Genomic DNA, 104,636 nt, shown 5'->3' on the forward strand with positions numbered 1-104,636 from the left:
CCGGCACCGAAGTCGGCAATATGCGTCTTGGCCGCATCGCAGACGTGCAGCAGGTGCAGTTCGGCGTTGCACTGCAAGGCCAGGGCGTGGGCGCATCGGATTACCTGTTCGTCCAAATGCTCGGCACCTTCGTGGCAGTTCAGATCTACCGCAGCGGCGATCTGCCGGGGCAGCGGCAGGCGGATATCGCTGACCAGGTGCACGGCGATGGGGCTGTCCTTGAGCAGTTGCCAGTCCAGGGGCGTCACCAGCAGGCGCTTGAGCACCGGCTCATGCTGCACATCCTTGACCAGCAGGTCGCAGCCCAGGCGTTCGACCTGCTCCAGCACGCTGCCCAACGGGTCGCGGGTGAGCAGCAGCTCGGTGGACACATCCAGCCCGGCATTGCGTAGTTGCTCGGCCTCGTCGGCCAACCATTGGCGGTTGTGTTCGAGCAGGCGCTCACGTTCGCGACTGTCGCTCATCAGACCGAAGGTGTCGACATCGTCGACGAACACGTTGATATCCAGCAGTGCACCGCTGGACTCGGCCAGCGCCGCCGCCCGCTGCAGGGCAGGGGTGTGGCGCATCTGCGGTCCGAGCATGACGAACAATCGCTTGAACTGGCTCATCTCATACCTCCACGTGCGGCAGCCCCCATTCCTGCCAGCGCTGGTTGTCCGGGCCAAATGGCCGAATCCCTCATTCAGTCTAGACCCTACCGGCCGACCAGCCGACGCGTCGGGACCTGGGGTATGATGCGAGCCCTTTCTCCACATCGAGGCCCGATCCATGTCCCTGAGCGTTGAACAGATTGGCGAATTCCGCGCCTTCGCCGAGCAGCTGGCCGATGTCGCTGCCGCGGCGATCCAGCCGTATTTCCGTGCAAGCCTGGACGTCGAGGACAAGGGCGGGCGCTTGTACGACCCGGTGACCGTGGCCGACAAGGCCGCCGAAGATGCCATGCGCGGGCAGATCCTGGCCCGTTACCCGGAACATGGCATTCTCGGCGAGGAACACGGCGCGGCCGTCGGCAGCAGCCCGCTGACCTGGGTCCTGGACCCGATCGATGGCACCCGCGCCTTCATCACCGGCCTGCCGCTGTGGGGCACGCTGATCGCCCTGAACGACGGCACCCGCCCGGTCGTGGGGGTGATGAACCAGCCCTTCACCGGCGAACGTTTCGTCGGCACCCCCGCCGGCGCCTGGCGCAGCGGTACGCCGCTCAAGACCCGGGCCTGCGCTGACCTGGCCTCGGCCACACTGATGTGCACCACCCCTGACATGTTCGACACGCCAGAGCGCAAGTCGGCCTTCGAGGCCGTGGCAGGGAAGGCGCGTTTGATGCGCTACGGTGGCGACTGCTATGCATACTGCATGCTGGCCTCGGGTTTCGTCGATGTGATCGTCGAGGCCAGCCTGCAGCCGTACGATGTGCAGGCGCTGATGCCGATCATCGAAGGCGCCGGCGGAGTGATCACTGCCTGGGATGGCAGCTCGGCGCAAAATGGCGGTTGCGTGGTGGCGTGTGGCGACCCGGCGCTGCATGCGCAGGTGGTGGAGATGTTGCGTCACGCCATGTAGCAGCCTCGAGTTTTGCCCACCATCGCACTTTTTCGCATTTACGGGCTCTATCCATGGCCAGGCTGGGCCGATGTCCGCCCCAGCCGTTGACCCCAGACCCCGGTGCCGATGGTTGTATCACTGCTGAAATCTTCCCGCCTGCTCCTGGCAGGCGCCACGCTCGCCCTGTGCGCCTGTACCCAGGAGCAGGGCCGCGACATCATCACCCAGTTCGGTGACGGCAAGCCCAGCGAGCTGTTCCAGACCAGCGTCGATCGCATGGCGACCCTGTCCATGCGTGACAACCTGCAGAGCTTGTACCTGCTGATGAACAAGCTCTACCAGCGCAACCCCAGCCAATGGAAACTGTCCGGCTACCTCGACGCCGCCACCGCCGAGCGGCAGATTCGCCTGGCCATCGAGCAGCGTCAGCCCTTGCCGCAATTGGGCAACCGTCGCGATCTGGCGGCCTTGAGCTACGCCTTGAGCCCGGAGTTTCGCGGCGACCGGGTCGGGGCGTTCATCTACGCCATCGGCAGCATGGTGATCACCGCCCATGGCGGGCGCACCGAGTTCTACATGACCGACACCATCGACCCGCTGTTCGTCAACAACGCTGCGCGCAACATCGAGAAGGCCACCTGGATGCTCAGCCAGCGCCAGGATGCCAACGGGGTGTTGCTGCTATTCTCCAACGAGATATCCGAAGAAGGCAGCAACCTGAGCTTCGCCGTGGAGTTCGGCAAGATCGTGGCGCGGCTGGACCTGCTGGCCCAGATGCTCGACGAACGCTACCGGCGCATCGGCCTGAACTACGCCCAGAGCCTGTTGCTGATGAACTTCCTGCCGGTGCAGTAGCACCTTTGGACAATCGACGGTGATATCGGGCCCGGCCTGATCACGGGGCAAGCCGCTCCACAGTGCCCCGTTCTACAGATGACGCGGCCGTCCGATCATCGAACAGGTCTGATCGTCGATCGTTCGCTGTTCGCACAGCCTTTGCTTTGGTCCCATTGCCTGCTCGCCGGCTTTTTGCTTAGCCTGTGCCGGGCACCGCCGGTGGTCGCCTGCCCGTATCCTTGCACCACCGGCTCGATAGACTGACCGTGAGCGACCGTGGCCACGGGCCTTGAGTGCCCGTAGGGCGCGGCGACCAGAACAATAACGAAGCCGAGTGCCTTGCCTATGGAAAGCCGCCTGTTGAGCGAGCGCAGCAGCGTGTTCCACCACGCCGACCCCTATGCCGTGTCCGACTACGTCAACCGGCATGTGGGCCAGCATTGCATCGGTTTGTCCCGCACCACCCACCCCCAGGCCAGCCTGAGCCATCGCAAGTTCGCCGAGCTGGACCTGTGTCGTATCAGCTACGGCGGCAGCGTGCGGGTCACCTCACCGGCGCTGGAAACCATCTACCACCTGCAGATCCTGCTCAACGGCCATTGCCTGTGGCGTGGGCACCAGCGCGAACACTACCTGGTGCCAGGGGAGTTGTTGCTGATCAACCCCGACGACCCGGTGGACCTCACCTATTCCCAGGACTGCGAGAAATTCATCCTCAAGGTGCCCACGCGCCTGCTCGAGTCGATCTGCGACGAACAGCGCTGGCAACGGCCCAGCGGCGGTGTGCGCTTCTTGCGCAATCACTACCGGCTCGAAGAACTGGATGGTTTCGTCAACCTGCTGGCCATGGTCTGTCACGAAGCCGAGGTGAGCGATGCGTTACCGCGGGTGCAGGGGCACTACAGCCAGATCGTCGCCAGCAAGCTGTTGACGCTGATGCACACCAATGTCCTGCGTGAAGCCCTCGGCTCGCCAGGGGCGGGCCTGGAACGGATCCTCGAGCATATCGACCGCAACCTGAAGCTGGAGCTCTCGGCCGAAGGCCTGGCCGAGCAGGCCTGCATGAGCGTGCGCTCGCTCTATGCACTGTTCGACCGGCACCTGGGCATCACACCCAGGCAGTACATTCGCCAGCGCAAGCTCGAACAGGTGCACGCCTGCCTGAGCGATGCCAGTTGCCCGGTGCGCAATGTCACCGAGCTGGCCCTGGACTACGGCTTCCTGCACCTGGGCCGATTCTCGGACAGCTACCGGCAACAGTTCGGTGAGCTGCCCTCCGAGACGCTCAAGCGCCGCGTGTAGCGCTCTTTCGTGGGCGCGGCCCTGCGAACGTGAACCTGCACAATTCGGATAGCACTCTGCACGATCCGGATATTGCCCCTGCCGACCCCGCCCTAACCTGACATGGCCTGAACAATAACAAATGGAGACCCTGGCCATGTCCCTGGGATTCGACTACCTCAATGCCATGCTCGAGGACGATCGGGAAAAAGGTGTCTACCGCTGCAAGCGGGAGATGTTCACCGACCCGCGCCTGTTCGACCTGGAGATGAAACACATCTTCGAGGGCAACTGGATCTACCTGGCCCATGAAAGCCAGATCCCCGAGAAGAACGACTTCCTGACCCTGAACATGGGGCGTCAGCCGATCTTCATCGCGCGCAACAAGGACGGGGAACTCAACGCCTTCCTCAATGCCTGCAGCCACCGTGGCGCGATGCTCTGCCGCCACAAGCGCGGCAACCGTGCCAGCTACACCTGCCCGTTCCATGGATGGACCTTCAACAACAGCGGCAAGCTGCTCAAGGTCAAGGACCCGGCCAATGCCGGCTACCCTGACAGCTTCAACTGCGATGGCTCCCATGACCTGACCAAGGTGGCACGCTTCGAGTCCTACCGTGGCTTCCTGTTCGGCAGCCTGAATGCCGACGTCAAGCCGCTGGTCGAGCACCTGGGCGAGTCGGCGAAGATCATCGACATGATCGTCGACCAGTCGCCCGAGGGCCTGGAGGTGCTGCGCGGTGCCAGTTCCTATATCTACGAAGGCAACTGGAAGCTCACCGCCGAGAACGGTGCAGACGGCTACCACGTCAGCTCCGTGCACTGGAACTACGCCGCCACCCAGAACCAACGCAAGCAGCGCGAGGCTGGCGACGAGATCAAGACCATGAGCGCCGGCGCCTGGGCCAAGCAGGGCGGGGGCTTCTATTCCTTCGACCATGGCCACCTGCTGCTCTGGACTCGCTGGGCCAACCCTGAGGACCGCCCGGCCTACGAGCGGCGCGACCAGCTGGCGGCCGATTTCGGCCAGGCCCGCGCCGACTGGATGATCGAGAACTCGCGCAACCTGTGCCTGTATCCCAACGTCTACCTGATGGATCAGTTCAGCTCGCAGATCCGTGTCGCCCGGCCGATCTCGGTGAACAAGACCGAAATCACCATCTATTGCATCGCACCCAAGGGCGAGAGCGCCGAGGCGCGGGCCAAGCGTATCCGCCAGTACGAGGACTTCTTCAACGTCAGCGGCATGGCCACCCCGGACGACCTTGAGGAGTTTCGCTCCTGCCAGACCGGTTACGGCGCAGGCAGCGGTTGGAACGACATGTCCCGTGGCGCTGCGCACTGGGGCGAGGGCGCCGACGATGCGGCGCGGCAGATCGAGCTCCGGCCACTGCTCTCGGGCGTGCGCACCGAGGACGAAGGCCTGTTCGTGCTGCAGCACAAGTACTGGCAGCAGACCCTGCTCCAGGCCCTGGAACAGGAACAGCGGTTGATTCCCGTGGAGGCCGTGCAATGAGTATCCATGACACCGTGCGGGACTTTCTCTACCGCGAAGCGCGTTACCTGGACGATGCCCAGTGGGACCAATGGCTGGAGCTGTACGCCGCCGATGCGACCTTCTGGATGCCGTCCTGGGACGATGACGACACCCTCACCGAAGACCCTCAGCGCGAGATCTCGCTGATCTGGTACGGCAACCGCGGTGGCCTGGAGGACCGGGTGTTCCGCATCAAGACCGAGCGCTCCAGCGCCACGGTGCCGGATACCCGCACCTCCCACAACATCAGCAACATCGAGATCGTCGAGCACGGCGAAGGGCAATGCCAGGTGCGCTTCAACTGGCACACCTTGAGCTTTCGCTACAAGACCACCGACAGCTACTTCGGTACCAGCTTCTACACCCTCGACCTGCGCGGCGAGCAGCCGCTGATCCTGGCCAAGAAGGTGGTGCTCAAGAACGACTACGTGCGTCAGGTCATCGACATCTACCACATCTGATCCGAGGTCACGCGAGCCGCTCGGTGTGCCAACGGGTGCACCGTGGCCAGGCTCGCCCGCGAGGTGCAACATGAGCTTCCAGATCGCGCTTAATTTCGAAGACGGAGTCACCCGCTTCATCGAGGCCAGCGGCCATGAAACCGTGGCCGACGCCGCCTACCGCCAGGGCATCAACATTCCGCTGGACTGCCGCGATGGCGCCTGTGGTACCTGCAAGTGCAAGGCCGAATCCGGGCGTTACGACCTGGGCGACAACTTCATCGAAGACGCCCTGAGCGAAGACGAAATTGCCGAGGGCTATGTGCTCACCTGCCAGATGCGCGCCGAGAGCGATTGCGTGGTACGTATCCCGGCCTCGTCGCAACTGTGCAAGACCGAACAGGCCAGTTTCGAAGCGGCCATCAGCGAGGTGCGCCAGCTGTCGGTCAGCACCATTGCCTTGTCGATCAAGGGGGAGGCACTGAGCCGCCTGGCGTTCCTGCCGGGGCAGTACGTCAACCTCAAGGTGCCGGGCAGCGACCAGAGCCGGGCCTACTCCTTCAGCTCGCTGCAGAAGGACGGCGAGGTCAGCTTCCTGATCCGCAACGTGCCAGGTGGCCTGATGAGCAGCTTCCTCACGAGCCTGGCCAAGGCCGGCGACAGCATGACCCTGGCAGGGCCCCTGGGCAGTTTCTACCTGCGCCCGATCCAGCGCCCTTTGCTGCTGGCCGGCGGCACGGGCCTGGCACCGTTCACGGCGATGCTGGAAAAAATCGCCGAGCAGGGCAGCGAGCACCCTCTGCATTTGATCTACGGGGTGACCAACGACTTCGACCTGGTCGAACTCGACCGCCTCCAGGCCCTGGCCGCGCAGATTCCCAATTTCAGTTTCAGCGCCTGCGTGGCCAATCCCGACAGCCAATACCCGCACAAGGGCTATGTAACCCAGCACATCGAGCCACGCCACCTCAACGATGGCGATGTGGACGTTTATCTGTGCGGCCCGCCACCGATGGTCGAGGCGGTCAGCCGGTACATCCGCGAGCAGGGCATCACTCCGGCGAACTTCTACTACGAGAAGTTCGCGGCAGCGGCCTGATTCGTTTTATTGCATGGCACCGCCTCCTGTGGGGGCGGGGCAGCGGAGGTTTGCATATGAACAATAGATTCCAAGGCAAGGTCGCCCTGGTCACCGGTGCCGCCCAGGGCATCGGCCGGGGCGTGTGCTGGCGGCTCAAGGCTGAAGGCGCACAGGTGGTGGCGGTGGACCGCTCAGAGCTGGTCCATGAACTGGCCGGGGAGGGCGTGCTGACCGTGATCGCTGACCTCGAGCAGCACACCGACTGCGCACGTGTCATGGCCACGGCCGTAGAAACCTTCGGCCACCTGGACATCCTGGTCAACAACGTCGGCGGCACCCTCTGGGCCAAGCCCTTCGAGCACTACGAAGTCGCGCAGATCGAGGCCGAAGTGCGCCGCTCGCTGTTCCCGACCCTGTGGTGCTGTCACGCCGCGCTGCCCTACATGCTCGAGCAGGGCCGCGGGGCCATCGTCAACGTCTCGTCCATCGCCACTCGCGGTGTCAACCGTGTGCCTTATGGCGCGGCCAAAGGCGGGGTGAATGCGCTGACCGCCTGCCTGGCCTTCGAAACCGCCGGGCGTGGGATCCGCGTCAACGCCACCGCGCCTGGTGGCACCGAGGCACCGCCTCGGCGCATCCCGCGCAATAGCAGCGAACAGAGTGAGCTGGAGAAAGGCTGGTACCAGCAGATCGTCGACCAGACCGTCTCCAGCAGCCTGATGAAACGCTACGGGACCATCGACGAACAGGTCGGCGCGATCCTTTTCCTGGCCAGCGACGAGGCCTCTTACATCACTGGCGTCACACTGCCGGTCGGTGGCGGCGACCTCGGCTGAGGCTGCTCAGGCATGACCCTTCCAATGACCTGACTGGAGACCTGGCATGACAAGCCCAACCATCGACCGGCTGGACGCCCTCATCGTCGACCTGCCGACCATTCGCCCGCACAAGCTGGCGATGCATACCCTGCAGCAGCAAACCCTGGTGATCCTGCGCCTGCGTTGCAGCGACGGTGTCGAGGGCATCGGCGAAGCCACCACCATCGGTGGCCTGGCCTATGGCTATGAAAGCCCCGAGGGCATCAAAGCCAACATCGACGCGCACCTGGCCCCGGCCCTGGTCGGGATGGCGGCGGACAACATCAACGCCGCCATGCTCAGGCTCGACAAGCTGGCCAAAGGCAATACCTTCGCCAAGTCCGGCATCGAGAGCGCGCTGCTCGATGCCCAGGGCAAGCGCCTCGGCCTGCCGGTCAGTGAGTTGCTCGGCGGGCGGGTACGCGACAGCCTCGAAGTGGCCTGGACCTTGGCCAGCGGCGACACCGCCCGCGACATCGCCGAGGCCGAGCACATGCTCGAGGTACGTCGCCACCGGGTGTTCAAGCTCAAGATCGGCGCCAACCCACTGGCGCAGGACCTCAAGCATGTGCTGGCGATCAAGCGCGAACTTGGCGAGCGTGCCAGCGTGCGGGTCGACGTCAACCAGTACTGGGACGAATCCCAAGCCATCCGGGCCTGCCAGGTGCTGGGCGACAACGGCATCGACCTGGTCGAGCAGCCCATCTCGCGGATCAACCGTGCCGGCCAGGTGCGCCTGAACCAGCGCAGCCCGGCGCCGATCATGGCCGACGAGTCCATCGAAAGCGTCGAAGACGCCTTCAGCCTGGCGGCCGACGGCGCCGCCAGTATCTTCGCTCTGAAAATCGCCAAGAACGGCGGGCCTCGTGCTGTGCTTCGCACCGCGCAGATCGCCGAAGCCGCCGGTATCGCCCTGTACGGCGGGACCATGCTCGAAGGGTCGGTCGGCACCCTGGCCTCGGCCCATGCCTTCCTGACCTTGCGTCAACTGACCTGGGGCACCGAGCTGTTCGGCCCGTTGCTGCTGACCGAGGAAATCGTCACCGAGCCACCCCGTTACCACGACTTCCAGCTGCACGTGCCGCGTACGCCCGGGCTGGGCCTGACCCTGGACGAGACGCGCCTGGCGCGCTTCGCCCGCCGCTGAACCTGACTGCCTCTGAAGGAGAGCCCCCATGCTGTTCCACGTGAAGATGACGGTGAAACTGCCGCTGGATATGGACCCTGCCCAGGCCGAGCGCTTGAAGGCTGACGAAAAGGCACTGGCCCAGCGTCTGCAACGCGAGGGTTCCTGGCGCCACTTGTGGCGCATCGCCGGGCAGTACGCCAACTACAGCGTGTTCGACGTGCCCAGCGTCGAGGCCTTGCACGACATCCTGATGCAACTGCCGCTGTTCCCCTACATGGACATCGAGGTGCACGGCCTGTGTCGCCACCCCTCATCGATCCATGCCGACGACCGTTGATTCGAACCCTTGCACAAGAACAAGACGAGGTACGCCACCATGACCGTGAAGATCTCCCACACCGCCGATGTCCAGGCATTCTTCGAACAGGCCTCAGGCTTCGGTAACGACGAGGGCAACCCGCGCCTCAAGCGCGTCGTGCAGCGGGTCCTGCAGGATACCGCCAGGCTGATCGAGGACCTCGAGATCAGCGAGGACGAGTTCTGGCATGCCGTCGATTACCTGAACCGCCTGGGCGGTCGCGGCGAGGCTGGGCTGCTGGTGGCAGGGCTGGGCCTGGAGCATTTCCTCGACCTGCTGCAGGACGCCAAGGACGCCCAGGCCGGCCTCACCGGCGGCACCCCGCGCACCATCGAAGGCCCGCTGTACGTTGCCGGTGCACCGCTGGCCCAGGGCGAAACACGCATGGACGACGGCAGCGAGGACGGCGTCGCCACGGTGATGTTCCTCGAAGGGCAGGTGCTTGATCCCCAGGGCCGCCCCTTGGCCGGCGCTACGGTCGACCTGTGGCATGCCAATACCCGAGGCACCTATTCGTTCTTCGACCAGAGCCAGTCGGCCTACAACCTGCGTCGACGCATCGTTACCGACGCTGAAGGTCGCTACCGCGCCCGCACCATCGTGCCGTCGGGCTATGGCTGCGACCCGCAGGGACCCACCCAGGAGTGCCTTGACCTGCTCGGCCGCCACGGCCAGCGCCCGGCCCATGTGCACTTCTTCATCTCGGCGCCGGGGCACCGACACCTGACCACCCAGATCAACCTCGCCGGCGACCGCTACCTGTGGGATGACTTCGCCTATGCCACCCGTGATGGCCTGGTGGGCGAGATCACCTTCCGTGAGGACGGCGCGCGGGGTGTTCAGGGGCGCTACGCGGAACTTGCATTCGATTTCCAACTGCAGAAGGCCACAGACAAGGAGGCCGAGCAGCGCAGCGGGCGACCGCGGGCCGTGCAGCAAGCCTGACCGTCGGGTAAACCCGTTCCCACCGCCATGGCTGTGCTTTGCAGGATGTCGGAAAGCCTGTGGCAGCGGATTTGCCGGCGATAGGGTTTGCACTGCCCGCCAGGATGCAGGTAGCTTCCTGAAAACGACTTTTCATGGATTTCTACCTTGGACTCACTGACCCAAGCCGTCCTCGGCGCCGCGCTGCAAGGCGCGGTGCTGGGGCGCATCCAGGGCCGCCGCTCACTGCTGTATGGCGCAGCCCTCGGCACGCTTCCAGACCTGGACGTGGTCATCCGCTACGCCGACCCGGTGTCGCAGATGACCTTCCACCGAGGTTTTTCCCATTCGATCTTCGTCCTCACCGGCCTGGCCCTGCTGCTGGCCTGGCTGGTGAGCGCAATCGGCCGAAGGCGCTGGCCAGAGAAGGGCTACCGCTGGCCCAGGCTGTTCCTGGCGTTCTGGCTGGCCCTGGTGACCCACCCGATCCTCGATGCCTTCACGGTTTATGGCACCCAGCTGTTCTGGCCGTTGCACCTGACCCCGGAAAGCTGGGCGGCGGTGTTCATCATCGACCCGGTGTACACGGTGCCGCTGCTCGGCGCCGTGCTGTACGCGGCATTCAAGGGTATGCAGGGCAGGGCGATCCCGCTGTTGGCCTTGGCGCTGGTGTTCAGCACCGCCTACCTGGGCTTTGGCCTGGCCGGGCGCATGGCGGCCGAGCAGCGCTTCCAGTTCGCACTGGACCAGCAAGGCATCGCCGTCACCGAGGTGCGCGCTGTGCCGATCGCCTTCAACAGCCTGGTATGGCGCGTGCTGGCCAAGACCCCCGATGGGCATTACTACGAAGGCGTCAGCAGCCTGTTCGACCGCGAACCACCGGAGATGCAGCGCCAGTCGTTGAACCTGGAGGCGGCCAAGGTGCTCGACGGCGTGCCGCTGCACGAACGCCTGCGCTGGTTCACCGATGGCTGGCTGCGCTATGACGTGGTGGGCGATGCCCTGGTGGTGACCGACCTGCGCATGGGCATACCGGGCAACTACACCTTCCGCTTCACCATGGCCCGCCGTGACGACACAGGCCACTGGACCGCCGGCACTCCCACGCTGTGGCTGGGCGATGGCATGGGTTCGATGTTCAATGCCCAGGACCTGATGCTGATCTGGCGACGCATCGTCGAGCAGCAACCGCCGCTGCCGCTGGCGGCCTGGACCCAGAAGTACCTGGGGCCGGCGCAGGCGGCCGAAGTCGGGCGCTGATGGGCGCAATATTCCTCGCCCGGCCCAGGCTCCGCTTGGCCAATGCAGCCCCTGTGGGACCGCCGCACCGCCGCTCCCACAGGGTGCCGCAAATCAAATGGCCATGCGTTGTTCTATGAGCGCAGGCTGTCGCCAGCTCCCACCGAGATCGCGCCGCTCTCAAGATCAGGCGCGTGGCAACCGCCCGGTAACGAAATGCGCCACATCGTTGAAGCCCGGTGTCGAGGCATGCCCCGGGGTCACCAGCGAATCGATGAAGGCTTCGTCCTCGGCGCTGATCTTCACATCCAGCGCACCCGCATAGGTGTCCCACTGGGCCTCGGTACGCGGGCCGACGATCGCCGAGCTGACCAGGCGGTTGTTCAGCACCCAGGCGATGGCGAATTCGACGATGCCCACACCCTTGGCGTCGGTATAGGCGTGGATCTTCTGGGCGATGGCCAGCGATTCCTGACGCCATTCGACCTCCATGATGCGCTTGTCCTGGCGCCCGGCGCGGCTGCCGGCATCGGGTGTGGAGCCTGGCGCATACTTGCCGCTGAGCACACCACGGGCCAGCGGGCTGAACGGCACTACGCCCAAGCCGTGGTAGGCCGCAGCGGTCAATTGTTCGGGCTCGGCCTGGCGATTGACGATGTTGTACAGCGGCTGGCTGACCACAGGCTTGGCCACGCCCAGGCGTTCGGCCAGGTTGCAGATCTCGGCGATGCGCCAGCCACGGAAATTGGACACCCCCCAATAGCGGATCTTGCCCTGCTGCAGCAGGTCGCCGATCGCGCGCACGGTCTCTTCCAGCGGCACGTTGTGGTCTTCGCGGTGCAGGTAGTAGATGTCCAGGTAGTCCAGGCCCATGCGCGTCAGCGAGGCGTCGAGGGCATTGAACAAGTGCTTGCGCGACAGCCCGCTGCGATTGGGCACGCCGTCCACCGGGCCATAGCCGGCCTTGGAAGCGACGATCCAGTCCTGGCGATGGCGCGCCACGGCTTCACCGACGATCTCTTCGGAACGGCCACCGTTGTAGACGTCGGCGGTGTCGATGAAGTTGATGCCCTGGTCCCAAGCCTTGTCGATGATGCGCAGCGAGTCCTCGGTGCTGGTCTGCTCGCCGAACATCATGCTGCCCAGGGTGAGCGCAGAGACCTGGAGGCCGCTATGGCCGAGGGGACGGTAGATCATTGCTGAAGGCCTTTTGTCTGGGAATGTTGGGCTGTTTTACACATATCCCCCGGGCATTGAAAGGCTTTGGCTGGCAACGATAAGGCGCTCTCCCGAGAATGTTGGGCGCTCGTGCGTAGGGCAAATCGGATTCTCAATCCGGCCAGGCATCGATCAATTCCCGCGCCTCGCGGCTGGTCAGGGGGCGCTTCATCCGCTGCGACAAGGCGGCCATGGCCCTGGAGTAACCTTTGGCGATCACCGCTTCGACCTGGTCGTCGACACACTGCAGGGCGATGAAGTTGCCTTGTTCTGGTTCGCCGACGTACTCGATGCGGTTCCAGTGACGCCCGTGGCCGAGCACTTCCAGGGTACGCCCATGCTGGTAGGTCCAGAAGAACGGTACGTCATCGTAGCGGCGCTGCTCGCCGAGCATATTGGCGGCAGCGATGACGCCATGCTGCTGGGCCAGGCGCCAATGCTCGATGCGCGTCGGGCGACCGGTCAGCGGGAAGGTGGCGATGTCCCCGGCGGCCCACAGGCCTTCGGCAGCCTGCATCTGGGCGTTCACGGCCAGCGAATGGTCATCGGCCAGGTCCAGACCATGCACGAAGGCAGTCGCCGGTTTGACCCCGACGCCCAGCAGGACCAACGGGGTTTCCAGGCGCTCGCCGTTGGCCAGCAGCACTGCCTGGACCCTGTCCGTGCCTTCGAAGCGCAGCACCTCGGTGGGGCCATGGAACACCACGCCCTTGCGTTCGTGCAGCTCGCGTAGGCTGCGGCCGATGCGCTCGCCCAACTGCTTGGCCAGGGGGATGTCATGGCGGGCCACCACATGCACGTTCAAGCCCTGCTTGCGCAACGCCGAGGCGGCCTCCAGGCCGATGAATCCATCGCCGACGATGACCACCGATTGCCCCGGTTCGGCCGCGTCGAGCAGGTGGGCGGCGTCGTCCCGGGAGCGCAGCAGGCAGATGCCCGGCAATTGTGCCCCTGGGATGTCGAGGCGCCTGGGTTTGCCGCCGGTGGCCAGCAGGGCGGCGTCGTAGTCAAGGCGCTTGCCATCGGCCAGTACCACCTGGCGTTTGTCGACATCGAGGAGGCGCACCTTGCCGTGCACGCGTTCCAGGTGGCCGCGGCGCAGGGCGTCGGGCGCCAGCAGGGCGGGGACCTCGTCGGGCGGCATCTGCCCGGCGATGACGAATTTGCTCAGGGCGGTACGGTCGTAGGATGGCCGACGTTCCTGGTCCACCCACACCAGGCGACCACCGAAACCATGGGCCAACAACGTGGCCACGGCCGCAGTGCCTGCGGCGCCGGCACCGATCACCACGAAGCAGCGGGCGTCGCTGTGACGGGGTGGGTCGTCTACGGGCAGGGCCTGGTCATCGACCCAGATCTGCTCGTCTTTGATCTGCACCGGGTAGCGGCGCAGGTCCGCCAGGGCCGGGGGCTCGCATACCGCGCCTTCGTCCACGGCGAAGGCGGCTTTGTGCCAAGGACAGACCAGCAGGCCGCCGCACAAGGCGCCTTCTTCGAGTGGCGCGCCGGCATGGGGGCAGTTGCCCTGATAGGCGTGGACCTGGTCGCCTTGACGAATGAGGATGATTTCTTCGTTGCCGGCCTGGGCTCGTAGGGGCTTGTGTTCGTCGAGCTGGTCGAGGCGGGCCACGCTGTGCTGGGTCATGGGGCGTCTCCAAGGAACCGTTCAGGTCCATTTGACGCCCTTGTCGCACGAGGGATGCAGGCAACCGACGATCGGAGGGGCCAGTCAGTCGGCGCGCACGGCCTTCAGAGCACCGGCACGGGTCGCCCGCAGCGCTACCAGGCTGCCGAACACGATCAACGCCGCCAGCGAATACAGCGCGGCATCGGTCGAGCCGGTCTGGTCCTTGATGAATCCGACCAGGTAAGGGCTCAGGAAGCCCGCCATCTGGCCGACCGAGTTGATGATCGCCAGGCCCGCCACGGCGGCGCTGGCGCTGAGCAGGGCAGTCGGCATCGGCCAGAACATCGGCAGGCCGGTGAGTGCGCCCATGGTGGCGATGGACAGGCCGAGCAGAGCGATGGTCGGGTTCTGGGCGAAGTTCACTGCGATCAGCAGGCCGATGGCGCCCATCAGCATCGGTACCACCAGGTGCCAGCGGCGTTCGTTGCGCAGGTCTGCCGAGCGGCCGACGATGATCATGAACACCCCGGCCAGCAGGTATGGGATGGCGCTCAGCCAACCGATCAGCAGCGGGCTGTCGAAGCCCAAGTTCTTGATGATGGACGGCAGCCAGAAGTTGATCGCGTACACACCGCTCTGGATGCAGAAGTAGACGAAGCCAAAGGTCCAGATCAGTGGGTTACCCAGCACGGCGAGCACGCCATCACCGCGCGCGGCTGGCTTGGAGGCAGCGTCGGCCTTGAGGTCGACCTCGATCAGCTGGCGTTCGGCTGGGCTCAGCCAGGCCGCTTTCTGGTAGCCGTCGCTGAGCAGCATGATCGCCAGGATACCCAGGGCCACGGTGGGCAGGCCCTGGATCAGGAACATCCACTGCCAGCCGGCCAGGCCATGCTGGCCAGCGGCGAAGTGGTCGAGGATCCAGCCGGAGAATGGGCCACCGAGCAGGCCCGAGACCGGGATCGCCGACATGAACAGCGCCATGATGCGACCTCGACGGTCGGCCGGGAACCAGCGCGAAAGGTACAGTACCACACCCGGGAAGAAGCCCGCCTCGGCGGCGCCGGTGAGCAGGCGCAGGGCGTAGAACTCGGTGGGGGTGGTGACGAACAGCAGGCAAGTCGAAAGGCTACCCCAGGCGATCATCATCACCGCGATCCAGCGCCGCGGGCCGAAGCGGTTGAGCGCCAGGTTGCTGGGCAGGCCGCACAGCACGTAGCCGATGAAGAAGATCCCGGCACCGAGGCCATAGACGGTTTCGCTGAACTGCAGCGCATCGAGCATCTGCAGTTTGGCGAAGCCGACGTTGACGCGGTCCAGGTAGTTGAATAGGTAGCAGATGAAAATGAACGGAATCAGCCGCAGGGTGATGCGCCGGTAGAGCGCATCGCGGGTGATGTCTTTGCCTTGGTCAGGGGCGGGGCTGTATGCCATGATCGGGTTCTCTTTTGTTATGGTTGTCGCCGCGTCGCCTGTTCCGGCGCTCGCCCTGACGAGTCTCGGTGAGCGCAGCGCGGCTGTCTTTGTGCTTTTGCACAGCCTCCGGCACGGCCTGCTGTGCCGGCGACCAAAGCCTACCAAGGATCCCTGCATGTTCGAACTGGACCACGACCTGGCACAGGACATCGTCGACCGGGCGATGGCCATCCTTCCGTGCAACGTCAATGTCATGGACAGCCAGGGCCTGATCCTCGGCAGTGGCGAGCCGGAGCGGATCAACACCCGCCACGAGGGCGCGCAACTGGTACTGGCCAACGGCCGGATCGTCGAGCTGGACGTGGACGCGGCCAAGTGCCTGAAGGGTGTGCAACCGGGGGTGAACCTGCCCTTGATGCTCGATGGCCGGTTGATCGGGGTGCTGGGCCTGACGGGTGACCCACAGCAGTTGCGCACCTATGGCGAACTGGTGCGCATGACCGCCGAGATGCTCCTGGCCCAGCGCCACCTGCAAGTGGAGCAGCAATGGCGGCGCCAGCGCTGCGATGATCTGCTGGCCTTGCTGTTGGGCAGCAGCGGCGACTCGCCACGTTTGCTCGACGAGGCCCAACAGCTGGGGCTCAAACCCCAGTTGGCACGGGTGCCTTGCCTGTTCGAACTCGAGTCTGGGCCACCGGCGGAAACCTTGGCCGGCTGGTTGATGAGCCGCTTCCCGGACAGCTGGTGCGTCAGCCCCGCACGGCATTCGCTGCTCTGGTGCCGCCCGGCGAGCGTGGCCTTGGACGAGCAGCGCCTGGTGGAGCGCCTGGCACGCCATGGCTGGAAGGTCGAACGCCTGGCCCTGGGTAACGTGGCCCACAGCCTGGAGCAGTTGCGCCGCGGCTATCGGCGGATTCGCGACTTGCTGGCCTATGGCCGCGAAGTGCTGCCAGGCGAGCGCCTGCTCAGCCTTGGCCGTTACCGGTTGCCGGCCTTGCTCTGGCGCCACCGCAACGATGACGCCCTGGACGAACTGCTCGAGCCGTTGCAGCGCATCCGCGCCAAGGACACCAGCGGGCAATTGCTGGCGACCCTGCGCGCCTGGTGCGCCCACGACGGGCAGAGCCAGGCCTGTGCCGACGCGCTGGGCATTCACCGCAACAGCCTGCGCTACCGCCTGGAACGCATTGCCGAAGTCGGCGAGGTGGACCCATTACGGCTGGAGGGCATGCTGAGCTTGTATCTGGGGTTGCAGTTGCTGCCGGCGGAATAGGCCTGGCTGTGTAGCGCTTGCTCCGGTCCTATCGCCGGCAAGCCGGCTCCCACAACGGTACCGCTCACCGACCCTGTGGGAGCCGTGCCCTTGGGAAGTCTGGCGCGAAGGCATTCGCCCAAACACCACCACCACGCTTTTGTGCATTCGCCAGAGGCCACCTTGCGCTACACCTGTCAGCATGCGGGCTATCTGGATCAGGAGAATCCCCATGAAAATCGTCATCGCCCCCGATTCGTTCAAGGACAGCCTCGACGCTGCCGGTGTCGCCCGTGCCATCGGCACCGGCCTGGCCGAAGTCTTGCCGGACGCGGAGCTGGTCGAATGCCCCATGGCTGACGGTGGCGAAGGCACCATGGAGGCGATCCTCGCCGCCAGCCAGGGCGAACTGCGCCGCCAGAGGGTGCGTGGCCCGCTGGGTGCGCCGGTCGAAGCCGGTTGGGGATGGCTGGCATCCAGCCGCACGGCGATCATCGAAATGGCCCAGGCCAGCGGCCTGCAACTGGTGCCCACCGGCCAGCGCGACGCCTGCCGCAGCAGCACCTGGGGCACCGGCGAGCTGATCGCCGCCGCCCTGGCCGCCGGTGCCACGCGTATCGTCCTGGCCATCGGCGGCAGCGCCACCAACGACGGCGGCAGCGGTATGCTGCGTGCGCTGGGCTTGCGCTTGCTGGATGCAAACGGCCAACCGCTGGCAGAAGGCGGGCAGGCCTTGGCCGGCTTGGCGCACATCGATGCCAGTGACCTGGACCCACGTTTGGCTGAAGTCCAGGTGGAAGTGGCTGCCGATGTCGACAACCCCCTGTGTGGCCCCCATGGCGCTTCGGCGATCTTTGGCCCGCAAAAAGGTGCAAGCCCAGAGCAGGTGCAGGCGCTGGACCAGGCCCTGGGCCATTTCGCCGACCATTGCGCGCAACTGCTGGGCGAAGATGTACGCGATTTCCCAGGCTGCGGTGCGGCGGGAGGTATGGGTTTTGCCGCCAAGGCGTTCATGGGCGCTCGCTTCCGCCCTGGCGTCGAGGTGGTCGCGGACCTTGCCGGCCTCGACGCGCTGGTGCAAGGCGCCGACCTGGTGATCACCGGGGAAGGGCGCTTCGACGCCCAGACCCTGCGCGGCAAGACGCCCATGGGCGTTGCTCGCGTCGCCAAGCGCCATGGCGTACCCGTGGTGGTGCTGGCCGGTACCCTCGGCGAGGGTTACCAGCAACTTTACGCCCACGGTATCGATGCCGCGTTTGCCCTGGCCAGCGGGCCGATGACCCTGGAGCGAGCCTGTGCCGAGGCCGGGGTACTACTCAAGGCGCGGGCGACCGACATTGCCAGGCTTTGGCAGGTGGCGCGCCGCTGAGGCGCGAGGCATCCTCATCCAGTGCAACAGCACGAGCAGCTTGTCGCGGGGCTAGACTGCCTGGTTGGCGTCAACGGAATTGGGGGAAAACCCTCATTGTCGCCGGCCAACCAGGCACCTAGCATGGACTTCGCCAATCCAACCCAGCTGGAGAACACCATGACGAGCCCCCAGGACGACAAGCGCCCCACACCTGACCCAGCCGAAGATAACGCGTTCTTCCCTTCCCCTTATTCGCTCAGCCAGTTCACCGCGCCCAAGTCCGACCTCAGTGGCGCCGACTACCCCAAACCCTACACCGGCGGTCGCTGGAAGGTGCTGATGATCGGTGCCGACGAGCGCTATCTGCTGACCGACAACGGGACCATGTTCTCTACCGGCAACCATCCCGTGGAAACCCTGCTGCCGATGTATCACCTGGACAAGGCCGGTTTCACCTTCGACGTGGCGACCTTATCGGGCAACCCGGTGAAGTTCGAATTCTGGGCGATGCCTTCGCAGGACGTTGAGGTCAAGGGCCTGTATGCCCGCTACCGGGATGCGTTCAAGCAGCCGCTCAAGCTTGCCGATGTGATCGAGCGGGCACTGGGCCCGGATTCGGACTATATCGGTGTGTTCATCCCCGGCGGCCATGGTGCGTTGATCGGCCTGCCCGAAAGCCAGGACGTCAAGCGGGTGTTGCAATGGGCGGCCGCGCAGGACAAGTTTGTGATCTCCCTGTGCCACGGGCCTGCTGCGCTGCTGGCTGCGGGGCTCGATGAAAGCCGTGAAAGCTGCATCTACAACGGTTACCGTATTTGCGCATTCCCCGATGACCTGGACGCCAAGACCCCCGACATCGGCTACATGCCCGGCCACCTGACCTGGAAGTTCGGCGAGCGGCTCAAGGCCCTGGGCGTGGAAATCGTCAACCAGGACATCTCGGGTGCAACCCTGCGCGACCGCAAGCTGCTCACCGGTGACAGCCCATTGGCCGGCAACGCACTCGGCAAGCTGGCGGCGGCTGCGCTGCTCGAGGAGGTCGGCGCAGAATGAGCCGCCTTTGCGTCGAGCGTATGTTCGCCACCGCCTTGGCGATCGAGGGCGCCACGGCGCTCACGGTCGTTCAGGACGCCGTGCGTAGCTACGCCAGCCCACTGGGGTACGACCGCTTCGTGCTGTTCTCCGCTACAGCAGCGCGAGACGAGGTGGTCGAGCGCATCCACTGGGTGGAGGGCAACTGGTTCGGCGACCAGTCGCCGGTGGATGCCGAAACCTATGTGCGCCATTGCCCGGTGACCCGCCATATCCTGCACGCACGTGCACCGTTCTACTGGAGCAAGGTGTCGGTGGACGGCAACGAACGCTATCGGGTGGTGCGCGCGCCCAGTGGCCCTGGCGTCCATGGCCTGCAGGTTCCGGTGTTCGGCCCGGCAGGGCTGGAGGGGGCGATGAGCCTGGGCGGTGAGCGGATCGCCGCGTCTGCGCGTGAGCGGCTGGCCTTGACCATGCTGGCGACAGCGGCGTTCTGGGCCGCCCGTCGTTTGCTGGAGGCGCCGGTCGACAGCGATGTGCGCCAGCTCTCCGAGCGTGAGCGGGAGGTGCTGGCCTGGACAGCTGCCGGGCGACGCCAGGCCGACATCGCCGCGACCCTTGGCCTGTCGCCGCGCACGGTGGAGAACCACCTGCGCTCGGCACGCCGTCGGCTTGGCGTCGATACGACCGCACAAGCGGTCAGGGTCGCCTTGCGCAACGGCGAGCTGGCGGACATGGGCGATTGAACTCAAGCGTCGACGGTGAGCACCACCTTGCCCATGTGCTGACCACTTTCCATCAAGGCATGGGCCTTGCCTGCCTCGGTGAGGTCGAAGGTGCGGAAGATCAGGGGTTTGACTGCGCCGCTGCGAACATGAGGCCAGACCTGTTCTTGCAACTGGGCGATGATCTGCGCCTTGTCGTCGGCGCTGCGCGAGCGCAGGGTCGAGCCGACAAGGGTCAGGCGCTTGGTCAGCAACGGGAACAGGTCCAGCTGCGGCGCGGGGCCCTTGAGCACGCCGATCTGCACGATCCGGCCGTTCAAGGCGGCGGCCTGGAGGTTACGTGCCACGTAATCACCGGCGATGATGTCGACGATCACATCCACGCCTTGGCCGTCGGTATGGTGCAGCACTTCACGGGCAAAATCCTGGCGGTTGTAGTCGATCGCCACATCGGCGCCCAGGGCCCGGCTGGCCGCCTGCTGTTCAGGGTTGGCCACGGTGGTGAAGATCCGCGAGGCGCCGAGGGTCTTGGCCAGCATGGTCGCAGTGGTACCGATGCCGGAGACGCCACCATGGATCAGCACCGATTCGCCGGCCTTGAAGGCGCCACGCTGGAACAGGTTGACCCAGACGGTCATGAAGGTTTCCGGCAGGGCGGCGGCCTCCACCATTGTCAGGCCTTCCGGCAGGTGCAGGGTGGTGCGCTCATCGGCGACTGCGTACTCGGCGTAGCCCCCGCCGGTCACCAAGGCGATCACCGGGTCGCCAATGGCAAAATGCCGAACCTCGTGGCCCAAGGCGACGACCTCGCCGGCGATTTCCAGGCCGGGAATGTCCGAAGCGCCGGCGGGCGGGTCGTACAGGCCCTTGCGTTGAAGCAGGTCCGGGCCGTTGACGCCGGCTGCCCGTACCTTGATCAGCACCTCCCGTGCGCCAGGCCTGGGCACGGTCCGGCGAGTGGGCTTGAGGACATCGGGGGCGCCTGGTTGGCTGATTTCGATGGCCATCATGTCGAAGCGTTTGTTCATGGGTTCCAGCCTTTTCGTGTAGGAGACTGCATGAAAGGGTACGGAACTGCGTTGTTGAGGGCGCGCGGCGATTTTGCGGCGCCTTGTTGCAGATGTGCTGCGAGGAAGAACATCGATGAATTGGGATGACGCCAGGATCCTGCTGGCCCTGGGCCGCGAACTGACATTGCGCCGTGCCGCACGGGTGTTGCGGATCGACCAGGCCACCGTGGGGCGGCGTATTGCCGCGCTGGAGGCGGACCTGGGCTCGACCCTGTTCCTGCGAACCCCGGGGGGTTACCAGCTGACCAGCATCGGCGAAGAAGCATTCGCGCTTGCACAAAAGGTCGAAAGTGCCGCACTGGAGCTGACCCGACGTATCGGCGGGGTCGACAGTGAAGGCGCGGGCGAGGTACGGATCTCCACCACCGACTCGCTGGCCTGCGACTTCGTGTTGCCGGCGCTGCGCGCGCTTCACTTGGAGCACCCGGACATCCGCGTGGTGCTGCATGGCGCCTCGGAGCTGGTCAACCTGTCGCAACGGGAGACCGATATCGCCATCCGCAACCTGCGTCCGGACAACCCGGACCTGATCCTGCGCAAACTCGCCAGTTGGCCGATGGGGCTGTATGCCAGCGCCGAGTACCTGCAGCAGCATGGCGAGCCGGTGCCGGGCAGCGGTTTCGCCGGGCACGATCTGGTGATGTACGAGCCGTATTGGCGCGACCGGCCGGTACCGACATTGGTCGATGAAGCGATCGACCAGGGGCGGGTAGTGGCGGCTGTGAATTCGAGCCTGATGGTGCGCCGCGCCATTGCCGAAGGGCTGGGTATCGGCGAGATTCCCATCGACATGGGCGAGCGCGACGGCCTGGTACGCCTATGGCCGGCACGCCAGCGCAAGGATCTCTACGAGGTGTGGATGGTCACCCACAAGGACCTTCGCCACACGGCCCGGATACGCCTGATCATCGAGCAATTGGCCCGGGCCTTCGCGCGCTGAGGCTCAGTCCTTGATCAACGCCCGCAACGCAGCCTTCGCCTCGGCACTCTGCAACCGCTCGACGAACAACTGGTTTTCACGCTCCACCGTGGCCTCCAGCTGCGCACGGTAACCGTCCTTGAGCAGCCGCTTGCTGATGCGCAGGGCCTCCTGGGGCATGGCCTGCAGCTTGCGCGCCAGCTGCCGGGCGGCGGCCAGGCACTGCTCGCCATCCTCATGCAGCTCATTGGCCAGGCCCCAGGCCACAGCCTGTTCACCCGTGAGCAGTTCGTTGGCCAGCAGCAACCGCGCGGCCCGGGCGTGGCCAAGCAGCCGGGGCAGCAACAGGCTCGAACCGAACTCCGGGCACACCCCCAACGGGGCGAAAGGCATGCGCAGCTTGGCCGAGCGGCTTACCAGCACTTGGTCGCAGTGCAGCAGCAGGGTGGTGCCGATGCCGATGGCCGGGCCATTGACGGCGGCGATCAGCGGCTTGGCCAAGCCCATGACCACCCGCATCAGGCGGAACACAGGGCTGTCGCGATCGCGGGGCGGGTTGTCGAGAAAATCGCGCAGATCGTTGCCGGCGCTGAAGGCCTGCGCGCCGCCGGTGATCAGGATGACCTCGACCAGTGGGTCTTCGTCGGCTGCGCGCAGCAGGTCGCCCAGCTGGCGATACATGGCGACGTTCAGGGCGTTGAGCTTGTCGGGGCGGTTGAGGGTCAGGGTCAGCAGGCCCTGGTCCAGCGCGTAGGTGATCAGGTCGTTCATGGCAGCCGCTTTTGTTGTTGTGGTCGGGGCCCGGGGCATGGACGCCGGGCCGGTGGCAGGGAGGGTTTATCACGGTGCTCGGCTTGTTGTACAGTCGTTCAGCCAGACTAGTCCCGATGAGAACCACGATGAGCCAGGAAGCCCGCTACAACCGCATGCTGCCGGAACTGCGCAAGGCCAACCTGGTCGAGGCGACCCTTGCCTGCCTGAAACGGCACGGCTTCCAGGGCGCCTCGATCCGCAAGATCTCGGCCGAGGCCGGGGTGTCGGTGGGGCTGATCAGCCACCACTATTCGGGTAAGGACGAACTGGTCGCCGACGCCTACATGGCAGTGACCGGGCGGGTTATGGGCCTGCTGCGCGAAGCCATGGCCCAGGCAGCGCCCAATGCCCGCGAGCGGTTGTCGGCGTTCTTTCGCGCCTCGTTCTGTGCTGAGCTGCTCGACCCGCAACTGCTCGATGCCTGGCTGGCGTTCTGGGGCGCGGTGAAAACGGCTGACGCCATCAACCAGGTGCACGACCATTCCTACGGCGAATACCGCAACGAACTGAGCCGCCTGCTGGGCGCGCTGGCCAGCGAGGAAGGCTGGCAGGGCTTCGACGCGGACCTTGCCGCCATCAGCCTGAGCGCCTTGCTCGACGGCTTGTGGCTCGAATCCGGGCTCAACCCCGGAACCTTCTCGCCGGAGCAGGGGGTGTTGATCTGCGAAGCCTGGGTAGACGGCCTGCAGGCAGGGGGGCGGCGGCGCTTCAGTGTGACCGAGGGCTGTTGATCGCCTGTTCAGTAACGGGTACGCTGCCGTCGCGGGTTCGAAAAACAACACCAATAAGAAAAGAGACAACACGCAATGACGCCTCGGGTACTGGTCGTCGATGACGATCCGCTTATTCGCGACTTGCTGCATGCCTACCTGTCCCAGGAAGGCTACGACGTCCACAGCGCCGCCACCGCCGAGCAGGCCGATGCCTTCCTCACCAGCCAGGATGTCGACCTGGTGCTGCTGGACATCCGCCTGCCGGGCAAGGACGGCCTGACCCTGACCCGTGAACTGCGGGTGCGTTCGGAGGTCGGGATCATCCTCATCACCGGCCGCAACGACGACATCGACCGCATCGTCGGCCTGGAATGCGGCGCCGACGACTACGTGATCAAGCCGCTCAACCCCCGTGAACTGGTATCGCGCGCCAAGAACCTGATCCGCCGCGTGCGCCATGCCCGTGTCGCCCAGCCCGCACCGCCATGCACCCAATCGCTCAAGCAGTTCGCCGACTGGTCGCTCGATACCGACCGGCGCCGGCTGATCGACCCCGACGGCGGCGAAACCCTGCTCACCCATGGCGAATTCCAGCTGCTCAGCGTGTTCCTGCGCAACAGTGGCCATACCCTGACCCGCGACCAGTTGATGGACCAGATCCGCAACCGCGAATGGGTGCCCAACGATCGCTCCATCGACGTGCTGGTCGGCCGCCTGCGGCGCAAGCTGCACGACGACCCGGCCGAGCCGCACCTGATCATCACCATCCACGGCACCGGCTACCTGTTCACCGCCAGCGTGGCGGCCTGAACCCCATGGCCCGCCTGCTGGTGCTGGCCCTGGTGCTGCTGAGCCTGCAGGCCGGGGCCGGGGAGCGCATCCGTTATTGCGATTACCCGGTCTACCCGCCGATTTCCTGGAGCGACGGGCGCCAGGTACGTGGCCTGGCGCCGACCGTGGTACGTGAGCTGCTCGGGCGCCTGGGCTACGAGATGCAGATCGTGGTGCTGGGCAACTGGAAGCGCTGCCTGATGGACGCTGCTGCCGGGCGGGTCGACGTGGTGCTGGCCTACAACACCGACCAGCGTGACCAGAGCATGCGCTTTTCCACGGTGCCGGTGCTGCGCGAGGAAGTGGCAGTGTTCTATAACCGGCGTCGGCCGGTGCATTTCGAGCGCATCGAAGACCTGGCCGGCTATCGCGGCGGGCTGCTGTTCGGCGAGAGCTATGGTGCCGAGTTCGACCGTTTCGTGGCACGGCACCAGAACATCGAATGGGTGTCCTCCAGCCAGCAGAACTTCGGCAAGCTGATCCGGGGGCGCATCGATTTCGTCATCCAGGAGCGGCGCACCGGCGAGCTGTTCATCGAGCACCTGCCCGGTGCCGAGGACATCCAGGCCCTGCCCAAGGCCCTGAGCGTGGACTACTTGCGTGTCGCGGTGTCGCGCCACTCACCCCTGAGCCAGAAGATGGACGCCATCGACGCGCAACTGCAGCGCATGACCGACAGCGGCGAAATCGACGGCTGGCTGGGGCAGAGCGAGGTGACCTACCGCGACATGATCGACCTGCCGGCGAACGCACGATGATCCGCCTGCACACCGATGGCCTGCTGCGCCGCCTGCTGCTGTTCATCTTCCTGTTCAGCCTGTGCTTCACCGTGCTGGCAAGCTCCGTGCAGCTGTATTTCGAGTACCGCCGGGAAATGCGCGACATCGAGGCGCGCATGGACCTGATCCGCGCCGGCTACCTGGCCAGCCTGGAACGCAGCCTGTGGGACCTGGACGAGGCGCAGCTGGACGTGCAGTTACGCGGCCTGGTGGACTTTTCCGATGTGGCCCGGGTGCGCTTGCAGAGCGAGGACTTCCGATTGCTGCGCGGCGAGGCCGAGCCCAAGGGGCCGCTGCGCATCGAGCGCTTCCCGTTGAACTACCAGCCGCCTTCGGGGCCGTTGCGCCACCTGGGCGAGCTGGAAGTCAGCATCGACCTGGGAGCGGTGCACCGGCGCCTGTTCGCCACCGGGCTCACCAGCCTGTTATGGATGGGCGTGTTCCTGTGCGGCCTGGCGGTGGCGCTGTCGGGATTGTTCTACCGCCTGGTGACGCGCCACCTGCAGGTGATGGCCGAGTTTGCCCGGCGTATCGGCGCCGGGCAGTGGCAGGAGCCTCTGCGCCTGGGCCGGCGTCGCTCGGCGCGCCCTGACGAGATCGACACCGTGGCCCATGCCCTGGATGACATGCGCCGGGCGATTCTCAGCGACATCGAGCGCCGCGAGCTGGACCGGCTGGCTTTGCAGGACAAACGCGACGAGCTGCAGGCCATGGTCGAGCGGCGTACCGAGAGCCTGGCGCGGGCCAAGGACGAGGCCGAGGCGGCGAACCTGGCCAAGTCACGTTTTCTGGCCACCATGAGCCATGAGCTGCGCACGCCCCTGAACGGCATCCTCGGCATGGCTGAACTACTGCGCGGCGGGCACCTGGACGACCTCGACCGGCAACGCCTGGACGCGTTGTACAAGGCCGGGGAAGGGTTGCTCACGATCCTCAACGAAGTGCTGTATTTCGCACGCCTGGAGGAGGGTGAGAGCCGCCCGGACCGGGTCGACTTCTCCCTGCGTCAGCTGTGCGAGGAGGTCATGACCCTGCTCGAGCCCCGGGCCGTGGGTAACGGTAACCGCCTGCATTGCCAGGTCGACCCGCAACTGGCCCCCTTCCAGTACGGTGCCGAGCAGTACCTGCGCCAGGTGCTGAGCAACCTGCTGGCCAACGCCATCAAGTTCACCGAGCACGGGCAGGTCAGCGTCCAGGTCCAGGTGCTGGGCAACCAGGGCGCGGGCCAGTGGGTGAGGGTAGAGGTCAGTGATGACGGCATTGGCATCGCCCCGGCCATGCAATCCAGGATCTTCGAACGCTTCACCCAGGCGAGCGACGCCGTGGCCCGGCGCTATGGCGGCACGGGCCTGGGGCTGGCGATCTGCAAGCACCTGGTGGAAAAGCTGGGCGGTCGCATCGGCCTGGACAGCGCCGAGGGGCAGGGCAGTTGCTTCTGGTTCGAGCTGGAGCTTGCCCGCGGCCGGCAGCCACAGGCCCAGGCGCCCATTCGCCAGGCTTCCCAGGCGCTGGATATCCTGGTGGTCGAGGACGTGCCGCTCAACCGCGACGTGGCCGGCGGCCTGCTCACCCGCGATGGCCACCAGGTGAGCTTTGCCGAAGACGCAGGGCAAGCCCTGGCGATGTGCGCGCGCCACCGCTTCGACCTGATCCTGCTGGATGTGCACCTGCCGGGCATGAGCGGCGTGGAGTTGTGCCGGCAATTGCGCGCCACGGCGGGGCCCAATCGCGATACCCGGATCCTGGCCTTGACCGCCGGTGTTCAGCCTGCACAGGTACCTGGCTACCTGGAAGCGGGCATGCAGGGCGTGCTGGCCAAGCCGCTGCGCCTGGACAGCCTGCGCCAGGCCCTGGCCGAGGCGGCGCCGACGATGCCGGCCAAGGCGCCGGAGCAAAGCGTGGACTGGGCATTGCTGCAGACCCACCGCACGCTGCTCGGCGAGCAGAAGGTGCAGGGCTTGCTGGTGGGCCTGCGCCAGGCCATCGAGCAGCACCAGGCGGCCCTGGCCCAGGCCCTGCAGGCCAGGGACTGCACCGAGGTCGCGCACCTGGCCCATCGCCTGGCGGGCAGCAGCGACTCCCTGGGCTTTCGTGGCCTGGCGGCGGTGCTGCGGCGCCTGGAGGATGCCGCCTCGGCCGATGACCTGGCGGCACTCGAAGGCCTCGGCGATCCCTTGGCCGAGCAGCTTGCCGCAGCGCATGACACCCTGGAACGCCTGATCCAGGGCTGACGTACAAAAAAGTTACGACTTTTTACATCTTCGATCCTTTCGTACAACGGCACCTTACATCCGTTTCCAATAATCGATCGCAACCGTGCTCCACACGGTCCATGAGGCTTATTGGAGATAACAATAATGAACTGCCGTAAAGCTGATGCCCGCCTGAATCCACTGCTTTTGCAGCGTACCTGCCCAGCCGAGGTGCGCCATGTCTGACACCACCGAACGCAAAGGTATCCAGCTGACCCGCGCGCTCAAGAGCCGCCACATCTTCATGCTGTCGTTGGGCGGTGTGATCGGCACCGGCCTGTTCATGGGTTCGGGGGTCACCATCAACCAGGGCGGCCCGATGGGCGCGATCCTGGCCTACCTGGTGGCAGGTTTGCTGATGTACCTGGTGATGGTCTGCCTGGGCGAACTGTCGGTACAGATGCCGGTGTCCGGCTCGTTCCAGGCCCACGCCACGAAGTTCATCGGCCCGGCCACCGGCTTCATGATCGGCTGGGTGTACTGGATGAGCTGGGCCACCACCGTGGGCCTGGAGTTCACTGCCGCAGGCATGCTCATGACCCGCTGGTTCCCCGACGTGCCGATCTGGTACTGGTCGGCCCTGTTCGTCGGCGTGCTGTTCGGCCTCAACGCCCTGGCTACCCGGGCCTTCGGTGAGGCCGAGTACTGGTTCTCCGGCATCAAGGTGGCGACCATCCTGGGCTTCATCGTCATTGGCCTGCTGGTGATCTTCGGCGGCATCCCGCTGAACAACGGGGCACCGGCACCGATGCTGGACAACCTGGTCGGCGACGCGGTATTCCCCCATGGCCTGTCGGCGGTGTTCGCGGTGATGATGACCGTGGTCTATGCCTTCCAGGGCTGCGAGATCATGGGCGTGGCCGCCGGCGAGACCGAGCACCCGGAAAAGAGCATCCCGCGTGCCGTGCGCAACGTGGTGTTCCGCGTGCTGATCTTCTATGTCCTGGCGATCGCCGTGCTCTCGGCCATCGTGCCCCATGAGCAGGCCGGCCTGATGGAAAGCCCGTTCGTGCAGGTGTTCGACATGGTCGGCATCCCCTACGCGGCGGACTTGATGAACTTCGTCATCCTCACCGCCATTCTGTCGGTGGGTAACTCTGGGCTGTACGCCTCCACCCGCATCCTCTGGGCCATGTCCAAGACCGGCATGGCGCCCAGGAGCCTGTCGCCGTTGAGCAAGCGTGGCGTACCGCTGCGTGCCTTGAGCATCACCCTGTGCTTCGCGCTGGTGTCGCTGATGACCAGCTTCGTCGCCGCGGACACGCTGTTCATGGTGCTGATGGCGGTGAGCGGGATGTCCGGCACCGTGACCTGGATCGTCATCGCCCTGGCGCAGTACCGCTTCCGCAAGGCGTACCTGCGTGACGGCGGCAAGCTCGAGGACCTGAAGTACCGTGCACCGCTGTACCCTCTGGTGCCGCTGCTGTGCATCACCCTGTGCAGCTCGCTGTTCGTGTTCCTGGCCATGGACGAGACCCAGCGGCCGTCGTTGTACTGGGGCTTTGGCTTCATTGCCCTGTGCTATGCGGCGTATTTCCTGGTCAACCGTCGTCGCCAGGGTGCTTTCGCGCCGAGCGCCCCTGGGGTTTGAGCCGCGCGCTCAACTGAAGGCTCAAATCGCGGGACAAGCCCGCTCCTACAGGAAAAGAAGCACCTGTAGGGGCGGGCTTGTCCCGCGATTGCGTTGGGGCAGGCACTGCAAAAACCTCAGTTGTACAAAGTTGTAACAAGGCACCGATCGAATTCGTTTGTCGTCAATTCAAATCAATAAAAAACAATGAGTTATATGCCTAACTTCATTTGTTACACGCAATATAGCCTCGATTGCCGCCTTGCTGAACACTCGTTTAGTATCTCTTCAAACCAGATCCCTCATCTCATACCACTCAAACAACATCGAGGCCTCCCATGACTAGCCCGTCGCCACTGCTGAGCAAGGTCGAAGCCGGCGTTGCCTGGATCACCCTAAACCGCCCCGAGCAGCGCAACGCCCTGGACATCCCCAGCCTGAAACAACTGCACACGCTGCTGGAGGCCTTCAACACCGACCCTGCAGTACGGGTAGTGGTGCTCACCGGCACCGGCCGCAGCTTCTGCGCAGGCGCAGACCTCGCCGAATGGGCCGAAGCCGAAGCGCGCGGCGCCCTGGAAAGCTACGGCTGGACCGAGACCGCCCACGCCCTGATGCAGCGCCTGCACAGCCTGGACAAGCCCACCATCGCCGCCATCAACGGCACCGCGGTCGGCGCCGGCATGGACCTGAGCCTGTGCTGCGACCTGCGCATCGCCGCAGCCTCGGCACGCTTCAAGGCCGGCTACACCAGCATGGCCTACAGCCCCGATGCCGGGGCCAGCTGGCACCTGCCACGGCTGATCGGCAGCGAACAGGCCAAGCGCCTGCTGTTCCTCGACGAGCTCTGGAGCGCCGAACGTGCCCTGGCCGCCGGGCTGGTGGGCGAGGTTTGCGCTGACGACCAGTTGCCTGCGGTAGCCGCCGAGCTGGCCGGGCGCCTGGCCAATGGCCCGACCTTCGCCCATGTCCAGACCAAGCGCCTGATCCGCGACGGTGCCCAGCGCACCCTGGCCGAGCAGTTGCAGGCGGAACTCGCTGCCGGCCTGCTGTGCGGGCGCAGCCAGGACGGCGCCGAGGCACTGCGTGCTTCGATCGAGAAACGTGCACCACATTTCGTTGGCAAATAACCACTTACACGACCTTCTTCAGGACCATTCCAGATGAATTTCCAACTGACCCAAGAACAAGAAATGTTGGTGGAAGCGGTACGCAGCTTCGTTAACAAGGAGCTGCTGCCCTACGAGGAAGAGGTGGACCGCGCCGATGCCGTGTCACCCGAGCTTGCCGCGCAGATCCGCGGCAAGGCGATCGCCGCCGGCTTCTACGCCTTCAACATGCCCGAGGAGGTCGGCGGTGGTGGCCTGGACTACCTGTCCCAGGCGCTGATCGAACGTGAGCTGTCCAAGGTGTCCTGGGCCCTGCATGTCTTTGTCGCACGCCCCTCGAAGATCCTCATGGCCTGTAAGGACGAGCAGATCAACGACTACCTGCTGCCGTGCGTGCAAGGCGAGAAGATCGACTGCTTCGCCCTCACCGAGCCAGGCGCCGGCTCCGACGCCAACGCCATCAAGACCCGCGCCGTGCGCGACGGTGATGACTTCGTGATCAACGGCAGCAAGCACTTCATCAGCCATGCCGGCCATGCCGACTTCGCCATCGTCTTCGCCGTCACCGACACCTACGAGCACAACGGGCGCAAGCGCAACGCCGTGACCGCCTTCCTGGTCGACCGCGGAACCCCTGGCATGACCGTGCGCCGTGGGCCCAAGTGCGTTAGCAACCGGGGCTACCACACCTACGAGCTGTTCTTCGACGACTGCCGCGTGCCGGCCAGCAAGGTGCTGGGCGAAGTGGACAAGGGCTGGGAAGTGGCCAACGCCTGGCTCACCGCCGGCCGGGTGATGGTCGCCGCCAACTGCGTCGGCCAGGCACAGCGTGCCTTGGACCTGTCGCTGCAGTGGTCGGCCGACCGCAAGCAGTTCGGCCAGGCGATCGGCAGCTACCAGGGGGTGTCGTTCAAGCTCGCCGACATGGCCACGCAGATCCGCGCCGCGGAGCTGCTGACCCTGCACACCGCCTGGAAGATGGACCAGGGCAGCATGACCGACGGTGAGGCCGGCATGGCCAAGCTGTTCGCCAGCGAAGTGCTGGGCAAGGTCGCCGACGAGGCGGTGCAGATCTTCGGCGGCATGGGCCTGATGGATGAAGGGCCGGTGGAACGCATCTGGCGCAACGCGCGCATCGAGCGGATCTGGGAGGGCACCTCGGAGATCCAGCGGCACATCATTTCCCGCGAACTGCTGCGCCCCTTGCTGCGCTGATCGGCCTGGAGAACCCCCATGTCGCATTCGATTCGTGACAACCTCAAGCGCCTATTGGCACCCAGGCACCTGGCCTTCGTCGGCGGCCGCAGCATGGCACGGGCGCTCAAGCGCTGCGCCGAAGGTGGCTTCGCCGGCCAGATGTGGCTGGTCAACCCGCAGCACGAAAGCCTGGACGGCGTGCCATGCGTGACGAGCGTCGCCGACCTGCCGTGTGCACCGGACGCCGTGTTCATCGCCACCAACAAGGACCTGACCCTGCAATGCGTCCAGGCCCTGGCCGATCGTGGTGCCGGCGGTGCCATCTGCTACGCCTCGGGTTTCGCCGAGAGCGGCGAGCAAGGGCGTCTGTTGCAACAGCGCCTGCTCGAGGCCGCCGGCTCCATGGCCTTGCTTGGCCCCAACTGCTACGGCCTGCTCGACTACCTGCATGGCGCTGCCTTGTGGCCGGTCGCCCACGGCGGCAAGCAGGTGGAGAGGGGCGTAGCGATCCTGACCCAGAGCGGCAACTTCGCCTACAACCTGTCGATGAGCGACCGCTCGCTGCCGGTGGCCTACATGGCCTCGGTCGGCAACCAGGCACAGCTGGGCGTGGCCGAGCTGATGGACGTGCTGCTGGACGACCCACGGGTCACGGCCATCGGCCTGCACCTGGAAGGCCTGAAGAACGTGCCCGGCTTTGCCCGCGCCGCGCACAAGGCTCTGGAGCGCGGCATCCCGGTCATTGCCTTGAAGACGGGTGTCTCGCAGATCGGCGCGGAACTGGCGCTGAGCCACACCAGTTCGCTGTCGGGCTCCGACGCGCTGTACGACAGCCTGTTCCAGCGCCTGGGCGTGATCCGTGTGAGCGGCCCGGTGAGCTTCGTCGAAACCCTCAAGGCCGCTGCCTGCGGGCAACTGCCCAAGGATGGCCGCCTGATCGCCTTGGCATGTTCCGGTGGCGACGCCGGGCTGATCGCCGACTATGCCGAACGCAATCACCTGACCTTGCCCAAGCTCGAACCCGGGCAGGTGGATGAACTGGCCCAGGTGCTTCCGGCCTATGCCAACCTGGTCAACCCACTGGATTTCACCACGGCGATCTGGGGCGATGCCGCCGCGCTCGAGCGCATGCTCGACAGTGCCCTGCGCGGCGATGCCGACGCAGCCATGTTGGTGCTGGACTACCCGGCGCAGTTCACCGGCGAGCGCAAGGAGTGCGACCTGCTGTTGGGGCTTTACTGCGACGCCCTGGCACGCCACGGCAAGGTCGGCTTCGTCACCTCGGCCTTCCCGGAACTGCTGCCGGCCTACGCCCGCGAGCGCCTGCACGCCCATGGCATCGCCGCCTTGCAAGGTGTGGAGGACGGTCTGGCGGCCTGGGGGCGGATCGTCGCCTACCAACGCAACCGCCCGCGCTTGCTGGCACTGGGCGAGTCGGCCTTGGTGCCGCTGTGCCCTCAGGCGCTGGATGGCCAGGCGCACGTGCTCGACGAGTGGCAATCCAAGCAGGCGCTGCGTGCGTTCGGCCTGCCGGTACCAGCCGGTGTGCTGAGCACGCCCGGGCAGGCTGTCACGGATGCCGTCGGGGTGGGCTTCCCCCTGGTGCTCAAGGCAGTCAGTGCGCAGTTGCCGCACAAGACCGAAGCCGGCGCCGTGGCGCTCAATCTGCGTGATGCCAACGCCCTGGCGGCAGCGCTCGAGCAGATGCGCGAGCGTATTGCGGCCTACGCGCCGAATATGCCGTTCGACCAGGTGCTGCTCGAGCCCATGGCCGAGGCGCCACTGGCCGAACTGATCGTTGGCATCAAGCGCGAGAACGACTTCGCCCTGGCCCTGGTGATCGGCGCCGGCGGGGTGCTGGTCGAGCTGCTCAAGGACAGCGTCAACCTGTTGTTGCCCACCACCGACGGTGCCATCCGTAATGCCGTGCTGGGCCTGCGTAGCGCCGGCCTGTTGCAAGGCTTCCGGGGGCGCCCGGCGGCCGATCTGGACGCCTTGGTGGCGGCGATCCGCGCCGTGGCCGACTACGCCTGCGAGAATGCAGGCCGCTTGCTGGAGTTGGACGTGAACCCATTGATGGTCGGTGCCCAGGGCACCACCGCGGTCGATGCGCTGATCCGCCTCGGCCAGCCGCAAGGAGAACGATAATGCGTGAACCCTCCATGACCGCCGGCCAGGCCTTGGTGCGGCTGCTGGGCAACTATGGCGTCGATACCGTGTTCGGCATCCCCGGGGTGCATACCCTGGAGTTGTATCGTGGGCTGCCGGGCAGTGGCATCCGCCATGTGCTGACCCGCCACGAGCAGGGCGCCGGCTTCATGGCCGACGGCTATGCCCGGGTCAGCGGCAAGCCGGGCGTGTGTTTCGTCATCACCGGCCCCGGCGTGACCAACGCGGCCACCGCCATCGGCCAGGCCTACGCCGACTCCATCCCGATGCTGGTGATCTCCAGCGTCAACCACACCGCAAGCCTGGGCAAAGGTTGGGGTTGCCTGCACGAGACCCAGGACCAGCGCGCCATGACCGCGCCGATCACCGCGTTCTCCGCCGTGGCCCTGTGCGCCGAAGACCTGCCAGAGCTGATCGCCCGCGCCTGGGCTGTGTTCGACAGCGAGCGCCCACGCCCGGTGCACATCTCCGTGCCGCTGGACGTGCTGGCGGCCCCGGTCGCTCGGGACTGGAGCGCCGAGGTGGTGCGCCGCCCCGGGCGAGGCCTGCCCGATCGCGACAGCCTGGACCAGGCGGCCTTGAAGCTCGCCACCGCCAAGCGGCCGATGATCATCGCCGGTGGCGGCGCCTTGCAGGCGGCCGACGAACTGCGCCAGCTCAGCGAGCGCCTGGCGGCGCCGGTGTTCACCAGCGTGGCCGGCAAGGGCCTGTTGCCGCCGGAGTCGCCTTTGAATGCCGGTGCCAGCCTGTGCGTGGAAGCTGGCTGGCAACTGATCGGCGAAGCCGACGTGGTGCTGGCGGTGGGCACGGAAATGGCCGACACCGATTTCTGGCGTGAGCGCCTGCCGCTTCGTGGCGAACTGTTGCGGGTGGACATCGACCCGCGCAAGTTCAATGACTTCTACCCCTGTGCCCTGGCCTTGCATGGCGATGCCCGGCAGACCCTCGCCGGCCTGCTGGAACACTTGCCGCACATCCAGCGCGACGCCGGCGCCGCCATCGAGGCGGTGGCCAACTTGCGTCAGGCGATCCGCGCAGGCCATGGCCCGCTGCAAGGCATCCACCAGGCGATCCTCGACCGTATAGCCGCCGTGCTGCCGGAAAACGCCTTCATCAGCAGCGACATGACCCAGCTGGCCTACACCGGCAACTATGCCTTCACCAGCCGCGCCCCACGCAGCTGGCTGCACCCCACCGGCTACGGCACCCTCGGCTATGGCCTGCCAGCGGGTATCGGCGGCATGTTCGCCAGCGATGACCGTCCGGGCCTGGTGCTGGTGGGCGATGGCGGCTTCCTCTATACCGCGCAGGAGCTGGCCACCGCGGTCGAGGAGCTGGACCGCCCGCTGGTGGTGCTGTTGTGGAACAACGACGCCCTGGGCCAGATCCGCGACGACATGCTCGGCCTGGACATCGAACCCATCGGCGTGTTGCCGCGCAACCCGGACTTCGCCGCGCTCGGCCGGGCGTTCGGCTGCACCGTGGCGCAACCGCGCAGCCTCGACGAGCTGCAACGGGCGCTGCAGGCGGGCTTTGCCCGCAACGGTGTGACCCTGGTCGAACTCAAGCACGCCTGTGCCCACTGACGGAGGATTGCCATGCGCTTTTCCAAGCTGACCCAACGCATCGCCGGCGACGGTGCCGCCGCCTGGGACATTCACTACCGCGCCCTGGCGATGCAGGCCGAGGGCAGGGACATCCTGTTGCTGTCGGTGGGCGACCCCGATTTCGACACCCCGGCACCCATCGTCGAGGCAGCTATCGACAGCCTGCGCAACGGCCACACCCATTATTCGGACGTACGCGGCAAGCTGGCCCTGCGCCAGGCCATCGCCCGTCGCCACCAGCAACGCAGCGGCCAGAAGGTGGATGCCGACCAGGTCACCGTGTTGGCCGGCGCCCAGTGCGCGCTGTTCTGCGTGGCCCAGTGCGTGCTGGAACCGGGCGACGAGGTGATCGTCGCCGAGCCGATGTACGTCACCTACGAAGCCGTGTTCGGCGCCTGTGGGGCTACCGTGGTGCCGGTACCGGTCAAGCCGGAGAACGGTTTTCGCGTATGCCCCGCGGATGTGGCGGCACGCATCACCCCCCGTACCCGTGCCCTGGCCCTGAACAGCCCGCACAACCCTTCGGGGGCGAGCCTGCCACGCGCTACCTGGGAGGCCCTGGCCGAGATGTGCATCGCCCATGACCTGTGGCTGATTTCCGACGAGGTCTACAGCGAGCTGCTGTACGACGGCGAGCACATCAGCCCCGGCAGCCTGCCGGGCATGGCCGAGCGCACCGCGACACTGAACAGCCTGTCCAAGTCCCATGCCATGACCGGCTGGCGAGTCGGTTGGGTGGTGGGTTCGACCGAGCTGGCCGGCCATCTGGAGAACCTCGCCCTGTGCATGCTCTACGGCTCGCCCGACTTCATCCAGGATGCCGCGGTGGTGGCCTTGGAGCAGCCGTTGGCGGAGCTCGAGGCGATGCGCGACGCCTATCGTCAGCGACGCGACCTGGTCTGCGAGCGCCTGGCCGGCTGCCCGGGAATCAAGGCGCTCAAGCCCGATGGCGGGATGTTCGTGATGGTCGATATCCGTGAAACCGGCCTGAGCGCCCAGGCCTTCGCCGACCGCCTGCTGGACCGTGAAGGCGTCTCGGTGCTGGCAGGGGAGGCCTTCGGGCCTAGCGCTGCCGGGCATATCCGCCTGGGCCTGGTGCTCGGCGCCGAGGCGCTGGACGACGCCTGCCGGCGCATAGCCCGTTGTGCGCGGGCCCTGATGCAGGAGCAGGCCCATGCGTGAGTACCCGCGGCTGTATATCGACGGCGCCTGGCAATTGCCGAGCGGGCAGGGCATGGCCGAGGTCATCGACCCGGCCAGCGAGGCTGCCATCGGCCGTGTCCCGCTGGGCAACGAGCAGGATGTAGATCGGGCGGTGACTGCCGCCCGGCGTGCGTTCGGCGCCTGGTCGCGCACGCCCTCCAATGTGCGGGCCGGGTACATTCGTGCCCTGGCCGGGCAACTGAAGGCCAAGGCCGGGGAAATGGCCGATGTGATCACCGCCGAGCTGGGCATGCCGGTGCAGTGGTGCCAGATGGTCCAGGTGGACGGCCCCATCGAGGGCCTGGAGCAGTACAGTGAGCTGGCCGGGCTGATGGACGAGGTGCGCGAGGTCGGCAATTCGCTGGTGTACCGCGAGGCGGTGGGGGTGTGCGCCTTCATCAACCCCTGGAACTACCCGCTGCACCAGATGATCGGCAAGTTGGCCCCGGCCTTGGCCGCCGGCTGCACGGTGGTGGTCAAGCCCAGCCAGGAGACACCCTTGCACGCCTTCCTGCTGGCCGAGATGATCGACGCCATCGGCCTGCCTGCGGGCGTGTTCAACCTGGTCAGCGGGCCGGGGGCGAAGGTGGGCGAGGCCCTGGCCCGGCACCCGCAGGTGGACATGGTGTCGTTCACCGGCTCCACCGGTGCCGGAGTACGGGTCTCCCAGGCCGCCGCGCCGACGGTCAAGCGCGTGTGCCTGGAGCTGGGCGGCAAGTCGCCGCTGTTGATCACCGCCGATGCCGACCTGGAAGCGGCCGTGCGCCATGGCGTGCAGGACGTGATGATCAACTCGGGGCAGACCTGCACGGCGCTCACCCGCATGCTGCTGCCGGCCGAGCGCTATGCGCAGGCCCTGGAAATCGCGGTGGCGCAAACCCAGGCGCTGGCCATGGGCGACCCGCGAGACCCACGCAGCTTCCTCGGCCCCATGTGCTCGGCCGGGCAGCGGCGCACCGTGCTGGACTATATTCGCCTGGGCCAGGAGGAGGGCGCGCGGCTGCTGTGCGGCGGCGACACCGCCACGGGCTTCGAGCGGGGCTACTATGTGGCGCCTACGTTGTTCGCCGACGTCGACAACCGCATGCGCATCGCCCAGGAGGAAATCTTCGGGCCGGTGCTGTGCCTGATCCCTTATGCCGACGAGGCCGAGGCAGTCGAAATGGCCAACGATTCGCCGTTCGGCCTGTCCAGCGCGGTCTGGGCCGGTAGCCGCGAGCGCGGCCTGGACCTGGCGCGACAGATGCGCGCCGGGCAGTGCTTCGTCAACGGGGCCGGGTTCAACTACCGGGCGCCGTTTGGCGGGTACAAGCAATCCGGCAATGGCCGGGAATGGGGCGAGGAGGGGCTGGGCGAGTTCGTCGAGGTCAAGGCGGTGCAGCTCTGAACGAGCAGGGCCATGATCTTGCACAACCCTGCGCTTGCTCCGCGATCCACGGCGCGGCCCTTGCCATGCAACCGCGATGGCAGGGCCGCGCCAATCGTCGGCGAACCGGGTTCATCCTGCGGCCGCATCGTCCACCGGCCTGTCGAACGCCACGAACAACTGGTCCGCGGTGATCGACCCCAGGTCCAGGCGCATGTTCGCCTCGAGCATGGCGAACAGCCGGGTGAACACTTCATACACCTTGCAGTGGTCTTCCATCCCGGAGAACGGGTTGTCGATCTTCTCGGCAATCAATGAACTCTCCTGCACGGCGTCATACACATCGCGCAGGGTGATCTCGCTGGGTGGGCGCGCCAGGGTCAGGCCGCCATGGGCGCCGCGCCAGGATTTGAGGATATTGGCCTTGACCAGCTGCGAGGCCAGGCTGCGCACCCGTGCAGGGTGAACCTTGACCCACTTGGAGATGGTGTCGGTGCGAAGCTTCTGCGGGGCGTTGGCGGCCACGAACGAGAGGATATAGGAGGCGGTGATCAGACGCGTCGACTGGCTCATCGGCGAAGGTTCCTGGGTCGAAAATCGAAGTCTACACCCCTGTGAAAATCCACTTGGCAGAGGCACGGCATAGAGTCTAATGTATTTATCACGATGACAATTACAATTATGAGTCATCGAAGTGCGCGACCTTTCTCTTAGCGGTTCAAAAAGGCGATGCCATGAGCGATAACAAGAACAAGATCACTCAAGCGATACCCGAAGCTGGCCTGCCGCGTCGGGATTTTCTCAAGTACGGGGCCGCTGCGACCGTCGCCGGCGCCTTCTCTCTGGGCCTGCCGTTGCCGAGCTGGGCCGGGCAGGCCACACCCAAGGCCGGCGGTATCCTGAGCTTAGGGCTGGCCGGCGGCAGCAGCACCGACTCTGGCGACCCTGGCTCGTGGAGCGACACCTTCACCTTTGTCGGCTTCTCGGCGGTGTATAACACCCTCAGCGAGATCGACGTGGATGGCACGGCGATCCCTGAACTGGCAGAACGCTGGGAGTCCAGCCCCGATGCCAGGGTCTGGACCTTCTTCCTGCGCCAGGGCGTCACCTTTCACGACGGCAAGACCCTCGATGCCCAGGACGTGGTCGCCTCGATCCAGCACCACCTGGGCGAGAAGTCCACCTCGGCGGCCAAGGCCGTGCTGGGCGACGTAGCCCAGGTGCGCGCCCAGGGCAATGATACGGTCGTATTCGAGCTGCACGCGGGTAACGCCGACTTTGCCTATGTAGTCGCCGACTACCACCTGGTGATCATGCCGGCCAAGGACGGCGTGGCCGACTGGCGCCATAGCATCGGCACGGGTGGTTATCGCCTCAAGCGCTTCGAGCCGGGGGTGCGCATGGACCTGGAGCGCAACCCGGACTACTGGAAACCCGGCCGAGCACACTTCGCTGGCGCGCAGCTGCTGGCCATCTCCGATGGTACGGCGCGGGTCAATGCCCTGGTCACCGGCCAGGTGGACGTGATCAACAAGGTCGACCTCAAGATCGTGGCGCTGCTCAAGCGCAGCCCGCAGCTGGTCATCGAGGAAACCAAGGGCGCGCAGCACTACACCTTTCCCATGCTTTGCGACAGCCCGCAGTTTCGCAACAACGACGTGCGCCTGGCGCTCAAGTACGCCATCGATCGCAAGGCCCTGCTGGCTTCTGTGCTGCACGGCTACGGCCAGATCGGCAATGACCATCCGATCCAGCCCGGCAGCCGCTTCATCAACGCCGCCCTGGAACAGCGCAGCTACGACCCGGACAAGGCGCGCTTTCACCTGCGCCAGGCCGGCATGGACGGGCTCAAGGTACGCTTGCAGGCGTCGGAAGCTGCCTACACCGGCGCGGTCGATGCCTCGGTGTTGTTCAAGGAGCAGGCACGGCGTGCCGGTATCGACATCGAGGTCGTACGCGAGCCGGTCGATGGTTTTTTCACCAACGTGTGGATGAAACAGCCCTTCACCACCTCGTTCTGGTACAGCAGCTTGACCGCCGACCGCATGTTCAGCATCGGCTACGCCAAGGGCGCGGCCTGGAACGAGACGCACTGGGACAATGCCCGCTTCAACCAGTTGCTGGCCGCCGCCCGGGGAGAGATGAACGCACCGTTGCGCCAGGAGATGTACGACGAAATGCAGGGCCTGTGCCGCGATGATGGCGGGGCCATCGTGCCCTTGTTCGCCAGCTCCGTGGCGGCGCGTTCGCGCCGAGTCACCCATGGCGGCGTCACCGCACCCTATGGCGAGCTGGACGGCCTGCGCTTGATCGAGCGCTGGTGGTTGGCGTGACCCTTTGGTTGTTCCTGGAGAAGCTCAATGATGAATAGCCTTGGTTCATTGCTTGCACGGCGTCTGGCCTTGGGGCTGCTGTCGCTGCTGGCGGTTTCGGTCATCGTCTTCCTGGCCGTCGGCATGCTGCCCGGCGATGTCGCCCAGGCCATGCTCGGCCAGTCCGCCACCCCTGAAACCGTGGCCGCGCTGAGGGCCCAGCTGGGCCTGGACATGCCAGCGCCGAGCCGCTTCGGCCACTGGGCCTGGCAATTGCTGCACGGCGACTTGGGGGTGTCCCTGGCGAACCAGCGGCCTATCGCCGAACTGATCGGCGCGCGCCTGGGCAACACCTTCAGCCTGGCGTTGCTGGCCGCATTGGTATCAGTGCCCCTGGCGTTGCTGCTGGGTATGCTCGCGGCGCTGTACCGCAACAGTTGGTTCGACCGGTTGCTCAACACCAGTGCCCTGACCGCTGTTTCGTTTCCCGAGTTCTTCGTGGCCTACATTTTGATCTTGCTGTTCGCGGTGAGCCTGGGCTGGCTGCCGAGCATCTCGATTCTGCCACCGGACGCCTCCTTGGGCGAGGTTCTGCAGCGTTCGTTGCTACCGGTGCTGACGCTGGCCTTGGTGGTGATCGCGCAGATGATGCGCATGACCCGCGCCTCGTTGGTGAACCTGCTGGCCAGTCCCTACATTGAAATGGCCCGGCTCAAGGGCATTTCGCCGGGGCGGATCATCTTCCGCCATGCCTTGCCCAACGCCTTGGCTCCGATCATCAACGTAGTGGCGCTGAACCTGGCCTACCTGGTGGTCGGCGTTGTGGTGGTCGAGGTGGTGTTCGTCTACCCGGGGCTTGGCCAACTGCTGGTGGACTCGGTCGCCAAGCGCGACATCCCCGTGGTGCAGGCCTGCAGCCTGATCTTCGCCGCCACCTACGTCCTGCTCAATACCACTGCCGATGTGCTGTCGATCGCCAGCAATCCGCGCCTGATGCATCCCAAGGGGTAGCCGATGAGCCTGTTCAAGCAATTGCAACGTGCGCCGTTGAGCGCCAAGTTCGGTGTACTGGTGATCCTGCTCTACGTGCTGGTGGCGCTGTTCGCACCGGTGTTGGCGCCGTTCGGCGAGACCGAAGTGGTCGGCGAGGGTTTCGCGCCCTGGGGCGGGCAATTCTTGCTGGGCACCGACAACCTGGGCCGTGACATGTTCAGCCGCCTGATCTACGGTGCGCGCAACACCCTGGGCATCGCCTTCCTGACCACCGCACTGGCCTTCGCGGTGGGCGGTTTCTGCGGCCTGATGGCGGCGGTCAAGGGCGGCTTGGTCGACCAGGGGTTATCGCGCCTGGTGGATATCCTGATGGCCATCCCACAGTTGATCTTCGCCTTGTTGATCCTCAGCGTGGTCGGCACCACCGCGACTTCGCTGGTGCTGGTGATCGCGCTGCTCGATGCCACCCGGGTGTTCCGCCTGGCACGGGCGGTGGCGATGAACGTGGTGGTGCAGGACTTCGTCGAGGCCGCGCGCCTGCGTGGGGAAGGGTTGTGGTGGCTGGTCAGCCGCGAGGTGCTGCCCAATGCCGCAGCCCCCTTGATCGCCGAGTTCGGCCTGCGCTTCTGTTTCGTCTTCCTGTTCATCAGTGCCTTGTCGTTCCTGGGCCTTGGCATTCAGCCACCGACCGCCGACTGGGGCAGCATGGTGCGCGACAATGCGGTGCTGATCACCTTCGGTGAACTCAGCCCGTTGCTGCCGGCGCTGGCCGTGGCGCTGATCACCGTCAGCGTGAATTTCGTCGTGGACTGGGTACTGCATACTTCCAGTGGCCTGAAGGAGTGCTGAGCATGAATACACCGTTGCTGGAAATACGGAACCTGCGCATCGACGGACACCATGACGACGCCTGGCACCCGTTGATCAAGGGCATCGACCTGACCCTCGCGCGAGGCGAGGTGCTGGGGCTGATCGGCGAGTCGGGGGCGGGCAAGTCGACCCTGGGCCTGGCGGCCATGGGCTATGTGCGTGACGGTTGCCGCATCAGCGGCGGCTCGGTGCGTTTCGACGGCCAAGAGTTGGTGGGCGCTGCGTCCGAGACTTTGCGCCGCCTGCGCGGCCTTCGCATTGCCTATGTAGCGCAAAGCGCCGCTGCCTCGTTCAACCCGGCCCATCGGCTGATCGACCAGCACATCGAGACCGCCGTGAAGAACGGCGGCATCGACCGTGTCCGCGCCGAGGCCGAGGCGGTGGAGCTGTACCGGATACTGCGCCTGCCGGATCCGGAACGCATCGGCCAACGCTACCCGCACCAGGTTTCCGGTGGCCAGTTGCAGCGGGTGATGACCGCCATGGCCATGGCGTGCCATCCAGATTTGATCGTCTTCGACGAGCCGACCACCGCTCTGGACGTCACCACCCAGATCGAAGTACTGACCGCCATTCGCGATGCGATACGCACCTACGGCAGCGCGGCCTTGTACATCAGTCATGATCTGGCGCTGGTGGCGCAGATCGCCGATCGCATCATGGTGCTGCGCCATGGCAGCCTGGTGGAGGAGGCCCAGACCCGCACCATGCTGGAAAGCCCGCGCCAGGACTACACCCGGTCGCTGTGGGCCGTGCGCAGCTTCCATACCGAGGTCAAGCCGTGCCTGGCCCACGCCCGGCCCTTGCTGGAAGTCCGCCGGGCCAATGCCAGTTATGGCGCCCAGCCGGTGCTGCACGATGTCTCGCTCACGCTGCACCGTGGCCAGACCCTGGCGGTGATCGGCGAGTCCGGCAGCGGCAAGAGCACTACCGCACGGTTGATCACGGGCCTGTTGCCGGCCAGCAGCGGCCAGGTGCTGTACGACGGCGAGGCACTGCCGGCGGACTATCGTCAGCGCAGCAAGGAGCAGCTGCGGCGGATCCAGATGATCTACCAGATCCCCGATACCGCACTGAACCCACGCCAGCGTATCGTCGATATCATCGGTCGACCGCTGACCCTCTACCTCGGGCTCAAGGGCAAGGCGCTGCATCAACGTGTGGCCGAGTTGCTGGAGATGATAGAACTCGACCCGGGCAAGTACATGCACCGCCAGCCTCGCGAACTTTCCGGCGGCCAGAAGCAGCGCATCTGCATCGCTCGGGCGCTGGCCGCCGAGCCTGAGCTGATCATCTGCGACGAAGTCACCTCGGCCCTGGACCAACTGGTGGCCGAGGGCGTCCTCAAGCTGCTTGACCGTATTCAACGCCAGTTGGGCGTTTCCTACCTGTTCATCACCCACGACGTGGCCACGGTACGCGCCATCGCCGACGAAGTGATGGTGATGCAGCGCGGGCGAGTGGTCGACCATGGCAGCCGAGAAGCCATCTTCGCGCCGCCGTACCACGACTACACCGGGCTGCTGTTTTCCTCCGAACCGGAAATGGACCCCGACTGGCTCAACCGCCTGCTGGCCCGCCGGGCCGGGCAATCCAACCTGCAAACTGTGCAAGGACAACCTTCATGAACGTACTGATCGTCCACGCTCACCCCGAGCCGAAATCCTTCACCGCCGCCCTGCGCGACCAGGCGGTCGAGACCTTCACGGCCCAGGGGCACCAGGTGCAGGTCAGCGACCTGTACGCCATGGGCTGGAACCCAGTGGCCAGCGCCGAGGATTTCGGCACACGTGAGAACCCTGACTACCTGGTGTATGCCCTGGAGCAGCGCTTGGGGGTCAAGAGCGGCTCCATCGCCGCGGATATCCAGGCCGAGCTGGACAAACTGCTGTGGGCCGACCTGCTGGTGCTGAACTTCCCGATCTTCTGGTTCTCCACCCCGGCCATGCTCAAGGGCTGGATCGACCGCGTGCTGGTCTCGGGCGTGTGCTACGGCGGCAAGCGCTTCTACGACCAGGGCGGGTTGGTGGGCAAGAAGGCGCTGGTGACCGTGACCCTGGGCGGGCGCGAACACATGTTCGGCGAGGGTGCGATCCATGGGCCGCTGGAGGACATGCTGCGGCCGATCCTGCGCGGCACCCTGGCCTATGTCGGCTTCGAGGTGCTGCCGCCGTTCGTGGCCTGGCATGTGCCGTACATCAGCGATGAGGCGCGCAAAGGGTTCCTGCACGACTACCGGCAACGCCTGACCCACCTCTCGGACGACCTGCCACTGGAGTTCCCCAAGCTGTCGCAGTTCGACGAGGCGCTGTACCCGCTGCCCAGGTGATTGCGACCGATTGTCGCTCAGCAGACACCGGAGCGGGCGCCAGAACGCGCCCGCCCGGGTTTGTTGCCCGGGGCGCAACACATATTCTTCACGTCAAGACTGGTCAGTGGCGGCCCTACGACTTATGGTGGCGGGTAGCAAAACTTGTCTGGAGCTCCAATGTCGAACTTCCCCATCGTCCGCCCACGTCGCCTGCGCCAGAACCCGTCGTTGCGCAACCTGTTCCAAGAGACCGAATTCCGCCTCGACGACCTGATCCTGCCGATCTTCGTCGAAGAAGGCATCGACGATTTCGTGCCCATCACCAGCATGCCCGGGGTCAATCGCATCCCCGAGAAGAGGCTCGCCAGCGAAATCGAGCGCTACGCCCGCGCCGGCATCAAGTCGGTGATGACCTTCGGCGTCTCGCACAACCTGGACGCGACCGGTAGCGACACCTGGAACGAAAACGGCCTGGTGGCGCGCATGGCGCGTATCTGCAAGGACACCGTGCCGGAAATGGTGGTGATGTCCGACACCTGCTTCTGCGAGTACACCAGCCACGGCCATTGCGGCGTGCTGCACGACCATGGCGTGGACAACGACGCCACCCTGGCCAACCTGGGCAAGCAGGCCGTGGTGGCCGCTGCCGCCGGTGCCGACTTCATTGCCCCGTCGGCGGCGATGGACGGCCAGGTCCAGGCCATCCGCAGCGCCCTGGACGGTGCAGGCTTCCATGACACGGCGATCATGGCCTACTCGACCAAGTTCGCCTCTTCGCTCTACGGCCCGTTCCGCGAAGCCGGCGGCACCGCCCTCAAGGGCGATCGCAAGAGCTACCAGATGAACCCGATGAACCGCCGCGAAGCCGTGCGCGAGTCGCTGCTCGACGAGCAGGAAGGGGCCGATGTGCTGATGGTCAAGCCAGCCGGCGCCTACCTCGACGTGATCGCCGACATCCGCGCCGCCTCGCGCCTGCCGCTGGCGGCGTACCAGGTCAGTGGCGAGTACGCGATGATCAAGTTCGGTGGCCTGGCCGGCGCTATCGACGAGGCACGGGTAGTGCGCGAGAGCATCGGCTCGATCAAGCGTGCCGGCGCCGACCTGATCCTGACCTACTTCGCGATGGACCTGGCCCGCGACGGGATCTGATGGGTGCATAATGCAGCACCGCTAGCGCGGTGCACATCGCGAGCAGCGCGTTGCCGGACAAGCGCCTGTATCGGCGCCATCGTATTGAGATAGCGGCGGGTTGGCCGCACTCAGCGTATCGGGGGCAGATGCCCGGTCTTGAGATACACGACGGCGCCGCGTTCCCCGGCCAACATGTCCGGGTACACGCCTTGCGGCAGCCGCATCCAGCTGCCTTGGTCAAATGCTCCGTCAGCGGTTTCCAGCCGGCCGGAGACGACCAGCCATTCGGCGCTTGCCACCCCTCCATCGAACAACGGTGCGCCTGGCGGCAGGCGTTGCAAACTCACGCGCTCGGTGTTGTTGGCAAACAAGGGGCAGACTTCTCGGCCGCCTTGCATTTGCCAATTGGCGGCGTCTCGCGTGTCGATTCGCACGGGCGTTCTTTCGTCCGGCTGCATCTGCCAGAGCTTGACGAAGATGATCGCGCCTTCGGCGCTGGAAGGTCGGTGGGCCGAACCTGGCGGGTTACGCAGGTAGTAGCCGGCAGGGTAGTGCACATCGCCTTCGGAAAAGGTGCCGGATAGGACCAGCACCTCTTCGCCTCCAGGGTGGCCATGGGGCGGGAAGTGCGAGCCAGGCGCGTATCGCACGATGCTGGTTGCCCGCGCCCGCTCGCCGCCGAGCCGGTCGAGCATCACCCGCTCGACGCCCTGCTGCGGCGAGGGCACCCATTGGTAGTCATCGGGTGAAACGGTGGCGCGGCGGGAGAAGTCTGCGTTGACGAGCATCTGCGTAATCCAGCTTTGGGCCGGCCCCTTCATGATCGATTGCCACGACTCAGTTGCCACCGGCCATCACGCCGCCGTCCACGTCCCTGATCGCGCCGGTGACCCAGCAGGCCTTGGAAGCAAGAAGGTTATCACGTCAGCGACATCCTCTGATGTACCAACGCGACCGATCGGGTGGACGTCGTTGAAGCCTTGCAGGTCATGGCAAGAATAACGTCAGTGCATCTTTGGCTGCCCCGGGCTACGAGACTTGGCGAGCGACCCGGCAAACAGGTCGAGCATGGAGCAGAACAGAAAGTAGAGCAGGGCAACGAACAGGTAGATTTCCGTGGGATGCACCATCACCCGGTTGCTCACCTGGGTCGCCACGAACGACAGCTCGCCCACCCCGATCACGTAGGCCAGCGAGGTGTCCTTGATCAACGAGACCCATTGATTGAGGAACGACGGCAGCATGATCGGCAACGCCTGGGGCAATATCACCAGACGCAGTACCTGCCAAGGTCGCAGGCCCAAGGCTTTCGCCGCCGCCCATTGCCCGACGGGCAGGCTGTGGATGCCCGCGTACACCGAGTGCGCAAGGTAGGCGCCGCCGATCAATGACAATGCGCAGACCACCGTGGCCAACGCCGGCACGTCGACCTTGAACACGATCGGCAGCAGGAAGTAGCTCCAGAAGATCAGCATCAGTACCGGGATGGCGCGAAAGAACCCCAGTACCGTCACCAATACCCAGCGTGGCCAGCCACGCAACACCGCCAGGGCGATACCCAGCCCCAGGCCCAGCACGGCTGAGGTCAGGCCAGAGAACAACGCCAGCAGGACGGTCAGCACGGCGCCACCGATCGGCCCGTCGGGATAGGCGCCCATCAATAGGTATTGCAGATTGTCGACAACCACCGAAAAGTCCATGGCTCACGCCCCTCCCTGACGGTAGCGGCGGCTGTGCTGCAGGGCTTGGCCCAGGGCTTCGATGAGCGCGATCGCACCGATGTAGAGGAGGGTGGCGACGCCGAAGGCCTGGAAGGTCTTGAAGGTCTCGGTCTCCACCTGGCGCGAGGCGTAGGACAATTCGGCAAGGCCAATAGCCATGGCCAGGGAGGAGTTCTTCAGCGCATTCATGTACTGGCCCAGCAACGGCGGCAGCGCAGTACGCAGCGCCTGGGGCAACACCACCACCCGCCACACCTGTGCCGGCTGCAGCCCCAGCGCCAGGCCCGCCGCTCGCTGCTGCGGGCGTACCGAGGCGATGCCGGCGCGGATTTCCTCGGCAACGAAGGCCGCGGTATAGAGCGTCAGCCCCCAGGCCGCGGCGAGGAACTCGAACGAAGGCCACGGCAAGCCAAGCCATTGATGCGGCGTGTTGAGCCAGGCCACCAGAGTTTCCGGCAACAGCGCCGGCACACCGAAGTACCAGAAGAACAACTGCACCAGCAGCGGGGTATTGCGAAAGGCGGCCAGATAGGCACGCGCCGGCCAGGCACACCGCCGCCTGCGCGCAAGGCGGGCGATGGCCAATGGTGCGCCGATCAGCGTGGCGAGCACGCAACTAAGCAGGGCAAGGCCCAGGCTGATCAAGAAACCGTCGAGCAGCAGGAGCAGGTAACGCGGGGCGAGGAGGTCACCGAACATCGAGGGGGTTCCAGCGAATGAAACGAGTCGCGCGCCTTACGGGCGTGAGGCGCGCGGTTGCAGCGGCGCGATCAGCTCTTGTCGCCGATCTTGTACAGGCGCGCGAGCGGGGTCTTGGTCTGGGGGCCGAACCAGGTGTCGTAGATCTTCTGTGCCTGGCCGTTGGCTTCGAGGTCGCGCAGGCTCAGGTTGACGAAGTCGGCCAGGGCCGTCTCGCCCTTGGGGATGCCGACACCGATCAAGTCGTTGGAGATGGTGAAGGGCGGCACTTCGTACTTGTCCTTGTCCGGCACGTTGGCCAACAACCCGATCAGCTTCGGGCCGTCCTGGGTGATGGCCTGTACCTGGCCGTTGCGCAGCGCCGTGAAGGCAAACGGCGTGTCGTCGTAGGCGATGACCTTGGCGCCGGGGAACTTGTCGCGCAGCACCCCTTCGTTGACCGTGCCCTTGTCGACGCCGACGCGCCATTTGTTCAGATCGTCCGGGCTTTTCAGGCTGCCTTTCTTGACGATGAACTGCTGCCCTGAGGAGAAGTAGGGGATGCTGAAGTCCACCTGCTGTGCACGTTCCGGGGTGATGGTGAAGTTGGCCAGCACCAGGTCGACCTTGTTCGCCGTCAGCAGCGGCACACGGTTGGCCGGGTTGGTTGGCAGCACCTGGAGCTTGACGCCGAGCTTGTCGGCCAACGCTTTGGCGTAATCCACGTCGAGGCCTTCGATCTGCTTGCTCTTGGCATCGACGAAGCCGAACGGTGGGTTGCTGTCGAAGGCAGCGACACGCAGCACACCGGCTTGCTTGATATCCGCCAGGCGATCGGCATGGGCCGCGCCGGAAAGGACGACCAGGGCGAGGGCGGTGAGGGCAGTGAGTTTCTTCATGAATATGCAGCTCCTGGGATGGGCGAGAGCGGGCGATTGCGGATAGGAAAGGCCCGTTGTAGAGCGGCGGTGGTAGACCGCTGGCGAGATGGATTCTGGCAGGGGAGCGGGAGGGAGAGGAAAGAATGAATGGGTCTATCTTATAACCAAACTGCTTAGTTTGGTTGATTCATGCGACCTGTTTTGGAATAGAAAAGCGACGCGATGTCGACTTGCTTGAGCTATAGCTTAATGCGCCAGATCATTTACAGAGGGCACCGAAATGACCGAAGCACTGCGTCCACCCTTGCCGCCGTTCACCTTGGAAACGGCCATCCAGAAAGTCCGTGGCGCTGAAGACGGTTGGAACTCACGCGACCCGGCCAAAGTGGCGCTGGCGTATACGGAAGATACCCATTGGCGCAACCGCGCCGAGTTCATCGAAGGCCGCGCCCAGGTGCAGGCATTTCTTGAACGCAAATGGCACAAGGAGCTCGACTACCGGTTGATCAAGGAGCTGTGGGCGTTTGCGGATAACCGTATCGCAGTCCGTTATGCGTACGAATGGCACGACGATTCGGGTAACTGGTTCCGCTCGTACGGCAACGAAAACTGGGAGTTCGCCGCGAACGGGCTGATGCAGCGGCGGTTCTCCAGTATCAATGACCTGCCGATCGCCGAAAGCGAGCGCAAGTACCATTGGCCGTTAGGGCGGCGACCGGACGATCACCCTGGGTTGAGTGAGCTCGGGCTTTGAATCGACCCCGCCGGGCCGGGAATCGCCAGAAAGCAGGGGAGAGCAGGACCTGCATCTCGAGCCGCCCGAGCCGCATCTCCATCGCTCAAGCCACTGTGGTTCGCTCTGTTCCTGCGCGAGCGTTGCGGCGTAGACGCAAGGCCCATTTGGCGGTCAGTTTGAACAAGATCGCGCTGAACATCAGCGCGAACGCCAGTGGATACCAAGACCCCATGGGCAAACGCTTGTAGAAGGACAGCAGGAACACACCGGCGATCACCCAGGTCCCCGTGCTGTGCAGCGCCTTCCATAAACGGGCACCGAGCAACTTGGCCACGGCGGGGAAGGAGGTGACTGTCAACAAAAGGATGAACACATAGCCGATCGAACCTGGAATATTCGTGACGGCGCTGCGCCCATGCCAGAACGATTCGGGAAACCCGTTCGCGTACAGGATGATCAGCACCGCATGCACGGCATGGGAGAACGCGAATGCCAGCCCTAGGAAGCGTCGCTCCCGCAGCAGACCTCGGGTCAATGGGCTGGGCACCAGGGCTGCCATCGACGAGGCGAGAAAAGTCGCCAGGAACAGGGCAAAGGACGTGCGCGCGGTGACCCTGATGGCGCTACGCAGGGCATCCACCCATTGCGGCTGGGCCCATAGGGCCAGTGCGGCGGCGATGAGCACCAGCACGGACAACATGGAAAACAGGCGCCAACCATGCAGGTTGGCGGTGTCAGCGGTTCGGTTCATGGCAGGCTCCGGAGGGAATGCGGCGAGCGGGATGCCGCCGCGTGGTGGAGCCATGGTGCCAATGGCGTTTATCTGGGATGTGTCGAGCAAGGCCCATCGTGTATCGCACTGTAGCCGGCGTGTGGCTACAGGTGAAAATGTCCCGCAGTCTCCGGTTGGTAAAGCACTTTCCTGATCTCGATCCGGCGATTGCGTTCAGAAATTCGCCAGTCGATGGCGTCCCCCTCCTGGTAGCCCAGAATGGCCGCACCAATGTCGGAACACACGGAATGCTTCCCCGCGCCGCTGTCCGCGTCTTCAGGGTAGACCAAGGCGACCTCGATCTCTTCATCGTCCAGCTGCAGCAAGACCCTGGAGTTCATCGTGACAACGGTACTCGCCACCTTCTGCGGCTTGACGACAATGGCCCGCTCGAGTTCATGTTCGAGGTCGACAACGGCCGGGCCTTGCTCAAGCGCAATCAAGCGCTCGAGCCTGGCTTTGTCGATTTCAGTGATGTAGATCCCAGAGCAATCGCTGACGACACCGTCGCGCAATAACTGGCGATAGCGTGCCAGCGTCACGGAAAACGACTTCAATGTCGGCGTTTCGCTCTCCAGCACGAAGCCGCTGCGCAGGAAGGCTTGCAACGAACGCGTGTTGTCAGGGTGGATCTTGGCAATCAGTTTCGCCGCGCGCATGTCGAAGAAGGCCAGTTTCATGCCTTCGCGGATCGTGCGCAGACCAAGCCGCCGACCCCATTTTTTGCGGTCTCCGATGGCCAGCACGATCTCGCAATCCGAACCGGTCTTGACGAGGCGGACAAAACCCACCGGGGCGTCATGCCGGTCATAGGCGATGAAGAATCGGCCGCCACGGTTGAACAGGTGGGTCAGGATCGGCAATTGCGTCCGATCGATGGCTTGCTCGATGGAGCGGGAGACGTGACGCGAATCGCTCAGAAAACAGGTGACTCGCTCATCCTGCAACCAATCCATCAGCATCAGCGCGTGTGCCCGAGTAATTTCAGGGCACAGCGAAATGAAAGGCTTGTTCATCTTCACCACTTTCGCTTGTAAAGGATGAAAGCCCTTCATGGCTAGGGCCATGACGGTTCTTTCGGCAACCGGCTACCTTACGACATAACGTGAGTAATGCCCAACAATGCCGCGCCCGAGCAGCGTGGCCACATACACTGTAAATGGAAGGCTGCGGTGTGCTATGGGAGAGTCGTGGAGGCTGTGATAATGGGGGAAATCAAAAGGGCCATGTCATGCTGACCATCTCCAATAGCGTGCATCTGCCGGATGCCGACATCGAACTGACATACATCCGCGCACAAGGCGCGGGCGGACAGAACGTCAACAAGGTGTCCAGCGCCGTGCATCTGCGCTTCGATATCCTGGCATCGTCGCTGCCTGAGTTTTACAAAGAGCGGCTGCTGGCGTTGCGTGACAGTCGCATCACCGGCGATGGCGTGTTGATTATCAAAGCCCAGCAATACCGCACCCAGGAGCAGAACCGCGCAGACGCGTTGGCACGTCTTGCCGAGTTGATCATCGCTGCCGGCAAGACCGAGAAGAAACGCCGTCCCACCAAGCCGACCCTTGGGTCCAAGACACGACGCCTCGAAGGAAAGGCCAGGCGGAGTGAGGTCAAGGCGGGTCGCGGAAAGGTGGATTTTTAATGGTGGAGGGGGAACGTGACGGTAAGTCTCAATGGCATCCAAGGCATTTCAACTTGAGGACTGCAAGCTCCTAATAATACAAGATTTAACATAATATACATTATGCGCATCTTCGTATGGAGTTACCGGGGCCGTGGGTGGACAGATTTGAAGCCAGGCCCCTGGCCTAGATCACTGCGCTGCAGATAGAGCTTGGACCTCAGCGATGTAACCCAGCACGAACGGATCCTGCGAGCCTCGCTCCTTGTAGTAGCCAACCACGTTGGCCAATGTCCACCGCAGCAACCCCATCAGCACTGGATCGGAAAATTTGCAACTGACCGACTCATACTGATATCGGCTGTTGGTGAACACATCGCGATACCGCTCGAATGAATGTTCCTGGCTGTTAAGGGCCAGGCGCTCTCGAATCGCCGCAGGCATCGCGTGAAACAGCGTCAGCAGATCGTGAGCATCACGCCTTTGTTTGGGTGGAATCTTGCCGATTGACTGCAGGTGCTGGTGGGCCGTTTTGAGAGCTTCGACGTCGAGCTTGTAGGTTTCGCCAGAAGTACCTTGGTGCTGATCTGGCAAGGAAATAAAGCTTTTCAGCAGGATTTCCATACCGATCGCCGCATTGACCATGGCGACATGTGGGAGGTTTTGGGCGTGTAGAAGCTCAGCGGCCTTAAGGTAGTTATGGACGCTTTCAAGCATCCAGCCTGGAAAATGAGTCATTGAGTAGCAATCCTCGATGGTCACAATGACGCCGAAGGTAGCTCACCAGGTGAACTACCCTACCTTTTATCCTATGACTTCAAGGAATAACTACACTAAATATTCATTTAGTCGAGTTATGAATCTGGCCGCCTCTGGAACCTTGACTTCCCTATATTCTCTGCGGGCTGCTCACCCGCCACGAACGCTGTGGCAGGTAAGCAGTGTCCGTCAAGCCTGGCGCAACTCACTCGGGTCAATCGGCAATCGGCGAAGGCGTTTGCCTGTGGCGGCAAATATTGCATTGGTGACCGCAGGTGCAATCAGGACAGTGGAGACTTCACCCAGGCCGCCGGGCGCCTCATCACTCTTGATGACGTGAACATCGAATTGCGGTGTCTCGTTGATGCGCAAGATCCGATACGTATCGAAATTGCCTTGTTCGACCCGCCCGTCCTTGAAGGTAATGTCTCCGAACAACGCCGCCGTCAGCCCGAAGATGGTGCCTCCTTGCATTTGCGCCACTACGCTGTCCGGGTTTATCGCAATGCCGCAATCCACCACACTGGTGATCCGTTTCACCTTGACCTCCCCCGAGGGCTGGACACTGACTTCAGCCACTTGGGCGGCATAAGTACCAAAACAATAAGTAAGGGCCAACCCGCGCCCTTCCCTATTGCCCATTGGCGTGCCCCAGCCCGATTTTTCGCGAAGCGTCTCAAGCACCTTGAGTAACCGAGGATGCTTTTGAAGCAATGGATAGCGATACTCAAACGGATCAATCTTGGCGATATGCGCCAGTTCGTCCAGGAAACTTTCAACCATGAAACCGTTCTGGGTGTGGCCCACACCGCGCCAAAATGCGGGGTAGATCCCTTCAGGAGGCTCGTGGCGTACGTAATAAGCGCTGATGTTGGGAAATGCGTACGGACCGGAAGGGTCGCGTACCGCATCTCGATCGATGCCGTCCTTGAAGGCGGCAGGCAACCAACGCGCCAAGATGGAGCCGCCGGTTACTTTGTGGACCCACGCGACGGGACGGCCCTGCTCGTCGAGCGCGGCGCTCAGGTGGTTGTAATGGTACGGCCGCAGCGAACTGTGCCGCGTATCTTCCTCCCGTGAATAGATGACCTTGACGGGATAATCCACTTGCTTGGCGATCTTTACGGCATGGGCTACAAAATCGACTTCCAGGCGTCGGCCAAAGCCACCTCCCAGCAATTGGTTATGTACCTCCACCTTATCCTCGGGCAGCCCAGTGAGCTCTGCAGCAATCGCCTTTGCACGCGCCGGTACCTGGCTACCGACCCAGAGTTCGCAACCATCCTTGCGCACATGTACCGTGCAATTCACCGGTTCCATACAGGCATGGGCCAGGAATGGAACCTGGTAAACCGCATCTACCTTCCGGGTGGCAGTCTTGAGCACCCCTTCTGCATCACCCTCCTTGCGGGATTGCCGACCGGGTTGCATCGACGCTTTTTTTATCGCCTCAAGCATTTGTTCGCTCGACACCGATGCGTTCTGGCCGCCGTCCCATTGGATCTGCAATGTAGCCAACCCTTTGCGCGCGGCCCCCATGTGATCTGCGACCACCGCTACCGAATTATCGGTTTTTATGACCTGCCGAACGCCCTTGATGGCCATGGCCATGGCCGGGCCTGGCTCGACCGCTTTCAGCGTGCCTCCAACAACAGGGCAAATCGTGATTGCAGCGACTTTCATGCCTTCCGGCCGAACGTCGATGCCGAACACTGCCTTGCCCGTAACCTTATCCTGCCCGTCGGTCCGTTTGGCGGGAGTACCAATGAGCTTGAATTCACTGGATGGTTTCAGAGGCAGCGTATCTGGAATAGGCAGTTTCGCCGCAGCACTGGCGAGCTCTCCATAGCCAAGCTTCCGGCCGCTGGCCGAATGGAGCACCGATCCGTTTTCTGCTTTGCAACTATCCGCAGCCACCCCCCACTGATTGGCCGCTGCGCTGATCAATAGCATGCGTGCCGCCGCGCCCGCCTCACGTAGCGGCTTCCAGTTGGCAGGCACCGATGTCGATCCGCCCGTCACCTGGAACCCCAGTGCGGGGTTGGCGTAGCGCTTGTCGTCTGCCGGGGCATGCTCGACAACGATCTGGTCGAGCCCTACTTCCAACTCCTCCGCTATGAGCGCGGGCATTGACGTATAGGTGGCCTGCCCCATTTCCACCGGCTGGATGACAAACACCACCTTGCCACTGGGCTCGATCCGAATATAGGCATTGGGTGTGAAGCTTGAGTCCTGTGCCAGCGCCGTCCCCAAGGCTCCTGGGAGCGAAATACTGATCAACAAGCCACCGCCCAGTGCAACACTGGCCCGGAGAAAACCACGACGGCTGACCCCTTCGGTAGAAGATGAGGCCATCAGATCCTGGCTACTCATGATTTAGCCTCCCCGCTCGTAGGCTGAGACTTGCTTGCAGCTGTCTTTATTGCCTCTCGAATGCGCACATAGGTGCCGCAACGGCAGATGTTGCCTGCCATCGTGGCATCGATATCGGCATCGCTGGGGTTCGCATTGCTGGCGAGCAATGACGTTGCGGCCATGATCTGCCCTGATTGGCAGTAGCCGCATTGAACGACCTCGTGTTCGAGCCACGCCTGCTGTACACGACGACCCACATCCGTGTCACCCACCGCTTCTATCGTCGTGATGCTGGCTCCCGCCAGGCTGCCGACAGGTGTAACGCACGAGCGGATGGCGACACCGTTCATATGCACGGTACACGCACCGCACAGGGCCATTGCGCAACCGAACTTGGTCCCCGTCATCCCCAGCACATCTCTGAGTACCCATAGCAGCGGCGTGTCGTCATCCACGTCCACCTGATGTTCGGTTCCATTGATCGTTAGCGTTTGGGTCATCGGATCGCCCTCGTCTGCACTACGGGTAGTTGCGCCTGGACGGCTTCGATGCAGGCGTGCAAAACAATAGAAGAGCTTAGGTCGAGATTTTCGATCAGGGGGGACAGGAAAAGAATAAAATCGACGACCCGATCGATCGTTGACCCACCGACGCAACCCAACAACGTGTTGTCTCTTTCCACCGACTTCGTCTCGTAAGCTGCCGCACGCCAAACCTGAACCGGGTGCGCCGGTTCAGGTTTTGGCTGTCTGCGACGCCAGAACGACCGCCCTGCAAGTTGACTCCCCATCCCATAAATGCTCAGATGCGCCCCAGTTTCAGGTGTCCCCTGCCGCCGTGCCGGGGATTAAACGGGAAGCCGGTGCCTCGCCTTGTGCGATCAGTCCGGCGCTGCCCCCGCAACGGTAAGCGAGCGATGCATTCGATACGCCACTGTGCCACCGGCATGGGAAGGTGAATGCCTCACGCCTCTCGCAAGCCCGGAGACCGGCCTGTCACCTCGTTTGGCAACTCCCGCGGTGGGCGGGCGCGGGCCGGTCTTGGGGCAGCAGCCTGCCCGCGATTCCCTTGCGCGCTGTCATCGTCGGGTTACATTCATTCCCGGTACGGTTGCTCGTCATGTCTGCCCCTACCCTGCGTCTCGAAGGTTTGCACTGGGCGCCATCGCCTGGTGGCCGGCGGCTGCTCGACGGCATTGACCTGGAGGTACGCCCCGGTGAATGCGTCGGCCTGATCGGCCCCAACGGCAGCGGCAAGACCAGCCTGCTGCGCTGCGCCTATCGCTTCACACGGCCTGATGACGGGCGCGTGCTGCTCGAAAACGAGGACATCTGGCAGCGCCCGGCGCGCTGGGTGGCACAACGCGTCGCGGTGATGCTCCAAGAGTTTCCCGAGGATTTCGGCCTGAGCGTACGCGATGTGGTCGCCATGGGCCGCACGCCGCACCAGGGTTGGTTCGACGGCGACGATGACGATGCGCTGGTGGACGCCAGCCTGCATCGCCTGGGCCTGCAAGCGCGCGGCGATCATGGTTTTACCCCGTTGTCCGGCGGCGAGAAGCAGCGCGTGCTGTTGGCTCGCGCGCTGGTCCAGCAACCGCGCCTGTTGATCCTCGACGAACCCACCAACCACCTGGACCCCCGCTACCAGCTGGCCTTGCTGGAGCACTTGCGCGCCACCGGCCTGAGCCTGCTCGCCAGTTTCCACGATTTGAACCTGGCTGCGGCCTTCTGTGACCGGCTGTATGTCATCGAGGCCGGTCGCATTGTTGCCCACGGCACCCCGGCCGAGGTACTGACCGAACAGTGCCTGGCCGAAGTCTTCGGCGTACGGGCACTGGTCGACCGTCACCCCGTGGCCTTTCACCCACGCATCACCTGGATCAGCCCCGCATGAAGCGAAGCCTCACCTGCCTGGCCCTGCTGGCCGCCCTGCCCTTCGTCGCCTGGGCAGGCGACTACCCCGTGACCGTCCGCAGCTGCGAGCGTGATGTCACCTTCAGCCAGCCGCCCCAGCGGGCGGTGAGCCACGACAGCAACCTGACCGGCATGCTGCTGGCCCTGGGGTTGCGCGAGCGTATGGTTGGCTTCACCGGCATCAGTGGCTGGAAGACCCTTGACCCAACCATGACGGGTGCCCTGGACGGCCTGCCGGAACTCGCGCCGCGCTACCCATCGGTGGAAACCCTGCTCGATGCGAACGTCGACTTCCTCTTTGCCGGCTGGGGCTACGGCATGTACGTGGGCGGCCCGGTCACGCCACAGACCCTGGCACCGTTCGGCATCCCGGTGTACGAGCTCAGCGAGTCCTGCTCGCGGGTCATGCCCCAACACCGCGCCAGCCTCGATGACCTGTACCGGGACCTGGACAACCTGGGGCGCATCTTCGACGTTCGCCAGCAGGCCCAGGCCCTGATCGCCACCCTGCGCCAGCGCGTGGCGCGCGTGCAGGCGCAGGTCGCCGCTGAGCCCCAGGCTCCCCGTGTATTCCTCTATGACAGCGGCGAAGACCGCCCCACCACCTCCGGCCGCCTCGGCATGCCCCAAGCGCTGATCGAGGCGGCCGGCGGTGACAATGTAATGGCCGATGTCAACGCCAGCTGGACCGAAGTGAACTGGGAAAGCGTGGTGGAGCGCGACCCGCAGGTGATCGTGATCGTCGACTACGGCCCGACCTCCTGGCAACAGAAGCGCGATTTCCTGCTCGCGCACCCGGCCCTAGGCGAAGTGACGGCCATCCGCGAACGACGTTTCGTCGTGCTCTCCTATATTCAGGTCACCCCATCGGTGGACAACGCCAGCGCCATCGAGCATTTGGCAGCGGCGCTGCATCCCCGCCTGTTCGCAGGCACGCTGCAGTGATGCCGGTACGTGATCGTCGCGCCTACCGGTTGTTGCTCGTCGCGCTGCTGATGGCAATGCTGTGCTCGTGTCTGGTGTCTCTGGGGTTCGGTGCTGCCCAGGTACCCCTGGCCGATGTGCTGGGCATCGTGCTGCAACAGGCAGGCCTGGTCGACCCAGGAGGATGGAGCCGGGGCCAGGCACAGATCGTCTGGCAGATCCGCGCGCCGCGGGTGCTGCTCGGTGCGCTGGTGGGTGCAGGCCTGGCCTTGGTCGGTGGTGCATTGCAGGCCGTGACCCGCAACCCGCTGGCCGACCCGCATCTGCTCGGGGTCAGTTCCGGTGCGGTGCTGGGCGCGGTCCTGGTGGTGCTGTTCCTGGGCGCCTTCGCCGGCCCGTTCAGCCTGCCGCTGGCGGCGTTCATCGGCGCGCTCGCCAGCATGCTGCTGGTATTGGCGGTGGCCAGCCGACGCGGGCGCCTGGACAGCGACCGGCTGCTGCTCGCTGGGGTGGCCGTGTCCTTCGTGATCATGGCCCTGGCCAACCTGCTGCTCTACACCGGCGACCCACATGCGGCCAGCTCGGTGATGTTCTGGATGCTGGGCGGCCTGGGCCTGGCGCAGTGGTCGCTGCTGTGGCTGCCGGCACTGTGCGTGCTGGCGGGCTTTGCCTTGCTGATGAGCCTGGCGCGGGCCCTCAATGGTTTGATGAGCGGCGAACAGACAGCCGTCAGCCTGGGCTTCGAGCCCCGTCGGGTAAGAGCCCAGGTGTTCGTGGGGTGTGCGCTGCTCACAGGCGTGCTGGTGTCATTGTCCGGGGCCATCGGCTTTGTCGGCCTGATGCTGCCCCATGTCGCCCGCCGGCTGGTAGGCGCCGAACATCGACGGCTGCTCCCGGCCTGTGCCTTGCTCGGGGCGCTGTTCATGGTCTGGGTGGACATCGGCGCACGTACGTTGATCGCGCCCCAGGACCTGCCCATCGGCATCGCCACCGCCGCCATCGGCGGCATGTTCTTCATCCTGATGCTGCGCCGCAAGCCCTGACGTGTCTACAGGCCTTGTGCCCGACGCTCGCGTACCTGGCGCTTGAGCACCCGCAAAGGCGGTGCATAGAAGAACCCGAACGACACGCTGCCCTTGCGCCCGGGCAGCGCGTGGTGCAGCCGATGGGCCCGATACAGGCGTCGCAGGTAGCGGTTCACCGGCTTCGGCGCCCGGGGCCAGTGGCGGTGGAAGAAGCCATCGTGGGCCAGTACATACAGCACGCCGTAGCCCGCCACGCCAGCGCCGACCCATTGCAGCGGCGCATACCCGGCCTTGCCCAGGGCGACCAGGCCCGAGGCGATCAGGGCGAGTGCCACCAGGTACAGGTCGTTGGTCTCCAGCATGCCCAGGTGCGGCTCATGGTGCGAGCGATGCAGCCACCAGCCCCAGCCATGCATGACGTACTTGTGGGCCAGCGTGCCGACGCCTTCCATGGCCACCAGCGTGCCGAACAGGATGGCGAGATTGAACAGCATGTAACGGTCCGAGGTTGTAACGAAGGGCGCAAGGTTAACACCGCCTGGGCGCGCTTCAGAGGCCTTTTTCATGAAAGTCCGGTCGCCGAACATCCAGTTTCATGAAGGAAATTTCCCAGATCGCGCAATTGTCACGCAACTGTCCTTGACCCTGCCTGGCGCCAGGCGTAAGGTCCGCGGCGCAGTTTTGCATCCCACAACAGGAGTCCTGCATTGGACAGTAGCCCCAGTCGATTGCGACAGGCCCACACGGCAAGCTAGTCCGGCAGCCCTCCTGCCACTGTCTTGCCGCACACGGTAGACGGTGGTTCATCACGGCCCAGGCGGGCCGATGTCTCCACTTCTTTCCTTCCTGCTCCCGTGCCCGGCACGCGGGCATGTGGTCCTCGCACTCGTTGTTTTCAGTTGCGCCGCAAATGGCGGCGCCCCACGGGCATGTGCCCGGGAAATGAGGTTTGCTATGGATTGGAAAGTCTTTCTGCTGCGCGTCAGCGTAGCCCTGGTACTCGGCGCCCTGATCGGTGCCGAACGTCAACTGCGCCAGCGCCTGACCGGCCTGCGCACCAATGCGCTGGTCAGCACCGGCGCCTGCCTGTTCGTGCTCATGACCCAGGCGGTGCCTGGCATGGCGCCCACCGATGCCTCGCGTATCGCCGCCTATGTGGTGTCTGGTATCGGCTTTCTCGGCGGTGGCGTGATCATGCGCGACGGCTTCAATGTCCGTGGCCTGAACACCGCCGCCACGCTTTGGTGCACGGCCGCCATCGGTGTGTTGTGCAGCCTGGGCCTGCTGCTCGAGGCGGCATTGGGCAGCCTGGTGGTGCTGTGTGCCAATATCCTGCTGCGTGACATCGCCCAGCGCCTGGACCGCCAGGAGGTACTGCCGGCCAGCGAGGTGGAGCAGCGTTTCGAGGTCCGCATCGTCTGCCGCGCCGAGGACGAAATCCAGGTACGCAGCCTGATGTTGCACAGCCTCAGCGACCCCGGCCTGCGCCTGCAGTCGCTGCACAGCGAAGACCTGGCCAACCCCGCGCGCCTTGAGGTGCGTGCCGAGCTGCTCGGTACACCGCAGGCCCCTACCCAGCTGGAACGCCTGGTCAGCCGGGTAAGCCTCGAGAAAGGCGTCAGCTCGGTGCGCTGGCAGCTGCGCGAGCTGGTCGGCGAATGAGCCGCTGGCGAGCCTTGCCTTGCCTTGCCTTGGCGCGGCAGGGCTCGCAGACTGGGCGTTTTGTCAGGGACCACCCATGCACATTCGCCCTACCCGCCTTCATGATGTCCCCTTGCTTGCCGCCATCGAGCGCTCGGCGGCCCAGGCCTTCCTGCGTTTGCCTGACCTGGCTTGGCTGGCCACCGGCGATGTGCTGGACGAAAACGCCCACCGGGCCTTCATTGCCGGGCAAGGCAGCTGGGTGGCGGTGGACGGCAACGACTGCCCGCGAGGTTTCATCTGCACCGAGCAGGCACACGACTGGCTGCATATCCACGAAGTGTCGGTATGCGCGCAGGCCCAGGGCCTAGGGATGGGGCGCGCCCTGCTCCAGCAAGCAATCAGCATCGCGCGGAGCCACGGCAAGCGGGTCGCCACCCTGACGACCTTCGCCGAGGTCCCCTGGAACGCGCCGTTCTACGCCCGGCACGGGTTCAAAATCATCGAGCCGGCACAACTGGACGCCCGCCTGGGCGACATCCTGCAGGCCGAACGCGCCCACGGCCTGACTGGGCGCTGCGCGATGGCATTGGCGATCGTGCCGGCGGCTTGATCGCTCACGAATGGGTGCCGGTCAGCGCACCAGTGGCCAGCTGATAGCGGTCCCGCCCTTGGCGTTTGGCCTCGTACAGGGCGCTATCCGCCGTCGCCATCAGGTTTTCCGGCGTGATCGTTTCAGGCCCTGGGTACCCCACCGCGATGCCCGCACTGGCGGTGACATGCCCCAGCGGGCTGCCGGCATGTTCGATCATCTGCCGGCGCAGCAAGGCCAGGATCTCCTGCACGATCGCCACTGCACCCTGGGCGTCGGTGTTCGGTAGCAGCAAGGTGAACTCCTCGCCGCCATAGCGCACCGCCAGATCGCCTGGGCGCTTCAGCGCATGGCGCAGCACTTCGCCCACGCGTCGCAGGCACTGATCGCCGCCGGGGTGGCCATAGCGGTCGTTGTAGGCTTTGAAGTAGTCCAGGTCCATCATCACCAGCGCCAACGGGTAGCCTTGACGGCGTGCCCGGCGGATCTCCGCGTCGAATACACCGTCGAGCCGGCGCCGGTTACCCAGGCCTGTCAGGCTGTCGGTCAGCGCCAGGGATTTGAGGGTCTGGTGCGCCTGGTGCAAGGCGCGCTCGATGACGATGCGCTCGCGTAGCTGGCGCAGCACCACCCAACCGAAGGTCGCCAGCCCCACCAGCAACAGCAGCAGCACGGCGACCGACTTGAGCATGTCGTGGCGCCACGGGGCGAGGATCGACTCCCGCGACAAACCGGCTTCCACCACCAGTGGGTAGCTCGACAGTGCCCGGTAGGCATACAGCCGCGGGGTACCGTCGACCACCGCCACTGCCTCGGCCACGCCCTGGTCGGCGTAAGGCAGGTGGTTGCGGAAGATCTCGCTGTCCGCCAGGCTGCGCCCCACTACCTGCTCGACGAACGGCCGCCGGACCAGGATGGTGCCATCACGCTTGGCCAGTACCAGCGCGCCGCGTTCGTCGATCTTGAAGTCGCCGTAGTAGCGTACGAACCAGTCCACTTTGATGGTGCCCAGCAGCACCCCGGCGAAACGGCCGTCCGGGTGGTCCAGGCGCCGAGAGATCGGGATCACCAGGTCACCCGTGGAACGGCTGCGCACCACCGAACCGATACGCACGCCTCGGCCGGTATGGGTGCGGTGATAGATGAAGTAATCGCGGTCGGCATTGTTGGCGTGCTTGGGTGTCGAGGCCCGGTCGGTTACCACCCAGCGGCCCTCGGCGTCGTAGACGAACAGGCCGTGCAACTGCGGCATGATGGCCTTCTGCTGCTTGAGCAAGGCATGCAAGCGCGGCCGGTCCAGGTTGGCGAAGCCATCGCCTTCGAGCCGTTCGGCCAACGCTGCGCTAATGGCGTCGACCTGGCGAATCGCATCTTCGGCGTGCTGAGCGGTGGCCCTGGCCAGGTTGATCACTGCGTCCTCTGCATTCAGCGACGCATGGCGGTAGTCACGGGCGATGCGCCAGCTTTCGACCGAGACGAAAGCCAGCATCACCACGGCCATGAAGCTCAACACCAGGCGGAACAACGCGACAGCCCGGCCTTCGCCGGTGATCGCCAAAAGCCCCTCCTCGTGCGGTTTCCTGCTTGCAGCCATTACAGTCCCTTGTTGTCCCGCCCTCGCCGCCTATGACTATAGAACAGCGTGCCAGGCACGCGAACAACGCTTGGCACCTTTGCGCTGGCCTACGACGCGGTTTGCAGCGAGATCCAGACCGGCGCATGGTCGCTCGCCTTCGGCTCGTTGCGCACCCAGGCATCCACCCCGGCCGCCTCCAGCCGTGGTGCAAGCTCGGGGCTGAGCAGCAGGTGGTCGATGCGCAGGCCCGCGTTGCGCTGCCAATGGTTACGGAAGTAATCCCAGAACGTATAGACCTGCTCGTGCGGGTGCAACTGGCGGATGGCGTCGCTCCAGCCCTGGGCCAGCAGCTGGCGGTAGCATTCACGGCTCTCGGGCTGGAGCAGCGCATCCTTGAGCCAGGAGCGCGTGTTGTAGATGTCCTGGTCGGTGGGTACCACGTTGAAGTCCCCTGCCAGCACTGTCGGGTGGCCGCTCTCAAGCAGCCCCTGGGCGTGCGCGTTCAGGCAGTGGAACCAGCGCAGCTTGTAGTCGAACTTCGGCCCAGGCTGGGGGTTGCCGTTGGGCAGGTACAAGCATGCCACCAATACCCCATGGGCTGCGGCCTCCAGGTACCGGCTCTGGCTGTCCGCCTCCATGCCTGGCAAGCCGCGTCGCACCTCCAGCGGCTCGCTACCCCGGGCCAGGATGGCCACGCCGTTCCAGGACGGCTGACCGTGGTGCAGGCAGCCATAGCCTGCGGCCTCCAGGGCATCGCGCGGGAAATCCTTGTCGGCGGCCTTGAGTTCCTGCAGGCAGGCGATGTCCGGTTGCTCGCGCGCCAGCCAGGCCAGAAGCCCGGGCAGGCGGCTGCGGATGCCGTTGATGTTGAACGTGGCGATCTTCAAGGTCTTCATGCGTCAGGGTCATCGACATGGGCCTGCACCGCTTCTTCAAGCGCACGGCCATGGGCCTGGTCGGCCAGGGCCTTGAGCGCCAGCCAGTCGTCCCAGTCGATGGCGCCATCGTCGCGCAGGGCTTCGGCGGTACGGATCAGTTCATGGTGGTAGGCATCCGGCGACTCGCGCCGATAGCTCGCGTCATCGTACTGGGCGTACCAGGCTTCGAGCTCGGGAATGCTGCGTTCGATGCTCATGGGCAGGCTCCTCGGTGCAACCTTTGAATGTCTGAGCCCAGGTTGTCGGCAACGTTCAACCCAATGACCACTCGCCTCATGGCGTGCAGAAAAATCAAACCTTTGCCCACTGGCCGTGCTCAACCATAAGCGACACTGAGGTCGCGCCAATGGATAAGGAGTGACACATGAGCAATCTGTTCCTCAAGCGGGTCGGCCTGACCGTCGCGCTGGGCATGGCTTCGATGCATGTGCTGGCCGCCAGCTCCAACGACTTCGTCGACAGTGCCACCGAGTCGGGCATCGCCGAAGTGGTGACGGGCAACCTGGCCCAGGAAAAGAGCAAGAACCCTGAGATCAAGGCCTTCGCCCAACAGATGGTCACCGACCACACCCAGGCCAACCAGAAGCTCGGCGATATCGCCCGCTCGCTGGATATCAGCGTGCCGGACGAAGCCGCGCTGACCGACAAGGTCAAGAAGATGATCCTGGAATGGCGCGACGAGTCCTTCGACCAGTCGTATATCAACAATCAGGTCGAGGCCCATGAAAAGGCCGTGAAACTGTTCAAGGATGAAGCGAATACCTCCGACAAACCCGAGCTCAAGGCCTTTGCCAGCGAAACCCTGCCCAAGCTCGAGCAGCACCTGGAGCACGCCAAGCAGCTCCAGGCCAAGCACGGCAAATGACCTGCAGCACGTGTGAGGCACGCCATGAGTAACGATGCACTACGTTCCGAAATCCTCACCCGCCTGTTCCATGCCCACCCACAAGGCCTGGGCAAGGAGCTGCTGGACAACTACCGCGGTGAAAAAGCCGTGGCCGGGATGCTCAAGACTCTGCAGGAGCAGGGGTTGATCCAGGATGGCAGCGTCGATGTCGATGCCGAGCATCGGCTGAGCGTGAACTACCCGATCAAGCTGTCGTCCGCAGGCGTCGAGGAAGCCAAGAAAATGCCGCAAGGCTGAAATGCTGCTGGCGGCACCTGACCTTCACCAGCGCCTCGGCACCCCGGGGCGCTGGTGAAGCCTTCTTGGTTCAATCTTTTTTTTCGTCGTCCCGAGGCGGCTTGGCCGGGCCTTGCGGGTCGACTTGCGGGTCTTCCAGGTCGGGTGAGTCCGGGTCGAAACCCAGGTCGTTCTTGCGTGTCGCGTGCTCGGAAGAATGAGGGCCGTCGTCGGGCTTGTGCTGTTCGGGTCTGCTCATGGGCTGTCTCCGGTAGAGGTGTCTACGGAAGAACCTGCAAGCCTCACGAAGTTTGATCCATCTGCGCCCCACTGCGCCCGACGGCGTCAGGGCAGGCGCGCCTGGCACGCCAAGAGCTCCGCCGTTCGGGCATCCAGCTTGGCCTGCAACTGCTCCAGTTGCCGACGCATTTCATCCCCTGCGCCCTGGGCCTGGGCGAGGATCGAGCGCAGCCCCTGCACCTGGGCGTCGCGTTGTTCCAGTTGTTCGTCCAGCACCTTGCGCTTGGCCGAAGCCCGCCGATTGTCCGCCAGCAACCGTTCGTTGTCCCGGTGTAGCCGGGTGGCCTCCTCCTGGCGGAAGGCGACGCTTTGTTGCAGGCGCAGCACCTCCACCTGCAACTGCTGCACCTGCGTCTCGTGGCGACGCTTGTCCTGCTCCTGCGCATCGCGTGCATGGCGTTGCGTCTCTTCCAGCGAGCGAACCTGCTCGTCCTTGTCGGCCAGGCGCACCTGCAGCTCCCCCAGCGCCTGGCTGAGGCTGGCGCTGCGTAGCTGCTCGGCCTGCAAGGCGTCTTGGGTGGTCGCCAGCTTCTCGGACTCCGCCTGCAACGCGCCGGCCTGGGCCTGCAGTTGTTGGTGAGCCGCCGCCAGCGCCTGCTGGGCCACTTGCAGTTGTGCCTGCAGACGTTCGCGTTGTTCGTCGAATGTGGCCTCGGCTTCGCGGATACGTGCCTGGGCCTCGTCCTCCAGTTGCCCGGCCAGTTTCTCCACCAGCGTGCCCAGTTGCTCGCTCAGGCCGGCCCTGCTGGGCTGAGCTGCGTCCAGCTCTTTGAGATAACGGTGGATGGTGGTCTTGGAGCCGGTGTTGCCCAGCTCGATACGTACTGCGTCGATGGTTGGCTGCTCGCCTCGGGCAAGCAGCGCCTGGCGTGCCTGCTGCACCACCGCTTTGTTGATACCGGCCCGGGCCATGTGCGCTCCTGTGTTCGTAACGTAGTACGTATTACGTAATAGGGGCTGATTGTGCGAGTATTCGCGCGCCCATTCAAGGCCCACCTCAACGCTTTACCACCTTTGGGTAAGGGTTTGCCCGCTTTTGGGCCTCTATCCCCTTTTTCTATCCGAGCCGGCGATTCAGTACGGCCGAAACGTACTGAAATAAATGCTTACAAATACCTGGCGCACTCATTGCTTCTGCCTCAGCAACAAGGCAAATGGCCACCTCGATGTGACCATGGCCATGCTGTACGACCCGAGGCGAAAGCGATGAAAAGACATCCGGCAGTGCGTTCATCCATGCATGTTTTCCGGTTATCGTCGGTCACGGCGATGCTGTTCAGTCTGGGACTGATCACGGCCATAGCCTCCCCCCTCGACGACACCAGCCAGCCCCCGCCAACCGACCCCTCGGCCTACTACGATCCGCCAGACGACCCGGCCAAGGCGCTCGATGACATCAACAGCGAACCGGAGGCCAACGAAGGCGCGCTGGAGCTCACCGACGGCGTGTTCGGTGACCGCTCCACGCCCACCACCGAGAACGTGCTGCCGCCACTGCAGCAAACCTCCAGCCAATACCCCACCAACGGTAAGCCCAGCCCGTTGTTCGGCGCCGAGCCGTTCACCCAGCAACTGTTGCTCTTCGAAGAATTCGGCACCGAGAAGCTCGACCCCACCGCGCCCCCGCCCGAGCTGGGCTTCCCCTTGCCGACCAAAGGGCCGGCGCCCGCCCAGGACCCGAACAACGTCGCCCGCAGCGGCCCGGACGGCAATGCCCTGGAAGCCTTCCTCAAGCAACCAGGGCTGCACCCCTTCCCCACCCAGTACGCCAACGTGCTCGATCGCAACCCGTGGAAGGCGCAGATCGAAGACTTCCTCAATCGGCACCCGGTCGGCTCGCCCGCCGAAGGCCGCCCGCCAGGAAAAGGCTGGTCGCACCAGCGCTGGAACGAGTTCTACCCCCAGGCCGCATTCAAGACCGCCCAGGCCGGTGCGCGCATCAACCAGGGCCTGCGCGATCGTCGGCAACTGCACAACTACGCCCAAGGCGAGTTCGCCCCAGGCGGGCTGTACTACCAGACCTCGGACATCCCCACCACGCTGGGCACCACCAAAGGCATCGACACCCGCTTCCACCCCAAGATGCCGCTACAGAACCACAAGTCGCTGTGGACCTTCGACGGCACCTTCCCGCCGAAGCTCTTGATGGTGCGCTACGGCCAGCCGATCCTCATGCGCCATTACAACGCCCTGCCGATCGACCCGTCGGCCAACGGCGGCTTCGGCCTGCACACCATCTCGACCCATGAACACAATGGCCACTCGCCAGCCGAAAGCGACGGTTTCGCCAATGCCTATTTCTTCCCCGGCCAGTACTACGACTACCGCTGGCCGGTGCAGCTGGCCGGCTACGACACCATCAACACCCGCGCCGAAGACCCACGCGCCGCCTTCCCTTGCTCGCCGGGCGAAACCCTGTTCGTCAACGACGCTTCGCCGGGCCTGAAGACGTGCCAGAACGGCAGCATCAAGATCCGTGGCGACTGGCGCGAAACCATGAGCACCCACTGGTTCCACGACCACATGCTCGATTTCACGGCGCAGAACGTCTACAAAGGCAACGCCGTGATGATGAACTACTACAGCGCCCTCGATCGCGGCAACGAAGCCCTGCAGGACGGCGTCAACCTGCGCCTGCCCAGCGGCTCGGCGCTGCCCTGGGGCAACCGTGACTATGACGTGAACCTGGTGATCGCCGACAAGGCCTGGGATGCCAACGGCCAGCTGTGGTTCAACCCCTTCAATACCGACGGTTTTCTCGGTGACCAGGTGCTGGTCAACTGGCAGTACCAGCCACGCCTGAAGGTGCGGGCACGCAGCTACCGCTTCCGCCTGCTCAACGGCTCGGTGTCGCGGTACTTCAAGTTCGCCGTGGTGCGTGAAGTCGCGGGCAGCGGCGGCGAATTCAAGGGGCCGTCCGGCTCCAACGTCTCGTACCAGCGCGTGCCGTTCCACATGATCGCCAACGACGGCAACCTCATGGAACACGCAGTGCCGTTCGACGGCACCATGGATCTCAACGGCGACGGCAATCGCCAGGACAACAACGGCATACTGCCCCTGCAAGGCATCGCCGAGCGCTACGACATCATCATCAACTTCGCCAAGCACGGCATCCAGGTCGGCGACAAGCTGTACTTCGTCAACCTGATGGAACACGAGACCGGCAAGGGCCCCAGCGAGGCGATCCCTCTGGCCGATGTGCTCTCGGGGAACTACAAGGCCGTCATCAAGCAGACCAGCAAAGGCCCGGAATGGGACCGCGGCGACCCCGCTGTCGGCAAGTTTCTGCAACTGGTGGTGCAGCCCTACAGCGGCCAGGACCTGAGCATGGACCCGGTGGCCTACGAACCGGCCAAGCCCGGCAAGGCCGAAGGCCTGAAGATGCTGCCGCTGACCATCGACCGCAACAGCGCCAGCGACCAGGCCAAGCTCAAGGACGCCCGCCACCGCGAGTTTCTCTTTGGCCGCTCCGACGGCACCGACACCGCGCCCTGGACCATCAAGACCGACGGTGGTTTCGGCTACAGCATGGACCCACGCCGGATCAGCGCGGCCCCGCAACTGTCCGCCGAAGCGACCGATGGCGGCTTCAGTGGCGACGGCACCCTGGAGGTCTGGAAGATCAAGAACGGCGGCAACGGCTGGAGCCACCCGGTGCATGTGCATTTCGAGGAAGGCGTGGTGCTCAGCCGCGACGGCAAGGCACCGCCGGAGTGGGAGAAATGGGCACGCAAGGACGTGTATCGCATCGGGCCGGACGCCGACTCGTCGGAAGAAATCGAGGTGGCCATCCGCTTCCGCGAATTCGCCGGCACCTACATGGAACACTGCCACAACACCCAGCACGAAGACTCCTCCATGCTGCTGCGCTGGGACCTGGAGCATCCCGGCCAGTTCCAGATGATGCCCACACCACTGCCAGGCTGGGATGGCGTGCAGTACGTCAGCTCCGCCGCCCTGCCGACCTTCCGCACCAGCAACAGTGGTAGCGGCAGCGGCAGCGGCGATGACAACAGCAGCAACCAGCCCCCGGTGGCCATGCCCGACAGCGCAGCCACCCAGGCCGGCACCCCGGTCGTGGTGAACGTGCTGGCCAACGACACCGACCCGGACCGCAACCTGCCCTTGAGCGTGGTGGGCCTGGCCCAACCGGACTCAGGCAAGGGCACCGTGGCCAGCGATGGCACGCAGGTCACCTACACACCGCCACAGCAGGTGACTGCGCCGTTCACCGCAAGCTTCACCTACCAGGCGCGCGATGCCCTGGGCGCCGAGTCGGCAAGCCCAGCCACGGTCAGCATCGCGGTCACGCCACCGGTGATCGCCGATGAGCTGAGGGTCAGCAGCGCCACGGTGCAGCGGCGCAGCAACGACCGCTATACCTGGGACTTGGCCGGCACCACCAGCCAGGCCACCGGCAACAGCATTCGGGTGACGGCTTCGACCACCAACGGGCCGCTGGACCTGGGCCTGGCGACCCTGAGCCCGACCACCAGCGGCGCGCGCTGGCGGCTGTCGGTCACCACCACCGGTGCCGGCCCGGCATCGCCAGCGACGGTGACCGCGCGCTCCGCGCTTGGGCAGAGCGTCACCGTACCGATCAGTGTCCGCTGACAACGAAGGAGCACGACCATGGGCTGGTTCCGGCGTCCTACACGTGCCCACCTGCTGCTGTTGCTGGTGGCCTGCCTGCCCTACTGGCCTCCCCAGGCTACCCAGGACGTGGCCCAGGCCACGCCCTGGGGGCGGGACTACTTCCCCAACATCCGCCTGCTCGACCAGGACGGCCACCCCGTGCGTTTCTTCGACGACCTGATCGAGGGCAAGGTGGTGGCGATCAACTTCATCTTCACCGGCTGCTCCGACGCCTGCCCCCTGGAAACCGCACGGCTGCGCCAGGTGCAGAAGCTGCTGGGCGACCGGGTGGGCAAGGACATCTTTTTCTATTCCATCAGCATCGACCCGTACAACGACACCCCGGCCACCCTCAAGCGCTATGGCGAGAAATTCAACTTGGGCCCAGGCTGGCGCCTGCTCACCGGCGAGCCCGACGACATCGAGCTGCTGCGCAGGCGCCTGGGGTTGTTCATCGAAGGCCTGGACAATGGCCGCTCCAAGGACCACAACCTGAGCCTGATCATCGGCAACCAGGCCACCGGCCGCTGGATGAAGGCCTCGCCCTTCGAAAGCCCCTACATCCTGGCCGACCGCCTGGGCAAGAGCCTGCACAACTGGAAACTGCCGGAAACGGCTGTAGCCCAGGCCACACAGATTCGTACGCCCAGCACGGGCGAGCAGATCTTCAGGACCCGCTGTTCCTCCTGCCACAGCCTTGGCGACGCCGGGCCCAGCGCCTCGGGCGGGATCGGCCCCGACCTGCTGGGCGTCACCCGGCAACGCGATGCTCGCTGGCTGGTGCGCTGGCTAAAGGAGCCCGACCGCATGCTTGCCGAAAAAGACCCGCTGGCCATGCTGCTGTACGACCAGTACAAAGGCCTGGCCATGCCCAACCTGCGCCTGGGCGACACCGAGGTGAGCGCACTGTTGACCTACCTGGAGGAAGAAACCCAGCGGGTGCAGACGCCCTCACAAGGGCCCTCCCACAACCTGTAGAAGCGGCACCGCTTTTTGTGGGAGCCGGCTCGCCGGCGATTGGCCCGCAAAGGCAACACAAGCCTTCGCCCGTGCCCTACCCCTGTCTCAACCAATCGATAAACCGGGCAAACAACTCGGACTGCGAGTTGATCCCAAGCTTCAGGTACAGGTTCTTGCGATGCATGCGCACGGTCTCCGGCGAAATTCCCAGCTCGATGGCCGTGGACTTCACCGAATGCCCACGCAAAATCATGTGCGCCACCTGCCGCTCACGGTCAGTGAGCACCTGGCAACCAAAACTGTCGAAGGCCGCCTGCAAGCCGCCCGCCTCCGACGCCCCTGGTGCCTCCAGCAGGTGATGCCGGGCATAGCGCCCCAGCAACTCCCGCACCATCGGTTCCACCGCCCGCAGCAGGTCCACCTGCCCAGCGCTCAGGCGCGTGCCACTGCAGCCCTGGAACAGGCTCAGGGACAGCTTGCGGTCCTCGGCGATGTCGGCGATGAAGTAGCTGTCTTCGCTACAGCCAGTGCCCAGGTAATAAGCCTTGTAGTAGTCGCTGTCGAAGAAGTTGTCCGGGGCGATGTCTTCCAGGTGGTAGAAACCCTCGGCCAGACCGTTCTCCACCGCCAGGCAGAACGGGTCGAGCAGGTAGCCGGCCGCGAAGTAGCGGTTGAGCACCGCATCACGGTGGCACTCGGGAATGCCTTGCTGATACAGCAGCCGTGGCGCCCGCCCCCGGCACTCGAGGCTGATCATCATCGACTCCACCGACACCAGCCGGCCGATGGCCGTCGCCAGGTGCGCCAGGGCATCCGGGGCTCCGCTGCTGGCGAACGCCTGCTGCAGGGCGGCATGCCACTGCTGTAGCGCGCCGAAGCTCAGGGTGACGGGAGTATCGAGGGAGGGCTGGGTCATGCCCGGCAGTCTAACCTGCCGGGCATGGGGGCGCACAGCCCGCTCCAGGTGGCTCATCGCCCCTGGTACAGCCCTTCGGCGCGCAGCTCCTCGGCGGTCTCGAGGATACAGTGGCGCAGGGTCTGGACGATCTCGTCGACCTGGGCGTGGGTGATCACCAGCGGTGGCGACATCACGTTCAGGTGCATGATCGGCCGCACCAGCAGCCCCTTGGCCTGAGCCTTGCGATGGATGCGTTCGCCGATGTTCACCGCATCGTCGAACAGCACCTTGCTCGCCTTGTCGGCGACGAACTCGACGCACGCCATCAGCTTCATGCAGCGCACGTCGCCCACCAGCGGCAGCTCGCGCAGGCTGACAAGGCGCTGCTCCAGATATGTGCCCACATCGTTCACATGCGCCAGCAGGTTCTCCCGCTCGATGATCTCGATGTTCTTCAGCGCCGCGGTGCAGCACACCGGGTGGCCGCTGTAGGTGAAGCCATGGGTGAAGCAGCGCCCCTTGCCCGGCTCGGCGATCACCTGCCAGATCCGCTCGGAGAAGATGCACGCGCCCAGTGGCAGATAGGCCGACGTCAGCCCCTTGGCGGTGGTGATGATGTCCGGCTGCACACCGAACAGCTCTTCGCTGGCGAAGAACGTGCCCAGGCGCCCGAACGAGGTCACCACTTCGTCGGCCACGAACAGGATGTCGTAGGTCTGGCACAGCTGCCACATGCGCAGGAAATAGCCCTTGGGCGGGATGATCACGCCGCCCGAGCCCATGATCGGCTCGGCGAAGAACGCCGCCACATTGTCTGCGCCCAGCGACAGGATCTTGTCCTCGAACTCGGCCACCAGGAAATCGAGGAACTCGGCCTCGTCCATGTCGTCCGGGGCGCGGTACGGGTTGGGGTTGGAGACATGGTGGATCAACGGATGCAGGTAGTCGAACTCCGGCACCCGGTCGGCCGCCTTGTTGCCGATCGACATGGTCAGCGTGGTCGAGCCGTGGTAGGCGTTGAAGCGGGCGATGATGTGCTTCTTGTGCGGCTTGCCCCGGCAGTTCTGGTAGTACTGGATCAGGCGGTAGGCGGTGTCCACGGCAGTAGAGCCGCCGGTGGTGAGGAACACATGGTCCAGGTCGCCCGGCGCCAGCTGCGCGAGCTTCTGGCACAGCTGGATGGCCACGTCGTTGGCCATGTCGGAGAACGGGTTGGAATACGCCAGCTTGCGCACCTGGTCGGCAATGGCCTGGGCCATCTCCTCGCGGCCCAGGCCGATGTTGGTGCACCACATCCCGCCCACGGCATCGAGGAACCGGTTGCCCTCGGTATCACGAATGTAGGCACCCTCCCCGGCGACGATGTTCAGCGCGCCCTGCTCACGGTGCTCGTCGAACATGTGGTAGCCGTGCATGTAGTGGGCCTTGTCGGCCTCCACCAGTGGGTCCTGGGCGAGTGTCGAAGCGACTGCTTGGCTTGGCATGGCCATGGGGCAGCTCCTTGCGGGAAAAATGATAGGGAAATCGTTCACAGGCCGGTCTTGACCGTGCTCCACACCCGGGTGATGGCGCGCATGTCCCGGGGCGCCTGGGTTTTCTGTGCGAACAGGCGGCTGCGGGTGGCGTCGTCAGGGTAGATCGCCGGGTTGGCGCGGATGCCCGCCTGCACCAGGGGCGTGGCGGCGGCGTTGCTGTTGGCGTAGTGGATGTAATTGGTCACCTTGGCCATGGTCTGTGGCTGCAGCAGGAACTCGATGAAGCGGTGTGCGTTCGCCGCATGGGGCGCATCCTTGGGCAGGTACAGGTTGTCGAACCAGATCAACGAGCCTTCCTTGGGAATGAAGAAGTCCAGCGTGATGTCCTTCTTCGCCTCCTCGGCGCGGGCCTGGGCGGTGGCGTAGTCGCCCGACCAGGTCAAGGCCAGGCAGGTGTCGCCGTTGGGCAGGCTGGTGAGGTAGTTGACCGAGTCGAACTTCTTCACATAGGGGCGAATGCCCATGAGCAGGTCTTCGGCCGCCTTCAGGTCGGCGGGCGCGGCGCTGTGCGGGTCCTTGCCCAGGTATTGCAGGGCCAGCGGGATCACCTCGCTGGGTGCATCCATCAGCGTCACGCCGCAGTCGGCGAAGCGCGAGACGACCTTGGGGTCGAACAGCATCGCCAGCGAGCCGATGGGGGCGTCGGGCATGCGGGCCTTGATCTTGTCGACGTTGTAGGTCACACCCGAACTGCCCCAGGTATAAGGTGCCGAGTACTTCAGGCCCGGGTCGTAGCTTTGCAGCTGCGCGACCACCTTGGCGTCCAGGTTGTGCCAGCTCGGCAACTGACCTTTGTCCAGCGGTTGGAACACCCCGGCCTGGATCAGCGGCGGTACCAGGGAGGCGTTGAGCATGACCAGGTCGTAGCCGGAACGCCCGGTCAGCAGCTTGGTCTGCACGGTTTCGTAACCATCGAAGGTGTCATAGATCACCTTGATGCCAGTGGCCTTCTCGAAGTCTGCCAGGGTGGTCTCGCCGATGTAGTCGGTCCAGTTGTACAGCCGCAACGTATTGCTCGCATCTGCCTCCACCGCCTGCGTGGCGCTGGCGCAGGATGCCAACAACAGACTGCCAATCACCTTCAGTGCCTTGCCCATAGCAACTCCATCGTGTGACTGCTCGGGATGAGCCGGTGGCGTTACTATCGGAAGATTCGGCGGCCTGGAACATACCCCGAATGTGTGGGTGGCCCCCGGCAATTGGCTGGGGCACCGTATTTTGTGGGAGATTAACCAGCCCTTCGGGCTGCGCTGTCGCGCAGAGAACAAGCGGCCAATGCTGCCCTTGTAGGAGCGGCGGTGCGGCGGTCCGACTTGTCCCGCGATCAAGGGCGAAGCCCTTGCCAGGCGACGGTGATATCGGGCCCGGCCTAATCGCGGGGCAAGCCCGCTCCCACAAGAGCCGCAGCGCTCAAGAGGTGATCACACCCGCCTTCGCCAACATCGCCCCCAGCAGCACATTGGCCCCGGCCTCGGCCCAATGCGGATGGATATGCTCGGCCTCGTTATGGCTCAACCCCTCCACACAGGGCACGAAGATCATCGCCGTAGGCGCGACCTTGCTCAGGTAGCAGGCATCGTGCCCCGCGCCGGAAATCATCGGCCGCTGGCTGTAGCCATGGGCGCGTGCCGCCTCGGCCACGTCCGCCACGCACCCCGGGTCGAACTGGATGGGCGCGTACTGGAAGATCCGCTTCACCTGCTGCTCCAACCCAAGGCCCTCGGCGATACCTGCCACCCCAGCATACAAACGCGCCTCCAGGGCCTCCAGCACGGCCTCGCTGGGGTGGCGGAACTCCACGCTGCACACCGCCCGCCCAGGGACCACGTTGCGCGAGTTGGGGTATAGGTTCACCCAGCCTACCGTGGCCCGGCCGTCATCGCCTTGCTCGCCCCCAAGCGCATGCACTTGCTCGATCACCCGCGCCAACCCCAGCCCTGCATCCAGACGGTGCGACATCGGCGTAGTACCGGCATGGGCACTGCGCCCAGTCAGTTCGACCTCATACCAGCGCTGACCCTGGGCACCGCTCACCACGCCAATGTCGATGCCTGCCGCTTCCAGGATCGGGCCTTGCTCGATGTGCAGTTCGAACGCCGCATGAAGAGCCCGACCGCCCACCGGCTCCGGGCCGGCATAGCCGATTTGCTGCAGGGCCTGGCCCAGGGTGACGCCCTCGGCATCGATGCGCGACAGGCCATACGCCAGGTCATAGACCCCGGCGAACACCCCCGAGGCGATCATCGCCGGGGCGAAGCGCGACCCTTCCTCGTTGGTCCAGTTCACCACCTCGATCGGCCGCTCGGTCTCGATCCCAAGGTCGTTCAAGGTGCGCACCACTTCGATGCCGGCGAGCACGCCATAGATACCGTCGAACTTCCCGCCCGCAGGTTGCGAGTCGCCGTGGGAACCGGTGATGACCGGCGCCAGGTCGTCCCGGGCGCCAGCCCTACGGGCAAAGATATTGCCCATGGCATCCACGCGCACGGTGCACCCTGCCTGTTGCGCCCAGCGCACGAACAGGTCGCGCCCCTGGCGGTCCTCCTCGGTCAAGGCCAGGCGCGTCACCCCGCCGGCTGGCGTGGCGCCGATGCGCGCCATTTCCATGAGTGAATCCCAAAAGCGCGCGCCATCGACCCTTGGCACGCCGCTCATGGCTGCTGCTCCTTGAGGCGATAACGGAAGTCGCAGCACGGCGCACCCCCCATGATGGTCTGGGTACGCGTCAGGCTCACGCTCGGGTCGTAGCCGACGATGAACACTTCGTCGCGATTGCACGAGAGCAGATGGCCGATTTCGCCCAACCCCATCGCCTGGTACATCTCTGCATACCGGCAGCGGTGCACGTCATAGTCGTAGCGGGTGGCATCGCTGGCGATCACCTCCACCTCCAGCGCATCGTCCTTCTCCCACAAGGCTTGGAGTGCCACGAAGCCCGCCAGGCTCGGGCCCTCCGGCTCGCGCGAGGCGAAATGACGCCCGGCAGCGACCGCCGCCCCGGACACCGCCTCGCCGATCACCGCCTGGGCCTTCTGCTTGCCATAGTCGCGCACGAGGATTTCGTAGATGGGTTTGATGATCTCGGCTTCGATGCGCCGGCGGGCAAGAATGCCCAGTTCTCCGTCGATTGCACTCATGTCGGGATGACCTCTCAGGCAGCGGTTCTGTTGTGTCTGCACGGTAAGGCAACCATTCTGATTTAATCAACTTGAATGAATGAATACCGACAAATAACCCTTGAAAGCCCACCATATTTGGGTTTTTCTAGGCAAAATTCACCAATTAATCTCAACACATGAATTTAATCGAACAATTTGACACCGATCCGCCCTTGCGCGCCGTGCGTACGTTCGAAGCGTTTGCCCGGCATGGCGGTGTCAACGCAGCCGCCAGGGAACTGAACGTCTCGGCCTCCGCCATCAGCCATCAGTTGCGCCTGCTGGAGGACTTCCTCGGCCTGCCGCTGACCCTGCGCCAGGGCCGCAACCTGATCCTCACCGAGCAGGGCCGCGAGTACTACCGCGCCATCCGCTCGGCCTTCGCGGTGCTACGCAGCGCCACCGAGCATGCACGGGAGCAGAATGCCACGCGCCAGGTAACCGTCAGCCTGATCCCCCTGTTCGGCCTGAACCTGTTCATCCCGCGGTTGGGCGAGTTCCTGGCCGCCAATCCCGGTGTGGACGTCAACGTCACCTACGCCAACCACCGCAGCTACCCCAGCGACGCCGCCGACATCTCCATCCGCTTCGGCACCGGGCATTGGGCCGGCTACCACAGCCAGCCGCTGATCAGCGGCGCCGTGACCGCCTGGTGCAGCCCCTCTCTGCTCGCCCGCTTCGGCCCGCTCGACCCGCCCCTGGCGCTGGCGCGCATGCCCCTGTTGCATGACGAAGACCGCAGTACCTGGCCCCAGTGGCTGCACAGCGCCGGCATACGCCACCCAGCCCCGTTGCAGGGCTTGCTGTTCGAGGACGGCCAGCTGGCACTTACCGCAGCCTTGCGTGGGCTGGGCTGCGCCCTGCTGCGCGAACCCCTGGTGGCGGCGCAGCGGGACAGCCGCGCATTGGTCAAGCTGTTCGAGCATGCGCTGGATGACGGTCGTGGCTACTACCTGTGCCGACGCGTGGACGGTGAGCTGTCTCGAGAGGGCGCGAGCCTGTACGAATGGATTCGCGCGTGCTTTGCCTGAACGGGTCGCCAGGACTGCGCAACCCTTTGAAATTGAGCTTGAATTTGTGCAAAAAATCACCAGCCGACGCTCAGGTTGCCATCATTGGCCACCCCTCCCTCATCCCCTTTTGAGCGAAAACCAGGCGACCAAAGGGCGACCTGGTTCACTTTTTGAAAAAAAACATTGAACAGCCCATTGGATCCAACCAGCAACGACAAACCCCTTTAAATTCCTGGCCTGCAGGCCATTTAGCAGCTCTGATCCGGGCATTTGATATCACTTAGACATCATTGCAGTGCGTCACAAAACCGGGAAAAAATCCGTTTCCTAACTGGAACTTCTTCCCAAAGGAGCTGCCCTAGAGGGCATTACTGGCACCTCGATATTTTTTTGCCAGCACGGTTGATCCAGGGTTCGCCACACGTTTTTCTGCGCGGCGAACGAGAACGAAATGCCCTTCAGGTCCACGCCTCCCAAGGCGTCGTGGGACGAACACGAAGGCTCAAGGACGATGCACCCGAATGACACAGACGTTCGATGTTGAAGCACTGATCAAGCTACGCAGCCAGACCCGTGCGATTTCCGATGCGCTCAAGGCGCAGGCGTCGGACTATCTCGCGAGCCTCGCTCCGCTGATCCGTCCCCAGGCCTTCTTCGGTGAGTACCTGCAAGGTGCGCAACGCAGCAGTGGCCGCGAAACCCAAGGCCACTTCCAGTCGCTCATCGGACTCTACGAGCGCATCGGTTCGGCCGCCCCGTTCCAACTGGTCAGCGAGCTGGACGTACCGCTCAACCTGATCAGCACCACCCCCGAACTCTTCCCGCTGGAGTACGACAAGGCCCTCGCCCCGGGCGGCCAGGTCATTCGCATCACCAGCCCCGTGCGCTGGGTCGTCGGCTACCAGGGTTTCGACCTGGCACGTTTTCGCACCGTCATCAAGGACCCCGACCGCAGCAGCGCCGAGCTGTACCGCTTCGTGGTGCACTACCTGGTGCTGTTCTACTGCTTGAGCAAATCGCCAGGGCTCGGCCGCCTGTTCGAAGGCCTGCGCTTCGCCCTTGGCTTCGAACGCCTCAAAGGCTTCGGCGACCTGCCCTTCTGCATCATCAGCTCACCGGTACGTTCGGAACTTCCCGACGATTCGGTCATCCGTAGCAGCACGCAAATTGCCGGCAACACCAGCTTCGAAGAGCTGGTGGGGCGCGACAACATACTGGAAATGAACGACGAAATCCGTCAGCGCCTGTTGCTGACGATCGAAGGACTGTAACGCGCAGCGCCCGGCAACGGGCCGCGCAATGATTCGCAGCGAATTGCTCGCACTGGAGATCACGATGGCGAAGAAGGAAAGCACCCAGCACAAACTCGACCGCGTTCGCGCGCCTCGGGTCCACATCACCTACGACGTGGACATCGGCGATGCAATCGAGAAAAAGGAACTGCCCTTTGTCGTCGGCGTGCTGGGCGATTTCTCCGGCAACCCGCTGGAGCCACTGCCCAAGCTCAAGGACCGCAAGTTCGTCTACATCGACCGCGACAACTTCAACGGCGTGCTCAAGGGCATCAAGCCGCGCCTGACCTACCGCGTCGACAATACCCTGGCCAAGAACGGCACCCAGCTGGGCGTCGAGCTGAACTTCAACAGCCTCGAGGACTTCGAGCCGCAGAACGTGGTCAAGCAGGTCGAGCCGCTGCGCAAGCTGCTCGAAGTGCGCAACAAGCTGGCCGACCTGCGCAACAAGATGGGCGGCAACGACAAGCTCGAAGAGCTGCTCATGGACGTGCTGCAGAACACCGAGAAGCTCAAGACCCTGGGCAAGGAATTCGGCCGTGAAGCCGAAGTGAAAGATCCATCCAGCGACGACCGCGCCTGAGCAGGAGCCTGAACATGACCGACAAGCAAACCATGCCGCAACAGGCTGCCGACCTGGTGGAAGTGGAATCCTTCGCGCCGCAGTCCTCGCTGCTCGACAGCATCATCTCGCAAAGCCGCGTGGCCCGCTCCGAGACCGAGCGCAGCCGCACCCGCGACCTGATCGGTGAACTGGTGAGCCAGGTACTCGAGGGCGAAATGACCCCGAGCAAGGACCTGATCGCCGTGCTCGACGCCCGCATCGCCGAGATCGACGCGATGCTCTCCGAGCAGATGAACGAGATCATGCACGCCCGTGAGTTCCAGCAGCTGGAAGCCTCCTGGCGCGGCCTGAAGTACCAGGTCGACCAGACCGAGACCAGCACCACGCTGAAGATCCACCTGCTCAACGCCTCGAAGAAGGACCTGGTGCGCGACCTCAAGGCCGCCAGCGAATTCGACCAGAGCGCACTGTTCAAGAAGGTCTACGAAGAAGAGTACGGCACCTTCGGCGGCGCCCCGTTCGGCATGTTGATCGGCGATTACGAGTTCAATCGCAACCCCGAGGACATGTACCTGCTCGAGGAAATCTCGCACGTCGCCGCCGCGGCCCACGCGCCGTTCATTTCAGCCGCCTCGCCCGAGCTGTTCGGCTGGGACTCGTTCACCGAAATGTCTGGCCCGCGCGACCTGGCGAAGATCTTCGACACCGTCGAGTACGCCAAATGGAAGTCGTTCCGCGCCTCTGAAGATTCGCGCTACGTCGGCCTGACCCTGCCACATGTGCTCGGCCGCCTGCCCTACGGCCCGGATACCACCCCGGTCGAGGAGTTCAACTTCGTCGAAAGCGTCGACGGCCGCGACCACAACAAGTACCTGTGGATGAACGCCGCCTACGCCCTCGGCACCCGCGTCACCGATGCCTTCGCCCGCTACGGCTGGTGCGTGGCCATCCGTGGCGTCGAAGGCGGTGGCCTGGTCGAAGGCCTGCCCACCCACACCTTCAAGACCGACGACGGCGAAATCGCCCTCAAGTGCCCCACCGAGATCGCCATCACCGACCGTCGTGAAAAAGAGCTCTCGGACCTGGGCTTCATCCCCCTGGTGCACTGCAAGGGCACCGACTACGCCGCGTTCTTCGGCACCCAGTCGGCGCAGAAGCAGAAGCAGTACAACACCGACATCGCCAACGCCAACGCACGCCTGTCGGCGCAACTGCAGTACATCTTCGCCACGTCGCGCATCGCCCACTACATGAAGGCGATCATGCGCGACAAGATCGGCAGCTTCGCCTCGCGCATGGATGTGGAGCGCTTCCTCAACCAGTGGCTGGCCAGCTACGTATTGCTCGACGACACCGCCAGCCAGGAAGCCAAGGCCAAGTTCCCGCTGCGCGAAGCCCGCGCCGAGGTGTTCGAGGTGCCAGGCAAACCGGGTGTGTACAAGGCCGTGACCTACCTGCGCCCGCACTACCAGCTCGACGAACTGACCGCCTCGCTGCGCCTGGTCGCGGAGCTGCCGCAAGGCGCCCGCGGCTGACGGCCCATGTGAACGGAATGTGTACAGGGATTGACACATGAGTAACCAGGCCCGCCTGCTGCCCTCGCTGCTCGACCGACTGCTGGACGACCGTCCGTACCAGTCGGCCGAGCCGGCCACGCAGCGCACCTGTTCGCTGGCCGAGTACAAGGCGAGCATCGTGCGCGACCTGGAAGTGCTGGTGAACACTCGCCAATCCCTGGTCGCCGAGGAGCTCGAAGGCTTCAGCCAGCTCGGCGGCACCATTCTCGAATATGGCATGCCCGACTTCATCAGCCGCAGCGTGCTCGACCCGCAGGATCGCCGGCTCATCCAGCAACAGCTGGAGCGGGCGATCAGCACCGGCGACCGGCGTTTCCGCCGGGTTCGCGTACAGCTGTTGGCCCAGCAGAACGGGCACCGCATGTTGACCTTCCGCGTGGACGCCGTGCTGCGTCTGCAGGACATCAGCCGCCAGGTGTCGTTCGACGCCGTGCTGCAGGTCAACACCCAGGAATACAAAGTGCAGAACCTCAACTGATGCTCGACGAACTGCTGCCCTACTACGAAAAGGAACTGTCGCACCTGCGCTTCCTCGGCCAGGAGTTCGCCGCGCAGTACCCGAAAATCGCCTCACGGCTGCTGATCGAGGGCGACAACTGCGAGGACCCGCACACCGAGCGCCTGATCGAGGCGTTCTCGTTCCTGTCTGCACGGGTGCACAAGAAGCTCGATGACGAGTTCCCGGAAATCGTCGAGTCCTTCCTCGAGGTGCTGTACCCGCACTACCTGCGCCCTACCCCGTCGATGTCGATCGCCGAGCTGACCCTGGGCAAGCACGAGAAGGTCACCGAGGCCTATCACGTGGCACGCCACACCGAGATGCACGCCAATGCCATCGACGGCGTGGTCTGCAAGTTCCGCACCTGCTACCCGGTGGAACTCTGGCCCATCGCCGTGCAGCACGCCTCGTTCGCCGAAATGGAACGCTCGGCCTTCAACGGCCACAGCGCCGACTTGGTGGCACGCCTGCGCATCCGCCTGGAGGCGACCGGCGATGTGCTGTTCGGCCAGATGGAGCTGGAGCGCCTGCGCTTCTTCCTCGATGGCGAAGCCACGCTGATGCTGCAGCTGTACGAGCTGCTGTTCAACAACCTGGCCAAGGCCACCCTGAGCTTCCAGGACGGAGGCCGTACCCGTGAGGTCGCGCTGCCGGCCAACGCCCTCAAAGCCGTCGGCTATGCCCGCGACGAAGGCCTGGTGGACTACTCCGAGCGCTCGTTCCTGGGCTACCGCCTGCTGCACGAGTACTTCATCTTCCCCGACAAGTTCATGTTCTTCGACCTCAGCGGCTTCGCCCGCATCCTGCAGGGCAAGGCCATCGAGCAGGTCGAGATCAACTTCTACTTTTCCGACTACGACCTCAGCGATCGCCTGGCGCGGCTGACCCAGAACATCGGGCGCAACAACTTCAAGCTCAACTGCACGCCGATCATCAACCTGTTCCGCCAGCAGGCCGAGCCGATCAAGCTGACCCATACCCAGCACGAATACCCGGTCACGCCCGACATCCGCCTGCACAACGCAGCCGAGGTGGTGTCGATCGACCGCGTGCGGCGTGTGCGCAAGCTGGGCGGCATCGACCAGGTCGGCACCTGCCAGCCGTTCTTCGAGCCACGTGGCGAGCAGGACCCGCATACCAGCTTCTGGATCGCCCGCCGGCGCAACCAGGGCGATGCCACCGCCATGAGCATCCGTGTGGTCGACCGCGACCTGGAACTGATCGACGGCAACGCCGACACCCTGAGCATCAACCTCACCTGCAGCAACCGCGATGTGCCCCTGATGCTGCCCTTCGGTGGCGAGCGTGGCGACTTCAACATCCCGGCCAACTCGGTGATCAAGGACATCCGCTGCTTGCGCAAGCCCACCGCCACGGTGCGCGTACCGCTGGGCAAGGGCCTGATCTGGCGGCTGATCGCGCACCTGTCGCTCAACCACCTGTCGCTGGTGAGCCAGGGCCGCGAAGTGCTGCTCGAACTGCTGTCGCTGTACAACTACCGCAACGTCTCGGCGATCCGCAAACAGCTCAACGGCATCAAGGCCATCAGCAGCGAACCGGTGGTCGCGCGCATCGGCCACCCGCGGCCGAACTTCGTGCGCGGCGTGGGCATCACCCTGACCTTCGACGAAAGCCAGTTCACCGGCAGTGGCGTGTTCCTGTTCGGCATGGTGCTGGACCACTTCTTCGGCCAGTACTGCTCGATGAACAGCTTCACCCAACTGACCCTGCGCACCCAACAACGAGAAAAGAGAGTCGTCCAATGGCCAGCACGTACTGGCGATCAGCCCCTGGTCTGATCGATCAGGCCCGAGCCGAGCCGCACCGATTCGAATTCTTCCAATTGGTGCGCCTGCTTCGCCTGCACTACAGCCGCTCCGGGCGTATGGACCTGGCGACCCGGCCGCACGAAGACCCGCTGCGCTTTCGCACCCAGCTGTCCCTGGCGTTCCCGGCCAGCGAGGTCAGCGACCTGCACTTCGAGCGCGAGGGCAAGGTGTCGCCGGCCGGGCTGCCGCTGTCGGAGGTGCAGGTCACCTTCATGGGCCTGGTCGGGCCATCGGGCGTGCTGCCGCGGCCCTATACCGAGCTGCTGCTCGAACGCCACGTGCAATACCGCGACGATGCCGCCCACGCGTTCCTGGACATCTTCTCGCACCGCATGACCACGCTGTTCTACGAGGCGTGGCAGAAGTACAAGTTCCATATCGAGCACGAGCGCAACGGCACCTCGAGCTTCGACGGCTACCTGCTCAACCTGGTGGGCCTGGGCCCACGCGCCCAGCAGCTGAAGTTCGAACAGCCGCAGGCGCTGCGCCGCGAGCTGTTCAGCTACTTCTCCGGGATGCTCAGCCAGAAGCCACGCAACGCCCTCAACCTGGAGGTGATGCTGGGCTTCTATTTCTCGCTGCCGATCAAGGTCAAGCAGTTCGCCGGGCGCTGGCTGAAGCTGCAACCGCAGCAGTGCACCCAGCTTGGCCGCAAGAACGCGCAGCTGGGCCACAGCGCCGTGGCCGGCAACCGGGTATGGGATTACCAGTCGTGCATCCGCATCGAGCTGGGCCCTCTGGCATTGGCCGACTACCAGCGCTTCCAGCCCGGTACCGACGACTACCGCAAGCTGGTCGAGCTGGTGCGCTTCTACATCGGTGCCGAACTCGATTTCGAAATCGCCCCGCGCCTCAAGCGCGAGGCCGTGCCCTGCGCCCAGCTGGGCCGCAACGGCAATGTCGCCCTGGGCTGGCTGGGCTGGCTCAAACGCCCTGGTCGTGACGCGGAGCCTTCCCGTTGCGCCGTCTTCCACATTCCTTACGATGGGGTCGCCTTGTGAACCTGAAGTCTCTGTTCGCCAAGCTCAACGAAACCAGCCGCACGGCCACTGAAAGCGCGGCGGCCCTGTGCCTGTCGGAGCAGCACTACGATGTCGAGGTCGAGCACCTGTTGCTGCAACTGCTCGACAATACCGACAGCGACCTGCCGCAGGTGCTGCGCCACTACGAGGTGGTCGCCGAACGCCTGCAGGCGCAACTGGTCACCGCCCTGGGTACCTTCAAGAAAGGCAATACCCGCACACCGGCGCTGTCGCCGCACATTACCCGCCTGATCGAGCAGGCCTGGGTGCTGGCGTCGATCGAGTACGGTGTCGGCCAGGTGCGCAGTGGCCACCTGCTGCTGGCCCTGCTCGACGACGCCGAGCTGCGCCGCGTGGTCATCGCCTCGGCGCCGGAGCTCGAGAAGGTCAATGTCGACGACCTGCGCCTGAACTTCACCGCCCTGGTCGAAGCCAGCGCCGAGTCTAAGCTCGCCAGCCCCCTGGCCAGCCCCGCGGCACCGGTCGCCCCTGCAGGCAAGGCCGGCGGCAAGACCCCAGCCCTGGACCAGTACACCGTCAACCTGACCCAGAGCGCCCGCGAAGGCCGCATCGACCCGGTGCTGGGCCGCGAGTTCGAAGTGCGGCAGATGGTCGACATCCTCACCCGTCGTCGCCAGAACAACCCGATCCTCACCGGCGAGGCCGGGGTCGGCAAGACCGCCGTGGTCGAAGGCCTGGCCCTGCGCATCGCCCAGGGCGACGTGCCCGCCGTGCTCAAGGACGTGGCCCTGCACACCCTCGACCTGGGCCTGCTGCAGGCCGGTGCCGGGGTCAAGGGCGAATTCGAGAACCGCCTCAAGGCGGTGATCGAAGAGGTCAAACGCAGCCTGCACCCGATCATCCTGTTCATCGATGAAGCCCACACCCTGATCGGCTCCGGTGGCCAGGCCGGGCAGAACGACGCCGCCAACCTGCTCAAGCCGGCCCTGGCCCGTGGCGAGCTGCGCACCATCGCCGCCACCACCTGGGCCGAATACAAGAAGTACTTCGAGAAGGACGCCGCCCTCGCCCGCCGCTTCCAGGTGGTCAAGGTCGAAGAGCCCGACGAGGACAAGGCCATCCACATGCTGCGCGGCCTGCTCGGCAAGATGCGCGAACACCACAAGGTCGCGGTCATGGACGAGGCGCTGGTACAGGCCGTGCGCCTGTCCAACCGCTACATCACCGGCCGCCAGCTGCCCGACAAGGCCGTCAGCGTGCTGGACACCGCCTGTGCCCGCATCGCCCTGGCGCAGTCGTCGCAGCCCGGCGCGCTGGAGGACTGCCGCCGGCACATCGACAACCTGCAGGCCGAGATCGCCGTGCTCGACCACGAGGCCGCCAAGGGGCACGACCATGCCCGCCGCTTGGCCGAGCTGCAGGCCGCCCTGCAAGCAGAGCAGCAGCACGAACAGCAGCTCAACGAGCAATGGCAGCAGGAGCTGGCGCTGGTCGAACAGCTCAAGGCCCTGGATGCCGCCAATGAAGCCGACGCCCAACAGCTCAACGCCCTGCGCGCCGAGCTGGGCCGGGTGCAAGGCGACCAGCCGCTGGTGCACGCACTGGTCGATGCCGGTGCCATCGCCCAGGTGATCAGCGGCTGGACCGGGATCCCGCTGGGCAAGATGCTGCGTGACGAAATCGACACCGTGCAACGCCTGCCGGCATTGCTCGGCGAGCGCGTATTGGGCCAGGACCATGCCCTGCACGAGATCGGCAAGCGCATCAAGATCTCCCGGGCGCGCATGGAAGACCCGAACAAGCCCATCGGCGTGTTCCTGCTGCTCGGCCCGAGCGGCGTCGGCAAGACCGAAACCGCGCTGGCCCTGGCCGACACCCTGTACGGCGGCGAGCGCAACCTGATCACCATCAACATGTCCGAGTACCAGGAGGCCCACACCGTGTCGAGCCTCAAGGGCTCGCCACCCGGCTACGTCGGCTACGGCGAAGGCGGTGTGCTGACCGAGGCCGTACGCCGCAAGCCCTACAGCGTGGTGCTGCTCGACGAGGTGGAAAAAGCCCACCCCGACGTGCTCGAACTGTTCTTCCAGGTGTTCGACAAAGGCGTGCTCGACGACGGCGAAGGCCGCGAGATCAACTTCCGCAACACGGTGATCATCCTCACCTCCAACACCGGCACCGAGCGGATCATGCAGACCTGCCTGAACGCCGAGCAACTGCCAACGCCCGAGGCCATCGTCGAAGACCTGCGTGCCGAACTCAACCGTGTGTTCAAGCCGGCGTTCCTCGGCCGCCTGAGCATCGTGCCGTTCTACCCGGTGCAGGACCAGGTGCTAGAGCGCATCGTCGCCCTCAAGCTCGACCGCATCGCCAAGCGCTTCGCCCGCAACCACCAGGCAGAGCTCGCCTACGACCAGGCGCTGGTCAAGGCCATCGCCGCGCGCTGCACCGAGGTCGACAGCGGTGCGCGCAACATCGACAACATCCTGTCCCAGACCTTGATGCCCGAGCTCGCCCAGCATGTGCTCGAGCGCATGGCCCAGGACATGCCGATCGAACGCCTTGTGATCGAGCTGGGCAGCGATGGCGACTTCGCCTATCGCCTGGCCTGACCAGTACCCGGAGGTTTAGCCGTCATGCAACACAACCACACCACCCTCAAGCGCTTGGCCGCCGCGGCCCTGCTGCTGGCCCTGGCCGGCTGCGGGGTCACCGACCGAATCGGCAAGCGCATGGAAGACAGCTGGGCGGCCGACATGCTGGCCGACAGCGAGAAAGTGATCCTGACCTCCGACGGCGGCAATACGCTCAACCCCGGTGCCGATGGCAAGCCGTTGTCGGTGGTGATGCGCGTGTACCAATTGACCGACCTCGAGCGCTTCGCCTCGGCCGACGCCGACACCCTCTGGGACGCACCGGAAAAAGCCCTGGGCAACACCCTGGTCGAGGCCCGCGAGATCACCCTGCTGCCGGGCATGGGCCAGATCGACCAGTGGCCGCTGGCCAAGAACGCCCGCTATGTCGGCGTGGCGGCGTTCTTCCGCGACGAACAGGATGCCCGCTGGAAGGTCGCGTTCGATGCCAACTCGCTGCGCAAGGACGGCATCTGGTTCTCCTCCGACGGCCTGCGCATCCTCGTCGACAACACCGAAATCACCGCCATGCGCGGCGTGGACGTGCTGAACAAGCCGCCCACCGCCGAGCAGCTGGCGGCCCAGCAGCAAAAGAACGCACCGCCCACCCTGGCCGACAAAGTGCAGGACGCGGTCATCGACAAAGCCAGCGACGCCGCTGGCCAGTCGGCGCGCAACGCCATGGATTCAACCTTCAACTCTCTAGTGGATAGCGTCAAATGAGCAAGCAGAGCCGGGTGATGTGGTCGGAAGGCATGTTCCTGCTGCCCCAGCACTTCCAGTACCAGGATGAGTTCCACCAGCACCAGCTGGCCGAGGCGACCCTGCGCAGCACCCCGTTCCATTGGGGCGTGCAGACCCTGCAGGTGGACGAGGACGCCCTGGCCAACGGGTCGCTGCAGCTCAAGCGCCTGAAGCTGGTGTTCCCCGACGGCAGCCTGTACGACGCCCCGCAGCACGACCCGCTGCCGGCCGCCCGCGACCTCAAGGACCTGCTCAAGGCCAACGACCTGAAGGTCTACGCCGCGCTCAAGCTGCCCGAGCCGTTCGGCCTGAACTACGTCGAGGATGGCCAGGAGCACAAGGCCGCACGTCGCTTTCGCAAACAGTTCGACACCCTGCCCGACCTCAACGAAGGCGAGCTGGAAAACGAGATCACCAGCCTGCGCCTGAACGTGGTGCTGCTGGTCGATGGCGACAGCCTCGACGGCTACAGCCACTGCCCGTTGGCCAAGCTGACGCGCAACAGCATGGGCGGTTTCAACCTCGACCCGCATTTCGTCCACCCGACCTTGCACCTGGGCAGCCACGACACCCTGGCGGGCATCGGCAAGCGCCTGCTGGGCGCGCTGCAGGCCAAAAGCAAGGCGCTATCGGGGCGCCGCCGCGAACGGGCCGACCAGATCGCCGAGTTCGGCTCAAGCGACGTCACCCTGTTCTGGCTGCTTAATACGGTCAACCGCGCCCACCCGCAGCTGGCCCATCTGCTGGCGCACCCGCGCCTGCACCCGGAGCGCCTGTACCTGTTCCTGGCCGACCTGGCCGGCGGGCTGCTGACCTTCACCCTGGACACCCAGCTCAGCGACATCCCCGAGTACGACCACCATGACCCGGCCGCCTCGCTGGTCAAGCTCGACGAGATGATCCGGGTGATGCTCGACAACGTCGTGCCCAACCAGTGCATCGTCATCAACCTCACCCAGACCAAGCCGTCGTACTGGCAAGGCCAGCTGCGCGACCCCCGCCTGGTCGAGGCCGACTTCTACATCTCGGTGCATGCCGACATGCCGGGCGCAAGCCTTCTGGAACTCGTACCCAGGGCGTTCAAGGTCGGCTCGCCGGAAGACATCGAGGTGGTGGTCAACAGCGCCATGCCGGGTGTCACCCTCAACCATGCCGCGCGGCTGCCCAATGCAATCCCGGTGCGCCTGGACAACCAGTACTTCGCCATCGAGCCCCACGGCCACGTGTATGAGCGAATGATGAATGCCCAGACCATCTGCTTCTATGCGCCCAGCGCCTTTACCAACCTCAAGCTCGAACTGATGGCGGTGCTCAAATGACCGAAGCCGTACTGCAGCAGGGTGCCGTCGCGGCCGCCCACGACAAACCGACCCTCAAGGGCCTGGTCCAGGATTTCATCAGCATGGCGCTGATCGTGCGCCGCGGACGCCAGGTCACCTCGGTGCAGGCTTTCGAGGCCAGCCTGGAGCGCTTCTTCGCCAACCTCGAGCGCGAAGCCCGCGCCGCCGACTACAGCGTCGAACAGGTCAAGGACACCCAGTACGCCCTGTGCGCCTTCCTCGATGAAAGCGTGCTGCGCTCGGGCGACAACGAGCTGCGCCGGCACTTCGAGCTGCAACCTTTGCAGTTCCGCTACTTCGGCGTGCACCTGGCCGGTGAGGGCTTCTTCGAGAAGGTCGATGCGCTGCGCGCCGACGTCAAGCAGAACGTCGATGTGCTCGAGGTGTACCACCTGTGCCTGGCCCTGGGCTTCGAAGGCAAGTTCGGCCTCGGCCAGCACGACCAGCTGCGCTACCTGGCCAATACCCTGGGCCAGGACATCGCCCGCTACCGCAAACCACCGAAAACCCTGTCGCCGGACTGGGCCCTGCCGGACCAGGTGTCGCAGATGCTGCGCCACGAAGTCCCGCTGTGGGTGTACCTGGCGTTGATCGCGCTGGTCTGCGTCGCCGTGTACCTGACGCTCGACTGGTTGCTGGGCAAGGACGTCGCCGCCCTTTCCGAACAAATCCGCCAGCTGTTCAGTGCCTGAGCCCACCCAGGTAGCCGAGTCAGGAAGACATGAAAACACTATTGCGTCTGTTGAAGAGTTTCTGGATTCTCCTGCCACTTCTGTGGCTGGCGAGCCTGTTGATCTGCTGGTTGTTCGCGCCGCTGGTACCGTGGCTGCGCCACCATGTGCCCGAAGCGCTGGCGATCATCAGCGCCTGTTTCCTGCTGGTGATCGTGCTGCGCCAGTACCAGCGCATCCGTGCCGAGCACAACCTCGAGAACCTGCTGCACATCGAGGTCGACCGCTCCTGGAACGCCACCGGCGAGTTCCGTGACCAGCAGGTGCTGCGCGAACGCCTCAAGCACGCCATCGCCATGCTGCGCACCGACCGCTCCGCCGGCGGAGGCGGCAAGGCGGCGCTGTCCGACCTGCCCTGGTACCTGGTGATCGGTATGTCGGCGGCCGGCAAGACCTCGCTGCTGACCCACTCGGGCCTGTCGGCCAGCATCGCCACCGCCAACGACAGCGAAAGCGGCACCCAGCACTGCGACTGGTACTTCAGCCCGGACGCGGTGATGATCGACACCGCCGGCCGCTACCTGCGCGACGACCAGTCGGCCAGCGAGTTCTCGGCCTTCCTGCGCATGCTGCGCAAGCAACGGGGCAAGGCGGCGATCAACGGCCTGGTGCTGGTGGTCAGCCTGCCCGAACTGCTGGCCGCCAACAGCGACGAGCGCGACGCGCTGGCCGCGCAACTGGTGGCACGGGTGGAGGAATACGCCCAATGCCTGGATGCCAACCCGCCGGTCTACCTGATGTTGAGCAAGACCGACCAGCTGCCGGGCTTCAACCAGGCCTTCGAAGGCCTCGACCTGCAGGAACGCCAGCAGCCGCTGGGCATGACCTTCGGCCTGGCGGAAATCCGCAACAACGGCCTGCACGCGGTACTCGAAACCCGCCTCAACAACCTCCAAAGCCACATCCGCCGCCATGTCGATGCGCAGATGATCGCGCTCGGCGCCCAGGCCGACAGCACCCTGCTCAACTTCCCGCAGTACTTCGCCGAGCTGCGCGGTGTGCTCGAACACTTCCTCGAGCATTTCACCCGTGGCCACCGCGGCAATGCCCCGCTGCTGCTGCGCGGCCTGTACTTCACCAGCGCCCTGCAGACCGACCAGCAACTGGGCCAGGTGTACGAAGACGCCATTGCCGACGAATTCGCCCTGCAAGCCGCCTCTGAAGACGGCGCCCAGGCCACCGGCAAGCCCCAGGGCAACCGCAGCTACTTCATCACCGACACCTTCCGCCGGGTGATCTTCCCCGACCGTGACCTGACCCTGTACCAGTCGCGCCTGGGCCGCCAGGCCGCGTTCAGCCCGCTGCTGCTGGGCCTGGCGGCGACCGCTGGCGTGCTGTTCATCGCCTGGCAGGCGCTGTCGTTCGCCAACAACCGCCAATGGCTGGACGGCCTGCGCGCGGAATTGGCCAAGATCGACCAGGCCGAAGACCGCCCACAGCTGCTGGCGGCCGGCGAAGGCCTGGAAGTGCTGCGCGAGCAGATGGCGACCGTGGAAACCCATCGCCAGCAAGGCGTACCGCTGCAACTGGGCGCTGGCCTGTACCAGGGCGAGGCGATCCATCAGGTGGCGCGTACCGCCTACCTGGCACAATTGCGCAGCCAGGCCCTGGAGCCGATCGCCCGTCAACTGCAGGTGCAGATGCGCGCCTTCAACACCTTCGCCGACGGCATCAATCAGGAACTGCAGTTCACCCCGGCCCCGGCGCCCAAGCACAACAACGGCAAGCGCCTGGCACCGGCGGTGGCCGCCAAGGCCAAGGCGGCACTGGGCAAGACCCGCGTCGGCGCCTATGCCGCCAAGGTCAACCTGGCCACGGCCAGCGATGCCGCCGAGCTGTCCGCCACCACCGGGGGCCTGTCGCTCTCCGAGGAAATGCTCGGACGCCTGGACGAACAGCAGGTGGCCTCGATCATCGACGCCTACAACACCCTCAAGCTGTACCTGCTGCTGACCGAGCCCAAGGCGCACCCGGACCCTGCGTTCATCGCCGCGAGCCTGCCCCAGGCCTGGGCCAGTGCCGCCGGTGAAGGCGCCGCGGCCGGCGAAGGCGTGATCGCGCAGAACGCCCCGCTGTACGTGCAACTGCTCGAGCAGGGCCAGGCCCCGTCGCTGCCACGCAACGAGCAACTGATCAGCCAGACCCGACAGAACCTCAAGTCGTTCATGATCTCCAGTTCCCTGGTCGACCGTGAGTACCTGCGCCTGCAGCTCGAAGCCAGCCGCCAGTTCCCGGCCCTGAGCCTCAACGACCTGGTGCCGCAGCCCGGCCGCGCCCTGTTGTACGGCTCGGCCGGCGTCCCGGCCATCTATACCCGCCAGGGCTGGGACACCTTCGTCAAGCCCGAGTTGATCAAGCTGGTCTCGGGCAACCTGCGCAACGAGTCGGACTGGGTGCTGGACGGCGAAGGCGGTGATGCCATCGTGCAGAAGGCCAATTTCGTCCGCGAGTTCATGACCCGCTACAAGCGCGACTACACCCAGGCCTGGTACAAGATGGTCAGCAGCGTCGGTGTACGCCACTTCGCCGACCTGGCCTCGGCCACCCAGCAGCTCGGGCTGCTCAGCGACGTACAGAACTCGCCGGTGAAGAACCTGCTGGCGGCGGTCAACGACAACACCCAGTGGGACCTGCCGATCAAGCAGGAAATCCCGCGCGCCGGCACCGCCCGCGTGGACGGTTTCTGGAGCAAGGTCACCGGCCTGTTCGACGACAAGGACGCCCTGCCTACCGACGTCGCCCCTACCCTCCCGGCCATCGACGACGGCAGCCTGGCCAAGCGCTTCGAGCCGATCTCGCGCGTGTTCGCCGAGCACAACGCCGAAGGCGCCGACAGCACCATCATGGACCGTTACCTGGCCGCCCTGCGCAAGCTCAAGGTGCGCATGAACAACATCCAGCGCTCGCAGGATGTGGGCAAGAGCAGCAAGCAGCTGATCAGCGAAACCCTCGAAGGCCAGCCGAGCGAGGTAACCACCGTGCGCAACTACGTGGAAACCAGCGTCGACACCAGCCAGGATGGCCTGTCGCGCTCGTTGCAGAGCCTGTTCAGCCTGCCGATCCAGTACGCCTGGGAAACCCTGCGCGACCCGGCCGGCCAGCAGATCGCCAAGGCCTGGGCCCAGCAGATCGCCAAGCCCTGGGAGCAGGTCATGGCGCACCGCTACCCCATCGCCACCGGCAGCCGCAACGAAGCCTCGGTCAAGGACCTGCAGCGCTTCGTCGACCCCGACAGCGGCCTGCTGCCGACCTTCAAGCGCAACGAGATCGGCAACCTCTCCGGTGGCGAAGGCCTAGGCCTGGGCGACGGCAAGGCGCCTTCGCTGGTCAACCCAGGCATGCTGCGCAGCATCGACAAGGCCAGCTCCGTGGGCCAGGTGATCGCCAGCCTGTCGGACCGCGACAACGGCTTCGAGATCATGCTCGAACCGTCGGGCAACTTCACCGACATCGTCTTCACCCTCGATGGCCAGGAACAGCATTACCGCAACGGCCGCAGCAGCTGGAACCGCTTCGCCTGGCCGGGCAAGAGCAACGCGCCGGGCGCGCGCCTGGACGTGATCACCCTGAGCGGCGCACGCGTCACCGTGTTCGACTTCCCTGGGCGCTGGGGCCTGCTGCGCATGAACGAAAGCGCCCGGGTCGAAGACCTCGACGGTATCCAGCAGCGCTTCAGCTGGAACACCGCCAACGGCCGGGTCAGCCTGTTGGTGCGCAATTTCGGCGGCGTCAAGCTGACCGACCTGGGCGACGTCAAGGCGCTGAGCGCGCTGAACGACAGCGGCAGGGGCGCACAATGATCGGTTGCTTCGGCAAGCTCCCGTCGAGCGCGGACTTCGTCAGCCTGCATGGCGCGGCGGAGGAAGTCTGCGAGTTCGACGCCTGGCTGCAGGCTTCGCTGGCGGCCATGCGCCACCGCGAAGACTGGCAGGCGTCGTTCGACCCGCTGCCGATGTGCTTCTTCAGCTACCGTGCGCGCACTGGCAACTGGCTGCTGGGCGGCCTGCTCAGCTCGCGCGATGCCAGCGAGCGGCGCTACCCGTTCTTCATCTTCCAACTGCTCAAGGGCCAGGAAGGCGAAGCGCTGCTCAACCCGTTCACCCTGGGCGAGCTGTTCAGCGCGCAGATCAAGCCCTTGTTGCACCAGGCGGTGCAAGGCGCCGACCGCGCCGGCATCTTCGAGCGCATCAAGGCCCTGCGCCCGCTACAGGCCCAGGACCTGGACCTGTTCCGCCGCGTGCATGCCAAGTTCCTGCATGACTTCAGTTTCAGCGACATCGCCCGCGCCCTGCATGGCTCCTGGCCTGGCTTCGACAGTGCCACGGCGCTGGCCCGGCTCGAGGCGACCCGCGGCACGTTGCACGGTGACTTCGAAGGCGGCATCGAGCTGCCCCTGCCCGCCGAGCGCGGCCTGAAGAACCCCACCGCCGACCTCTGGCTGACCTGGCTGACGCGCATGAGCGGGCGCCACGACGTGCCGGCAGTGAGCCTTTTGGCCGACGACTTCATGCACCCGCGGCTGTACTGCTTCCCGTCGCCCCATGCCACCAGTGCCTACCACCTGCTCACGGCCAGTGCGCAGCCTCGCCTGCACCTGGAGCTGCTGGGCCCATTGGCCGGGGCGACGCGCCCGTACGATTACGACCGACCTCTTGAACACATCATCGACCGCTTCGTCGATGCGCTGGATGCGACGCCTGTATGAACAAGATCAAGTACTACTGCCTGCGCTACCAACCCTACCTGCTCGGGGTGGCGTTCTTCCTGGTGATCTTCCTGGTCTGGGCCGTCGGCCGTGGCCTGGGCTTCACCTCGTTGCACAGCCTGCTGGCAGGTATCGGCGTATTCCTGCTGTTGTCGGCAGGCTATGTACTGTTGATGTACCGGGGCGTCGGCCAGCACCGCAACCTCGAAGGGCTGCTGCGCGACGATGCCGACCAGGCCGTGCTCAATGCCCCGCCGGCCGACCGCGAGGAAATCAGCCTGCTGCGCGAGCGCCTGCTGCAGAGCCTGGAGCGCCTGCAGGGCAACAAGCCGCGCGGCACCTCGGCAAAGGACGCCCTGTATACCCTGCCCTGGTACCTGGTGATCGGCCAGCCGGCCGCCGGCAAGAGCACCATGATCCTGCAGTCGGGCCTGAACTTCCCCTACGCCGAACGCGAGGGCGCCCGGGTCGCGGGCCTGGGGGGCACGCGCAACTGCGACTGGTTCTTCAGCTCCGAGGCCGTGCTGCTCGACACCGCTGGCCGTTACATGAACAGCCCCGAAGAAGCGGGCAAGTGGCGCGGCTTCCTGCAACTGCTGCGTCAGCACCGCCAACGCCGCCCACTCAACGGGCTGATCGTCAGCGTCAGCATCGCCGATATCCTGCAGGGCTCGGCCGAAGACCGCGAGCGCGTGGCCAAGCGCCTGCGCGAACGCATCCAGGAAAGCTGTGCGCTGCTCGAGGTGCGCCTGCCGATCTACCTGGTGTTCACCAAGTGCGACCTGATTCCTGGCTTCATGCCGTTCTATCGCCAGCTGGACGACGCCGCCCGCGGCGAAGTGATGGGCAAGACCTTCTCCCACAAAGGCTATGAGCAGGCCAACTGGGGCCAGCGCTTCGGCAAGGCCATGGACGAGCTGACCGATTACTGGCAGCAAGTGGCCACCCAGCAGCTGGTGCAGCAGGACATCCTGGTCACCCGGCAGAACAATGCCGCCTACCGCTTCCCGCTGGAGCTGGCCGCGCTCAAGCCGCGCCTGCAACAGTTCGTCGACAGCCTGCTGCGGGCCAACCCGTACCAGAATGCCGAGTTGCTGCGCGGGTTCTATTTCACCGCTGCGCTGGAGGCCGACGAAGCCCAATGGGGCAGCCACGGCCAGCATGTCGCCGAGCGCTTTGCCCTGGAGCATGGCCAGGGTAGCGCCGGCACCGCCAGCCAGCCGGCGCCGTTGTTCATCAACAGCTTGTTCCGCAAGGTGATCATCCCCGACCAGCATCTGGTGGCGCTGTACACCAGCAACCAGCGCGAGCGCCGGCGCAAGGCCGCCTGGGTGGGCGCCGCCAGCCTGGCAGGCTTGGTGCTGTGCAGCCTGTGGGGCTGGTCGTACTTCAACAACCGCAGCACCCTGGCCACCCTCGCCGACGAGCTGGCCCAGGCCAAGGCCCAGGACCAGGCCGCCAGCGGCCAGTACACCGCCTGGCGCAGCCTCGACCGCCTGCGCTTCTGGACCGAGCACTACTACCAGCAGCACCGCCAGCACGGTGTACCGCTGCGCATGCGCCTGGGCCTGTACCAGGGCCACGCCGTGGAGCCGCTGGTACGCAGCCGCTACTTCGCTACCCTGCAGAACGTGATGCTCAAGCCCACGGCCGACAACCTCACCCGTACCCTGTACCTGCTGACCACGCTCAAGGTCTACCAGCGCAACACCAACACCTTGCAGCCGGTGTCGGGCGTGGACAGCGTCGAGGCCGAAGCCCTGCCCCATGACAACCGCGCCCAGTCGATCGCCGAGTTCGGCAAGGCCGCCCTGGATACCTATGTGATGCTCTCGCCTGCCCAGCGGGAAAAGGCCGACCCGGCATTCCTCAAGGCACGCCTGCCAGACTACTGGTACCCGGCCATCGCCCGCCATACCGGCAAGAGCATGGCGGCCAGCGCTGGCGACACCCAAGGCAACCAGGACTACCTGTACGCCAGCCGCCAGATCACCTTCTACAGCGATCAGATCCGCGAGCCGGACGTACCGCGCATCCTCGACAACGCCTTCCTGATGTCGAGCTCGCGCAACTACATCAACAGCCTGCAGGCCCAGTCGCTGCGCTCGATCGAGACCATCACCCTGGAGTCCGACACCCTGTTCGCCTTTGGCCGCGCCGACTTCCAGAGCCTGCGCAACGAAGGCCAGAACCAGCTGAGCGCCATCGCCAGCAAGCTGCTGAACACCCCCAACATCGGCAAGATCATCATTTCCGGCCACGCCGACCAGCTCGGCGATACCCAGGGCAACCTGCAGGTTTCGAAACAACGAGCACAGACCATCCGCACCTACCTGGTCGGCAAGGGCGTGCCAGCCGAGCTGGTGGATGCCCGCGGCGAAGGCAGCCGCAAGCCCCTGGTCAACTGCGACATGCAGCAACCGCGCGCGCAGTTGATCAAGTGCCTGGAGCCCAACCGTCGGGTAGAGATCGAAGTGCGCGGCCTGAACTGAGGCCGCGCGGCAAGAACCGGCCACCCGGGCCTCACAGGAGGAAGCCTGGAGGGCGGCAAGCTACCCCTGCCGACACGTTCGCAGGGGTCAAAACCAAGGGACGCATGAGCGCCCCTTCACTGATGTAAATGGAGAGTTTCACAATGGCATTTGACGCGTATATCCAAATCGACGGCATCCCAGGCGAAGTGCTGGATGACAAACACAAGGACTGGATCGAAGTGCTGGGCTACGAGTACGGCGCCACCCAGGCCACCTCGGCGACCGCCAGCTCCTCGGGCGGTGCATCCTCCGAGCGTGTCGCCCTGAGCGACTTCAAGATCCGCAAGTATGTCGACAAGGCCTCGGCCAAGCTGTTCGAACACTGCTGCACCGGCAAGCACATTGCCAAGCTGAAGCTCAACGTCAACCGTGCCGGTGGTGACAAGGTGACCTACCTGACCATCGACATGGAAGAAGTCGTGGTGTCGTCGGTGCGTTTCGTCGCCGGTGGCAACCAGTCCGGCGAAGACAAAGCGGTCAGCGACCTGCCGATCGAAGAAATCAGCTTCAACTTCGCTCGCATCAAGACCACCTACACCCAGCAGAACCGTACCGACGGCCAGGCTGGCGGCAACATCGTCGGTGGCTGGGACCGCACCGCGAACAAAGTGTTCGCCTAAGCGTTCGCTTTGCCATGGGCCGCGCAAGCGGCCCATATCCGCAGCGTGCCGGCCTGGCCGGCGCGCTTCTCCTTCCCTGACCAGAGTGCCTTATGCCTGAAACCCTCAACGACCTTTCGCTGGCCGAGCTGGCCGCGCCGATCGACGGTGGCAGCGGCGAAGACTTGAGCTTCTCCGCCTTGTTCGACCAGATCAAGGAGGCGCGCCGGGCAGACCCCGACTACCTCACCCAGGGCGACTGGCAAACCGACCTGAAGACCGCCGACTGGGAAAAGGCCATCGCCCTCTCAGCCGAAGGCCTCGCCCACCAGAGCAAGGACCTGATGCTGGTGGCCTGGCTCAGCGAGGGCCTGGCCCAGCGTGAGCACTTCCAAGGCATCACCTTCGGCCTGGAACTGACCGAGCGCATCCTGGAAGGCTTCTGGGAAACCGCCTACCCGTCCCTCGAAGACGGCCTGGACGAGCGCGCCGCGCGGCTGTCCTGGCTGAAGACGACCCTCACCGACATCACCGGTGGCTTGCCCATTACCCAAGGGCAGAATTTTGGCGTGCTGCGCTATGACGAATCACGCCACGTAGAAAACCTCGCCTTGCAAAATGCCAAGGCCATGCAAACCGCACTGGACGAAGGCAAGATCAACGCTGAGATCTTCCAGCGCTCGGTCGCCCTTACCGACACCGAGCACCTGCGCAACAAAGCCCTGCAGATTGCCGAGAGCCTGCAGACCTGCAACCGCCTGCAAGCGACCATCGACCGCCTGTTCGGCCACGAAGCACCCAGCTTCGCCAGCCTCGCCGACATGCTGTCACGGGCCAGCCAGCTGGCCGAGAAACTGCTCAAGGACCGCGGCGTCGAGCTGCACCCTGCCACCGTGGCCGCGCCTGAACCGAGCACCACGCCCGCCCCTGCCGCCGAACCAGGTGAACCGATGACGACACCCGCACAGGCCCTCGCCCCTGCGCAAATGCGCACCACACCACTGACCCGCGACGAAGCCTTCACCATGCTTGCGGGCATTGCTCAGTTCTTCAAGCAGAGCGAACCCCAGAGCCCGGTGCCCTACCTGATCGAACGCGCTATCAAATGGGGCAATATGCCGCTGGAAGGCTGGCTGAGCGATGTGATCAAGGACAGTAATGTGGTGGACAATATTCGGGATGTGTTGGGGACGCGTGAGCAGCGGTGAGTGCGGGGGGAGCGTTTTGGTGGGGCCCTCTACTGCAAACGGTGGGGGCCGCTTTCCAGATGTCTCGGAGCGCTCGTCCGCAAACCTCCTAAAAACCTAATCCTTAAAGATTTCTAATTTCATCACCCGATCCATATCCTGTCGACCGCTCGACAACATCTATATAGCTCATGCGCTCTAAGAAATAATTTATCAGGAAAAACGATTCGCGGCCTATTGCAATCTAATGTGTTTATTTCCTGTTCGAACAGGAGATTATCAAAAACATCGCCACCATACCGCTCTATGAAAACCCGCTCTTCTTCATGGATGGCGATACATTGCAGCCAGTTAACTTTAAAATTTGAATACTGAAGCTCAGGAAAGTAGGAGTCGTTCCACATAAATGGTATCGTTAGATAAATATGAGGCATTTTCGGCCGCACTAGATACTCGCTAAAAATTTCACGAACCACGTCCCCAGGCATGACTGCGGCCTGCTGTTTTTGATATGAAACGCAGCCGACGCTACCGCATTCTCCCAATAGGTTTCTTGAGTCAATGCTCCGGCACAAGCTCCACCCGCGTGCCGAATTCATTTCCATCGGTTGTTAACAAAGGGGTCTCGGATAGGCCTATAGTACCAATGGATTTTACACCTGCATGTAGCGAGTCAAGCGTTGTCAACAAATCAATCGACAAAGTTCTAGCATCATCATAATAAGCTTGCACCTTGAGTTGACCGCCAAAAACTCGCAATGCGTGCTTCGCCACCATTTTACATTGAGCGCTAGGAACAGCCATTTTGCCTTCCCAAAAATGAAAAATTCAATCCCCTTACAGCATTTGACCGAAATGGTAGTGCAAGCCGTCGCTGATTCAGGCCCAGGCATTGCTATCGCGTAAGTGAAACACCAATGAAGCCTGATTATTATTCATGCCATGACTGGAGTACTAACTCAAGAAGAATCAGTAAAAATTAGCAATTAACTCTTCGCGAGACCTGGTGCCTTCCAAGAATACGGTCATCCATGCATCCATTATTTCGAAAATATCAACTCCATACTCTGGCGTCGTAGGATTTTCATGCCACCATATTAAGCCTTCTGAGGCTTTTTCCGCCTCCGTATCTATCGCGACAAAGTCTCCACTGCCATTCGAAAATACGGTAATCCAGCTCCCCGCAAACGAAACGTCTTCTTCGTCAATGAAGTCCGACACACGCGAAATATCACTTAGGCTCTGTGGCCCCATTGAGCGCGCAGGGAAAAATGTATATCCATCATGAACTTCCCGATAAAAACTCTGAAGTTTTATGGGAAGAGCCTCAAACATTTCCTTATCAGTCGCACCCCCTTCAACAGGCAACCCACCTATATAATAATAGAAGCCGTTCGCATCATGGAAAACATACAACAGCTCCAACTTATCATCAGCCAGCAAAACGGTACCCAGCAGACTATTATTTAGCAGCGTAATGACTGAAGGGAACTCAGTAGAATACGACTGCCAGCTATCAGGATATGCGGGAGCATCGTCGAGACGCAGCCCAAAACTCTCCCACGCCTTAGGTAAGACAATACCTGCCGAAACCTCCTCGCGATCAAAGAAAAACTTTCTTCCTGTAAATGTACTTTTGATATCTTTAACTATATCATTCAATCTAATCACTTCATTGCTCCTGCAGGCCCTCTGAAACTATGCTTATCCAACCAGAACAAAGTCGCTCAACGCCTCGACTAATTGAGAGTGCCTGAGCAACTCCTCGTTCTTACGATCGCGAATCAGAGTAAACTCGTCCTTTTTTGGAGAAAGAACTTCTACAACCTTCTCTTTGAAATTTGTAATTTCAATAAAACCGCTTGCCACGCCATTGAGATTTTCAATTTCAGTTAACAAAGTAGAATATTTCATTAATACTCCCACCTCATGGGTGCCAGCTTCAGTCTGCGGATTATCAAAATAAACTTTAAGCTTAGGGCAGACAGCTCTATCCCAGCGGAAAACAGGAATAATTCGCTGGATCATTTCCTTAAATTCACCCTTTGTCTCCCTCCCCGAAAACTCACACCGATGTATCGGAATGCATAGAAATAAATTTTCACGCTTATTTTCCAGTCTCCCCTTCAGACTGCCGTGATATGTATTAGGGACAACGATAGCATGAGTAAATCCATATTTATTTGGATAAATATCAAAAATTGCAGTCTCACCTTGAATCAAGGACTCGGGCACTTGCTTAACAAGCTCCACCGCAAATGCTCTATCGCTTAAACCTTCAGATATAACCAGCAAATCTTGTCTACCGGTGCTTTTCAAGCAATATTCATAAACCACTTTCGGAAGTTTATGTTGAAAAAAATAACACCCAGCAAACTCATCCACGCTAGCAAAGGATTGCAATAAATCATCTTGAGAAAACATACCGTCCTCACTCATAATCGGGCCCTACATCCTGCCTGTACTTAACACCGTCTGCGGCCATCTTAGCACCGTCCAAGCTATTAGTAGAGCGCAATCGAATACTCATGTTATCTGTATCATTGTAAAAATCGTTTCGCGCAGCACGGGTGGAATTACATCCCTGCTCATTCCAATGTTCAACGACTGGCTTGTTATGTTCAATTGTGATTCTTGGATCGCTTCTATGAACAGCATCCATGTCACCTGTGAGAATTTTTCCTGCATCCGGTCCTAGCATCCAAGACCTTGAGGTATTGATGCCGGTGTTGTACACCTGCGAGGCAAGGTCGAGGCGAATTGCCAGGCCTTGCGCCCCATTGCGTCATAACCGAAGCAACTGGTGAGCTTGCCCTGGGTCCGATACACCTCGCGGTGCAGGTCATCACGCTCCATGTCGGTGATCACCTGGCCGTCCAGGTTCAGCTGGTGCAGGTGCCCGCTGCCGTAGTACAGGTGATTGACCTTGCGGCCATCTGGCAGGGTCAATGTGGTCAGGTTGCTGAGCGGGTCGTATTCATAACTTAGCACGCCGGCAGAGGTGACTTCTTGGGCCAAGCGGTCAAGTAAGTCGTAGGCTTACTGAGTTTCTCTTCGGTTACGCCGAGCTGATGCTTTAGTTATTTCATTGCTACTGTTATGAATCGTATAATTTCAGACCACTAAGGCATCTTCTGAACTATTAGCCTGCACAGCACAGCACAGCACAGCAACAATGGAGCCCCCGAGAAAAACTGGCAATCACCTGAAGCCCAACTATTAAAGAGCAACCCCTTAAGGCAATATCAATAGATCTTATGAACCCTATCAATAACAAATCGTGGGAAATACGTCAGGCGATATCTCCAAGCGCACCTTCCAAGACATTGAGCCAGCGACCTCAAGATATTGAAGACCTACCAAGCCATTCTCAAAATCTCGGTCGCACCCAATAAACTAGGAATTTATTTAGCCTAAGAAAGCCCCCAAGAATCAATGGTCCATCGGCCCGAGTACTACATTGGAAATTATAAAAATCCATCTTGCGCTCAATGCGTACATATCGGCTAAGCCTGCCTCAGTTTTTAGGCCCTTGGAATCGATGTTTAGCCAATAGCTGTATTTAACAAATTAAAGATTAACCCCAACATCAAAAGAGGATATTTTCTGGAGCCGAGCCTCTATATTTTACCAGTCACGTGTAGCAATTAGCTCTTCAGTGTAAGCCTCAGTAAACCCATAAGCTCTAGCTATTGCGGAGAAATCTTCGGCAATAGCCTCTCTAGCTCCAGTCTCTATATCACTTCCTCTTTCATTGAACTCGGCTTGAAGCTCGTTGATTTTATTTGTAGCGGCATGCGTCATCACATAAAGTTCCTCAAGCGAACTCGGCCTTCTTCTTTCCAACTCAATGCATAGCTCTCTCAGCACTCCCTCAATCTTCTTGACCAAATCATCAGGAAAGTAAGAATCAGCATACATATCTTTTAAAAAAACATAGCCCTGCATAGTTTTGTTACAACTCATAGACACCTCGCAGCTCCACAGAAAAATACGCATCAAAAAATATCATGTTTTTTTGGTGGAGGAGCACTAATCCCACTAAACAAAAACTCTTTCGACTCATCCCAATTAACACCTGTTTCGAAGTAGTTTCTTAGGCGCTTTTTCATTTTCTCAGGATTTCCATACATCCCGCATAACTCGTTCCCATAAATCTCCTCAATATCATCAGGTACGGACAGGACATCCTTTACAACTTTTGCGCCATAACTTTCATAGTTATCTGTCAGCTCTATTAGTCTCGCGCCACCTTGCACACCCCGGTCAAACGCAGCGCTCAACATCATTTTTTTTATCGGCCTACCATTGGGAGCAACTTGCTCTGGCGACACCACTGACAAAAATATTGGTTTCAATTTTTTTTCTGCTACAAAAAGACAAAACAGAATGTCTTTTTTATTTAAATCAATACCCGTCCAGTCTTGATTGGTTTGAAAAACATCAAAAAATTCCATTAGAGAATTTTTCCGCATTTGAGCAAGGCTATAAACCCCGTCTGCAACTTGAACACAGAGAATTTGATCTTCTATCCATTTAACCGACTTTAACATCCGGCTGCTCCTTTCGCTATATTTTGGTTACCACCCGTGATTTTTGCTCGATGTGCGTCTGCTGCAGCTAAATATACATCCCTATTTCGGTTTCCTATCCCCACCGGGTTCTGCTTGTTCGATGTTCCATCCAAACCTCCTCGATCTTCAAATATTCGCTGCTCAAGACCGCGAGCTATATTTTTACCCTCTTGTCCATCGCCGCGATAAACAGCCTGGGGTTCCACATCGAAATGATCCATATTTGGATACCTATATTTCAGCACATCTGCAGCTGAATGCCCTAGCCCCGGCTTACTAGCATATCCGACATATGGCTTACCGTTTTTTATTCCTTCGTAAGTTATATGAGTAGCATTGGCAGGATCCCCAGCCCATCCCAAGGGATCTATCCATAATAACGGATTGCCACCATAATTATATAAGTTTACCCCGCCCAATATGCTTATAGGATCTTGACTAATAAACCGGCCCACCTCCGAATCATAATAGCGGAACGTATTATAATGCAGCATCGTTTCACAATCGAAATACTGCCCTTGGAAGCGTAGATTCTGCTCGACCTCATTGACGGCTAGCTGCTCAATCGCCCCCCACGAGCGATACGTCGCCTGCCAGACAATCTCACCTTCGCTATCCGTCAGCTCCAGCGGCGTACCGATCTGGTCGGTATGGAAGTAGTAGACTTTCTGCCCTTCCCCTTCGACCTGATCGACACGTGCTAAGGGCGCGTAACTTCCCGACTCATAGAAATACAGAATACTCTGTCCCGGCATTTCCTCCCGCAGCATCCGCAGCCCTTGCCACAGGAAGCGCTTCTGTTCGACTTCACCGTTGATTTCTGACTGCTTCGCTACTCGACGCCCCAAGCTGTCATAGCGGTATTCATCCCGACTTTCCAGCTGACCATTACGCAGCGTCTCGGCGCGTACCAGACGGTTCTCACAATCGTAGCTAAACCGCTGCAGCTTGCTATGCCCCGAGCGCTTTTCGATCAGGTTGCCCCAGGGATCATAGCTGTATTCCTGGTCCCGCCACTGCTTGATCCGGTTGTCCTTGACCTTGGCGAACTGGCGCGCATTAAAGTCTAAGCGGTTGGCCGCCGCATCGTAACGAAACTCTTCGCTACCAATCAGCGAGCCGGTATCGCGACTGCGTAACCGGCCGTTGGCTTCGTATTCGTATCTAATCTCGCCGCGCAGCTTGTCGAGCGTGCGTACCAGCTCGCCTGCAGGGTCGTACTGATAACGACGGTGAATCGGGTTGTAGGCATGCTCCAGCAGCAATGAGGTATTGATACCGGTATTGTGAACCTGCGAGAGCTTGTCGGCTGGCAAGGTCGACGCGAACTGCCAGGCCTTACGCCCCTTCGCATCGTAGCCAAAGCAACTAGTGAGCTTGCCCTGGGTCCGATAAACCTCGCGGTGCAAGTCATCGCGCTCCATGTCGCTGATTACCTGGCCGTCCAGATTCAGCTGATGCAGATGTCCGCTGCCGTAGTACACGTAGTTGACCTTGCGGCCATCCGGTAATGTTAGCGTGGTCAAGTTGCTGAGCGGATCGTACTCGTATCTCAACTTACCATGAATAGTGGTTTCTTCGGTCAGACGCCCGAGCAGGTCATAGTTAAACTCCAACGTCTCATCGTCGGCATCCGACTTCCTACCGTTGCGTATTTGTCGCTTAATACTCCGGAATCGGTCGCAATCATAAGAGTAATCGTGACGCGCATCGTCATTGATTTTTACCATCAATCGGCCAATAGCGTCGCGCTCAAACATCGTACAACGCTCCGGACGCTCGCCCCGCTCACCATAGCCAATCTCATCCAGGCGAACGAGATGACCACCTTCGTTGTAGGTGAAGCGACGCGTCAGATTATCCACCCGTACTTCTTCGACCAACCGGTCCGACGCATCGTAGGCAAAGTTGTAGGTCGCGTTGTTCTCGTTGACCAACGCGGTCAGGCGAATGGCTTTGTCGTACTCGTAGCGAATTCGCTGGCCCTTGGCATCCTGGCGGCTGCTCGGCAAACCCCGGG

Annotated in this window: 94 protein-coding genes, 2 pseudogenes and 1 riboswitch (1 of these 97 only partly in view); of the genes and pseudogenes, 60 read left to right on the top strand and 36 right to left on the bottom strand. The window is 63.7% G+C overall.

All coding sequences use genetic code 11. The features are described 5' to 3' along the window. On the bottom strand, positions 1–611 hold the 5' portion of the coding sequence (locus ACNFCI_RS05535) for a universal stress protein (RefSeq protein WP_368828978.1). The gene continues 280 nt to the left of window position 1, outside the view; 611 of the gene's 891 nt are visible here — the first part of the coding sequence; the start codon lies at positions 609–611; the stop codon falls past the left edge of the window. 160 nt (positions 612–771) lie between these two features. Between ACNFCI_RS05535 and hisN the strand changes: the two genes are divergently transcribed. From hisN to ACNFCI_RS05590, 11 genes are all read left to right on the top strand, one after another. Further along, positions 772–1,563 carry a histidinol-phosphatase gene (hisN, locus tag ACNFCI_RS05540; RefSeq protein ID WP_368828977.1) on the top strand — a complete coding sequence of 264 codons (792 nt, stop codon included), beginning with the start codon at positions 772–774 and terminating at the stop codon, positions 1,561–1,563. A gap of 108 nt (positions 1,564–1,671) precedes the next feature. Further along, positions 1,672–2,400: a hypothetical protein gene (locus ACNFCI_RS05545; RefSeq protein ID WP_368828976.1), complete on the top strand. Its 729-nt coding sequence runs from the start codon at positions 1,672–1,674 to the stop codon at positions 2,398–2,400. Positions 2,401–2,727: 327 nt separating this feature from the next. Beyond that, entirely contained in the window at positions 2,728–3,684 is a 957-nt protein-coding gene (locus ACNFCI_RS05550) for an AraC family transcriptional regulator (RefSeq protein WP_084857909.1), read from the top strand. A 136-nt stretch (positions 3,685–3,820) separates the two neighbouring features. Then, on the top strand, positions 3,821–5,179 hold the full coding sequence (gene benA / locus ACNFCI_RS05555; protein ID WP_416767577.1) for a benzoate 1,2-dioxygenase large subunit: 1,359 nt from the start codon (positions 3,821–3,823) through the stop codon (positions 5,177–5,179). Further along, positions 5,176–5,661 carry a benzoate 1,2-dioxygenase small subunit gene (benB, locus tag ACNFCI_RS05560; protein ID WP_084857908.1) on the top strand — a complete coding sequence of 162 codons (486 nt, stop codon included), beginning with the start codon at positions 5,176–5,178 and terminating at the stop codon, positions 5,659–5,661. Before benA ends, benB begins: the two co-directional genes overlap by 4 nt. Before the next feature lie 70 nt (positions 5,662–5,731). Further along, complete coding sequence (gene benC / locus ACNFCI_RS05565) at positions 5,732–6,739, top strand: benzoate 1,2-dioxygenase electron transfer component BenC (protein ID WP_416767579.1); 1,008 nt, start codon at positions 5,732–5,734, stop codon at positions 6,737–6,739. A gap of 56 nt (positions 6,740–6,795) precedes the next feature. Further along, the gene (locus ACNFCI_RS05570) at positions 6,796–7,557 is read left to right on the top strand and encodes a 1,6-dihydroxycyclohexa-2,4-diene-1-carboxylate dehydrogenase (RefSeq protein WP_084857906.1); all 762 of its coding nucleotides are present in this window, start codon (positions 6,796–6,798) and stop codon (positions 7,555–7,557) included. 46 nt (positions 7,558–7,603) lie between these two features. Then, positions 7,604–8,725 carry a muconate cycloisomerase family protein gene (locus tag ACNFCI_RS05575; RefSeq protein ID WP_084857905.1) on the top strand — a complete coding sequence of 374 codons (1,122 nt, stop codon included), beginning with the start codon at positions 7,604–7,606 and terminating at the stop codon, positions 8,723–8,725. A 28-nt stretch (positions 8,726–8,753) separates the two neighbouring features. Beyond that, complete coding sequence (catC, locus tag ACNFCI_RS05580; RefSeq protein ID WP_368828973.1) at positions 8,754–9,044, top strand: muconolactone Delta-isomerase; 291 nt, start codon at positions 8,754–8,756, stop codon at positions 9,042–9,044. 39 nt (positions 9,045–9,083) lie between these two features. Further along, positions 9,084–10,010: a catechol 1,2-dioxygenase gene (gene catA, locus ACNFCI_RS05585; RefSeq protein WP_084857903.1), complete on the top strand. Its 927-nt coding sequence runs from the start codon at positions 9,084–9,086 to the stop codon at positions 10,008–10,010. A 147-nt stretch (positions 10,011–10,157) separates the two neighbouring features. Further along, positions 10,158–11,249 carry a metal-dependent hydrolase gene (locus tag ACNFCI_RS05590; RefSeq protein ID WP_324818942.1) on the top strand — a complete coding sequence of 364 codons (1,092 nt, stop codon included), beginning with the start codon at positions 10,158–10,160 and terminating at the stop codon, positions 11,247–11,249. A gap of 165 nt (positions 11,250–11,414) precedes the next feature. Here ACNFCI_RS05590 and ACNFCI_RS05595 read toward each other — a convergent pair whose 3' ends face one another. The 3 genes from ACNFCI_RS05595 to ACNFCI_RS05605 form a co-directional block, all read right to left on the bottom strand. Beyond that, on the bottom strand, positions 11,415–12,425 hold the full coding sequence (locus tag ACNFCI_RS05595; protein ID WP_084857901.1) for an aldo/keto reductase: 1,011 nt from the start codon (positions 12,423–12,425) through the stop codon (positions 11,415–11,417). A gap of 133 nt (positions 12,426–12,558) precedes the next feature. Beyond that, positions 12,559–14,091 (bottom strand): FAD-dependent oxidoreductase, encoded by a 1,533-nt coding sequence (locus ACNFCI_RS05600; RefSeq protein ID WP_084857900.1) that lies wholly within the window; start codon positions 14,089–14,091, stop codon positions 12,559–12,561. Positions 14,092–14,175: 84 nt separating this feature from the next. Continuing rightward, entirely contained in the window at positions 14,176–15,504 is a 1,329-nt protein-coding gene (locus ACNFCI_RS05605; protein ID WP_084857899.1) for an MFS transporter, read from the bottom strand. Between the two features lie 157 nt (positions 15,505–15,661). Here ACNFCI_RS05605 and ACNFCI_RS05610 point away from each other — a divergent pair, with 157 nt between their 5' ends. From ACNFCI_RS05610 to ACNFCI_RS05625, 4 genes are all read left to right on the top strand, one after another. Next, positions 15,662–16,759, top strand: coding sequence for a sugar diacid recognition domain-containing protein (locus tag ACNFCI_RS05610; RefSeq protein ID WP_084857898.1), 1,098 nt, complete (start codon positions 15,662–15,664; stop codon positions 16,757–16,759). Between the two features lie 211 nt (positions 16,760–16,970). Next, positions 16,971–18,107 (top strand): glycerate kinase, encoded by a 1,137-nt coding sequence (locus tag ACNFCI_RS05615; protein ID WP_368828972.1) that lies wholly within the window; start codon positions 16,971–16,973, stop codon positions 18,105–18,107. 159 nt (positions 18,108–18,266) lie between these two features. After that, positions 18,267–19,142, top strand: a complete 876-nt coding sequence (gene hchA, locus ACNFCI_RS05620; protein ID WP_324816668.1) for a glyoxalase III HchA — start codon at positions 18,267–18,269, stop codon at positions 19,140–19,142. Next, entirely contained in the window at positions 19,139–19,867 is a 729-nt protein-coding gene (locus ACNFCI_RS05625; RefSeq protein ID WP_084857896.1) for a PA1136 family autoinducer-binding transcriptional regulator, read from the top strand. Before hchA ends, ACNFCI_RS05625 begins: the two co-directional genes overlap by 4 nt. 2 nt (positions 19,868–19,869) lie before the next feature. Here ACNFCI_RS05625 and ACNFCI_RS05630 read toward each other — a convergent pair whose 3' ends face one another. After that, complete coding sequence (locus ACNFCI_RS05630; protein ID WP_084857920.1) at positions 19,870–20,856, bottom strand: NAD(P)H-quinone oxidoreductase; 987 nt, start codon at positions 20,854–20,856, stop codon at positions 19,870–19,872. Between the two features lie 133 nt (positions 20,857–20,989). Between ACNFCI_RS05630 and ACNFCI_RS05635 the strand changes: the two genes are divergently transcribed. Beyond that, complete coding sequence (locus ACNFCI_RS05635; protein ID WP_224459207.1) at positions 20,990–21,856, top strand: LysR family transcriptional regulator; 867 nt, start codon at positions 20,990–20,992, stop codon at positions 21,854–21,856. A 3-nt stretch (positions 21,857–21,859) separates the two neighbouring features. On the opposite strand, the gene ACNFCI_RS05640 is transcribed toward ACNFCI_RS05635, so the two are convergent. Continuing rightward, entirely contained in the window at positions 21,860–22,606 is a 747-nt protein-coding gene (locus ACNFCI_RS05640; RefSeq protein ID WP_324816666.1) for an enoyl-CoA hydratase, read from the bottom strand. Positions 22,607–22,734: 128 nt separating this feature from the next. On the opposite strand from ACNFCI_RS05640, the gene ACNFCI_RS05645 reads away from it, so the two are divergent. The 11 genes from ACNFCI_RS05645 to ACNFCI_RS05695 all read left to right on the top strand — a co-directional run bounded on the left by ACNFCI_RS05645 (position 22,735) and on the right by ACNFCI_RS05695 (position 37,465). After that, positions 22,735–23,379 (top strand): TetR family transcriptional regulator C-terminal domain-containing protein, encoded by a 645-nt coding sequence (locus tag ACNFCI_RS05645; protein ID WP_084857893.1) that lies wholly within the window; start codon positions 22,735–22,737, stop codon positions 23,377–23,379. 75 nt (positions 23,380–23,454) lie between these two features. Then, entirely contained in the window at positions 23,455–24,171 is a 717-nt protein-coding gene (locus ACNFCI_RS05650; RefSeq protein ID WP_084857892.1) for a response regulator, read from the top strand. 5 nt (positions 24,172–24,176) lie between these two features. Then, positions 24,177–24,950 (top strand): substrate-binding periplasmic protein, encoded by a 774-nt coding sequence (locus ACNFCI_RS05655; RefSeq protein WP_143515224.1) that lies wholly within the window; start codon positions 24,177–24,179, stop codon positions 24,948–24,950. Next, positions 24,947–27,202, top strand: coding sequence for an ATP-binding protein (locus ACNFCI_RS05660; RefSeq protein WP_416767587.1), 2,256 nt, complete (start codon positions 24,947–24,949; stop codon positions 27,200–27,202). Before ACNFCI_RS05655 ends, ACNFCI_RS05660 begins: the two co-directional genes overlap by 4 nt. A gap of 199 nt (positions 27,203–27,401) precedes the next feature. Further along, positions 27,402–28,814 (top strand): amino acid permease, encoded by a 1,413-nt coding sequence (locus tag ACNFCI_RS05665; protein WP_324816664.1) that lies wholly within the window; start codon positions 27,402–27,404, stop codon positions 28,812–28,814. A 317-nt stretch (positions 28,815–29,131) separates the two neighbouring features. Then, entirely contained in the window at positions 29,132–29,923 is a 792-nt protein-coding gene (locus ACNFCI_RS05670; protein WP_084857889.1) for an enoyl-CoA hydratase/isomerase family protein, read from the top strand. A gap of 33 nt (positions 29,924–29,956) precedes the next feature. Then, the gene (locus ACNFCI_RS05675) at positions 29,957–31,117 is read left to right on the top strand and encodes an acyl-CoA dehydrogenase family protein (protein ID WP_084857888.1); all 1,161 of its coding nucleotides are present in this window, start codon (positions 29,957–29,959) and stop codon (positions 31,115–31,117) included. An 18-nt stretch (positions 31,118–31,135) separates the two neighbouring features. Next, positions 31,136–33,247 (top strand): acetate--CoA ligase family protein, encoded by a 2,112-nt coding sequence (locus ACNFCI_RS05680; RefSeq protein WP_416767589.1) that lies wholly within the window; start codon positions 31,136–31,138, stop codon positions 33,245–33,247. Further along, positions 33,247–34,854, top strand: coding sequence for a 5-guanidino-2-oxopentanoate decarboxylase (locus ACNFCI_RS05685; RefSeq protein ID WP_368828967.1), 1,608 nt, complete (start codon positions 33,247–33,249; stop codon positions 34,852–34,854). The genes ACNFCI_RS05680 and ACNFCI_RS05685 overlap by 1 nt, the downstream gene beginning before the upstream one ends. Before the next feature lie 12 nt (positions 34,855–34,866). Then, the gene (locus ACNFCI_RS05690) at positions 34,867–36,057 is read left to right on the top strand and encodes a pyridoxal phosphate-dependent aminotransferase (protein ID WP_416767591.1); all 1,191 of its coding nucleotides are present in this window, start codon (positions 34,867–34,869) and stop codon (positions 36,055–36,057) included. Beyond that, positions 36,050–37,465, top strand: a complete 1,416-nt coding sequence (locus ACNFCI_RS05695; protein WP_416767593.1) for an aldehyde dehydrogenase family protein — start codon at positions 36,050–36,052, stop codon at positions 37,463–37,465. Before ACNFCI_RS05690 ends, ACNFCI_RS05695 begins: the two co-directional genes overlap by 8 nt. Before the next feature lie 111 nt (positions 37,466–37,576). Here the strand turns inward: ACNFCI_RS05695 and ACNFCI_RS05700 are convergent, their stop codons facing one another. After that, positions 37,577–38,017 carry an RrF2 family transcriptional regulator gene (locus ACNFCI_RS05700; protein ID WP_084857883.1) on the bottom strand — a complete coding sequence of 147 codons (441 nt, stop codon included), beginning with the start codon at positions 38,015–38,017 and terminating at the stop codon, positions 37,577–37,579. A 161-nt stretch (positions 38,018–38,178) separates the two neighbouring features. Between ACNFCI_RS05700 and ACNFCI_RS05705 the strand changes: the two genes are divergently transcribed. From ACNFCI_RS05705 to hemB, 6 genes are all read left to right on the top strand, one after another. Next, positions 38,179–39,777: an ABC transporter substrate-binding protein gene (locus tag ACNFCI_RS05705; RefSeq protein ID WP_368828964.1), complete on the top strand. Its 1,599-nt coding sequence runs from the start codon at positions 38,179–38,181 to the stop codon at positions 39,775–39,777. A gap of 30 nt (positions 39,778–39,807) precedes the next feature. Then, complete coding sequence (locus tag ACNFCI_RS05710; protein WP_172403029.1) at positions 39,808–40,767, top strand: ABC transporter permease; 960 nt, start codon at positions 39,808–39,810, stop codon at positions 40,765–40,767. Positions 40,768–40,770: 3 nt separating this feature from the next. Continuing rightward, on the top strand, positions 40,771–41,598 hold the full coding sequence (locus tag ACNFCI_RS05715) for an ABC transporter permease (protein ID WP_172403028.1): 828 nt from the start codon (positions 40,771–40,773) through the stop codon (positions 41,596–41,598). Between the two features lie 2 nt (positions 41,599–41,600). Continuing rightward, positions 41,601–43,247, top strand: coding sequence for an ABC transporter ATP-binding protein (locus ACNFCI_RS05720; RefSeq protein WP_368828963.1), 1,647 nt, complete (start codon positions 41,601–41,603; stop codon positions 43,245–43,247). Continuing rightward, complete coding sequence (locus ACNFCI_RS05725) at positions 43,244–43,948, top strand: NAD(P)H-dependent oxidoreductase (RefSeq protein ID WP_416767596.1); 705 nt, start codon at positions 43,244–43,246, stop codon at positions 43,946–43,948. Before ACNFCI_RS05720 ends, ACNFCI_RS05725 begins: the two co-directional genes overlap by 4 nt. 159 nt (positions 43,949–44,107) lie before the next feature. Continuing rightward, positions 44,108–45,079 (top strand): porphobilinogen synthase, encoded by a 972-nt coding sequence (gene hemB / locus ACNFCI_RS05730; protein ID WP_084857879.1) that lies wholly within the window; start codon positions 44,108–44,110, stop codon positions 45,077–45,079. 110 nt (positions 45,080–45,189) lie between these two features. Here hemB and ACNFCI_RS05735 read toward each other — a convergent pair whose 3' ends face one another. The 5 genes and pseudogenes from ACNFCI_RS05735 to ACNFCI_RS05755 all read right to left on the bottom strand — a co-directional run bounded on the left by ACNFCI_RS05735 (position 45,190) and on the right by ACNFCI_RS05755 (position 48,359). Next, a complete protein-coding gene (locus ACNFCI_RS05735) occupies positions 45,190–45,849 on the bottom strand; it encodes a cupin domain-containing protein (protein WP_416767598.1) in 660 nt (219 codons plus the stop codon). Positions 45,850–45,898: 49 nt separating this feature from the next. Continuing rightward, positions 45,899–46,047: pseudogene (locus ACNFCI_RS05740) on the bottom strand (SDR family oxidoreductase); the annotation flags it as partial. 18 nt (positions 46,048–46,065) lie between these two features. Continuing rightward, positions 46,066–46,761, bottom strand: coding sequence for an amino acid ABC transporter permease (locus tag ACNFCI_RS05745; protein ID WP_416767600.1), 696 nt, complete (start codon positions 46,759–46,761; stop codon positions 46,066–46,068). Between the two features lie 3 nt (positions 46,762–46,764). After that, entirely contained in the window at positions 46,765–47,481 is a 717-nt protein-coding gene (locus tag ACNFCI_RS05750) for an amino acid ABC transporter permease (RefSeq protein ID WP_084857876.1), read from the bottom strand. Between the two features lie 71 nt (positions 47,482–47,552). Then, positions 47,553–48,359, bottom strand: a complete 807-nt coding sequence (locus ACNFCI_RS05755; protein WP_416767602.1) for an ABC transporter substrate-binding protein — start codon at positions 48,357–48,359, stop codon at positions 47,553–47,555. A gap of 262 nt (positions 48,360–48,621) precedes the next feature. Between ACNFCI_RS05755 and ACNFCI_RS05760 the strand changes: the two genes are divergently transcribed. Continuing rightward, positions 48,622–49,095 (top strand): DUF1348 family protein, encoded by a 474-nt coding sequence (locus ACNFCI_RS05760; RefSeq protein WP_084857874.1) that lies wholly within the window; start codon positions 48,622–48,624, stop codon positions 49,093–49,095. A gap of 85 nt (positions 49,096–49,180) precedes the next feature. On the opposite strand, the gene ACNFCI_RS05765 is transcribed toward ACNFCI_RS05760, so the two are convergent. Together ACNFCI_RS05765 and ACNFCI_RS05770 are read right to left on the bottom strand one after the other, a co-directional pair. Further along, positions 49,181–49,828, bottom strand: coding sequence for a hypothetical protein (locus ACNFCI_RS05765; protein WP_416767604.1), 648 nt, complete (start codon positions 49,826–49,828; stop codon positions 49,181–49,183). Positions 49,829–49,953: 125 nt separating this feature from the next. Next, positions 49,954–50,916 (bottom strand): GNAT family N-acetyltransferase, encoded by a 963-nt coding sequence (locus ACNFCI_RS05770; RefSeq protein ID WP_416767606.1) that lies wholly within the window; start codon positions 50,914–50,916, stop codon positions 49,954–49,956. A 164-nt stretch (positions 50,917–51,080) separates the two neighbouring features. Here ACNFCI_RS05770 and arfB point away from each other — a divergent pair, with 164 nt between their 5' ends. Continuing rightward, positions 51,081–51,494, top strand: a complete 414-nt coding sequence (gene arfB, locus ACNFCI_RS05775; protein WP_084857871.1) for an alternative ribosome rescue aminoacyl-tRNA hydrolase ArfB — start codon at positions 51,081–51,083, stop codon at positions 51,492–51,494. A 171-nt stretch (positions 51,495–51,665) separates the two neighbouring features. On the opposite strand, the gene ACNFCI_RS05780 is transcribed toward arfB, so the two are convergent. The 3 genes from ACNFCI_RS05780 to ACNFCI_RS05790 form a co-directional block, all read right to left on the bottom strand. After that, positions 51,666–52,211 (bottom strand): hypothetical protein, encoded by a 546-nt coding sequence (locus ACNFCI_RS05780; protein WP_368828960.1) that lies wholly within the window; start codon positions 52,209–52,211, stop codon positions 51,666–51,668. 210 nt (positions 52,212–52,421) lie between these two features. Then, a complete protein-coding gene (locus ACNFCI_RS05785) occupies positions 52,422–54,605 on the bottom strand; it encodes a molybdopterin cofactor-binding domain-containing protein (protein WP_416767609.1) in 2,184 nt (727 codons plus the stop codon). Further along, entirely contained in the window at positions 54,602–55,087 is a 486-nt protein-coding gene (locus ACNFCI_RS05790) for a (2Fe-2S)-binding protein (RefSeq protein ID WP_368828957.1), read from the bottom strand. The genes ACNFCI_RS05785 and ACNFCI_RS05790 overlap by 4 nt, the downstream gene beginning before the upstream one ends. A 303-nt stretch (positions 55,088–55,390) precedes the next feature. Next, positions 55,391–55,598, top strand: a riboswitch (cobalamin riboswitch). A gap of 108 nt (positions 55,599–55,706) precedes the next feature. Here ACNFCI_RS05790 and ACNFCI_RS05795 point away from each other — a divergent pair. Genes ACNFCI_RS05795 through ACNFCI_RS05805 form a run of 3 tightly spaced genes read left to right on the top strand, consistent with a single transcriptional unit; the run spans position 55,707 to position 58,470 of the window. Next, positions 55,707–56,483: an ABC transporter ATP-binding protein gene (locus ACNFCI_RS05795; protein WP_368828956.1), complete on the top strand. Its 777-nt coding sequence runs from the start codon at positions 55,707–55,709 to the stop codon at positions 56,481–56,483. Then, entirely contained in the window at positions 56,480–57,448 is a 969-nt protein-coding gene (locus tag ACNFCI_RS05800) for an ABC transporter substrate-binding protein (RefSeq protein ID WP_368828955.1), read from the top strand. Before ACNFCI_RS05795 ends, ACNFCI_RS05800 begins: the two co-directional genes overlap by 4 nt. Next, complete coding sequence (locus ACNFCI_RS05805) at positions 57,448–58,470, top strand: FecCD family ABC transporter permease (protein WP_084857858.1); 1,023 nt, start codon at positions 57,448–57,450, stop codon at positions 58,468–58,470. Before ACNFCI_RS05800 ends, ACNFCI_RS05805 begins: the two co-directional genes overlap by 1 nt. 5 nt (positions 58,471–58,475) lie before the next feature. Here ACNFCI_RS05805 and ACNFCI_RS05810 read toward each other — a convergent pair whose 3' ends face one another. Continuing rightward, positions 58,476–58,946 (bottom strand): sterol desaturase family protein, encoded by a 471-nt coding sequence (locus tag ACNFCI_RS05810; RefSeq protein ID WP_084857857.1) that lies wholly within the window; start codon positions 58,944–58,946, stop codon positions 58,476–58,478. Positions 58,947–59,406: 460 nt separating this feature from the next. On the opposite strand from ACNFCI_RS05810, the gene ACNFCI_RS05815 reads away from it, so the two are divergent. Both ACNFCI_RS05815 and ACNFCI_RS05820 read left to right on the top strand, forming a co-directional pair. Further along, positions 59,407–60,114: an MgtC/SapB family protein gene (locus ACNFCI_RS05815; RefSeq protein WP_084857856.1), complete on the top strand. Its 708-nt coding sequence runs from the start codon at positions 59,407–59,409 to the stop codon at positions 60,112–60,114. A 76-nt stretch (positions 60,115–60,190) separates the two neighbouring features. Further along, on the top strand, positions 60,191–60,706 hold the full coding sequence (locus ACNFCI_RS05820) for a GNAT family N-acetyltransferase (protein ID WP_368828954.1): 516 nt from the start codon (positions 60,191–60,193) through the stop codon (positions 60,704–60,706). Positions 60,707–60,710: 4 nt separating this feature from the next. On the opposite strand, the gene ACNFCI_RS05825 is transcribed toward ACNFCI_RS05820, so the two are convergent. From ACNFCI_RS05825 to ACNFCI_RS05835, 3 genes are all read right to left on the bottom strand, one after another. Further along, positions 60,711–62,279 carry a diguanylate cyclase gene (locus ACNFCI_RS05825; RefSeq protein ID WP_368828953.1) on the bottom strand — a complete coding sequence of 523 codons (1,569 nt, stop codon included), beginning with the start codon at positions 62,277–62,279 and terminating at the stop codon, positions 60,711–60,713. An 89-nt stretch (positions 62,280–62,368) separates the two neighbouring features. After that, positions 62,369–63,157, bottom strand: a complete 789-nt coding sequence (xth, locus tag ACNFCI_RS05830) for an exodeoxyribonuclease III (protein ID WP_368828952.1) — start codon at positions 63,155–63,157, stop codon at positions 62,369–62,371. Beyond that, the gene (locus ACNFCI_RS05835; protein ID WP_084857852.1) at positions 63,154–63,396 is read right to left on the bottom strand and encodes a hypothetical protein; all 243 of its coding nucleotides are present in this window, start codon (positions 63,394–63,396) and stop codon (positions 63,154–63,156) included. The genes xth and ACNFCI_RS05835 overlap by 4 nt, the downstream gene beginning before the upstream one ends. A gap of 167 nt (positions 63,397–63,563) precedes the next feature. Here ACNFCI_RS05835 and ACNFCI_RS05840 point away from each other — a divergent pair, with 167 nt between their 5' ends. Then, positions 63,564–64,064, top strand: a complete 501-nt coding sequence (locus ACNFCI_RS05840; RefSeq protein WP_084857851.1) for a DUF4142 domain-containing protein — start codon at positions 63,564–63,566, stop codon at positions 64,062–64,064. Positions 64,065–64,088: 24 nt separating this feature from the next. Further along, a complete protein-coding gene (locus tag ACNFCI_RS05845; protein WP_084857850.1) occupies positions 64,089–64,343 on the top strand; it encodes a hypothetical protein in 255 nt (84 codons plus the stop codon). Between the two features lie 70 nt (positions 64,344–64,413). On the opposite strand, the gene ACNFCI_RS05850 is transcribed toward ACNFCI_RS05845, so the two are convergent. Both ACNFCI_RS05850 and ACNFCI_RS05855 read right to left on the bottom strand, forming a co-directional pair. Next, positions 64,414–64,581, bottom strand: coding sequence for a DUF6021 family protein (locus ACNFCI_RS05850; protein WP_368828951.1), 168 nt, complete (start codon positions 64,579–64,581; stop codon positions 64,414–64,416). An 86-nt stretch (positions 64,582–64,667) separates the two neighbouring features. After that, positions 64,668–65,534 carry a DNA-binding protein gene (locus ACNFCI_RS05855; RefSeq protein WP_368828950.1) on the bottom strand — a complete coding sequence of 289 codons (867 nt, stop codon included), beginning with the start codon at positions 65,532–65,534 and terminating at the stop codon, positions 64,668–64,670. A 294-nt stretch (positions 65,535–65,828) separates the two neighbouring features. Here ACNFCI_RS05855 and ACNFCI_RS05860 point away from each other — a divergent pair, with 294 nt between their 5' ends. Then, on the top strand, positions 65,829–69,239 hold the full coding sequence (locus tag ACNFCI_RS05860) for an Ig-like domain-containing protein (protein ID WP_368828949.1): 3,411 nt from the start codon (positions 65,829–65,831) through the stop codon (positions 69,237–69,239). Positions 69,240–69,257: 18 nt separating this feature from the next. After that, complete coding sequence (locus ACNFCI_RS05865; protein WP_368828948.1) at positions 69,258–70,238, top strand: SCO family protein; 981 nt, start codon at positions 69,258–69,260, stop codon at positions 70,236–70,238. 76 nt (positions 70,239–70,314) lie between these two features. Here ACNFCI_RS05865 and ACNFCI_RS05870 read toward each other — a convergent pair whose 3' ends face one another. The 5 genes from ACNFCI_RS05870 to ACNFCI_RS05890 form a co-directional block, all read right to left on the bottom strand. Next, the gene (locus tag ACNFCI_RS05870; RefSeq protein ID WP_368828947.1) at positions 70,315–71,136 is read right to left on the bottom strand and encodes a LuxR C-terminal-related transcriptional regulator; all 822 of its coding nucleotides are present in this window, start codon (positions 71,134–71,136) and stop codon (positions 70,315–70,317) included. Between the two features lie 53 nt (positions 71,137–71,189). Further along, on the bottom strand, positions 71,190–72,608 hold the full coding sequence (locus ACNFCI_RS05875) for an aminotransferase (protein ID WP_368828946.1): 1,419 nt from the start codon (positions 72,606–72,608) through the stop codon (positions 71,190–71,192). Positions 72,609–72,646: 38 nt separating this feature from the next. After that, positions 72,647–73,750 carry a polyamine ABC transporter substrate-binding protein gene (locus ACNFCI_RS05880; RefSeq protein ID WP_084857845.1) on the bottom strand — a complete coding sequence of 368 codons (1,104 nt, stop codon included), beginning with the start codon at positions 73,748–73,750 and terminating at the stop codon, positions 72,647–72,649. 313 nt (positions 73,751–74,063) lie between these two features. Further along, a complete protein-coding gene (locus tag ACNFCI_RS05885; RefSeq protein ID WP_368828945.1) occupies positions 74,064–75,308 on the bottom strand; it encodes a Zn-dependent hydrolase in 1,245 nt (414 codons plus the stop codon). Further along, a complete protein-coding gene (locus ACNFCI_RS05890) occupies positions 75,305–75,790 on the bottom strand; it encodes an L-2-amino-thiazoline-4-carboxylic acid hydrolase (RefSeq protein WP_224455753.1) in 486 nt (161 codons plus the stop codon). Before ACNFCI_RS05890 ends, ACNFCI_RS05885 begins: the two co-directional genes overlap by 4 nt. A gap of 158 nt (positions 75,791–75,948) precedes the next feature. On the opposite strand from ACNFCI_RS05890, the gene ACNFCI_RS05895 reads away from it, so the two are divergent. From ACNFCI_RS05895 to tssA, 16 genes are all read left to right on the top strand, one after another. Beyond that, a complete protein-coding gene (locus ACNFCI_RS05895; protein ID WP_368828944.1) occupies positions 75,949–76,842 on the top strand; it encodes a LysR substrate-binding domain-containing protein in 894 nt (297 codons plus the stop codon). Between the two features lie 503 nt (positions 76,843–77,345). Further along, the gene (locus ACNFCI_RS05900; RefSeq protein WP_368828943.1) at positions 77,346–78,095 is read left to right on the top strand and encodes a hypothetical protein; all 750 of its coding nucleotides are present in this window, start codon (positions 77,346–77,348) and stop codon (positions 78,093–78,095) included. 64 nt (positions 78,096–78,159) lie between these two features. After that, positions 78,160–78,699: a type VI secretion system contractile sheath small subunit gene (gene tssB, locus ACNFCI_RS05905; protein WP_003248358.1), complete on the top strand. Its 540-nt coding sequence runs from the start codon at positions 78,160–78,162 to the stop codon at positions 78,697–78,699. Between the two features lie 14 nt (positions 78,700–78,713). Then, positions 78,714–80,216: a type VI secretion system contractile sheath large subunit gene (tssC, locus tag ACNFCI_RS05910; protein ID WP_084857840.1), complete on the top strand. Its 1,503-nt coding sequence runs from the start codon at positions 78,714–78,716 to the stop codon at positions 80,214–80,216. Positions 80,217–80,253: 37 nt separating this feature from the next. After that, positions 80,254–80,736: a type VI secretion system baseplate subunit TssE gene (gene tssE, locus ACNFCI_RS05915; protein ID WP_084857839.1), complete on the top strand. Its 483-nt coding sequence runs from the start codon at positions 80,254–80,256 to the stop codon at positions 80,734–80,736. Next, positions 80,736–82,556, top strand: coding sequence for a type VI secretion system baseplate subunit TssF (gene tssF, locus ACNFCI_RS05920; RefSeq protein WP_416767620.1), 1,821 nt, complete (start codon positions 80,736–80,738; stop codon positions 82,554–82,556). Before tssE ends, tssF begins: the two co-directional genes overlap by 1 nt. After that, positions 82,520–83,587, top strand: coding sequence for a type VI secretion system baseplate subunit TssG (gene tssG / locus ACNFCI_RS05925; RefSeq protein ID WP_084857837.1), 1,068 nt, complete (start codon positions 82,520–82,522; stop codon positions 83,585–83,587). Before tssF ends, tssG begins: the two co-directional genes overlap by 37 nt. After that, positions 83,584–86,181 (top strand): type VI secretion system ATPase TssH, encoded by a 2,598-nt coding sequence (gene tssH / locus ACNFCI_RS05930; RefSeq protein WP_084857836.1) that lies wholly within the window; start codon positions 83,584–83,586, stop codon positions 86,179–86,181. Before tssG ends, tssH begins: the two co-directional genes overlap by 4 nt. 24 nt (positions 86,182–86,205) lie before the next feature. After that, positions 86,206–86,925: a type VI secretion system lipoprotein TssJ gene (gene tssJ, locus ACNFCI_RS05935; protein WP_084857835.1), complete on the top strand. Its 720-nt coding sequence runs from the start codon at positions 86,206–86,208 to the stop codon at positions 86,923–86,925. Continuing rightward, on the top strand, positions 86,922–88,265 hold the full coding sequence (gene tssK, locus ACNFCI_RS05940) for a type VI secretion system baseplate subunit TssK (RefSeq protein WP_084857834.1): 1,344 nt from the start codon (positions 86,922–86,924) through the stop codon (positions 88,263–88,265). Before tssJ ends, tssK begins: the two co-directional genes overlap by 4 nt. Next, on the top strand, positions 88,262–88,978 hold the full coding sequence (gene icmH, locus ACNFCI_RS05945) for a type IVB secretion system protein IcmH/DotU (RefSeq protein ID WP_084857833.1): 717 nt from the start codon (positions 88,262–88,264) through the stop codon (positions 88,976–88,978). Before tssK ends, icmH begins: the two co-directional genes overlap by 4 nt. A gap of 29 nt (positions 88,979–89,007) precedes the next feature. Next, positions 89,008–92,817 carry a type VI secretion protein IcmF/TssM N-terminal domain-containing protein gene (locus ACNFCI_RS05950; RefSeq protein WP_416767623.1) on the top strand — a complete coding sequence of 1,270 codons (3,810 nt, stop codon included), beginning with the start codon at positions 89,008–89,010 and terminating at the stop codon, positions 92,815–92,817. After that, positions 92,814–93,722 carry a type VI secretion system-associated protein TagF gene (gene tagF / locus ACNFCI_RS05955; RefSeq protein WP_416767625.1) on the top strand — a complete coding sequence of 303 codons (909 nt, stop codon included), beginning with the start codon at positions 92,814–92,816 and terminating at the stop codon, positions 93,720–93,722. Before ACNFCI_RS05950 ends, tagF begins: the two co-directional genes overlap by 4 nt. After that, a complete protein-coding gene (gene tssM / locus ACNFCI_RS05960; protein WP_416767627.1) occupies positions 93,719–96,214 on the top strand; it encodes a type VI secretion system membrane subunit TssM in 2,496 nt (831 codons plus the stop codon). The genes tagF and tssM overlap by 4 nt, the downstream gene beginning before the upstream one ends. A 143-nt stretch (positions 96,215–96,357) precedes the next feature. Further along, positions 96,358–96,876: an Hcp family type VI secretion system effector gene (locus ACNFCI_RS05965; RefSeq protein ID WP_224455772.1), complete on the top strand. Its 519-nt coding sequence runs from the start codon at positions 96,358–96,360 to the stop codon at positions 96,874–96,876. 92 nt (positions 96,877–96,968) lie between these two features. Next, the gene (gene tssA / locus ACNFCI_RS05970; protein WP_416767631.1) at positions 96,969–98,063 is read left to right on the top strand and encodes a type VI secretion system protein TssA; all 1,095 of its coding nucleotides are present in this window, start codon (positions 96,969–96,971) and stop codon (positions 98,061–98,063) included. A 122-nt stretch (positions 98,064–98,185) separates the two neighbouring features. Here the strand turns inward: tssA and ACNFCI_RS05975 are convergent, their stop codons facing one another. The 8 genes and pseudogenes from ACNFCI_RS05975 to ACNFCI_RS06010 form a co-directional block, all read right to left on the bottom strand. Next, entirely contained in the window at positions 98,186–98,647 is a 462-nt protein-coding gene (locus ACNFCI_RS05975) for a suppressor of fused domain protein (RefSeq protein ID WP_416767632.1), read from the bottom strand. Further along, the gene (locus ACNFCI_RS05980) at positions 98,601–98,846 is read right to left on the bottom strand and encodes a suppressor of fused domain protein (RefSeq protein ID WP_143515223.1); all 246 of its coding nucleotides are present in this window, start codon (positions 98,844–98,846) and stop codon (positions 98,601–98,603) included. The genes ACNFCI_RS05975 and ACNFCI_RS05980 overlap by 47 nt, the downstream gene beginning before the upstream one ends. Before the next feature lie 165 nt (positions 98,847–99,011). Beyond that, positions 99,012–99,713, bottom strand: coding sequence for a hypothetical protein (locus ACNFCI_RS05985; RefSeq protein ID WP_416767634.1), 702 nt, complete (start codon positions 99,711–99,713; stop codon positions 99,012–99,014). Between the two features lie 33 nt (positions 99,714–99,746). Continuing rightward, positions 99,747–100,481 (bottom strand): hypothetical protein, encoded by a 735-nt coding sequence (locus ACNFCI_RS05990; protein ID WP_416767636.1) that lies wholly within the window; start codon positions 100,479–100,481, stop codon positions 99,747–99,749. 271 nt (positions 100,482–100,752) lie between these two features. After that, positions 100,753–101,113 (bottom strand): annotated as a pseudogene (locus ACNFCI_RS05995) (sugar-binding protein); the annotation flags it as partial. A 556-nt stretch (positions 101,114–101,669) separates the two neighbouring features. Continuing rightward, complete coding sequence (locus ACNFCI_RS06000) at positions 101,670–102,041, bottom strand: DUF5713 family protein (protein ID WP_416767638.1); 372 nt, start codon at positions 102,039–102,041, stop codon at positions 101,670–101,672. Beyond that, positions 102,041–102,595, bottom strand: coding sequence for a hypothetical protein (locus ACNFCI_RS06005; protein WP_416767640.1), 555 nt, complete (start codon positions 102,593–102,595; stop codon positions 102,041–102,043). The genes ACNFCI_RS06000 and ACNFCI_RS06005 overlap by 1 nt, the downstream gene beginning before the upstream one ends. Beyond that, positions 102,589–104,636, bottom strand: a 2,048-nt coding sequence (locus tag ACNFCI_RS06010) for an RHS repeat-associated core domain-containing protein (protein ID WP_416767641.1), incomplete at its 5' end; no start/stop codon positions are given. The genes ACNFCI_RS06010 and ACNFCI_RS06005, both read right to left, overlap by 7 nt.

The sequence above is a fragment of the Pseudomonas sp. NY15356 genome (assembly GCF_048068175.1).
Classification (GTDB): domain Bacteria; phylum Pseudomonadota; class Gammaproteobacteria; order Pseudomonadales; family Pseudomonadaceae; genus Aquipseudomonas; species Aquipseudomonas putida_K.

What these genes read in the sequence shown, in the direction of transcription:
- hisN (WP_368828977.1), top strand. Translation starts at nt 772, where the DNA reads ATGTCCCTGAGCGTTGAACAGATTGGCGAATTCCGCGCCTTCGCCGAG.
- ACNFCI_RS05545 (WP_368828976.1), top strand. Translation starts at nt 1,672, where the DNA reads ATGGTTGTATCACTGCTGAAATCTTCCCGCCTGCTCCTGGCAGGCGCC.
- ACNFCI_RS05550 (WP_084857909.1), top strand. Translation starts at nt 2,728, where the DNA reads ATGGAAAGCCGCCTGTTGAGCGAGCGCAGCAGCGTGTTCCACCACGCC.
- benA (WP_416767577.1), top strand. Translation starts at nt 3,821, where the DNA reads ATGTCCCTGGGATTCGACTACCTCAATGCCATGCTCGAGGACGATCGG.
- benB (WP_084857908.1), top strand. Translation starts at nt 5,176, where the DNA reads ATGAGTATCCATGACACCGTGCGGGACTTTCTCTACCGCGAAGCGCGT.
- benC (WP_416767579.1), top strand. Translation starts at nt 5,732, where the DNA reads ATGAGCTTCCAGATCGCGCTTAATTTCGAAGACGGAGTCACCCGCTTC.
- ACNFCI_RS05570 (WP_084857906.1), top strand. Translation starts at nt 6,796, where the DNA reads ATGAACAATAGATTCCAAGGCAAGGTCGCCCTGGTCACCGGTGCCGCC.
- ACNFCI_RS05575 (WP_084857905.1), top strand. Translation starts at nt 7,604, where the DNA reads ATGACAAGCCCAACCATCGACCGGCTGGACGCCCTCATCGTCGACCTG.
- catC (WP_368828973.1), top strand. Translation starts at nt 8,754, where the DNA reads ATGCTGTTCCACGTGAAGATGACGGTGAAACTGCCGCTGGATATGGAC.
- catA (WP_084857903.1), top strand. Translation starts at nt 9,084, where the DNA reads ATGACCGTGAAGATCTCCCACACCGCCGATGTCCAGGCATTCTTCGAA.
- ACNFCI_RS05595 (WP_084857901.1), bottom strand. Translation starts at nt 12,425, where the DNA reads ATGATCTACCGTCCCCTCGGCCATAGCGGCCTCCAGGTCTCTGCGCTC.
- ACNFCI_RS05600 (WP_084857900.1), bottom strand. Translation starts at nt 14,091, where the DNA reads ATGACCCAGCACAGCGTGGCCCGCCTCGACCAGCTCGACGAACACAAG.
- ACNFCI_RS05605 (WP_084857899.1), bottom strand. Translation starts at nt 15,504, where the DNA reads ATGGCATACAGCCCCGCCCCTGACCAAGGCAAAGACATCACCCGCGAT.
- ACNFCI_RS05610 (WP_084857898.1), top strand. Translation starts at nt 15,662, where the DNA reads ATGTTCGAACTGGACCACGACCTGGCACAGGACATCGTCGACCGGGCG.
- ACNFCI_RS05615 (WP_368828972.1), top strand. Translation starts at nt 16,971, where the DNA reads ATGAAAATCGTCATCGCCCCCGATTCGTTCAAGGACAGCCTCGACGCT.
- hchA (WP_324816668.1), top strand. Translation starts at nt 18,267, where the DNA reads ATGACGAGCCCCCAGGACGACAAGCGCCCCACACCTGACCCAGCCGAA.
- ACNFCI_RS05625 (WP_084857896.1), top strand. Translation starts at nt 19,139, where the DNA reads ATGAGCCGCCTTTGCGTCGAGCGTATGTTCGCCACCGCCTTGGCGATC.
- ACNFCI_RS05630 (WP_084857920.1), bottom strand. Translation starts at nt 20,856, where the DNA reads ATGATGGCCATCGAAATCAGCCAACCAGGCGCCCCCGATGTCCTCAAG.
- ACNFCI_RS05635 (WP_224459207.1), top strand. Translation starts at nt 20,990, where the DNA reads ATGAATTGGGATGACGCCAGGATCCTGCTGGCCCTGGGCCGCGAACTG.
- ACNFCI_RS05640 (WP_324816666.1), bottom strand. Translation starts at nt 22,606, where the DNA reads ATGAACGACCTGATCACCTACGCGCTGGACCAGGGCCTGCTGACCCTG.
- ACNFCI_RS05645 (WP_084857893.1), top strand. Translation starts at nt 22,735, where the DNA reads ATGAGCCAGGAAGCCCGCTACAACCGCATGCTGCCGGAACTGCGCAAG.
- ACNFCI_RS05650 (WP_084857892.1), top strand. Translation starts at nt 23,455, where the DNA reads ATGACGCCTCGGGTACTGGTCGTCGATGACGATCCGCTTATTCGCGAC.
- ACNFCI_RS05655 (WP_143515224.1), top strand. Translation starts at nt 24,177, where the DNA reads ATGGCCCGCCTGCTGGTGCTGGCCCTGGTGCTGCTGAGCCTGCAGGCC.
- ACNFCI_RS05660 (WP_416767587.1), top strand. Translation starts at nt 24,947, where the DNA reads ATGATCCGCCTGCACACCGATGGCCTGCTGCGCCGCCTGCTGCTGTTC.
- ACNFCI_RS05665 (WP_324816664.1), top strand. Translation starts at nt 27,402, where the DNA reads ATGTCTGACACCACCGAACGCAAAGGTATCCAGCTGACCCGCGCGCTC.
- ACNFCI_RS05670 (WP_084857889.1), top strand. Translation starts at nt 29,132, where the DNA reads ATGACTAGCCCGTCGCCACTGCTGAGCAAGGTCGAAGCCGGCGTTGCC.
- ACNFCI_RS05675 (WP_084857888.1), top strand. Translation starts at nt 29,957, where the DNA reads ATGAATTTCCAACTGACCCAAGAACAAGAAATGTTGGTGGAAGCGGTA.
- ACNFCI_RS05680 (WP_416767589.1), top strand. Translation starts at nt 31,136, where the DNA reads ATGTCGCATTCGATTCGTGACAACCTCAAGCGCCTATTGGCACCCAGG.
- ACNFCI_RS05685 (WP_368828967.1), top strand. Translation starts at nt 33,247, where the DNA reads ATGCGTGAACCCTCCATGACCGCCGGCCAGGCCTTGGTGCGGCTGCTG.
- ACNFCI_RS05690 (WP_416767591.1), top strand. Translation starts at nt 34,867, where the DNA reads ATGCGCTTTTCCAAGCTGACCCAACGCATCGCCGGCGACGGTGCCGCC.
- ACNFCI_RS05695 (WP_416767593.1), top strand. Translation starts at nt 36,050, where the DNA reads ATGCGTGAGTACCCGCGGCTGTATATCGACGGCGCCTGGCAATTGCCG.
- ACNFCI_RS05700 (WP_084857883.1), bottom strand. Translation starts at nt 38,017, where the DNA reads ATGAGCCAGTCGACGCGTCTGATCACCGCCTCCTATATCCTCTCGTTC.
- ACNFCI_RS05705 (WP_368828964.1), top strand. Translation starts at nt 38,179, where the DNA reads ATGAGCGATAACAAGAACAAGATCACTCAAGCGATACCCGAAGCTGGC.
- ACNFCI_RS05710 (WP_172403029.1), top strand. Translation starts at nt 39,808, where the DNA reads ATGAATAGCCTTGGTTCATTGCTTGCACGGCGTCTGGCCTTGGGGCTG.
- ACNFCI_RS05715 (WP_172403028.1), top strand. Translation starts at nt 40,771, where the DNA reads ATGAGCCTGTTCAAGCAATTGCAACGTGCGCCGTTGAGCGCCAAGTTC.
- ACNFCI_RS05720 (WP_368828963.1), top strand. Translation starts at nt 41,601, where the DNA reads ATGAATACACCGTTGCTGGAAATACGGAACCTGCGCATCGACGGACAC.
- ACNFCI_RS05725 (WP_416767596.1), top strand. Translation starts at nt 43,244, where the DNA reads ATGAACGTACTGATCGTCCACGCTCACCCCGAGCCGAAATCCTTCACC.
- hemB (WP_084857879.1), top strand. Translation starts at nt 44,108, where the DNA reads ATGTCGAACTTCCCCATCGTCCGCCCACGTCGCCTGCGCCAGAACCCG.
- ACNFCI_RS05735 (WP_416767598.1), bottom strand. Translation starts at nt 45,849, where the DNA reads ATGCTCGTCAACGCAGACTTCTCCCGCCGCGCCACCGTTTCACCCGAT.
- ACNFCI_RS05745 (WP_416767600.1), bottom strand. Translation starts at nt 46,761, where the DNA reads ATGGACTTTTCGGTGGTTGTCGACAATCTGCAATACCTATTGATGGGC.
- ACNFCI_RS05750 (WP_084857876.1), bottom strand. Translation starts at nt 47,481, where the DNA reads ATGTTCGGTGACCTCCTCGCCCCGCGTTACCTGCTCCTGCTGCTCGAC.
- ACNFCI_RS05755 (WP_416767602.1), bottom strand. Translation starts at nt 48,359, where the DNA reads ATGAAGAAACTCACTGCCCTCACCGCCCTCGCCCTGGTCGTCCTTTCC.
- ACNFCI_RS05760 (WP_084857874.1), top strand. Translation starts at nt 48,622, where the DNA reads ATGACCGAAGCACTGCGTCCACCCTTGCCGCCGTTCACCTTGGAAACG.
- ACNFCI_RS05765 (WP_416767604.1), bottom strand. Translation starts at nt 49,828, where the DNA reads ATGAACCGAACCGCTGACACCGCCAACCTGCATGGTTGGCGCCTGTTT.
- ACNFCI_RS05770 (WP_416767606.1), bottom strand. Translation starts at nt 50,916, where the DNA reads ATGGCCCTAGCCATGAAGGGCTTTCATCCTTTACAAGCGAAAGTGGTG.
- arfB (WP_084857871.1), top strand. Translation starts at nt 51,081, where the DNA reads ATGCTGACCATCTCCAATAGCGTGCATCTGCCGGATGCCGACATCGAA.
- ACNFCI_RS05780 (WP_368828960.1), bottom strand. Translation starts at nt 52,211, where the DNA reads ATGACTCATTTTCCAGGCTGGATGCTTGAAAGCGTCCATAACTACCTT.
- ACNFCI_RS05785 (WP_416767609.1), bottom strand. Translation starts at nt 54,605, where the DNA reads ATGAGTAGCCAGGATCTGATGGCCTCATCTTCTACCGAAGGGGTCAGC.
- ACNFCI_RS05790 (WP_368828957.1), bottom strand. Translation starts at nt 55,087, where the DNA reads ATGACCCAAACGCTAACGATCAATGGAACCGAACATCAGGTGGACGTG.
- ACNFCI_RS05795 (WP_368828956.1), top strand. Translation starts at nt 55,707, where the DNA reads ATGTCTGCCCCTACCCTGCGTCTCGAAGGTTTGCACTGGGCGCCATCG.
- ACNFCI_RS05800 (WP_368828955.1), top strand. Translation starts at nt 56,480, where the DNA reads ATGAAGCGAAGCCTCACCTGCCTGGCCCTGCTGGCCGCCCTGCCCTTC.
- ACNFCI_RS05805 (WP_084857858.1), top strand. Translation starts at nt 57,448, where the DNA reads ATGCCGGTACGTGATCGTCGCGCCTACCGGTTGTTGCTCGTCGCGCTG.
- ACNFCI_RS05810 (WP_084857857.1), bottom strand. Translation starts at nt 58,946, where the DNA reads ATGCTGTTCAATCTCGCCATCCTGTTCGGCACGCTGGTGGCCATGGAA.
- ACNFCI_RS05815 (WP_084857856.1), top strand. Translation starts at nt 59,407, where the DNA reads ATGGATTGGAAAGTCTTTCTGCTGCGCGTCAGCGTAGCCCTGGTACTC.
- ACNFCI_RS05820 (WP_368828954.1), top strand. Translation starts at nt 60,191, where the DNA reads ATGCACATTCGCCCTACCCGCCTTCATGATGTCCCCTTGCTTGCCGCC.
- ACNFCI_RS05825 (WP_368828953.1), bottom strand. Translation starts at nt 62,279, where the DNA reads ATGGCTGCAAGCAGGAAACCGCACGAGGAGGGGCTTTTGGCGATCACC.
- xth (WP_368828952.1), bottom strand. Translation starts at nt 63,157, where the DNA reads ATGAAGACCTTGAAGATCGCCACGTTCAACATCAACGGCATCCGCAGC.
- ACNFCI_RS05835 (WP_084857852.1), bottom strand. Translation starts at nt 63,396, where the DNA reads ATGAGCATCGAACGCAGCATTCCCGAGCTCGAAGCCTGGTACGCCCAG.
- ACNFCI_RS05840 (WP_084857851.1), top strand. Translation starts at nt 63,564, where the DNA reads ATGAGCAATCTGTTCCTCAAGCGGGTCGGCCTGACCGTCGCGCTGGGC.
- ACNFCI_RS05845 (WP_084857850.1), top strand. Translation starts at nt 64,089, where the DNA reads ATGAGTAACGATGCACTACGTTCCGAAATCCTCACCCGCCTGTTCCAT.
- ACNFCI_RS05850 (WP_368828951.1), bottom strand. Translation starts at nt 64,581, where the DNA reads ATGAGCAGACCCGAACAGCACAAGCCCGACGACGGCCCTCATTCTTCC.
- ACNFCI_RS05855 (WP_368828950.1), bottom strand. Translation starts at nt 65,534, where the DNA reads ATGGCCCGGGCCGGTATCAACAAAGCGGTGGTGCAGCAGGCACGCCAG.
- ACNFCI_RS05860 (WP_368828949.1), top strand. Translation starts at nt 65,829, where the DNA reads ATGAAAAGACATCCGGCAGTGCGTTCATCCATGCATGTTTTCCGGTTA.
- ACNFCI_RS05865 (WP_368828948.1), top strand. Translation starts at nt 69,258, where the DNA reads ATGGGCTGGTTCCGGCGTCCTACACGTGCCCACCTGCTGCTGTTGCTG.
- ACNFCI_RS05870 (WP_368828947.1), bottom strand. Translation starts at nt 71,136, where the DNA reads ATGACCCAGCCCTCCCTCGATACTCCCGTCACCCTGAGCTTCGGCGCG.
- ACNFCI_RS05875 (WP_368828946.1), bottom strand. Translation starts at nt 72,608, where the DNA reads ATGGCCATGCCAAGCCAAGCAGTCGCTTCGACACTCGCCCAGGACCCA.
- ACNFCI_RS05880 (WP_084857845.1), bottom strand. Translation starts at nt 73,750, where the DNA reads ATGGGCAAGGCACTGAAGGTGATTGGCAGTCTGTTGTTGGCATCCTGC.
- ACNFCI_RS05885 (WP_368828945.1), bottom strand. Translation starts at nt 75,308, where the DNA reads ATGAGCGGCGTGCCAAGGGTCGATGGCGCGCGCTTTTGGGATTCACTC.
- ACNFCI_RS05890 (WP_224455753.1), bottom strand. Translation starts at nt 75,790, where the DNA reads ATGAGTGCAATCGACGGAGAACTGGGCATTCTTGCCCGCCGGCGCATC.
- ACNFCI_RS05895 (WP_368828944.1), top strand. Translation starts at nt 75,949, where the DNA reads ATGAATTTAATCGAACAATTTGACACCGATCCGCCCTTGCGCGCCGTG.
- ACNFCI_RS05900 (WP_368828943.1), top strand. Translation starts at nt 77,346, where the DNA reads ATGACACAGACGTTCGATGTTGAAGCACTGATCAAGCTACGCAGCCAG.
- tssB (WP_003248358.1), top strand. Translation starts at nt 78,160, where the DNA reads ATGGCGAAGAAGGAAAGCACCCAGCACAAACTCGACCGCGTTCGCGCG.
- tssC (WP_084857840.1), top strand. Translation starts at nt 78,714, where the DNA reads ATGACCGACAAGCAAACCATGCCGCAACAGGCTGCCGACCTGGTGGAA.
- tssE (WP_084857839.1), top strand. Translation starts at nt 80,254, where the DNA reads ATGAGTAACCAGGCCCGCCTGCTGCCCTCGCTGCTCGACCGACTGCTG.
- tssF (WP_416767620.1), top strand. Translation starts at nt 80,736, where the DNA reads ATGCTCGACGAACTGCTGCCCTACTACGAAAAGGAACTGTCGCACCTG.
- tssG (WP_084857837.1), top strand. Translation starts at nt 82,520, where the DNA reads ATGGCCAGCACGTACTGGCGATCAGCCCCTGGTCTGATCGATCAGGCC.
- tssJ (WP_084857835.1), top strand. Translation starts at nt 86,206, where the DNA reads ATGCAACACAACCACACCACCCTCAAGCGCTTGGCCGCCGCGGCCCTG.
- tssK (WP_084857834.1), top strand. Translation starts at nt 86,922, where the DNA reads ATGAGCAAGCAGAGCCGGGTGATGTGGTCGGAAGGCATGTTCCTGCTG.
- icmH (WP_084857833.1), top strand. Translation starts at nt 88,262, where the DNA reads ATGACCGAAGCCGTACTGCAGCAGGGTGCCGTCGCGGCCGCCCACGAC.
- ACNFCI_RS05950 (WP_416767623.1), top strand. Translation starts at nt 89,008, where the DNA reads ATGAAAACACTATTGCGTCTGTTGAAGAGTTTCTGGATTCTCCTGCCA.
- tagF (WP_416767625.1), top strand. Translation starts at nt 92,814, where the DNA reads ATGATCGGTTGCTTCGGCAAGCTCCCGTCGAGCGCGGACTTCGTCAGC.
- tssM (WP_416767627.1), top strand. Translation starts at nt 93,719, where the DNA reads ATGAACAAGATCAAGTACTACTGCCTGCGCTACCAACCCTACCTGCTC.
- ACNFCI_RS05965 (WP_224455772.1), top strand. Translation starts at nt 96,358, where the DNA reads ATGGCATTTGACGCGTATATCCAAATCGACGGCATCCCAGGCGAAGTG.
- tssA (WP_416767631.1), top strand. Translation starts at nt 96,969, where the DNA reads ATGCCTGAAACCCTCAACGACCTTTCGCTGGCCGAGCTGGCCGCGCCG.
- ACNFCI_RS05975 (WP_416767632.1), bottom strand. Translation starts at nt 98,647, where the DNA reads ATGGAAATGAATTCGGCACGCGGGTGGAGCTTGTGCCGGAGCATTGAC.
- ACNFCI_RS05980 (WP_143515223.1), bottom strand. Translation starts at nt 98,846, where the DNA reads ATGGCTGTTCCTAGCGCTCAATGTAAAATGGTGGCGAAGCACGCATTG.
- ACNFCI_RS05990 (WP_416767636.1), bottom strand. Translation starts at nt 100,481, where the DNA reads ATGAGTGAGGACGGTATGTTTTCTCAAGATGATTTATTGCAATCCTTT.
- ACNFCI_RS06000 (WP_416767638.1), bottom strand. Translation starts at nt 102,041, where the DNA reads ATGCGTATTTTTCTGTGGAGCTGCGAGGTGTCTATGAGTTGTAACAAA.
- ACNFCI_RS06005 (WP_416767640.1), bottom strand. Translation starts at nt 102,595, where the DNA reads ATGTTAAAGTCGGTTAAATGGATAGAAGATCAAATTCTCTGTGTTCAA.